This window comes from Serratia marcescens, assembly GCF_029846115.1.
GTDB classification, from domain to species: domain Bacteria; phylum Pseudomonadota; class Gammaproteobacteria; order Enterobacterales; family Enterobacteriaceae; genus Serratia; species Serratia marcescens_L.
In genome coordinates this window covers 1,607,610-1,722,952 of the sequence record NZ_JARVZZ010000001.1, presented here as the reverse complement: position 1 = coordinate 1,722,952, position 115,343 = coordinate 1,607,610, and the positions used below count along the sequence as shown (strand labels likewise).

The 115,343-nt window shown below is 60.5% G+C and carries 98 protein-coding genes, 1 riboswitch and 1 other annotated feature (2 of these 100 cut by a window edge); of the genes, 37 read left to right on the top strand and 61 right to left on the bottom strand.

Annotation, left to right across the window (positions count from 1 at the left end; genetic code table 11):
- The 14 genes from ftsA to mraZ form a co-directional block, all read right to left on the bottom strand.
- Positions 1-190: the start of a cell division protein FtsA gene (gene ftsA, locus QDT79_RS07920; RefSeq protein WP_004932758.1), read on the bottom strand. The gene continues 1,067 nt to the left of window position 1, outside the view; 190 of the gene's 1,257 nt are visible here — the first part of the coding sequence; the start codon lies at positions 188-190; its stop codon lies off the left edge, out of view.
- A complete protein-coding gene (gene ftsQ, locus QDT79_RS07915) occupies positions 187-1,038 on the bottom strand; it encodes a cell division protein FtsQ (RefSeq protein WP_063991406.1) in 852 nt (283 codons plus the stop codon). The genes ftsA and ftsQ overlap by 4 nt, the downstream gene beginning before the upstream one ends.
- Before the next feature lies 1 nt (position 1,039).
- Entirely contained in the window at positions 1,040-1,960 is a 921-nt protein-coding gene (locus tag QDT79_RS07910; RefSeq protein ID WP_063991407.1) for a D-alanine--D-alanine ligase, read from the bottom strand.
- Positions 1,953-3,428, bottom strand: coding sequence for a UDP-N-acetylmuramate--L-alanine ligase (gene murC, locus QDT79_RS07905; RefSeq protein ID WP_308316369.1), 1,476 nt, complete (start codon positions 3,426-3,428; stop codon positions 1,953-1,955). Before murC ends, QDT79_RS07910 begins: the two co-directional genes overlap by 8 nt.
- 84 nt (positions 3,429-3,512) lie before the next feature.
- Positions 3,513-4,577 carry an undecaprenyldiphospho-muramoylpentapeptide beta-N-acetylglucosaminyltransferase gene (murG, locus tag QDT79_RS07900; RefSeq protein ID WP_308316368.1) on the bottom strand — a complete coding sequence of 355 codons (1,065 nt, stop codon included), beginning with the start codon at positions 4,575-4,577 and terminating at the stop codon, positions 3,513-3,515.
- A 3-nt stretch (positions 4,578-4,580) separates the two neighbouring features.
- Positions 4,581-5,783, bottom strand: a complete 1,203-nt coding sequence (gene ftsW / locus QDT79_RS07895) for a cell division protein FtsW (RefSeq protein WP_038873480.1) — start codon at positions 5,781-5,783, stop codon at positions 4,581-4,583.
- Positions 5,780-7,099, bottom strand: coding sequence for a UDP-N-acetylmuramoyl-L-alanine--D-glutamate ligase (murD, locus tag QDT79_RS07890; RefSeq protein ID WP_107226758.1), 1,320 nt, complete (start codon positions 7,097-7,099; stop codon positions 5,780-5,782). Before murD ends, ftsW begins: the two co-directional genes overlap by 4 nt.
- A 2-nt stretch (positions 7,100-7,101) precedes the next feature.
- Positions 7,102-8,184 (bottom strand): phospho-N-acetylmuramoyl-pentapeptide-transferase, encoded by a 1,083-nt coding sequence (mraY, locus tag QDT79_RS07885; protein ID WP_004932782.1) that lies wholly within the window; start codon positions 8,182-8,184, stop codon positions 7,102-7,104.
- Positions 8,178-9,539, bottom strand: coding sequence for a UDP-N-acetylmuramoyl-tripeptide--D-alanyl-D-alanine ligase (gene murF, locus QDT79_RS07880; RefSeq protein WP_063991410.1), 1,362 nt, complete (start codon positions 9,537-9,539; stop codon positions 8,178-8,180). The genes mraY and murF overlap by 7 nt, the downstream gene beginning before the upstream one ends.
- Positions 9,536-11,023: a UDP-N-acetylmuramoyl-L-alanyl-D-glutamate--2,6-diaminopimelate ligase gene (murE, locus tag QDT79_RS07875; protein ID WP_063991411.1), complete on the bottom strand. Its 1,488-nt coding sequence runs from the start codon at positions 11,021-11,023 to the stop codon at positions 9,536-9,538. The genes murF and murE overlap by 4 nt, the downstream gene beginning before the upstream one ends.
- A complete protein-coding gene (gene ftsI / locus QDT79_RS07870; protein WP_004932790.1) occupies positions 11,010-12,773 on the bottom strand; it encodes a peptidoglycan DD-transpeptidase PBP3 in 1,764 nt (587 codons plus the stop codon). Before ftsI ends, murE begins: the two co-directional genes overlap by 14 nt.
- 42 nt (positions 12,774-12,815) lie before the next feature.
- Positions 12,816-13,136 carry a cell division protein FtsL gene (gene ftsL, locus QDT79_RS07865; protein WP_012005204.1) on the bottom strand — a complete coding sequence of 107 codons (321 nt, stop codon included), beginning with the start codon at positions 13,134-13,136 and terminating at the stop codon, positions 12,816-12,818.
- Positions 13,133-14,074 (bottom strand): 16S rRNA (cytosine(1402)-N(4))-methyltransferase RsmH, encoded by a 942-nt coding sequence (rsmH, locus tag QDT79_RS07860; protein WP_049200285.1) that lies wholly within the window; start codon positions 14,072-14,074, stop codon positions 13,133-13,135. The genes ftsL and rsmH overlap by 4 nt, the downstream gene beginning before the upstream one ends.
- A gap of 2 nt (positions 14,075-14,076) precedes the next feature.
- The gene (gene mraZ / locus QDT79_RS07855) at positions 14,077-14,535 is read right to left on the bottom strand and encodes a division/cell wall cluster transcriptional repressor MraZ (protein WP_025159638.1); all 459 of its coding nucleotides are present in this window, start codon (positions 14,533-14,535) and stop codon (positions 14,077-14,079) included.
- A gap of 865 nt (positions 14,536-15,400) precedes the next feature.
- Here mraZ and QDT79_RS07850 point away from each other — a divergent pair.
- Entirely contained in the window at positions 15,401-15,841 is a 441-nt protein-coding gene (locus QDT79_RS07850) for an L-alanine exporter AlaE (RefSeq protein ID WP_077038650.1), read from the top strand.
- 37 nt (positions 15,842-15,878) lie between these two features.
- Here QDT79_RS07850 and cra read toward each other — a convergent pair whose 3' ends face one another.
- The 5 genes from cra to leuO all read right to left on the bottom strand — a co-directional run bounded on the left by cra (position 15,879) and on the right by leuO (position 22,853).
- Positions 15,879-16,883 carry a catabolite repressor/activator gene (gene cra / locus QDT79_RS07845; protein ID WP_004932801.1) on the bottom strand — a complete coding sequence of 335 codons (1,005 nt, stop codon included), beginning with the start codon at positions 16,881-16,883 and terminating at the stop codon, positions 15,879-15,881.
- A 218-nt stretch (positions 16,884-17,101) separates the two neighbouring features.
- A complete protein-coding gene (gene ilvN, locus QDT79_RS07840; protein ID WP_063991413.1) occupies positions 17,102-17,593 on the bottom strand; it encodes an acetolactate synthase small subunit in 492 nt (163 codons plus the stop codon).
- Positions 17,594-17,595: 2 nt separating this feature from the next.
- Positions 17,596-19,314: an acetolactate synthase 3 large subunit gene (ilvI, locus tag QDT79_RS07835; protein WP_063991414.1), complete on the bottom strand. Its 1,719-nt coding sequence runs from the start codon at positions 19,312-19,314 to the stop codon at positions 17,596-17,598.
- 316 nt (positions 19,315-19,630) lie between these two features.
- On the bottom strand, positions 19,631-21,439 hold the full coding sequence (locus tag QDT79_RS07830; RefSeq protein WP_197816886.1) for an AMP-dependent synthetase/ligase: 1,809 nt from the start codon (positions 21,437-21,439) through the stop codon (positions 19,631-19,633).
- A 466-nt stretch (positions 21,440-21,905) separates the two neighbouring features.
- Positions 21,906-22,853 carry a transcriptional regulator LeuO gene (gene leuO / locus QDT79_RS07825; protein WP_063991416.1) on the bottom strand — a complete coding sequence of 316 codons (948 nt, stop codon included), beginning with the start codon at positions 22,851-22,853 and terminating at the stop codon, positions 21,906-21,908.
- Positions 22,854-23,725: 872 nt separating this feature from the next.
- Here leuO and leuA point away from each other — a divergent pair.
- From leuA to leuD, 4 genes are read left to right on the top strand one after another with little or no spacing between them, the layout of a single operon-like run.
- Positions 23,726-25,300: a 2-isopropylmalate synthase gene (leuA, locus tag QDT79_RS07820; RefSeq protein WP_004932820.1), complete on the top strand. Its 1,575-nt coding sequence runs from the start codon at positions 23,726-23,728 to the stop codon at positions 25,298-25,300.
- Between the two features lie 2 nt (positions 25,301-25,302).
- Complete coding sequence (gene leuB / locus QDT79_RS07815) at positions 25,303-26,394, top strand: 3-isopropylmalate dehydrogenase (RefSeq protein ID WP_033649192.1); 1,092 nt, start codon at positions 25,303-25,305, stop codon at positions 26,392-26,394.
- A 1-nt stretch (position 26,395) separates the two neighbouring features.
- Complete coding sequence (leuC, locus tag QDT79_RS07810) at positions 26,396-27,796, top strand: 3-isopropylmalate dehydratase large subunit (RefSeq protein ID WP_308316367.1); 1,401 nt, start codon at positions 26,396-26,398, stop codon at positions 27,794-27,796.
- A 9-nt stretch (positions 27,797-27,805) separates the two neighbouring features.
- Positions 27,806-28,408, top strand: coding sequence for a 3-isopropylmalate dehydratase small subunit (leuD, locus tag QDT79_RS07805; RefSeq protein WP_063991417.1), 603 nt, complete (start codon positions 27,806-27,808; stop codon positions 28,406-28,408).
- Positions 28,409-28,542: 134 nt separating this feature from the next.
- Here the strand turns inward: leuD and QDT79_RS07800 are convergent, their stop codons facing one another.
- The 3 genes from QDT79_RS07800 to sgrT all read right to left on the bottom strand — a co-directional run bounded on the left by QDT79_RS07800 (position 28,543) and on the right by sgrT (position 31,684).
- Positions 28,543-30,015: a DASS family sodium-coupled anion symporter gene (locus tag QDT79_RS07800; protein ID WP_063991418.1), complete on the bottom strand. Its 1,473-nt coding sequence runs from the start codon at positions 30,013-30,015 to the stop codon at positions 28,543-28,545.
- Positions 30,016-30,159: 144 nt separating this feature from the next.
- Entirely contained in the window at positions 30,160-31,356 is a 1,197-nt protein-coding gene (locus tag QDT79_RS07795) for a sugar efflux transporter (RefSeq protein WP_063991419.1), read from the bottom strand.
- A gap of 154 nt (positions 31,357-31,510) precedes the next feature.
- On the bottom strand, positions 31,511-31,684 hold the full coding sequence (gene sgrT, locus QDT79_RS07790) for a glucose uptake inhibitor SgrT (RefSeq protein ID WP_004932838.1): 174 nt from the start codon (positions 31,682-31,684) through the stop codon (positions 31,511-31,513).
- Between the two features lie 90 nt (positions 31,685-31,774).
- Between sgrT and sgrR the strand changes: the two genes are divergently transcribed.
- The 7 genes from sgrR (at position 31,775) to ilvN (QDT79_RS07755) (ending at position 39,215) form a co-directional block, all read left to right on the top strand.
- Positions 31,775-33,436 carry an HTH-type transcriptional regulator SgrR gene (gene sgrR / locus QDT79_RS07785; protein WP_063991420.1) on the top strand — a complete coding sequence of 554 codons (1,662 nt, stop codon included), beginning with the start codon at positions 31,775-31,777 and terminating at the stop codon, positions 33,434-33,436.
- A gap of 37 nt (positions 33,437-33,473) precedes the next feature.
- Positions 33,474-33,592, top strand: a riboswitch (TPP riboswitch).
- 57 nt (positions 33,593-33,649) lie between these two features.
- The gene (gene thiB, locus QDT79_RS07780; protein ID WP_149558894.1) at positions 33,650-34,636 is read left to right on the top strand and encodes a thiamine ABC transporter substrate binding subunit; all 987 of its coding nucleotides are present in this window, start codon (positions 33,650-33,652) and stop codon (positions 34,634-34,636) included.
- Positions 34,612-36,219 carry a thiamine/thiamine pyrophosphate ABC transporter permease ThiP gene (gene thiP / locus QDT79_RS07775; RefSeq protein WP_063991422.1) on the top strand — a complete coding sequence of 536 codons (1,608 nt, stop codon included), beginning with the start codon at positions 34,612-34,614 and terminating at the stop codon, positions 36,217-36,219. Before thiB ends, thiP begins: the two co-directional genes overlap by 25 nt.
- On the top strand, positions 36,206-36,910 hold the full coding sequence (gene thiQ, locus QDT79_RS07770; protein WP_107226752.1) for a thiamine ABC transporter ATP-binding protein ThiQ: 705 nt from the start codon (positions 36,206-36,208) through the stop codon (positions 36,908-36,910). Before thiP ends, thiQ begins: the two co-directional genes overlap by 14 nt.
- Positions 36,911-36,998: 88 nt before the next feature.
- Positions 36,999-37,112: an ilvB operon leader peptide IvbL gene (gene ivbL / locus QDT79_RS07765; RefSeq protein WP_369919387.1), complete on the top strand. Its 114-nt coding sequence runs from the start codon at positions 36,999-37,001 to the stop codon at positions 37,110-37,112.
- Positions 37,113-37,223: 111 nt separating this feature from the next.
- On the top strand, positions 37,224-38,918 hold the full coding sequence (ilvB, locus tag QDT79_RS07760; RefSeq protein ID WP_107226751.1) for an acetolactate synthase large subunit: 1,695 nt from the start codon (positions 37,224-37,226) through the stop codon (positions 38,916-38,918).
- Positions 38,919-38,921: 3 nt separating this feature from the next.
- Positions 38,922-39,215: an acetolactate synthase small subunit gene (gene ilvN / locus QDT79_RS07755; RefSeq protein WP_016929110.1), complete on the top strand. Its 294-nt coding sequence runs from the start codon at positions 38,922-38,924 to the stop codon at positions 39,213-39,215.
- Between the two features lie 26 nt (positions 39,216-39,241).
- Here the strand turns inward: ilvN (QDT79_RS07755) and QDT79_RS07750 are convergent, their stop codons facing one another.
- Entirely contained in the window at positions 39,242-40,012 is a 771-nt protein-coding gene (locus QDT79_RS07750; protein WP_033637083.1) for a DedA family protein, read from the bottom strand.
- Positions 40,013-40,226: 214 nt separating this feature from the next.
- Between QDT79_RS07750 and QDT79_RS07745 the strand changes: the two genes are divergently transcribed.
- The 3 genes from QDT79_RS07745 (at position 40,227) to rluA (ending at position 46,455) form a co-directional block, all read left to right on the top strand.
- Positions 40,227-42,593, top strand: a complete 2,367-nt coding sequence (locus QDT79_RS07745; protein ID WP_063991425.1) for a DNA polymerase II — start codon at positions 40,227-40,229, stop codon at positions 42,591-42,593.
- A gap of 247 nt (positions 42,594-42,840) precedes the next feature.
- The gene (gene rapA, locus QDT79_RS07740) at positions 42,841-45,747 is read left to right on the top strand and encodes an RNA polymerase-associated protein RapA (protein WP_063991426.1); all 2,907 of its coding nucleotides are present in this window, start codon (positions 42,841-42,843) and stop codon (positions 45,745-45,747) included.
- Positions 45,748-45,804: 57 nt separating this feature from the next.
- The gene (gene rluA, locus QDT79_RS07735) at positions 45,805-46,455 is read left to right on the top strand and encodes a bifunctional tRNA pseudouridine(32) synthase/23S rRNA pseudouridine(746) synthase RluA (protein ID WP_063991427.1); all 651 of its coding nucleotides are present in this window, start codon (positions 45,805-45,807) and stop codon (positions 46,453-46,455) included.
- A 143-nt stretch (positions 46,456-46,598) separates the two neighbouring features.
- On the opposite strand, the gene djlA is transcribed toward rluA, so the two are convergent.
- Positions 46,599-47,420, bottom strand: a complete 822-nt coding sequence (djlA, locus tag QDT79_RS07730; RefSeq protein ID WP_015376627.1) for a co-chaperone DjlA — start codon at positions 47,418-47,420, stop codon at positions 46,599-46,601.
- A gap of 227 nt (positions 47,421-47,647) precedes the next feature.
- On the opposite strand from djlA, the gene lptD reads away from it, so the two are divergent.
- From lptD to apaH, 6 genes are all read left to right on the top strand, one after another.
- Complete coding sequence (lptD, locus tag QDT79_RS07725) at positions 47,648-50,023, top strand: LPS assembly protein LptD (protein WP_107226749.1); 2,376 nt, start codon at positions 47,648-47,650, stop codon at positions 50,021-50,023.
- A 65-nt stretch (positions 50,024-50,088) separates the two neighbouring features.
- A complete protein-coding gene (gene surA / locus QDT79_RS07720; RefSeq protein WP_033637077.1) occupies positions 50,089-51,390 on the top strand; it encodes a peptidylprolyl isomerase SurA in 1,302 nt (433 codons plus the stop codon).
- On the top strand, positions 51,368-52,369 hold the full coding sequence (pdxA, locus tag QDT79_RS07715; RefSeq protein WP_373275478.1) for a 4-hydroxythreonine-4-phosphate dehydrogenase PdxA: 1,002 nt from the start codon (positions 51,368-51,370) through the stop codon (positions 52,367-52,369). The genes surA and pdxA overlap by 23 nt, the downstream gene beginning before the upstream one ends.
- Positions 52,362-53,180 carry a 16S rRNA (adenine(1518)-N(6)/adenine(1519)-N(6))-dimethyltransferase RsmA gene (gene rsmA / locus QDT79_RS07710; protein WP_060422426.1) on the top strand — a complete coding sequence of 273 codons (819 nt, stop codon included), beginning with the start codon at positions 52,362-52,364 and terminating at the stop codon, positions 53,178-53,180. Before pdxA ends, rsmA begins: the two co-directional genes overlap by 8 nt.
- Positions 53,181-53,192: 12 nt before the next feature.
- Entirely contained in the window at positions 53,193-53,570 is a 378-nt protein-coding gene (gene apaG / locus QDT79_RS07705; RefSeq protein ID WP_019455040.1) for a Co2+/Mg2+ efflux facilitator ApaG/CorD, read from the top strand.
- Between the two features lie 2 nt (positions 53,571-53,572).
- Positions 53,573-54,424: a bis(5'-nucleosyl)-tetraphosphatase (symmetrical) ApaH gene (gene apaH, locus QDT79_RS07700; RefSeq protein WP_063991429.1), complete on the top strand. Its 852-nt coding sequence runs from the start codon at positions 53,573-53,575 to the stop codon at positions 54,422-54,424.
- A gap of 44 nt (positions 54,425-54,468) precedes the next feature.
- Here the strand turns inward: apaH and QDT79_RS07695 are convergent, their stop codons facing one another.
- The 4 genes from QDT79_RS07695 to QDT79_RS07680 all read right to left on the bottom strand — a co-directional run bounded on the left by QDT79_RS07695 (position 54,469) and on the right by QDT79_RS07680 (position 58,426).
- On the bottom strand, positions 54,469-56,358 hold the full coding sequence (locus QDT79_RS07695; RefSeq protein WP_308316366.1) for a PhoX family protein: 1,890 nt from the start codon (positions 56,356-56,358) through the stop codon (positions 54,469-54,471).
- A gap of 180 nt (positions 56,359-56,538) precedes the next feature.
- A complete protein-coding gene (folA, locus tag QDT79_RS07690) occupies positions 56,539-57,021 on the bottom strand; it encodes a type 3 dihydrofolate reductase (RefSeq protein WP_038873402.1) in 483 nt (160 codons plus the stop codon).
- Between the two features lie 143 nt (positions 57,022-57,164).
- Entirely contained in the window at positions 57,165-57,629 is a 465-nt protein-coding gene (locus QDT79_RS07685; RefSeq protein WP_033637072.1) for a threonine/serine exporter, read from the bottom strand.
- Complete coding sequence (locus QDT79_RS07680) at positions 57,626-58,426, bottom strand: threonine/serine exporter family protein (RefSeq protein WP_197767001.1); 801 nt, start codon at positions 58,424-58,426, stop codon at positions 57,626-57,628. The genes QDT79_RS07685 and QDT79_RS07680 overlap by 4 nt, the downstream gene beginning before the upstream one ends.
- Positions 58,427-58,553: 127 nt before the next feature.
- Between QDT79_RS07680 and QDT79_RS07675 the strand changes: the two genes are divergently transcribed.
- Positions 58,554-59,168, top strand: coding sequence for a LysE family translocator (locus QDT79_RS07675; protein ID WP_308316365.1), 615 nt, complete (start codon positions 58,554-58,556; stop codon positions 59,166-59,168).
- 35 nt (positions 59,169-59,203) lie between these two features.
- On the opposite strand, the gene kefC is transcribed toward QDT79_RS07675, so the two are convergent.
- From kefC to pvcA, 8 genes are all read right to left on the bottom strand, one after another.
- The gene (gene kefC, locus QDT79_RS07670; protein WP_063991432.1) at positions 59,204-61,057 is read right to left on the bottom strand and encodes a glutathione-regulated potassium-efflux system protein KefC; all 1,854 of its coding nucleotides are present in this window, start codon (positions 61,055-61,057) and stop codon (positions 59,204-59,206) included.
- Complete coding sequence (gene kefF, locus QDT79_RS07665; RefSeq protein WP_107226746.1) at positions 61,050-61,607, bottom strand: glutathione-regulated potassium-efflux system oxidoreductase KefF; 558 nt, start codon at positions 61,605-61,607, stop codon at positions 61,050-61,052. Before kefF ends, kefC begins: the two co-directional genes overlap by 8 nt.
- Before the next feature lie 171 nt (positions 61,608-61,778).
- Positions 61,779-65,003 (bottom strand): carbamoyl-phosphate synthase large subunit, encoded by a 3,225-nt coding sequence (carB, locus tag QDT79_RS07660; RefSeq protein ID WP_197767004.1) that lies wholly within the window; start codon positions 65,001-65,003, stop codon positions 61,779-61,781.
- Positions 65,004-65,019: 16 nt separating this feature from the next.
- The gene (gene carA / locus QDT79_RS07655; protein WP_048232622.1) at positions 65,020-66,168 is read right to left on the bottom strand and encodes a glutamine-hydrolyzing carbamoyl-phosphate synthase small subunit; all 1,149 of its coding nucleotides are present in this window, start codon (positions 66,166-66,168) and stop codon (positions 65,020-65,022) included.
- Between the two features lie 470 nt (positions 66,169-66,638).
- On the bottom strand, positions 66,639-67,460 hold the full coding sequence (gene dapB / locus QDT79_RS07650) for a 4-hydroxy-tetrahydrodipicolinate reductase (protein ID WP_308316364.1): 822 nt from the start codon (positions 67,458-67,460) through the stop codon (positions 66,639-66,641).
- A 263-nt stretch (positions 67,461-67,723) separates the two neighbouring features.
- Positions 67,724-68,983, bottom strand: a complete 1,260-nt coding sequence (locus QDT79_RS07645) for a glycosyltransferase (protein WP_308317174.1) — start codon at positions 68,981-68,983, stop codon at positions 67,724-67,726.
- Between the two features lie 24 nt (positions 68,984-69,007).
- Positions 69,008-69,871, bottom strand: coding sequence for a TauD/TfdA dioxygenase family protein (locus tag QDT79_RS07640; protein WP_308316363.1), 864 nt, complete (start codon positions 69,869-69,871; stop codon positions 69,008-69,010).
- A 95-nt stretch (positions 69,872-69,966) separates the two neighbouring features.
- Positions 69,967-70,932: an L-tyrosine isonitrile synthase gene (gene pvcA / locus QDT79_RS07635; RefSeq protein ID WP_063991437.1), complete on the bottom strand. Its 966-nt coding sequence runs from the start codon at positions 70,930-70,932 to the stop codon at positions 69,967-69,969.
- Positions 70,933-71,123: 191 nt separating this feature from the next.
- Between pvcA and QDT79_RS07630 the strand changes: the two genes are divergently transcribed.
- Positions 71,124-72,050, top strand: a complete 927-nt coding sequence (locus QDT79_RS07630) for a LysR family transcriptional regulator (RefSeq protein ID WP_063991438.1) — start codon at positions 71,124-71,126, stop codon at positions 72,048-72,050.
- 273 nt (positions 72,051-72,323) lie between these two features.
- On the opposite strand, the gene ispH is transcribed toward QDT79_RS07630, so the two are convergent.
- From ispH to ribF, 5 genes are all read right to left on the bottom strand, one after another.
- A complete protein-coding gene (gene ispH, locus QDT79_RS07625; RefSeq protein WP_107226742.1) occupies positions 72,324-73,277 on the bottom strand; it encodes a 4-hydroxy-3-methylbut-2-enyl diphosphate reductase in 954 nt (317 codons plus the stop codon).
- Positions 73,258-73,728, bottom strand: a complete 471-nt coding sequence (gene fkpB, locus QDT79_RS07620; protein WP_063991440.1) for an FKBP-type peptidyl-prolyl cis-trans isomerase — start codon at positions 73,726-73,728, stop codon at positions 73,258-73,260. The genes ispH and fkpB overlap by 20 nt, the downstream gene beginning before the upstream one ends.
- A 1-nt stretch (position 73,729) precedes the next feature.
- The gene (gene lspA / locus QDT79_RS07615) at positions 73,730-74,239 is read right to left on the bottom strand and encodes a signal peptidase II (RefSeq protein WP_063991441.1); all 510 of its coding nucleotides are present in this window, start codon (positions 74,237-74,239) and stop codon (positions 73,730-73,732) included.
- A gap of 13 nt (positions 74,240-74,252) precedes the next feature.
- Complete coding sequence (gene ileS / locus QDT79_RS07610; protein WP_063991442.1) at positions 74,253-77,069, bottom strand: isoleucine--tRNA ligase; 2,817 nt, start codon at positions 77,067-77,069, stop codon at positions 74,253-74,255.
- Between the two features lie 156 nt (positions 77,070-77,225).
- Positions 77,226-78,164, bottom strand: a complete 939-nt coding sequence (ribF, locus tag QDT79_RS07605; RefSeq protein ID WP_063991443.1) for a bifunctional riboflavin kinase/FAD synthetase — start codon at positions 78,162-78,164, stop codon at positions 77,226-77,228.
- Positions 78,165-78,554: 390 nt separating this feature from the next.
- On the opposite strand from ribF, the gene rpsT reads away from it, so the two are divergent.
- Complete coding sequence (gene rpsT, locus QDT79_RS07600; protein WP_033637053.1) at positions 78,555-78,818, top strand: 30S ribosomal protein S20; 264 nt, start codon at positions 78,555-78,557, stop codon at positions 78,816-78,818.
- Positions 78,819-78,889: 71 nt separating this feature from the next.
- Here the strand turns inward: rpsT and nhaR are convergent, their stop codons facing one another.
- The 4 genes from nhaR to dnaK all read right to left on the bottom strand — a co-directional run bounded on the left by nhaR (position 78,890) and on the right by dnaK (position 84,529).
- A complete protein-coding gene (nhaR, locus tag QDT79_RS07595) occupies positions 78,890-79,789 on the bottom strand; it encodes a transcriptional activator NhaR (RefSeq protein ID WP_004932962.1) in 900 nt (299 codons plus the stop codon).
- A gap of 192 nt (positions 79,790-79,981) precedes the next feature.
- Positions 79,982-81,148, bottom strand: coding sequence for a Na+/H+ antiporter NhaA (gene nhaA / locus QDT79_RS07590; protein ID WP_033649145.1), 1,167 nt, complete (start codon positions 81,146-81,148; stop codon positions 79,982-79,984).
- 236 nt (positions 81,149-81,384) lie between these two features.
- A complete protein-coding gene (gene dnaJ, locus QDT79_RS07585) occupies positions 81,385-82,509 on the bottom strand; it encodes a molecular chaperone DnaJ (protein ID WP_004932969.1) in 1,125 nt (374 codons plus the stop codon).
- A gap of 106 nt (positions 82,510-82,615) precedes the next feature.
- On the bottom strand, positions 82,616-84,529 hold the full coding sequence (dnaK, locus tag QDT79_RS07580; RefSeq protein ID WP_004932972.1) for a molecular chaperone DnaK: 1,914 nt from the start codon (positions 84,527-84,529) through the stop codon (positions 82,616-82,618).
- A gap of 324 nt (positions 84,530-84,853) precedes the next feature.
- On the opposite strand from dnaK, the gene satP reads away from it, so the two are divergent.
- Entirely contained in the window at positions 84,854-85,453 is a 600-nt protein-coding gene (gene satP, locus QDT79_RS07575) for an acetate uptake transporter (RefSeq protein ID WP_149558902.1), read from the top strand.
- Positions 85,454-85,496: 43 nt separating this feature from the next.
- Here the strand turns inward: satP and QDT79_RS07570 are convergent, their stop codons facing one another.
- The 3 genes from QDT79_RS07570 to tal all read right to left on the bottom strand — a co-directional run bounded on the left by QDT79_RS07570 (position 85,497) and on the right by tal (position 88,620).
- Positions 85,497-86,804, bottom strand: a complete 1,308-nt coding sequence (locus QDT79_RS07570) for an MFS transporter (RefSeq protein ID WP_107226738.1) — start codon at positions 86,802-86,804, stop codon at positions 85,497-85,499.
- Positions 86,805-86,927: 123 nt separating this feature from the next.
- Complete coding sequence (mog, locus tag QDT79_RS07565) at positions 86,928-87,515, bottom strand: molybdopterin adenylyltransferase (protein WP_063991446.1); 588 nt, start codon at positions 87,513-87,515, stop codon at positions 86,928-86,930.
- A gap of 151 nt (positions 87,516-87,666) precedes the next feature.
- Entirely contained in the window at positions 87,667-88,620 is a 954-nt protein-coding gene (gene tal / locus QDT79_RS07560; protein ID WP_004932982.1) for a transaldolase, read from the bottom strand.
- Positions 88,621-89,003: 383 nt separating this feature from the next.
- Between tal and QDT79_RS07555 the strand changes: the two genes are divergently transcribed.
- Both QDT79_RS07555 and yaaA read left to right on the top strand, forming a co-directional pair.
- On the top strand, positions 89,004-90,440 hold the full coding sequence (locus QDT79_RS07555) for an alanine/glycine:cation symporter family protein (protein WP_107226737.1): 1,437 nt from the start codon (positions 89,004-89,006) through the stop codon (positions 90,438-90,440).
- 106 nt (positions 90,441-90,546) lie between these two features.
- Positions 90,547-91,323, top strand: coding sequence for a peroxide stress protein YaaA (gene yaaA / locus QDT79_RS07550; RefSeq protein WP_063991448.1), 777 nt, complete (start codon positions 90,547-90,549; stop codon positions 91,321-91,323).
- A gap of 47 nt (positions 91,324-91,370) precedes the next feature.
- Here the strand turns inward: yaaA and thrC are convergent, their stop codons facing one another.
- The 5 genes from thrC to QDT79_RS07525 all read right to left on the bottom strand — a co-directional run bounded on the left by thrC (position 91,371) and on the right by QDT79_RS07525 (position 97,102).
- A complete protein-coding gene (gene thrC, locus QDT79_RS07545; protein WP_107226736.1) occupies positions 91,371-92,660 on the bottom strand; it encodes a threonine synthase in 1,290 nt (429 codons plus the stop codon).
- Between the two features lie 3 nt (positions 92,661-92,663).
- Positions 92,664-93,593, bottom strand: a complete 930-nt coding sequence (gene thrB, locus QDT79_RS07540) for a homoserine kinase (RefSeq protein WP_308316362.1) — start codon at positions 93,591-93,593, stop codon at positions 92,664-92,666.
- 1 nt (position 93,594) lies between these two features.
- The gene (gene thrA, locus QDT79_RS07535) at positions 93,595-96,054 is read right to left on the bottom strand and encodes a bifunctional aspartate kinase/homoserine dehydrogenase I (RefSeq protein ID WP_063991451.1); all 2,460 of its coding nucleotides are present in this window, start codon (positions 96,052-96,054) and stop codon (positions 93,595-93,597) included.
- A gap of 24 nt (positions 96,055-96,078) precedes the next feature.
- Positions 96,079-96,196 (bottom strand) — a sequence feature (Thr leader region).
- On the bottom strand, positions 96,135-96,203 hold the full coding sequence (thrL, locus tag QDT79_RS07530; RefSeq protein ID WP_086581142.1) for a thr operon leader peptide: 69 nt from the start codon (positions 96,201-96,203) through the stop codon (positions 96,135-96,137). (Overlaps the previous feature by 62 nt.)
- A 212-nt stretch (positions 96,204-96,415) precedes the next feature.
- Positions 96,416-97,102 (bottom strand): tRNA/rRNA methyltransferase, encoded by a 687-nt coding sequence (locus tag QDT79_RS07525; protein WP_107226734.1) that lies wholly within the window; start codon positions 97,100-97,102, stop codon positions 96,416-96,418.
- A gap of 628 nt (positions 97,103-97,730) precedes the next feature.
- Here QDT79_RS07525 and arcA point away from each other — a divergent pair.
- Positions 97,731-98,447: a two-component system response regulator ArcA gene (arcA, locus tag QDT79_RS07520; RefSeq protein WP_004933003.1), complete on the top strand. Its 717-nt coding sequence runs from the start codon at positions 97,731-97,733 to the stop codon at positions 98,445-98,447.
- 51 nt (positions 98,448-98,498) lie between these two features.
- Here arcA and creA read toward each other — a convergent pair whose 3' ends face one another.
- Complete coding sequence (creA, locus tag QDT79_RS07515; RefSeq protein WP_033652887.1) at positions 98,499-98,978, bottom strand: protein CreA; 480 nt, start codon at positions 98,976-98,978, stop codon at positions 98,499-98,501.
- 342 nt (positions 98,979-99,320) lie between these two features.
- Here creA and robA point away from each other — a divergent pair, with 342 nt between their 5' ends.
- Positions 99,321-100,190, top strand: a complete 870-nt coding sequence (robA, locus tag QDT79_RS07510; RefSeq protein WP_033641224.1) for an MDR efflux pump AcrAB transcriptional activator RobA — start codon at positions 99,321-99,323, stop codon at positions 100,188-100,190.
- On the opposite strand, the gene gpmB is transcribed toward robA, so the two are convergent.
- On the bottom strand, positions 100,187-100,834 hold the full coding sequence (gene gpmB / locus QDT79_RS07505) for a 2,3-diphosphoglycerate-dependent phosphoglycerate mutase GpmB (RefSeq protein WP_025305227.1): 648 nt from the start codon (positions 100,832-100,834) through the stop codon (positions 100,187-100,189). The two genes, robA and gpmB, sit on opposite strands and share 4 nt — an antisense overlap.
- A 101-nt stretch (positions 100,835-100,935) precedes the next feature.
- Between gpmB and yjjX the strand changes: the two genes are divergently transcribed.
- The gene (gene yjjX / locus QDT79_RS07500) at positions 100,936-101,454 is read left to right on the top strand and encodes an inosine/xanthosine triphosphatase (protein WP_063991453.1); all 519 of its coding nucleotides are present in this window, start codon (positions 100,936-100,938) and stop codon (positions 101,452-101,454) included.
- Between the two features lie 18 nt (positions 101,455-101,472).
- On the opposite strand, the gene trpR is transcribed toward yjjX, so the two are convergent.
- Positions 101,473-101,802 (bottom strand): trp operon repressor, encoded by a 330-nt coding sequence (gene trpR / locus QDT79_RS07495; protein WP_004933017.1) that lies wholly within the window; start codon positions 101,800-101,802, stop codon positions 101,473-101,475.
- Between the two features lie 54 nt (positions 101,803-101,856).
- A complete protein-coding gene (sltY, locus tag QDT79_RS07490) occupies positions 101,857-103,785 on the bottom strand; it encodes a murein transglycosylase (RefSeq protein ID WP_373275477.1) in 1,929 nt (642 codons plus the stop codon).
- Positions 103,786-104,424: 639 nt separating this feature from the next.
- Here sltY and yfiR point away from each other — a divergent pair.
- The 4 genes from yfiR to ettA all read left to right on the top strand — a co-directional run bounded on the left by yfiR (position 104,425) and on the right by ettA (position 108,620).
- On the top strand, positions 104,425-105,030 hold the full coding sequence (yfiR, locus tag QDT79_RS07485) for a regulatory sequestration protein YfiR (RefSeq protein WP_063991455.1): 606 nt from the start codon (positions 104,425-104,427) through the stop codon (positions 105,028-105,030).
- Entirely contained in the window at positions 105,027-106,274 is a 1,248-nt protein-coding gene (gene dgcN, locus QDT79_RS07480) for a diguanylate cyclase DgcN/YfiN (RefSeq protein WP_063991456.1), read from the top strand. The genes yfiR and dgcN overlap by 4 nt, the downstream gene beginning before the upstream one ends.
- Before the next feature lie 38 nt (positions 106,275-106,312).
- Entirely contained in the window at positions 106,313-106,810 is a 498-nt protein-coding gene (yfiB, locus tag QDT79_RS07475; protein ID WP_016929155.1) for an outer membrane lipoprotein YfiB, read from the top strand.
- Positions 106,811-106,952: 142 nt separating this feature from the next.
- Entirely contained in the window at positions 106,953-108,620 is a 1,668-nt protein-coding gene (gene ettA / locus QDT79_RS07470) for an energy-dependent translational throttle protein EttA (RefSeq protein WP_063991457.1), read from the top strand.
- Positions 108,621-108,650: 30 nt separating this feature from the next.
- Here ettA and QDT79_RS07465 read toward each other — a convergent pair whose 3' ends face one another.
- Positions 108,651-109,556 carry an AraC family transcriptional regulator gene (locus QDT79_RS07465; protein ID WP_107226732.1) on the bottom strand — a complete coding sequence of 302 codons (906 nt, stop codon included), beginning with the start codon at positions 109,554-109,556 and terminating at the stop codon, positions 108,651-108,653.
- Between the two features lie 162 nt (positions 109,557-109,718).
- On the opposite strand from QDT79_RS07465, the gene QDT79_RS07460 reads away from it, so the two are divergent.
- A complete protein-coding gene (locus QDT79_RS07460) occupies positions 109,719-110,687 on the top strand; it encodes an SDR family NAD(P)-dependent oxidoreductase (RefSeq protein ID WP_063991459.1) in 969 nt (322 codons plus the stop codon).
- A gap of 14 nt (positions 110,688-110,701) precedes the next feature.
- On the top strand, positions 110,702-111,709 hold the full coding sequence (locus tag QDT79_RS07455) for an NADP-dependent oxidoreductase (RefSeq protein ID WP_063991460.1): 1,008 nt from the start codon (positions 110,702-110,704) through the stop codon (positions 111,707-111,709).
- Between the two features lie 25 nt (positions 111,710-111,734).
- Here the strand turns inward: QDT79_RS07455 and QDT79_RS07450 are convergent, their stop codons facing one another.
- Complete coding sequence (locus QDT79_RS07450; protein ID WP_038878520.1) at positions 111,735-112,646, bottom strand: LysR family transcriptional regulator; 912 nt, start codon at positions 112,644-112,646, stop codon at positions 111,735-111,737.
- Between the two features lie 97 nt (positions 112,647-112,743).
- Here QDT79_RS07450 and QDT79_RS07445 point away from each other — a divergent pair, with 97 nt between their 5' ends.
- A complete protein-coding gene (locus tag QDT79_RS07445; RefSeq protein ID WP_308316360.1) occupies positions 112,744-113,745 on the top strand; it encodes a zinc-binding alcohol dehydrogenase family protein in 1,002 nt (333 codons plus the stop codon).
- Between the two features lie 31 nt (positions 113,746-113,776).
- On the opposite strand, the gene QDT79_RS07440 is transcribed toward QDT79_RS07445, so the two are convergent.
- Positions 113,777-115,210 (bottom strand): glycosyltransferase family 39 protein, encoded by a 1,434-nt coding sequence (locus QDT79_RS07440; RefSeq protein WP_308316359.1) that lies wholly within the window; start codon positions 115,208-115,210, stop codon positions 113,777-113,779.
- Positions 115,211-115,342: 132 nt separating this feature from the next.
- Position 115,343, bottom strand: partial view of a multifunctional transcriptional regulator/nicotinamide-nucleotide adenylyltransferase/ribosylnicotinamide kinase NadR gene (gene nadR / locus QDT79_RS07435; protein ID WP_063991463.1) — a 1-nt sliver only. It continues 1,274 nt past the right edge of the window; a 1-nt sliver of its 1,275-nt coding sequence is all that appears in the window; the start codon falls outside the window, past its right edge; only part of the stop codon is in view: it crosses the right edge, with 1 base visible at position 115,343.

Sequence of the window (115,343 nt, the reverse complement as noted above, 5' to 3'; positions counted from 1 at the left end):
CGCGCTGTACGCACTTCACCACCGACTCCAGGTCGTTTACGCCACCCTTATCCATGCCGCGAGACGGGCAGCTGCCCACCCCGATAATGTTGACCATGCCATCGGGCAGAACTTCCCCTACCAACGCGGAGACTTTTGCAGTACCGATCTCCAGTCCAACTACCAGTTTTCTGTCCGTCGACTTGATCATTGTTGTTTTGCCTGTGCCTGATTCTGTTGCTGATTACTGTTTTGCTGACCGCCAAGCGCCTGCGGATCGACCAACACCGGAGCCCACCCTACCGAAGCGCCGGACTCGTAGCGCAGATCGACATAGCTGACACGCTTGCTCTCCGCCTGGCCCTGCTGCTGCAATACCGGGTAAAGCTCGATAAACCGCTGCAAACGCCCATTGCGGTCATCGCGCCCCAGCTCAAGCCGGACATCGTTGTCCAGCGCCAGCTGCCAGGAATGGCGCGCGGTCATCGCCGCCATTTTCAGCGTATATTTGCTGGCCGCCAACGTGGCGCTCATCGCCCGATAGCCTTCCAGCACATCCTGCTCGCTCCCTTCCGGCCCGTAGAGCAGCGGCAACTTCTGTTTACCCGCTCGCTCCGCCGGCACGCTGAACGCTTTGCCTTCGGCGTCCACCATGTGCAAATCGTTCCAGCGCGCCACCGGGACGTACTCCACCAGATGGATCTTCAGCTCATCCGGCCATTGTTTGCGCACGCTGGCCTGCTTGATCCACGGCAGACGTTCGATCTGCTGCTGGATGACGTCCACATCCTGCGTCATAAAGGTGCCGGGCGCGCCCAGCGCCAGGATCGCCTGACGAATATCATCGTTGGTGGTGTAGTGGCGTTCGCCGGTCACCACCAGCCTTGAGAGCGGCAGGCGACTGGCGTCTTTCATCCAGCCAAGCACCGCCCAACCGCTCCACACGACCGTTCCCAACACCATCAGCAGGAAAATCACTCCCGCCAACTGGGTTCCATTGCTGCGGCGCGGGCCGTTATCCACCTCGCGATCGCGCGCATTCAGGGCAGCTTGCGACATATCAGTCGGCCAACTCCAAAATTCTCGCCACCAACTGCGAGAAGCTTAATCCAAACTGGCGCGCCGCCATCGGCACCAGGCTATGACTAGTCATGCCCGGAGAGGTGTTCACCTCAAGCAGATAGAAGCTGCCATCGCTGTCTTGCATCACGTCGACGCGGCCCCAGCCGCTGCAGTCCAGGCCGCGGTAAGCGCGCAGCGCCAACGCCGCCATCTCGGCTTCTTGCTCGGCGCTCAAACCGCTCGGGCAGAAGTACTGCGTGTCGTCCGAAATGTACTTGGCCTGGTAGTCGTAAAACACGCCGGCCGGCTGGATGCGGATCGACGGCAGCACCTGGTCGCCCAACATCGCTACGGTGTATTCCGGGCCGCTCAGCCACTTCTCCACCAATACGTCGTCGTCATGGCGGAAGGCTTCCTCCAACGCGGCTTCCAACGCAGCGCTTTCGGTGACCTTGCTCATACCGACGCTGGATCCTTCGCGGCTCGGCTTGACGATCAGCGGCAGACCGAGATCCGCCACGCGCGCCAGCAGCGCCGCTTTTTCGCCGCCGAGGTACAGCTGGCGATTCAGCGCCACGTAAGGCGCCACCGGCAAGCCCATCGACTGCCACACCATCTTGGTGCGCCATTTGTCCATGGTCAGCGCCGAGGCCATCACGCCGCTGCCGGTATAAGGCAGCTCGAGGAACTCCAGCAGCCCCTGCAGGGTGCCGTCCTCGCCGCCGCGGCCATGCAGCGCGATAAACACTTTGGTGAACCCCTGCTCTTTCAGCTGGGTCACCGGGAAATCGCGGGTATCGACGCCGTGCGCATCGATACCGGCTTCGCGCAACCCGGCCAGCACCGCGGCGCCGGATTGCAGAGAGACTTCACGTTCAGCGGAGGTGCCGCCCAGCAGAACTGCAACTTTATCAGCCATGGTGCTCCTCCTCTTTCTTCGGCGGCTGCAGCTTCAGCTCGGCCAGTTTACGGGCGATTTTGCCCACGTTGCCGGCGCCTTGCACCAGCACCAGGTCTTCATCCTGCAGCAGCTGCGCCAGGGTTTCCGGCACGGTATCGGCATCGGAAACCAGGATCGGATCCAGCTTGCCGCGGCTGCGGATGGTGCGGCACAGCGAACGGCTGTCCGCGCCCGGGATCGGCGCTTCGCCGGCGGCGTACACGTCGAGCATCAGCAGCACATCCACCTGCGACAGCACGTTGGCGAAATCGTCGTACAGATCGCGGGTGCGCGTATAACGGTGCGGCTGGAAGATCATCACCAAACGCTTGTCCGGCCAGCCGGCGCGCGCCGCTTTCAGCGTGGCATCCACCTCGGTCGGATGGTGGCCGTAGTCGTCCACCAGCATCGCGCTGCCCGCTTTGCCGTTGACCGGCTCCAGCGGGAACTCACCGAGGAAATCGAAGCGACGCCCGGTCCCCTGGAAGCCCGCCAGCGCGCGCAGGATATCTTCGTCGTCGATGCCTTCCTCGGTCGCTACCGCCACCGCCGCTGCGGCATTCAACGCATTGTGGCGGCCCGGCGCGTTCAGCGTCACCGTCAGCAACGGCTTGTCCTGACGGCTCAGGGTAAAGTGCCCCTGCGGCCCAATCTGCCGGTAGTCTTCGATACGCACATCGGCATCTTCGCCGAAGCCATAGGTGGTGATGTGGCGACCCACACGCGGCAACAGCTCACGCACCACCGGATCGTCGATGCACATCACCGCGCGGCCGTAGAACGGCAGGTTGTGCAAGAAATTGATAAACGTCTGCTTCAGGTTCTCGAAGTCACCCTGGTAGGTATCCATGTGGTCGGCTTCGATATTGGTGACCACGGCCACCATCGGCTGCAGGTGCAGGAACGACGCATCGCTCTCATCCGCTTCCGCGATCAGATAACGGCTGGAACCCAGTCGCGCGTGGGTGCCCGCCGCCTTCACCAGCCCGCCGTTGACGAAGGTCGGGTCCAGGCGGGCTTCGGCATAAATGCTCGAGACCATCGCCGTGGTGGTGGTTTTGCCGTGCGTGCCGGCGATAGCGATGCCGTGGCGAAAACGCATCAGCTCCGCCAGCATTTCAGCGCGGCGGATCACCGGGATGCGTGCTTCACGAGCGGCGACGATCTCCGGGTTGTCGGCAGAGATGGCAGTAGAAACCACCACCACGCTCGCATCCAGCACGTTTTCCGGACGGTGATTGAAATAAATCGTCGCCCCGAGCGCGCTCAACTGTTGGGTCACCGGATTCGGCGCCAGGTCGGAGCCGCTGATCTGATACCCTTCGTTTGCCAACACTTCGGCGATACCACCCATGCCGGCACCACCGATGCCGACAAAGTGAATGTGCCGGACGCGACGCATCTCGGGCACGATAGTACGTAGTTTCGCCAGTTGTTGTGTATTCATCACTCTCTCTAATCCGGATCCGGTACCCCGGCCCTACATCACATTGCTTTTATTCAGGTTCGGCATACCGAACCCCTGCACTCGTTACTTGGCGAGCCGCACCAACTCCGCCGCCACACGCTCGGTGGCATCCGGAATGGCGACCGCGCGCGCTTTCTCGGCCATGGCCAGCAGCGTCTTGCGATCCCAGCTCGCCAGCAGTTCGGCCACCACATCGGCGTTGAACTGCGGCTGTTCGATAATCTTCGCCGCGCCGGCTTCTTCCAGCGGGCGTGCGTTCCAGTACTGCTGACGGTCCTTGTGCATGAACGGCACGAAGATCGCCGGCAGCCCCGCCGCCGCGATTTCGCTGACGGTCAACGCGCCGGAACGGCAAACCACCACATCGGCCCAGGCGTAAGCGGCGGCCATGTCGTCGATGAACTCGGTCACCTTGTGCTGCGTCTGCCCTACCCTTTCGTAGTCGCGCAACACCGTTTCCAGCGCGCCCTTGCCAACCTGATGCCAGAGCGTAATTCTATCGCCCAAACGCGCCGCGACTTCAGGAACTGTCTGATTCAGCACCCGCGCGCCCTGACTTCCGCCAATCACCAGCACGCGGATCGGGCCTTCGCGCCCCTGCAACCGCTCCGCCGGCAACGGCAGCGCCAACACGTCGGTACGTACCGGGTTGCCCACCACCTCGGCGTTCGGGAACGCGCCGGGGAAGGCCTGCATCACTTTGGCGGCGATGCGCGCCAGCCAGCGGTTGGTCAAACCGGCAATGCCGTTCTGTTCGTGCAGCACCACCGGGATGCCGCACTGCCAGGCCGCCAGGCCGCCGGGGCCGGACACGTAACCGCCCATCCCCAGCACCACATCCGGCTGATAGTTGCGCATGATGGCTTTCGCCTGGCGCACCGCCTGCCAGATCCGCAGCGGCGCAGTCAGCTGGGCCTTCAGGCCTTTGCCGCGCAGGCCGGAGATGCGGATAAAATCAATCTCGATCCCGTGCTTCGGCACCAAATCGGCTTCCATTCGGTCTGCGGTTCCGAGCCAGCGCACCTGCCAGCCCTGCGCCATCAGATGATGCGCGACCGCCAGCCCCGGGAACACGTGCCCGCCGGTACCGCCTGCCATCACCATTAAACGCTTAGGTTTCCCGCTCATCCCTTACCTCTTCACAAACGCCTGAGCCTTGGTCAGGCGCGTTTCATAATCAATTCGCAGCAACAGCACGATGGCCGTCGACATAATCAGCAAGCTCGAGCCGCCGTAACTGATCAGCGGCAGCGTCAGACCTTTGGTCGGCAGCATGCCCGCCGCGGCGCCGACGTTAACCAGCGCCTGGAAGCTGAACCACACGCCGATCGCGCAGGCCAGGAAGCCGGAGAAGCGTTGATCGATCTCCAGCGCGCGGCGCCCGATGGACATCGCGCGAAAAGCGACGAAGAATACCATTAACAGGGCTAAAACCACACCGATATAGCCCAGTTCTTCACCCAAAATGGAGAAGATGAAGTCGGTGTGCGCCTCCGGCAAATACTCCAGTTTCTGCACCGAGTTGCCGAGCCCCTGCCCCCAGAACTCGCCGCGGCCGAACGCCATCAGCGACTGGGTCAGCTGGTAGCCGCTGCCGAACGGATCGGCCCACGGGTTCCAGAACGAAGTCACGCGGCGCATACGGTACGGTTCCGCAATGATCAGCAGCACCACGGCGAACACGCCGGAGCCGATGATCGCCAGGAACTGCCACATTTTCGCACCGGCCAGGAACAGCATCGCCAGCGTGGTGATGAACAGCACCACCACGGTACCGAGGTCCGGCTGCGCCAGCAGCAACACCGCCAGCACCACCATCACGCCCATCGGCTTGCAGAAGCCCCAGAAGTTGCTGCGCACCTCTTCCACCTTGCGCACCAGGTAGCTCGCCAGGTAGCAGAACAGCGACAGCTTGGACAGCTCCGCCGGCTGAATACGCAGCGGGCCGAGCGCGATCCAGCGCGAGGCCCCGTTCACCGAGCTCCCCACCACCAGCACGATCAGCAGCATCACGATCGACATCAGCAGCATCACGTTGCTGTAGCGCTGCCAAATTTCCATCGGGACGCGCAGCGTCACCAGCGACAGGCCGAACGCCAAGCCGAGGTACAGTGCGTCACGTTTGGCGAACAGGAACGGATCGTCCGCCAGGCGTTGGCCGATCGGCATCGACGCCGAGGTCACCATCACGAAGCCGATGATCGCCAACCCGAAGGTCAGCCACAGCAGGGTGCGATCGTAGAGCACCATGTTGACCGCGTCGTTATCGCGCGCGCCGGTCACCCAGTCTTTCAGCCGCTCTGTCAGCCCGAAGTTCGGCAAGCGTAGTTTCATCCGCCAAGCTCCTGCGCCAAGCGGGCGAACTCATCGCCGCGCACTTCAAAATTACGGAACTGATCGAGGCTGGCGCAGGCCGGCGACAGCAATACCATGTCGCCGGGCTGTACGCGGCTGGCGATGGTGCGCATCGCCTGCTCCATGGTCTCGGTCAGCGTCGCCACTTCCGGCCGCAGCTGTGCCAGCTGGGCGCCGTCGCGGCCAAAGCAATACAGACGCACGTTGTCGCCCTGCAGATAGCGCGCCAGCGGCGAGAAATCGGCGGATTTGCCGTCGCCGCCGAGCAGCAGATGCAGCGTACCGTCCACCTGCAGACCGTTCAGCGCCGCTTCGGTGCTGCCAACGTTGGTGGCTTTGGAGTCGTTGATCCAACGCACGCCGTTGTGCTCCCAGGCCAACTGGAAGCGGTGCGCCAGGCCGGTGAAGGTGGTCAGCGCCTTCAGGCTGGACGCGCGCGGGATGTTGACCGCATCCGCCAACGCCAGCGCCGCCAGGGCGTTGGTGTAGTTGTGGCGGCCGGTCAGCTTCATCTCGCGCGTATTCAGCACCTTCTCACCGCGCACCCGCAGCCAGGTTTCCCCTTGCTGACGGTTCAGGTGATAGTCGCCCACGTCGGCGCCGAAGCTAACGCAGCGCTCGTCGGCGCCGCGCACCGGCATGGTCAGCGCGTCGTCCGCGTTCACCACGCACACGGCGGCGTTTTCATACACGCGCAGCTTGGCGCCGCGATACTGCTGCAGGCCAAACGGATAGCGGTCCATATGATCTTCGGTCACGTTCAAGATGGTCGCCGCCGCCGCCCGCAGGCTATACGTCGTTTCCAGCTGGAAGCTGGACAGCTCCAGCACGTAAAGCTGGCACTCCTGACGCAGCAGGCTCAGCGCCGGCAGGCCGATATTGCCGCCCACGCCCACAGCCCAACCGGCAGCTTTCGCCATCTCGCCCACCAGGGTGGTGACGGTACTTTTACCGTTGGAGCCGGTGATCGCCACGATCGGCGCCTGCGCTTCACGGCAGAACAGTTCGACGTCACCGACGATTTCCACGCCGGCGTCCGCCGCGGCGCTCAATGCCGGGGTCGCCAACGCGACGCCCGGGCTGGCAACGATCAGATCCGCCGCCAGCAGCCAATCCTGGTTCAGATCGCCCAGATGGCGCTCCACGCTTTCAGGCAGTTTGTCCAACCCTGGCGGCGCGATACGGGTATCCATCACGCGCGGCGTTACGCCGCGCGCCATGAAGAAATCGACACAGGACAGGCCGGTAAGGCCCAATCCGATGATGACGACTTTTCTACCCTGATAGTCTGCCATGATTAACGCACCTTCAGCGTTGCCAGGCCAATCAGCACCAGCATCAGCGAAATGATCCAGAAGCGCACGATAACGCGCGGTTCCGGCCAGCCTTTCAATTCATAGTGGTGGTGAATCGGCGCCATGCGGAAAATGCGTTGCCCGCGCAGCTTGAACGATCCCACCTGCAGGATCACCGACAGCGTCTCTACCACGAATACGCCGCCCATGATCACCAACAAGAACTCCTGACGCAGCAGCACCGCGATGGTGCCCAGCGCGCCGCCCAGCGCCAACGAACCGACGTCGCCCATAAACACCTGGGCCGGGTAAGTGTTGAACCACAGGAACCCGAGGCCGGCGCCGACGATGGCGGTACACACGATCACCAACTCACCGGCATGACGCAGATACGGAATATGCAGGTAGTTGGCGAAGTTCATGTTACCGGTCGCCCAGGCCACCAGCGCGAAGCCGGCCGCCACGAATACCGTCGGCATGATAGCCAGGCCGTCCAGGCCGTCGGTCAGGTTGACCGCGTTGCTGGTGCCGACGATCACGAAATAGGCCAGCAGGATATACAGCAGGCCCAGCTGCGGCATCACGTCCTTAAAGAACGGCACAACCAGCTCGGTGGCTGGCGTGTCTTTTCCGACGGCGTACATGGCGAATGCGACAATCAGCGCAATCACCGACTGCCAGAAATACTTCCAGCGGGCGATCAGCCCTTTGGTGTCTTTGCGCACCACCTTGCGGTAGTCGTCGACGAAACCGACGATGCCGTAACCCACCAGCACGAACAGCACGCACCAGACATACGGGTTGGACGGGTAGGCCCACATCAGCACCGAAATGGTGATGGAGGTCAGGATCATGATGCCGCCCATGGTCGGCGTGCCGCGCTTGCTGAAGTGCGACTCGGGGCCGTCGTTACGCACCACCTGGCCGAAGGACATTTCTTGCAGGCGCTTGATCACCCGCGGGCCCATCCACAGCGACAGGAACAGCGCGGTCAGCAGGCTGACAATGGCTCGGAACGTCAGATAAGAAAAGACGTTGAAGCCTGAGTAATACTTGACCAAATGCTCGGCCAGCCAAACTAACATGGTGCTTTCTCCTGTAACGCGCGTACTACCTGCTCCATTGCGGCACTACGTGAACCTTTGATTAACACGGTAATGACCGCATGTTCCGACAGTAATTCCGCCACGCGCGCGATCACTGCTGTCTTGTCTTGATAATGTTCGCCATTGCCGGACGCTTCGCTCAGCACGCGGCTCAAACCGCCGACGCTGATCACTTTGTCGACCCCGGCCAGACGGGCGGCTTCGCCCACCTGACGGTGGCATTCTTCCGCTTCCGCACCCAGCTCGGCCATATCGCCGACCACCATCACGCGGTAGCCCGGCATCTCTGCCAGCACCTGCGCCGCCGCGGTCATCGACCCGACGTTGGCGTTATAGCTGTCGTCCAGCAGCAGCTTGCCTTCGGCCAGTGCCACCGGGAACAGACGCCCCGGCACCGCCTGCAGCTGTTTCAGCCCCTGACGCACCGCTTCGAGGGTGGCGCCCACCGACATCGCCAACGCCGTCGCCGCCAGCGCGTTGGCCACGTTGTGGCGCCCCGGCAGCGGCAGCGCGATCTCGGCGGTGCCGAACGGGCTGTGCAGCGTGAACTGCGTGCCTGCACCGTTCACCCGCACGTCGTCCGCGAAGAAGTCCACGCCTTCGGCAGCCTGCGGCGAGAAGCGCCAGACGGTTTTGCCGCCCAACATGCTCTGCCAGTGCGGCCAGTCGTTGTTGTCGGCGTTGATGATCGCCACGCCGTCGGCCGGCAGGCCGGTAAAGATTTCACCTTTCGCCTGCGCGACGCCGGCCAGCGAGCCGAAGCCTTCCAAGTGCGCCGCCGCTAGGTTGTTCACCAAAGCGGTCTGCGGACGGGTCAATGCGGTGGTGTAAGCGATTTCGCCAATATGGTTAGCGCCCAGCTCTATCACGGCAAAATCATGCTGCGGCTCCAAACGCAACAGCGTCAGCGGCACGCCGATGTCGTTATTGAAGTTGCCGGCGGTATACAGCACTTCGCCGCATTCGCGCAGAATGGCGGCGGTCATTTCTTTCACCGATGTCTTGCCCGAGGAACCGGTCAGCGCCACCACGCGCGCCGGCACCTGCTGACGCACCCAGGCGCCAAGCTGCCCCAGCGCCAGACGGGTGTCTTGCACCACCAGCTGCGGCACGTCCACCAATAAGCGCTTACTGACCAGCAGCGCCCCGGCGCCTGCGACTATGGCATCCGCCGCGAAGTCGTGAGCGTCGAAACGCTCGCCTTTCAGCGCCACAAACAGGCAACCGGCGGTCACCTTGCGGGTGTCTGTCGTCACCTCGACAATTTGGCAATCGGCGCCAATCAGTTCAGCGCTCAATACCTCAGCCAGTGTCTGAAGAGAGACAGGGATCATGCCAGCACCCCCAGCAGTCGGGCGACCGTCGTGCGGTCGGAGTAATCCAGGCGGCGGTTGCCCACCAGCTGATAATCTTCGTGGCCTTTGCCTGCCACCAACACCACATCCTGTTCCTGCGCCTGCATGATGGCGCTGGTCACCGCTTCGGCGCGGCCGTGGATCACCAGCGCCTGCCCGGCATCCAGCAATCCGGTCAGGATGTCGTTGATAATCGCGCGCGGCTCTTCGGTACGCGGGTTGTCATCGGTGATCACCACGCGATCGGCGAATTGCTCGGCGATGCCGCCCATCAGCGGGCGCTTGCCCTTGTCGCGATCGCCGCCGCAGCCGAACACGCACCACAGCTGCCCCTGGCAGTGCAGGCGCGCGGCTTCCAGCGCTTTCTCCAGCGCATCCGGCGTGTGGGCGTAATCCACCACTACCGTCGGTTTGCCCGGCGCGTTGAACACTTCCATGCGGCCGCAGACCGGCTGCAGGCGGCTCCCGGTTTCCACCAGCGCCTCCAGCGGATAGCCCAGCGACAGCAGCGTCGCCAAGGCCAACAGCAGGTTGCTGACGTTGAACGCGCCCATCAGGCGGCTTTCGATTTCGCCGTCGCCCCAGCTGGAGCTGAAACGAACGGTGGCGCCGTTGTCGTGATAATCGACCGCCGTGGTTTTCAGCCAGCGGCCGTGGCAGCCCGGCTGCAGGTTGTCCTGCATCGTCACCGCCACCGCATCCGGCAACTTGCTCAGCCAGCGCTGACCGACGTCATCGTCGGCATTGATGATTGCCTGCCCCACGCTGTGGCCGGCGAACAGCGACCATTTGGCCGCCTCGTAATTGGCCATGTCACCGTGGTAATCAAGGTGATCGCGGCTCAGGTTGGTGAAGACCGCCGCGGCGAACGGCAGCGCCGCCACCCGGTGTTGCACCAGACCGTGGGAAGAAACTTCCATGGCGGCGAAGGTCGCGCCCTGTTCCGCCAGCTCGTTTAATACGTGTTGAACATCCACCGCAGAACCGGTGGTATTCTCGGTCGGACACACCTGGCCCAGCAGGCCGTTGCCGACGGTGCCCATCACCGCGCTGGTTTCGCCCAGCAGTTGGCTCCACTGCGCCAACAGCTGCGTGGTGGTGGTTTTGCCGTTGGTGCCGGTCACGCCGACCAGACGCAGACGCTCGCCCGGCTGGTGGTAAAAACGCCCGGCCAGCGCGGAAAGGCGCTGGTTCAGTTGGCTCAGGTAGATCACCGGCACGCCGTGCATTTCAACGATGGCGCCGTCTTCGGCCTGGCCGTCAGCTTCGGCGATCACGGCGGCGACGCCCTGCGCGATGGCCTGCGGAATATAGCGGCGTCCATCCGTTTGATGGCCGACAACGGCGACAAACAGATCCCCGGCAGCCGCCACACGGCTGTCTAATGTCATTTCCCGCAGCGCGCGCCCGGGTGCCGTCGGCACCCACGGGGCGAGTAAGTCGCGCAAATTACGATCTGCCACCTGAACCCTCTTTCTTGTTAATCACTAATTCGCTTTTGTCACCGGTAGGCAACGCGTCAGGCTCGACGTTCATGGTGCGCAATACGCCACCCATAATGGCACCGAACACCGGCGCGGAGATTGCGCCACCATAATATTTCCCGCCCTGCGGGTCGTTGATGACGACCACGAGGGCAAAACGGGGATTACTTGCCGGCGCGACGCCGGCGGTATAAGCGATGTATCGGTTGACGTACTTGCCGTCCGGGCCCACTTTTTTCGCGGTACCGGTTTTGATGGCGATACGGTATCCCTTGATGGCGGCTTTCACGCCGCCGCCACCCGGCAAGGCCACGCTTTCCATCATGTGCACCACGGTGCGCACCAGAGGTTCAGGGAAAACGCGTTCGCCGGCGACCGGAGGGTCAACCTTGGTGATCGACAATGGGCGATACACGCCCAGGCTGCCGATCGTTGCATAGACTCGCGCCAACTGTAACGGAGTTACCATCAGCCCGTAGCCGAAAGAGAAGGTGGCCCTCTCTATGTCAGACCACCGTTGTTTTTTTGGGTATATGCCACTGCTTTCTCCGACCAGCCCCAAATTGGTCGCTTTTCCCAGCCCAAAACGAGAGTAAGTATCTACTAACGCTGAGGACGGCATCGCTAACGCCAGCTTTGAAACACCGACGTTACTCGACTTCTGCAAGATCCCGGTCAATGACAGCTCCGAGTACCGCGCCACGTCTTTGATCTCGTGGCCCTGAATGCGGTACGGGATGGTGTTCAGCACGCTGTTTTCTCTCACCACGCCGTTTTGCAGCGCGGTCATCACCACCATCGGCTTCACGGTTGAACCGGGTTCAAAAATATCGGTGATGGCACGGTTACGCATGGTCTCTTTCGGCGTACCGGCCATGTTGTTCGGGTTGTAAGACGGGCTGTTGGCCATCGCCAGCACTTCGCCGGTGTTCACGTCGATCAGCACCGCGGTGCCCGACTCGGCCTTGTTGAACGCCACCGCGTTGTTCAGTTCGCGATACACCAGCGCCTGCAGGCGTTCATCGACACTCAGCACCAGGTTGTGCGCCGCCTGGCTGTCGACGGAGGAGATATCTTCGATCACCCGGCCGAAGCGGTCCTTACGCACCGTTCTCTCGCCCGGTTGCCCGGTCAGCCAGCGGTCAAAGCTCTTCTCGACGCCTTCGATGCCTTGCCCGTCGATGTTGGTCACGCCGATGATGTGCGACGTCACCTGCCCTGCCGGATAGTAACGGCGTGATTCCTGCCGCAGATAGATCCCCGGCAGCTTGAGCTTGTGGATGTAGTCGCCGATCGCCGGGTTCACCTGGCGAGCCAGATAAACGAAGCGCCCTTTCGGGTTGGCGTTGATGCGGTTGGAGAGTTGGTCCAACGGGATGTTCAGCGCATCGGAAAGCGCTTTCCAACGGCTGTCCAGGGTGATGCCGCCGCGCTCGTTCAGCTCTTTCGGATCCGCCCACACCGCATTTACCGGCACGCTGACCGCCAACGGCCGGCCGGCGCGATCGCTGATCATGCCGCGCGCGGTCGGCACTTCCTGCACGCGCAACGAACGCATGTCGCCTTCTTTTACCAGCCGATCGGGATTGATGACCTGCAGGTACGCGACGCGCAGCATCAGGCCAACCATCGCCAGCAAAATGCAGCCGCACAGCAACGCAAAACGCCAGCTGACAAAGCTGGCCTGATCTTCCTGGCGTCTCAACTTACCGGGGCGCGCTGCTTTCATGCGTTTCCTTTCTACTCCGTGTCATTATTCCGGTTAAACCATTCATTGTTTAACGATGATATTTTCCTGCGATGGATCAACGTGTTGCATCTGCAGTTTTTCTGTCGCGATACGTTCAACCCGGCTGTGATCGCCGAGGGCGTTCTCTTCTAAAATCAGGTTGCGCCACTCGATATCCAGCGCATCGCGCTCCAGAACCAGCTGTTCGCGCTCGGCGGTCAGCAGGCGGGTACGGTGCGCGGTGGTCACCACGAAAACCGCAGAGACCAGTGACGCAATCAGTAAAATCAGGGGGATCTTGGCGTTGCGCAGCAGATCGCCGCCAATCACCCCGACCAGGCCGTGACGTTCGTTGCCAATCACGCGGGCATCCTCTCAGCAATACGCAGCACCGAGCTGCGCGCACGCGGGTTGTCCGCCACTTCCGCTTCCGACGGCATCATTTTGCCCAGCGCTTTCAGCGTTCGCCCGCCCATGCTGCGCAGTTGCTCTTCGGTCAACGGAATTCCCGCCGGCACCTGAGCGCCGCGGCTGTGGTGACGCATAAAGCGTTTGACGATGCGGTCTTCCAGCGAGTGGAAGCTGATGATCGACAAACGGCCCTGTGGGGCCAGCACTTCCAGCGCGCCGTCGAGCGCACGCTCGATCTCTTCCAGCTCGCTGTTGATATAGATACGAATCGCCTGGAAGCTGCGCGTCGCCGGATGCTTGTGCTTTTCACGGAACGGGCTGGCATCGGCAATCAGATCCGCCAACTCTTTGGTGCGCGTCATCGGCTCCACGCGGTTTCTTTCCACGATGGCGCGTGCGATGCGCTTGGCGAAACGCTCTTCGCCAAAGGTTTTCAGCACCCAAGCGATGTCGTCCGCTTCGGCCTTCATCAGCCACTCTGCGGCGGACAGGCCGGTGGACGGATCCATACGCATGTCCAGCGGACCGTCGCGCATAAAGGAGAACCCGCGCTCTGCGTCGTCAAGCTGCGGCGAGGAAACGCCCAGATCGAGCAGAACGCCGTCGATCTTGCCCACCAGTTCACGTTCCCGCACGTAGTGCGACAACTCGGAGAATGGGCCGTGTACGATGGTAAAACGAGGATCTTCAATAGATTTGGCGGCTGCAATCGCCTGAGGGTCACGGTCAATCGCCAGCAAGCGCCCTTCCGGCCCCAGCTGGGACAGAATCAGACGAGAATGGCCACCGCGACCAAAAGTACCGTCGATATATATGCCGTTGCTGCGGATGTTGAGGCCGTTGACGGCTTCGTCCAGCAGGACGGTGGTGTGTTTATAGTTTTCCAACATGCTTATAGCGACAAGTCCTGTAGCCGCTCAGACAACGGTTCCTGAGTCGACTGTTCAGCGTCAATATCATCCTTGACTTGTTGATACCAGGTCTGTTCATCCCACAGTTCAAACTTGTTGAACTGACCGACCAGCATCACTTCTTTCGTGAGTCCGGCGTGCTGCCGCAGCGTATTGGCTAACAGCAAACGACCGGCACTATCCATCTGACACTCACTGGCATGCCCCAGCAGCAGGCGCTGAACGCGGCGCTCGGCGGGATTCATGCTCGACAGACGTGATAATTTTTGTTCAATAATTTCCCATTCGGGCAAAGGATAAAGCAGCAGGCAGGGCTGATGGAGGTCAATGGTACAGACCATTTGGCCTTGCGATTCCTCGTTGAGCAATTCCCGATATCGGGTAGGTACGGCGAGCCGCCCTTTGCTGTCGAGGTTGACCATCGTCGCTCCACGGAACATTCCTGAGCTACCCCTTAGTGACCGTTTTCACCACTTTACCCCACAAATTCCCACACAATGGAGTTTACGGAGGGTATGAAAACCTTGTCAAGCCAGAGCGCCAGCGCTTTGGCAATATTTCTCTGGTCATTTTGGGAGCTGACTCGCGAAAGAAACTCTGATAATTCGACGATTAAAAATTAACACCATGATAAACGGAGAGAATTTTCTAAGCGGAAAGAATCTGATTAAAAACCTGACGAACTGGCGATTAATTAACTCATTACTTCCTTCTGCAAGCCATGTCTCATTTTTCAGCTCGGCAATCTCAGGGCTGTAACCGCTGCCGCCCCGCGCCCGCCAAGGCTCGGCGCCTGACGAATCGACCGCAGAATAAGGCCATAACCCCTTGAGTTAATAACGCTCAATCGTTATTCACCGTGAAACTGCGCGCTATTTTACTTCAATTTGTACCGCCATGATGAGAGCACGGCGAAAATAAATGGCTCGGATATTACGAGCAGAAGTAATTTCGATTTAAATCAATTTGGTAAGATTATTCCCAAAATACCTGTTTACAATTATGGTTTCATTTTCTTACACCTTTATTTCCACAATTTTTGCCGGAAAAAATCCTCTTCAAACACCAAAAATCGCAACTGCATGTTTTTAATGGACTTATTTAAAAACACCGATTTTAATCTCCCCGCCCCATCCTGTGCCCCAGTTCTGCGGGACAAAAACCGAACAAATGTTAAAAATAAAAATATAAATCTAGTTAAAAAACACACGACGGATTAGTACACTATATAAAACGCAAAAAACTAGAATTAACAGCCAAAAACAATAAATCCAACAGAATATTAACAAAGAAAGGAGAGAGTGCATGCTTTCGCCCGCCGCTCACTGGCGTAGCGCCGCTGCCGATACGTTCGCACTGGTGGTGTACTGCTTTATCGCCGGTATGGCGATAGAAGTGTTGATCTCCGGCATGAGCTTCCAGCAATCCCTCTCTTCGCGCCTGCTGTCGATCCCGGTCAACATTCTGATCGCCTGGCCTTACGGCCGCTATCGCGATCTGTTTATTCGCACGGCGCGCCGCTGCCCGCGCGGCCAGTTCCTGCTGCGCAACCTTGCCGATCTGCTGGCCTACGTCAGCTTCCAGTCGCCGGTTTATGCCGCCATTCTGTGGAGCGTAGGCGCCGACGGCCCACAAATGCTGGCGGCGGTGACCAGTAATGCGCTGGTTTCCATGGCAATGGGCGTGGTGTATGGCTATTTCCTGGAATATTGCCGACGGCTGTTCCGGGTGGCGGGCTATGTCTAAACCAGGAGCTCGCCAAAGCGAGCTCCCGTAGTGCGAACTATTTGCGGCTCAGGCTGCCGCGGCGGAACAGATTGCGGCGGATACGCGTCAAACCCGGTTTGGGTTTACGCGGTTCGTCCAGACTGGCCAACACCAGCTCCAGCACGCGTTCGGCCACGTCACGATGGCGCTGCGCCACCGCGAGCACCGGGCACTCGAGAAAATCCAACAGTTCATGGTCACCGAAGGTGGCAATCGCCAGATCGGTCGGCAAACGGCCACGTTGCTTCAGCGTCACGTCCATCACGCCCTGCAACAGCGAGAACGAGGTGGTAAACAACGCCTGCGGCATCGGGTGTGTTTTCAGCCATTCGGCAAACAGCGCGCCGGCGGCTTCACGTTCATAGCTGTTGGCGTACAGGTAATCGACGTGGCGGGGATCCTCTTGCCAGGCCTGACGGAACCCCTGCTCGCGCAGGAAGCTCACCGAAAGCTCCGGCAAGGCGCCCAGATACAGCACCGATTCCGCCGGGAAGGTGCGCAGCTCCTGCGCCAAAGCAAAGGCATCTTCCTGATCGGCCCCGACGACGCTGATGAAATGCTCGCGATCCAGCGCGCGGTCCAGCGCGATGATCGGCAGCGGATCGTTGGCCCAGCGTTGATAGAAGGGATGCTCCGGCGGCAAGGCGGTGGAGACGATAATGGCATCCACCTGGCGCTGCAGCAGGTGCTCGATGCAGCGCATTTCGTTGTCCGGCTGATCTTCGGAACAGGCGATCAGCAATTGGTAGCCACGCTGGCGCGCCTGGCGTTCCAGGTAGTTGGCGATGCGGGTATAGCTGGTATTTTCCAGATCCGGGATCACCAGACCGATAGAACGGGTACGCCCGGCGCGCAGCCCCGCCGCGACGGCATTCGGGTGATAGTTATGCTCCCTGACCACGGCCATCACTTTCTCGACGGTTTTATCGCTGACACGATACTGCTTCGCCTTGCCGTTGATGACATAACTGGCCGTCGTGCGCGAAACGCCCGCGAGACGCGCGATTTCATCCAGTTTCACATGAACCCCTTAATGACGCTGAAAATAGAAGTGAAGGCTGTGCTCGGATTAACCATGACATCCCGTGCGGTTATTCAATCCAGCCTCTGCGATCTAACAGCAGAAAACACTGCCTAGCAACCGCTTTTGCCGAAAGGTGCCAGCAATCGGGCAAAAAATACCGAAAAACAAAGGGCGCAGCCACGCCGCGCCCCCGATTATTCACCACCAGAGCGCGCTCAGCGCATGATTTTGTCGCCGCGCGACACGCCAACCACGCCGGAACGGGCCACTTCCACGATCTCCGCCACTTCACGCACCGCGCTGAGGAAGGCGTCGAGCTTGTCGCTGGTGCCGGCCAGCTGTACCGTGTACAGCGTCGCCGTCACATCGACGATCTGGCCGCGGAAAATATCGGCGCAGCGCTTCACCTCTTCACGGCCGTAGCCGCTGGCCTGCAGCTTCACCAGCATGATCTCGCGCTCGACGTGGGCGCCCTGCACCAGCTCGCTGACGCGCAGCACGTCCACCAGCTTGTGCAACTGCTTCTCAATCTGCTCCAGCACTTTCTCGTCGCCGACGGTCTGGATAGTCATGCGCGACAGCGTCGGATCGTCGGTCGGCGCCACCGTCAGGCTCTCGATGTTATAACCGCGCTGGGAGAACAGCCCGATCACGCGCGACAAGGCACCGGATTCGTTTTCCAGCAAGACAGATAAAATACGGCGCATGATCAGGTCCTCTCCGTTTTGCTAAGCCACATTTCGTCCATGCTTCCGCCGCGGATCTGCATCGGGTAAACATGTTCAGTTTCATCGACGGTCACGTCGACGAACACCAGCCGCTCTTTTTCCGCCAGCGCCTGCGCCAGCTTGCTCTCCAGTTCATCCGGCGTGCGGATGGCGATGCCGACATGGCCGTAAGCCTCGGCCAGCTTGACGAAGTCCGGCAGCGAATCCATGTAGGACTGCGAGTGACGGCCGGAATAAATCATGTCCTGCCACTGTTTAACCATGCCCAGATAGCGGTTGTTGAGGTTCACTACCACCACCGGGAGGTTATATTGCAGCGCGGTGGACAGCTCCTGAATGTTCATTTGAATGCTGCCGTCGCCGGTCACGCACACCACGGTTTCCTCCGGCAGCGCCAGCTTGACGCCCAATGCCGCCGGCAAACCGAAGCCCATGGTGCCGAGGCCGCCAGAGTTGATCCAGCGGCGCGGTTTATCGAACGGATAATAGAGCGCGGCGAACATCTGGTGCTGGCCCACGTCCGAGGTGACATAGGCGTCGCCTTTGGTCAGGCGGTGCAGGGTTTCGATCACCGCTTGCGGTTTGATGGTGCCGCTGTGCTTGTCGTAACCCAGGCAGTCGCGGGCACGCCACTGCTCGATAGACTGCCACCAGTCACGCAGCGCGTCGTGATCCTGCGCTTTCTCGCCCTGAGCCAACAGCTCCAACATCTGAACCAACACCTGCCTGGCATCGCCGACGATCGGAATATCGGCGTCCACCGTTTTGGAGATCGAGGTCGGATCGATATCGATGTGCAGCACGGTGGCGTCAGGGCAGTATTTGGCCAGATTATTGGTGGTGCGATCGTCGAAACGCACGCCGACGGCGAAGATCACGTCAGCATGGTGCATGGTTTTATTGGCTTCATAGGTGCCGTGCATGCCGAGCATGCCGACGCTCTGGCGATGGGTACCGGGAAAAGCGCCCAATCCCATCAGGCTGCTGGTCACCGGCAGGTTCAGCTGTTCCGCCAACGCCAACAGTTCGGCTTCGCAACCGGCGCTGATCGCGCCGCCGCCGACGTACATCACCGGCTTTTTGGCCGCCAGAATGGTTTGCAACGCGCGTTTGATCTGCCCGCGGTGGCCCTGCACCGTCGGGTTATAAGAACGCATGCTCACGTCCTGCGGGTAGGCATAAGGCATCCGCACCGCCGGGCCGACGATATCTTTCGGCAGATCGATCACCACCGGGCCGGGGCGGCCGCTGGAAGCCAGGTAGAACGCCTTCTTCAGCACCGCCGGGATGTCTTCGGTACGTTTTACCAGGAAGCTGTGCTTCACCACCGGGCGCGAAATCCCCACCATATCGCACTCCTGGAAGGCGTCGTAGCCGATCAGCGAGCTGGGCACCTGCCCCGACAGCACCACCATCGGGATCGAGTCCATGTAGGCAGTGGCGATGCCGGTAATGGCGTTGGTGGCGCCGGGGCCGGAGGTCACCAGCACCACGCCCACTTCACCGGTGGCGCGTGCGTAGCCGTCGGCCATGTGCACCGCGCCCTGCTCATGGCGCACCAGAATATGATCGATCCCTCCAACCGTATGCAGGGCGTCGTAGATATCGAGCACCGCCCCGCCGGGGTAGCCGAATACATGCTTAACGCCCTGATCGATCAACGATCGGACGACCATCTCGGCTCCTGACAACATCTCCATGGGTTTGCCTCCAGGCTTGCTTATTCTTGTCTGGCGCCGGAACGTAGCGCCTGCTGCGGGGCAATGCCCCAAAGTTTTTATGGGTTGTCGCTATCGAATTAACATAACGTCAGAATATGGGGCAGGCAAACGGCAAAATGGCTTAACGGTAGCGGGGTTATTGCCAAGCGGCTGGCGATCGCGGCTTTATAAAAACAATGCGCTAGCCTCAGGGTTGTCAGGCTAGGCATTGTTTCGAACAGGGGGGAAATTACAGAACTAAATCAGGTGAAGGATATGCCGCTTTTTTCACCGGATGCATGGCCCGGCGGCGGCGTCAGGCCTGTTCCTGGTACATCGAGTCGATTTCGCGCTGATAGCGCTGCAGGATCACCTTGCGGCGCAGCTTGAGCGTTGGCGTCAACTCCCCCAGCTCCATCGAAAAGGCCGCCGGCAGCAGCGTGAACTTCTTCACCTGTTCGAAGCGAGCCAGCTCCTTTTGCATCTCGCGCAGGCGCTTTTCGAACATCTCGAGGATCTCGCCGTTGCGCAGCAGTTCCAGGCGATCCTGGTATTTCAGGTTCACTGACTTCGCATACTCTTCCAGCGACTCAAAGCACGGCACGATCAGCGCGGAAACGAATTTACGCGCATCGGCGATGATCGCCACCTGCTCGATAAAGCGATCCTGCGCCAGCGTGCCTTCCAGCATTTGTGGCGCGATATACTTGCCGCCGGAGGTTTTCATCAAATCCTTCAGGCGTTCGGTGATGAACAGGTTGCCCTCTTCATCGATCGCCCCGGCGTCGCCGGTTTTCAGCCAGCCGTCCTCGGTAAAGGTCGCGGCGGTTTCCAACGGTTTGTTGAAATAGCCGCGCATCACGATCGGCCCGCGCACCTGGATTTCATTTTCCTCGCCAATGCGCACCTCGACCTCCGGCAGCGGTTTGCCGATGGAGCCGAAGCGGAAATGCCCCTCTTCCCAGCAGGAGACGGTCGCACAGGTTTCGGTCATGCCGTAACCGTACTTGATGTTGACGCCCATCGCCTGGAAAAACAGGATCACATTGTCGTCCAGCTTGGCGCCCGCCGCCGGCAGAAAGCGCACCCGGCCGCCGAGGATACCGCGCAGCTTGCTCAACACCAGCTTATCGGCCCAGCGGTGGGTGAAGTCGAACACTTTGCCCAACGGTTTGCCGGCGCGCTCCTGCAGGAATTTGCGCTCGCCGCAGACGATCGCCCAGTGGAACAACGCACGGCGCAGCCAAGGCGCGCGCGCCACTTTTTCGTGCACCGCGCTGAAAATCTTCTCGTAGAAACGCGGCACCGCACACATCAGCGTCGGGCGGACCTGCCCCATCGCTTCCCGCACCCAGTCGGTGTTCGGCAGGAAAACGTTCTGCGCGCCGGAATGCATCACAAAGAAGCTCCAGGCACGTTCGAACACGTGCGACAGCGGCAGGAAGCTGAGCGACACATCCTCTTCGCCGACCGTCAGTCTTTCATCATGCAGGTAGAGCTGCGCCGCCAGGTTGCGGTAGTCCAGCATCACCCCTTTCGGCTCGCCGGTAGTACCCGAGGTATAGATCAGGGTGAAGAGATCCTGCAGGTCGCACTCTTCAATACGCTGCAGACGTTGAGCGGCAAAAGCCGCCGGATCGGCAGCGCGTTCGAAGGCGCTCAGATGCTGTGCGATCTCGCAGCCGCGCAGATCGGCATCCTCGTCGAAGACGACAATATGGCGCAGCTGTGGGCAGACGCCGCGCAGCGCGATGGCGGCGTCAAGCTGCGCCTGCTCGCCGACGAACAGTATACGGATGTCGGCGTCGTTGGTGACGAACGCCGCCTGCGCCGGCGTATTGGTGGAATAGAGCGGTACGCTGATGCCGCGCAGGTGAAGGATAGCGAGATCGGTCAACGCCCAGGCCATCGTGTTATTGGCGAAAATACCGATGCGTTCTTGCACTTCGACGCCCAACCCCAGCAGTCCGGCAGCAATGCGATCGATGCGGGTGGCGGCCTCTCCCCAGGTCAGTTGCAACTCGCCGTTGGGCGACCATTGGCGAAAAGCTGTGCGATCGGCTCGGTGGATGATTTGATGCTGTATACGATGGATCAAATGGTATTGCAGCAGATTAGTGATCATAGTGCTCTAAGCCTGGAATGAATCAAACAGTTAAGCCTGAACGACGCCTTACGGCTCTCATCTCAGCTTACACGTGTTTACTTTTTTCTGCGCAGTCTACCTACTCTCAGGCAGAGGGAAAAGCAATTTCAGCGTAGAAGTGTGAGCCAAAACTCAGTCCGACTTCCGCACTTTCATCGGTTGGACAAAACGGGGAGGAAAAGGTTTGCTGATGGCAGTAAAACGCGGCCCGTTCGGGCCGCCGCATCGAGTTAGTTTAAAATACCAGTCGAAAAGTAAAAATCAGAATATTAATTTATATTAATTATTTTTGCTGAACGAACAAACTCACTCTGAAAATAAGTTATTTTATCACCGTAAAACCAAGAAACATCTTAATAAAAACACAGATAGTTCTTAGTTTTTATCATGAGAAAAAAACGCTCAGTTGAATATTATCTTTATGTGGCTTCCATTTTTTATCGCTTTACTTTGGGTTGCCTGCCTCAATCAGGACGGATTTCATCCACTGATGGCCTTTATCCCGCTCGGAGGATTCATGCCAAGAGAGATAGCAGGTGGCTTTATTATCATTGCCACATAAAGGAACCGCCTTTATTTTCAATGCCTCCGTCTGCTGTCGCACCAACCAGGCGGGCGCAATCGCCACCATTTCCGTTTGCGACACCATATTCAACACGCTGTAGAGATCCGTGCACTGTTGCGTCACGGCGCGCAGCATCGGCTCCTCTAAATAAAAAGGTTTACTGAACGATCCAAAACTTTCCAGGGAAACCACGGCGTGCTGCTCGGCCAGCATGTGCTCCGGCGTCGCCTCCTCGCCCATTCTCGGGTGCGCCTGCGCAACCGCCAGCACTAATTCGTCGTCGAACATCGCCAGGCTGCGAAACTCCGCTGATTCGAAACGGCTGTAGCCGATGACAAACTCGACGTCCTGATAACGCAATTGATGTTCGATATTATTGTTAATGTATGACTTTATTTGCAGATTAAGCTGCGGTGCGATCTGTTTGACGTGATTGATTATCCCAGCGCCCAGGCGCAAGTCGAGCGGGCTGCACAGCGAAAGAGAGAACGCTCGCGTGCTGGTCAGCGGCTCGAACTCGGCACCCGGCAACTCATTCTGCACCAGCTGCAGCGCTTGCCGCACCGGACCAAACAGCTGCCTGGCCCGCATGGTGGGCTGGATCCCGCGCCCGCAGCGCACGAACAGTTCGTCGTTGAACATCACCTTCAGGCGCGCTACCGCGTTGCTCACTGCCGGCTGCGACATCCCTAACGAATTAGCGGCTCGCGTAATATTTTGCATTTGCATCACGGCGTCAAACACCGTCAGCAAATTAAGATCGACGCTGCGCAAATGAATGTCCGCCGGCTCTTTGACCATGGCGATTTCTGAATCATATTCAGCCATATTTCACTCCACTAAATCCTGTGTAGATAATCTAATCCTTATGCTCGACAAACAATGAAACGCCGCATTGTCTTATCTTTGCACGACAAATCCTGCCATTACCGTCATCAACCGATAAAAAACCTCGTGTTATCGACACGATATAAGTCGTATATGGAATACATGTCAGCAGCTTCCCCCGTCAACGAGAAGAATGCCACCTGGGTAGTACTAATAATTAGGTATCAAAAATGATTAATACAATTAAACAACGTAGCCGCACTGTATGAGACAAACTATAAAAACACATCATAAGCAATCAAACCATCTAAAAACACCGCTCACTTTGTGTAAAAACGCATTATTTTGTTATATTATGACTAAAACAATCAATTGTTCATATGGATTCAATTTAAATCATTTGTATTAAAAATGTTATTTTATTACTCCCCGTGATTAATCCCTCTTATTTTTTAATCACAAATCTTAACGCAACGAAATCCAGAAGCAATTAGCGCAGTCTATATTCGATTCGTTTATGCTAAGCAGCACGCAAACTGGACCCGTTTTTTCTCTAGGGCGTCGCTTTTTTGCCGCATGATCCTCTGTTCGGCCGATTAGCCGATGCATTGTCCCCGCATTCAATCAGGTGTTGACATCGCCAGGGCAATCACGTATCAAATTAGGCAGACACCCCATTTAAGAGAAGCTGAACCCTTATGATCCGTACTCACCGTCTACTAGGCCTACTACTTAACGCATCTTGTTTGCGCGGTATCCCTGTGGACGAAGTTCGGAGCTGACTCAGCCGATCACCCATAAGAAACCCGCGCTACTGCGCGGGTTTTTTTTTGCCCGCTTAGCGTGAAATCAACACGATAAGGAATGCACCGATGAGCCAACAAGTCATTATTTTCGATACCACGCTGCGTGATGGCGAACAGGCATTGCAGGCCAGCCTGAGCGTAAAAGAGAAGATTCAGATTGCGCTGGCGCTGGAGAGAATGGGCGTCGACGTGATGGAGGTCGGCTTCCCGGTCTCTTCGCCGGGCGACTTCGAGTCGGTGCAAACCATCGCGCGTCAGATCAAGAACAGCCGCGTCTGCGGCCTGGCCCGCTGCGTGGATAAAGACATCGACGTGGCCGCCGAAGCGCTGCGCGTCGCCGAAGCGTTCCGCATCCACGTATTCCTGGCCACCTCGACCCTGCACATCGAATCGAAGCTGAAACGCTCGTTCGACGAAGTGTTGGAGATGGCGGTGCGCTCGGTCAAACGCGCCCGCAACTACACCGACGACGTAGAGTTCTCCTGTGAAGACGCCGGCCGCACGCCGATCGACAATCTGTGTCGCGTGGTCGAAGCCGCCATCAACGCCGGCGCCACCACCATCAATATTCCGGACACCGTCGGTTACACCACGCCGAACCAGTTCGGTGGCATCATCACCACCTTGTATGACCGCGTGCCGAACATCGACAAAGCCATCATCTCCGTGCACTGCCACGACGATTTGGGCATGGCGGTCGGCAACTCCATCGCCGCGGTCCAGGCCGGCGCCCGTCAGGTGGAAGGCACCCTGAACGGCATCGGTGAGCGCGCCGGCAACTGTTCGCTGGAAGAGGTGATCATGGCGATTAAAGTGCGCCAGGACATCATGAACGTGCACACCAACATCAATCATCAGGAAATCTTCCGCACCAGCCAGATCGTCAGCCAGCTGTGCAACATGCCGATCCCGGCCAACAAGGCGATCGTCGGCTCCAACGCCTTCGCCCACTCCTCCGGCATTCACCAGGACGGCGTGCTGAAGAACCGCGAAAACTACGAAATCATGACCCCGCAGTCGATCGGCCTGAAAGACGTGCAGTTGAACCTGACCTCCCGCTCCGGCCGCGCGGCGGTGAAACACCGCATGGAAGAGATGGGCTACCAGGAGCAGGACTACAACCTGGATACCCTGTACGCCGCCTTCCTGAAGCTGGCCGACAAAAAGGGCCAGGTATTCGACTATGACCTGGAGGCGCTGGCCTTCATCAACAAACAGCAGGAAGAGCCGGAGCACTTCAGCCTGGGCTACTTCAGCGTGCAGTCCGGCAGCAGCATCATGGCCACCGCCTCGGTGAAACTGATCTGCGGCGGCGAAGAGAAAGCCGAAGCCGCCACCGGCAACGGCCCGGTCGATGCGGTTTATCAGGCAATCAATCGCATCACCGACTACCCGATCGAGCTGGTGAAGTACCAGCTGACCGCCAAGGGCCATGGCCGCGACGCGCTGGGCCAGGTGGATATCGTGGTCTCTTACAACGGCCGCCGCTTCCACGGCGTAGGTCTGGCGACCGACATCGTCGAATCCTCCGCCAAGGCGATGGTGCACGTGTTGAACAATATTTGGCGCTCACAGCAGGTAGAAAAAGAAAAGCAGCGTCTGCAGCAAAACAAACATCAAAATAATCAGGAAACGGTGTGAACATGACGAAGACTTATCACATTGCCGTCTTGCCCGGAGACGGCATCGGCCCGGAAGTAATGGCTCAGGCGCGCAAAGTGTTGGACGCGGTGCGTCAACGCTTTGATATTCGCATCACCACCGCCGAGTACGACGTCGGCGGCATCGCCATCGATCGCCACGGCAGCCCGCTGCCGCCGGCGACCGTCGCCGGCTGCGAGCAGGCCGACGCCATCCTGTTCGGATCGGTAGGCGGCCCGAAATGGGAACATCTGCCGCCGGCTGAGCAGCCGGAGCGCGGCGCGCTGTTGCCGCTGCGCAAGCACTTCAAGCTGTTCAGCAACCTGCGCCCGGCGCGCCTGTATCAAGGGCTGGAGGCATTCTGCCCGCTGCGCGCCGACATCGCCGCCCGCGGCTTCGACATTCTGTGCGTGCGCGAACTGACCGGCGGCATCTACTTCGGCCAGCCGAAGGGCCGCGAAGGCCAGGGCATGCAGGAGCGCGCTTTCGATACCGAGGTGTATCACCGTTTCGAGATTGAACGCATCGCGCGCATCGCCTTCGAATCCGCCCGCAAGCGCCGCCACAAAGTGACGTCGATTGACAAGGCCAACGTGCTGCAAAGCTCCATCCTGTGGCGTGAAGTGGTCAATCAGGTCGCCAAAGATTACCCGGACGTGTCGCTGTCGCACATGTATATCGACAACGCCACCATGCAGCTGATCAAGGATCCGTCCCAGTTCGACGTACTGCTGTGCTCCAACCTGTTCGGCGACATCCTGTCCGACGAGTGTGCGATGATCACCGGCTCGATGGGCATGTTGCCGTCCGCCAGCCTGAACGAGCAAGGCTTCGGCCTGTACGAACCGGCGGGCGGTTCCGCGCCGGATATTGCAGGCAAAGGCATCGCCAACCCGATTGCGCAGATCCTGTCCGCCACCCTGCTGCTGCGTTACAGCCTGGGCGCCGATGAAGCGGCCGACGCCGTGGAGCGCGCCATCAACCAGGCGTTGGAACAGGGCTACCGCACCGCCGATCTGGCCGGTGATGGTAAAGCCGTCAGCACCGATGAAATGGGCGACATCATCGCTCGCTTTGTAGCTCAGGGGGCATAACATGGCCAAAACCTTATACCAGAAGCTGTACGACGCCCACGTGGTGCACGAAGCGCCGAACGAAACGCCGTTGCTGTATATTGACCGTCACCTGGTGCACGAAGTCACTTCGCCGCAGGCGTTCGACGGCCTGCGTGCCATGGGCCGCAAGGTGCGCCAGCCCGGCAAAACCTTCGCCACCATGGATCACAACGTGTCGACCCAGACCAAAGACATCAACGCCAGCGGCGAGATGGCACGCATCCAGATGCAGGAGCTGATCAAGAACTGCGCGGAATTCGGCGTTTCGCTGTATGACCTGAATCACCCGTTCCAGGGCATCGTGCACGTGATCGGGCCTGAGCAAGGCATGACGCTGCCGGGCATGACCATCGTCTGCGGCGACTCGCACACCGCCACCCACGGCGCTTTCGGCTCGCTGGCGTTCGGCATCGGCACCTCCGAGGTGGAGCACGTGCTGGCGACCCAGACCCTGAAACAGGGCCGCGCCAAGACCATGAAGATTGAAGTCACCGGCGATGCCGCCGAGGGCATTACCGCCAAAGACATCGTGCTGGCGGTGATCGGCAAAACCGGCAGCGCCGGCGGCACCGGCCACGTGGTGGAGTTCTGCGGCAAGGCAATCGAAGCGTTGAGCATGGAAGGCCGCATGACCCTGTGCAATATGGCGATCGAAATGGGCGCCAAAGCCGGGCTGGTCGCGCCGGACGACACCACCTTCGCCTACCTGAAAGGGCGTCAGTTCGCACCAACCGGCGAAAACTGGGAGCAGGCGGTCGCCTATTGGCGCACGCTGAGGTCCGATGCCGACGCCCAATTCGATACCGTGGTGACGCTGCACGCCGAAGAGATCGCGCCGCAGGTCACCTGGGGCACCAACCCCGGCCAGGTGATCGCCGTCAATCAGGCGATCCCGGCGCCGGAGTCGTTCAGCGATCCGGTCGAGCGCGCCTCCGCCGAGAAAGCGCTGGCCTATATGGATTTGAAGCCGGGCATCAAGTTGACCGACGTGCCGATCGACAAAGTGTTCATCGGTTCCTGCACCAACTCACGCATCGAAGATCTGCGCGCGGCGGCGGCGATCGCCAAGGGGCGCAAGGTCGCCAGCGGCGTGCAAGCTATCGTGGTGCCGGGCTCCGGCCCGGTGAAAGCCCAGGCGGAAGCCGAAGGGTTGGACAAAATCTTTATCGAAGCCGGTTTCGAATGGCGTTTGCCGGGCTGCTCGATGTGTCTGGCGATGAACAACGACCGTCTGAATCCGGGCGAGCGCTGCGCGTCCACCAGCAACCGTAACTTCGAAGGGCGTCAGGGCCGCGGTGGGCGCACCCATCTGGTCAGCCCGGCGATGGCCGCCGCGGCCGCCGTTGCCGGTCACTTCGCCGACATCCGTGATATTCACTAAGGGGCTAACGTGGCTAAATTTACTCAACATACCGGCTTAGTGGTGCCTTTGGATGCGGCCAACGTCGATACCGACGCCATTATTCCCAAACAGTTTTTACAGAAGGTCACCCGCACCGGCTTCGGCCAGCACCTGTTCAACGACTGGCGTTTCCTCGACGACGCCGGCCAGCAGCCGAACCCGGAGTTCGTGCTGAATAAACCGCGCTATAAAGGCGCGAGTATCCTGTTGGCGCGCGAGAACTTCGGCTGCGGTTCCTCGCGCGAACACGCGCCCTGGGCGCTGACCGATTACGGGTTCAAAGTGGTGATCGCGCCGAGCTTCGCCGATATCTTCTACGGCAACTCGTTCAACAACCAGCTGTTGCCGGTGACGCTGAGCGAGCAGCAGGTGGATGAGCTGTTCAAGCTGGTGGACGCCAACGAGGGGACGGCGTTCGTGGTGGATCTGGAGAACCAGACGGTCAACGCCGGCGGCAAAAGCTATCCGTTCGAAATCGACAGCTTCCGCCGCCACTGCATGATCAACGGGCTGGACAGCATCGGTCTGACGCTGCAGCACGAAGCGGACATCTCCCGCTACGAAGCGCAGCAGCCGGCGTTTCTGAACTGATCGTTGGCGAATACCCTAAATAATTGGAACTGCGGCAAGGCGGCAAGTAAGTCAATCCCCTGGAGCTTAGTGTACTAAGTGACAGGGGTGCACTTACACAGCCAACACGGCGGCAGTTTCAAGTATGACGGGTATCACCAGTAGCCCAGCAGCTTCCACCACGCCCCACCGATCAGGATCCAGATCAACAGGTTAACCACGCTCATCACCCATCCCGCTTTCCACCATTCCCCCAGCGTCACGTAGCCGGAGCCAAAGATGATCGGCGCGGTGCCGGTACCGTAATGCGTCAGCGACATCATCAGCGAGGAAGAGAACGCCAGGATCAGGCCCAGCAGCGCCGGTGGCGCGCCGAGCGCGATGCCGGCGGCGAAGAAGGCAGCGAACATCGCCGTCACGTGCGCGGTGGTGCTGGCGAAGAAATAGTGCGAATACAAATAGATGAGGGTCAGCAAGATCGTGCCGCCCACCCAGCTCATGCCCATATGGTCGATGCCGTTGCCCACGGTTTGCGACAGCCAGCCGATCAGCCCCAGCTTGCCGAGGAAGCTGGCCATCATCACCAGCGCCGAGAACCACACCACGGTGTCCCACGCGCCTTTATGCTTGAGCACATCCTCCCAGCTCAGCACGCCGGTGGCCAGCAGCACCGCCAGGCCGATCAGCGCCGCGGTGGTGGGATTGACCGCCAGCGCCGGACCGAAGATCATCGCCGGAATGCCGGCCCACAACGCCAGCAACAGCGCGAACACCCCGAGGGTGATTTTCTCCGGCAGCGTTATCGGCCCCAGCGCCTGCAGTTTGTCGCGCGCGAAACGCGGCGCGTCCGGAGTACTTTTTACCTCCGGCGGATACAGCAGGTAGATGACCAGCGGCATCACGATCAGCGAGCACAGCCCCGGCACCAGGGCGGCAATCGCCCACATCGACCAGGACAGCTCGAAGCTGCCGTGGGTGCCTTTGGCGATCAGGCTGACGATCAGCGGGTTAGGCGCGGTGGCGGTGATAAACATCGCCGAGGTAACCGGGTTGATGTTGTAGTTTACCAACGACAGGTAGCGGCCGATTTTGCCGGAGGTATTGAGCTCGGGTTTAGAGCCGAAGCTGTCGGCGATCGACTTCATGATCGGGTGAATGATGCCGCCGCCGCGCGCGGTGTTGCTCGGCGTCACCGGCGCCAGCGTGGTTTCCGCCAGCGTCAGCGCATAGGCGATGCCCAACGTTTTCTTGCCGAACAGCGAAATAAAGTAGTAGCCGATGCGCGCGCCCAGCCCGGTTTTGTTCAGGCTGAGGGAGATCATGATCGAAAAGCCGATCAGCCAGATCAGCGGGTTGGAAAAGCCGCTGAGCGCATCGTCCAGCGCGGCGCCCGGCTTGCCGGGGTTGGTGACGCCGGTCACCGCCACCAGAGCGATGGCGATCACCGAAACCGCGCCGATCGGCATCGCTTTGCCAATGATGGCGATGATGGTGCCGATAAACAGCGCCAGCAGTTGCCAGGCGTTGGGCGCAACGCCCTCCGGCACGGGAATGAGGAACCAGATGATCAGCGTGGCGGCAAGGGCGCACAGGGAAGGAAGCGGTTTGAGCGGTGTGAGTTTATCCATAACGTTCCCACTGTTCTAAACGACAAGGCGGCATCTCAATAGCGAGACGGGCGTGAACGCAACGATCGCGCTCCATATGCCTTCAGCTTGGGCGTCCGCTTCTGCCTTCTCAATGACTTGCATCAAGAATGCCGTCGTTTGACCTCACACTTCACGCACTTTGGCGCTCATCCCGAGCGCCGCCAGCGCCAGCAGCGCCGCCATCCAATATACCGAGCCATGACCGAAATTTTCCACCAGCGCGCCCTGCAGCACCCCGGCCAGGATCACCCCGGTAGAGATGCTGTTGGTGAACAAGGTGGTGGCGGCGCCCGGTCGGCCCGGCATCAAATCCTGAAAATAGAGCATGCCGATACCGGCGACGATGCCGATAAACACCGCGTTGAGCAGCTGCAGCGCAATCAGGGCCGGCTTGGCCGCCAGCACCGTCAGCCCGAGGTAAAACAGCACGCCTGCCGCCACCGCCAGCAGCATCATGTTGCGCTTGCCGAAGCGTTTGACGTAATAACCGGCCAGCAGCATTGCCGGGATCTCCAGCCCGGCGGCGGTGCCCATCAGCACCCCGGCCAACCCTTCCGGCAGGCCGAGATCGGCGGTGATATACAGCGGCATATCGATGATGTACAGGGTGTTGCAGGTCCACATCAGCATCGAGGCGATGAACAGCAACCGCACGTCGCGATTGCGCCAGGCGCTGGCGGGCGCGATCGGCGCAGACACCCCACTCTGCAGCCCCTCATTTCCCGCCGCGCGCGGCACCGAAGGCAGCATAAATCCCACCAGTAGCACGCAAAGCGCGAAGGTGGCGGCGGCGATCAGGAACATCACGGTAAAGCCGTAGTTCAGCGCCAACGCAAACGACAGCGGCGGGCCAATCACCCAGGCCAGCGAAAGCTGGGCGCGCATCACCGAGCTGAACATCACCACTTCACGCGCCTCGCGGTCGGCATATTCCCGCGCCAGCGCGAAAATCTGCGGCATGGCGGTGTTGGCAACGGCGGACATCAGCACCCCGGCGGTGATCAGCGTCAGGTAGTCGCGATTAAAGGCGAACAGCAGGCAGTTGCCGACCGCCATCAGGCAGCACAGCAAGATCAGCCTGCGCCGATCGCCGCGGGTGTCGGAACGCTTGGCCAGCAGGAAACTGACGACGATGCCGGCCACCGCGTTGGCGGTGTAAAACAGCCCGACCCACAGCGGCCGCACCTTGACCTCGGTGGTCAGAAACAGGCTGAGCGTCGGCGTCAACAACGCGCCGGCGATGCCGGAGAGGAAAGCGATCAGCAGGAATGCGGCAAAGATGGGGTTAATGCGCAGTGACAACCGGCTCAGGCGTTGCATATCGTCTTCCCTGACCTCAAAGCAGAAGAAAGAACCTTAGGCCACGGCGAGAAAAATGCAAGCGCATCGCCATGACCACGCATAAAAAAACCAGTGGGTCGCCCCACTGGCTGGTGAAACAGCACCATTACTCAGAAATTGGTTGCCGCGGCCCCTACAGGTGCTCGCGATACTGCTTATCGGTCATCTCTTTAATGTCCCATTGTGTCAGGTGCGCCAGCATCGCCAGCCGCGCCTGTTCGGGCACCACGCTCAGCCAGTCGGCGCGCTGGCGGCGCACAGCACTGAAGTAGCGCTGATAGAACTGTCTGGATAAGAAAGCTTTCATGATTACGCCCTCCCCTTTCATTGATGAAAATTATCGGCGTAATATAGGGAAAGAAAAATTGACGAGTTGAGGCAGGAGCGTTCCTCTTTTATGTCCACGTCCCGATTGCAGCAGCAGTTCATCCGTCTGTGGCAGCGCTGCCACGGTGAAACCACCGACACTACGCTGCAGGCGCTGGCGGAGGTGCTCAGCTGCTCGCGGCGCCACGTGCGCTCCCTGCTGAGCGCCATGCAGCGGGAAGGCTGGCTCACCTGGCAGGCGGAGTCGGGGCGCGGCAAGCGCTCGCGGTTAACCTTCCACTACACCGGCCTGGCTCTGCAGCAACAACGGGCCGAGGAGCTGCTGGAACAGGACCGCATCGATCAGTTGGTGCAGCTGGTGGGCGACAAAAACGTGGTGCGCCAGATGCTGCTGTCGCAGCTGGGACGCAGCTTCCGCCAGGGGAAACACATCCTGCGGGTGCTCTACTACCGGCAGCTGTACAACCTGTTGCCCGGCTCGGCGCTGCGGCGTTCGGAGACCCATTTGGCGCGCCAGATCTTCAACGGCCTGACGCGCATAAATGAGGAAAACGGGGAACTGGAGTCCGATCTGTCTCACCATTGGCAGGCGCTGACCCCGCTGCACTGGCGGTTTTACCTGCGCCCGGCGATCCATTTTCATCATGGCCGCGAGCTGGAGATGGCGGACGTCATCACTTCCCTCTCGCGTCTGACCTCGCAACCGCTGTTCTCGCATATCGAGAGCGTCACCTCGCCGACGCCGTTCGTTATCGACGTGCAGCTGCGCAGTCCCGACCACTGGCTGCCCTGGCTGCTGGGCAGCGTGCAGGCCATGATCCTGCCGCGCGAATGGCGTGAACTGCCGGATTTCGCCCGCCATCCGGTCGGCACCGGCCCCTACCGCATGGTGCGCAACCATCCCAGCCAGATGAAGATCCACGCCTTCGACGACTATTTTGGCTACCGGGCGCTGATCGACGAGGTGAACATCTGGGTGCTGCCGGAGTTTTCCGAAGAGCTGGTGCACTCCGGCGTGCAGCTGCAGGGCGATGAAACCGGCAACAGCGAGCTGGAAAGCCGGCTGGAAGAGGGTTGCTATTTCCTGCTGTTCGATCAGCGTTCACCGCTGGCCGTCGACCCCGCCATTCGCAGTTGGCTGTGCGAATTGATCAACCCCATTTCGCTGCTGAGCCACGCCGGGCCGCTCTACCAGCGCTATTGGTCGCCGGCGTACGGCCTGCTGCCGCGCTGGCACCACAACCGCACGCTGGCGCAGCAGCCCAAGCCCGCGGGCCTGACCGAACTGACGATGACCCACTTCAATGAACATTCGGAGTTTCACGCCATTCGCCAGGCGATCGAACCGCTGCTGGCGCAGCACGGCATCCGTCTGATCGTGCAAAGCGTGGATTATGCCACCTGGCACCAGGGCGACGCGCGCAGCGATCTGTGGCTCGGCAGCGCCAACTTCTATCTGCCGCTGGAGTTTTCGCTGTTCGCCACGCTGTACGAACTGCCGCTGATGCAGCATTGCATGAACGAAGATCTGGCGCAGGACGCAGCGCTGTGGCGCGCCAACCGCTTGCCGCTGGCCGAGTTCTGCCAGCGTCTGGTCAGCAACCACCAGCTGCATCCGCTGTTCCACCACTGGCTGCAGCTGCACGGCCAGCGCAGCATGCGCGGCGTGCGGATGAACACCCTCGGCTGGTTCGACTTCAAGTCCGCCTGGTTTGCCCCGCCGGAGGCATAAGCGCCTTTCGCCCGGGTCGGTTAATCTTTACAATAGCGCCGTCTCAACGGGGTGCGGTAAGTCGGGCCGCGTGATAAGCCCGATTTTCCGCTGAGAGCACACCCGTCGAACCTGATCCGGTCAATACCGGCGGAGGGATTTGAGCCCAGCGAACCGGCGACGCCGCCTCGCCCCCTCAGATGCCCTTGCCCCCTTATTTTTCAGGAGTGCAACGTGGTCAAAACATTTCTGCCCTGCTTATTGCTGCTGTGTGCCGCGCCGGTGTTGGCCAAGCCGACGCTGACGGTTTACACCTACGATTCCTTCGCCGCCGACTGGGGCCCAGGCCCGGCGGTGAAAAAAGCCTTTGAAGCCGAGTGCGACTGTGAACTGAAGTTCGTCGCGCTGGAAGACGGCGTCTCGCTGCTGAACCGCCTGCGCATGGAAGGCAAGAACAGCGCCGCCGACGTGGTGCTGGGGTTGGACAACAACCTGTTGCAGGCGGCGCAGCAAACCGGCCTGTTCGCGCCGAGCGGCGTCGACACCGCCAAACTGACGGTGCCGGGCGGCTGGCAGGACGCGACCTTCGTGCCATACGACTACGGGTACTTCGCCTTCGTCTACAACAAAGAAAAACTGAAGAACCCGCCAAAAAGCCTGCAGGAGCTGGTCAGCGGCGATCGCAACTGGAAAGTGATCTACGAAGATCCGCGCACCAGCACGCCGGGCCTCGGCCTGCTGCTGTGGATGCAAAAAGTGTATGGCGACAAGGCGCCGGCCGCCTGGCAGCAACTGGCGAAGAAAACCGTCACCGTCACCAAAGGCTGGAGCGAAGCCTACGGCCTGTTCCTGAAGGGCGAAGGCGATCTGGTGCTCAGCTACACCACCTCTCCGGCCTATCACCTGATCGAAGAGAAAAAAGATCTCTACGCCGCCGCCACGTTCAGCGAAGGGCACTACCTGCAGGTGGAAGTGGCGGGCAAGCTGAAGGCCGCCAAACAGCCTGAGCTGGCGGAGCGTTTCATGCAGTTCATGGTGACACCGGCGTTCCAAAACGCCATCCCGACCGGCAACTGGATGTACCCGGTGATCAACACCCCACTGCCCGTCGGCTTTGAGCAGATGAACGTGCCGCAGACCGCGCTGCAATACAGCGCCGAAGAGGTGGCCAAACAACGCGGCGGTTGGATCCGGGCATGGCAAACCGCCGTCAGCCGCTGATCCCCCGCTGGCTCTGGCCGGGGCTGTTGGCCGCCGGCGTGATCCTGCTGGTCGCCGCGCTGGCGATGGGCTCGCTGTGGCGTCACGCGCCGGACAGCGACTGGCGCGGCCTGTGGCAGGACAGCTACCTTTGGCACGTGGTGCGCTTCACCTTTTGGCAGGCGCTGCTGTCGGCGCTGATTTCGGTGCTGCCCGCCGTTCTGCTGGCGCGCGCGCTCTATCGCCGCCGCTTCCCCGGCCGGCAGCTGCTGCTGCGGCTGTGCGCCATGACGCTGGTGCTGCCGGTGCTGGTGGCGGTGTTCGGCCTGCTCAGCGTCTATGGGCGCCAAGGCTGGCTGGCGACGCTGTGCGGCTGGCTGGGCATCGAATATGGCTTCTCGCCCTACGGTCTGCAGGGCATTCTGCTGGCGCACCTGTTCTTTAACCTGCCGCTGGCCACCCGCCTGTTGCTGCAGGCGCTGGAGAATATCCCGGTGGAGCAGCGCCAGCTGGCCGCCCAGCTGGGCATGAATGGCTGGCAGCAGTTCCGCTTCGTCGAATGGCCGGCGCTGCGCCGCCAGATCCTGCCGAGCGGCGCATTGATCTTCATGCTGTGCTTCGCCAGCTTCGCCACCGTGCTGTCGCTGGGCGGCGGGCCGCAGGCTACCACCATCGAACTGGCGATCTATCAGGCGCTGAGTTACGACTACGATCTGGGTCGCGCCGCCATGCTGGCGCTGATCCAGTTAAGCTGTTGTCTGGGGCTGGTGTTGATCAGTCAGCGCCTGAGCCAGGTATTGCCGGTGGGGCATACCCACGCCCAGCGCTGGCGCAATCCGGAAGACAGCCTGTGGCGACGCGTCGGCGATTTTCTGCTGATCGCCGCCGCGCTGTTGCTGCTGCTGCCGCCTCTGCTGGCGGTGATCGCCGACGGCGCCAATCAGGCCGTCGTCAGCGTGCTGCGCCAGCCGGTGCTGTGGCAGGCGCTGTTCACGTCGCTGCGCATCGCCCTCGGCGCCGGGGCGCTGTGCGTGGCGCTCACGATGATGCTGCTGTGGAGCAGCCGCGAGCTGAAGCTGCGGCAGCATCTGCGCGGCGGCCAGGCACTGGAGCTGAGCGGCATGGTGATCCTGGCGATGCCGGGCATCGTGCTGGCCACCGGCTTCTTCCTGCTGCTGAGCGATACGATCGGGCTGCCACAGTCGCCCTATGCGCTGGTGATCCTCACCAATGCGCTGATGGCGGTGCCCTATGCGCTGAAGGTGTTGGAGAACCCGATGCGCGACCTCGCCGAACGTTACAACCCGCTGTGCCTGTCGCTGGATATCCACGGCTGGCAACGGCTGCGGCTGATCGAACTGCGCGCGCTGCGTCGCCCGCTGGCGCAGGCGCTGGCCTTCGCCTGCGTGCTGTCGATCGGCGATTTCGGCGTGGTCGCCTTGTTTGGCAACGAGCATTTCCGTACCCTGCCTTTTTACCTGTATCAGCAGATTGGCGCCTACCGCAGCAACGACGGGGCGGTGACCGCGCTGCTGTTGCTGCTGCTGTGCTTCCTGCTGTTTACCCTGATCGAACGCTTACCGGGGCGCCATGCTGACGCTTGAAAAACTGACCTATCTGTATGAACACCTGCCGATGCGCTTTGATCTGCGCATCCAGCCGGGCGAGCGCGTCGCGGTGCTCGGCCCCAGCGGCGCCGGTAAAAGCACCCTGCTGAGTTTGATCGCCGGTTTTCTGCCGGCGGCCAGCGGCCGGCTGCTGCTGAACGACGAAGACCACACCGCTACGCCGCCGGCCAAACGGCCGGTGTCGATGCTGTTTCAGGAGAACAACCTGTTCGCGCACCTGACGGTGGCGCAGAACATCGGGCTGGGGTTGGATCCCGGTCTGCGCTTGACTGAACAGCAGCGCCAACAGCGGGCGCATATCGCCCGTCAGGTCGGCCTGGAGGAGCACCTGGAGCGCCTGCCGTCGCAGCTTTCCGGCGGTCAACGTCAGCGCGCCGCGCTGGCGCGCTGTTTGATTCGCCAACGACCGATCCTGCTGCTCGACGAGCCCTTCTCGGCGCTCGATCCGGCGCTGCGCAACGAAATGCTGCAGCTGCTGCAGACGGTGTGCGAACAGCGTAACCTGACGCTGCTGATGGTGTCGCACAACCTCGACGACGCCGCGCGCATCGCGCCGCGCACGCTGCTGGTGGTCGACGGCCGCATCTACTACGACGGCCCGACGCAGGCCCTGCTGGACGGCAGCGCGCCCGAAGCGCGCGTGCTGGGCATCTTGGGTAAAGCGTGATCTGACGCGCGTTTTTTATGCTGCGCCAATAAACCTGTTGTGCGAATTTTGCGCCTGTGCTTTTATAAAAACCTGACTTTTTTTACTGATGATAAGGTTCCCTGTGATCGCATCCTCGCTGACTTCGACCCTACTATTTACCGCGCTACCAGCCGCGGTGGTCGTCGTGCGTGTGGTGGTGGTCGTCGGCAATGCGCCGTAGGGTCCGAATCAACGCATCGATTCCCAAACCCCGCCGGCGCAAACCGGGCGGGGTTTCTTGTTTTAGCACCCTGCCCAGAAAAGCTCACCGGCCTTGAGAAAGGACAGGAACATGGCAACTTCGGGCACGCCTCAGCCGGGCACCCGCTTCACCGGCGCACAATTGATCGTTCATCTGCTGGAGCGGCAGGGCATCACCACCGTCGCCGGCATCCCCGGCGGCGCGGCGCTGCCGCTGTATGACGCGCTGAGCCAAAGCACCCGCATTCACCACGTGCTGGCGCGCCACGAACAGGGCGCGGGCTTTATGGCGCAGGGCATGGCGCGCGCCAACGGCAAAGCGGCGGTGTGCATCGCCTCCAGCGGACCGGGCGCCACCAACCTGGTCACCGCCATCGCCGACGCCAAGCTCGATTCCATTCCGCTGGTGTGCATCACCGGTCAGGTGCCTTCTTCGATGATCGGCACCGACGCCTTCCAGGAGGTGGACACCTACGGTATTTCCATCCCAATCACCAAGCACAACCATCTGGTACGCGATATTCGCGAATTGCCGCAGGTGATCGTCGACGCATTCCGCATCGCCGAATCCGGCCGCCCCGGCCCGGTCTGGATCGATGTGCCGAAAGACGTGCAGACCGCCACCATCACCCTGGAGGAGCTACCGCCGATCGCCGTGCAGGACGCCGCACCGAGCTTCGATCCGGCGCTGGTTTCGCAGGCCGCCGCGATGATCAACCAGGCGCAACGCCCGATCCTCTACCTGGGCGGCGGCATCATCTGCGCCGACGCTCACCGCCAGGCGCTGGAACTGGCCGAACGCGCCGGTCTGCCTACCACCATGACGCTGATGGCGCTGGGGGCGATGCCGGTGGAACACCCGCTGTCGCTGGGCATGCTGGGCATGCACGCGGCGCGCAGCACCAACTTCATTCTGCAGGAGGCCGATCTGCTGATCGTGCTGGGCGCGCGCTTCGACGATCGGGCAATCGGCAAAACCGAGCAGTTCTGCCCTAACGCCGCCATCATTCACGTGGATATCGACCGCGCCGAGCTGGGCAAGGTCAAACAGGCCAACGTGGCGATCCATGCCGACGTCGGCCAGGTGCTGCAACAGCTGCTGCCGCAGATCGACACGCAGCCGCGCAGCGCGTGGCTGAGCACCGTCAATGACCTGAAGCGCGAGTTCCCGTTCAACATGCCGAACGCCGACGATCCGCTGAGCCATTACGGCCTGGTGCTGGCGGCCGCGCGCTGCGTGGACGACAGCGCCATCATCACCACCGACGTGGGCCAGCATCAGATGTGGGTGGCGCAGGCCTATCCGCTGAGCCGGCCGCGCCAGTGGCTGACTTCGGGCGGCCTGGGCACCATGGGCTTCGGTCTGCCGGCGGCGATCGGTGCGGCGTTGGCGGAGCCCGAGCGCAAAGTGCTGTGCTTCTCCGGCGACGGCAGCCTGATGATGAACATTCAGGAAATGGCCACCGCGGTCGAACACGATCTGGACGTGAAAATCATTTTGATGAACAACCAGGCGTTGGGGCTGGTGCACCAGCAGCAAACCCTGTTCTACCAGCAGCGCATCTTCGCCGCCGCCTATCCGAAGCGCACCGACTTCCTGAAGATCGCCGCCGGATTCGGGCTGGATACCTGCGATTTGAACGCCGCGGAAGATCCGCAGGCCGCGCTGGCCGAAGCGATCCAACGCCCGGGCCCCTGCCTGATCCACGCGCTGATCGACATCAACGAAAAAGTGTTCCCGATGGTGCCGCCGGGCGCCGCCAATATCGACATGATTGGAGAATAAGCCATGCTGCAACCACAAGATAAACCCCAGGTGATCCTGGAGCTGGCCGTGCGCAACCATCCCGGCGTCATGTCGCACGTTTGCGGGCTGTTCGCTCGCCGCGCGTTCAACGTCGAAGGCATTCTGTGTCTGCCGCTGAAGGACGGCCAGCAGAGCCGCATTTGGCTATTGGTCGCCGACGATCAGCGGCTGGAGCAAATGATCAGCCAGGTGGAAAAGCTGGAAGACGTGCTGCAGGTGAAGCGCCACAGCGAAGACGTGCGGGTATTTGAACAGCTGGAAGCGTTCTTCCAGTAATACGAAGGGGGCTTACGCCCCCGCAATCATTGCCCGGACAGCACCTGCCACAGCAGGTGCCGATACACCGGCATCAAGGGCTGCTGGCTCAGTAGATAACCGACTGCCAGCGCCGCCAGCCAGCTCAATCCGCACACCACGCGCAGCCGCAGCGGCGTCAGCCAACGGCTCAGCCGATCGGCGCTGCGCTTATCCTCACGCCACCAGCGCCAACTCAGCCACACAGCCAGCCAGATCGTGAGCGCCGCGGCGAGCAGCAACCACTTGAACATCGCGCTGTTGGCGCCGGCGGGAATGTCGATCGCCACGCCCGCCAGGATGCCGGGGAAGAAATAGACCGGCGGCCAGGTCAGGCAACCGATGATATTCGGCAAGGCAAACTTGTACGGCGGTAGATCGAGCATGCCGGCCACCATCGGCACCAGCGGGCGCGTCGGGCCAACGAAGCGGCCGATCAGAATGGTCGCCATGCTGTGCTGGTGCAAGGCGTGTTCGGTTTTGTCGAGCAGCGCTTTGTTCTTCTTCAGGAACGACCAGCGGTGCAAGGGCCCTTTGAAGGCGCGACCGACGAAATAGGAGATCCAGTCGCCGAGCAGGCAGCCGACGATCCCCGCCGCCCAGGCGTAGTAGAAGTCCACCTTGCCGCTGCCGATCAGGGCGCCGATGCTGGCCATCATCACCGTGCCGGGCAGCAGCAGCCCCACCAGCGCCAGCGACTCGAGAAAAGCGACCAGCAGGACGACCATCAGGGTGAAAGCCAGTGACTGGGTGATCAAATCTTGTAAATAGGCTTCCATTACACCTCTGCGGATTATTCGGCCAAACGGGGCCGAGGATTTTCCAGCGGCGCCGCTGGCGAGTCAATCGATGAATTGTATGCGTATTTGGCAGCGCCGAACGCCGATGGACAATGACTGTATAAAAACACATACTATAATTTATCTATATTAGCGCCAAAACCGACATCTCGCTGGATGTCGCGCACGCCGCCCGGCGGAAGACGAAGGGGTTATGACAGCACTGCAACAGGGTTTCCTGCTCACTCGCCACTGGCGCGACACGCCCGCCGGCACCGAGGTCGAATTTTGGCTGGCGACCGACGCAGGCCCGCGTCAGCTGCGCCTGCCGCCGCAAACCTCGGTAGCGTTTATCCCCGCCGAACAAAAGCCGCGCGCGGAACTGCTGCTGCGCGAAGAACGGCAAGTCGAACTGAAACCGCTGGCACTGACGGATTTTCATCACCGCCCGATGCTGGGGCTGTACTGCCGCCAGCACCGTCAGCTCATCAAGCTGGAAAAACTGCTGCGGGAAGGCGGCGTTACGGTCTACGAGGCCGACATTCGCCCACCCGAACGCTACCTGATGGAGCGCTTCATCACCGCGCCGGTGTGGTTCAACGGCCAGGCCAACGGCGGCGGGCCCTTGCTCAACGGCCAGATGAAGCCGGCGCCGGACTACCGCCCGACGCTCAGGCTGGTGTCGCTGGATATCGAAACTACCGCCCACGGCGAACTTTACTCTATCGCGCTGGAAGGCTGTGGCCAGCGGCAGGTCTACATGCTGGGGCCGGCCAACGGCGGCGATGCGCCGCTGGATTTCGATCTGGAATACTGCGCCAGCCGCCCCCAACTGCTGGAACGGTTGAACGCGTGGCTGGAGCGCCACGATCCTGACGCCATCATCGGCTGGAACCTGGTACAGTTCGATCTGCGGGTGCTGCAAAAGCACGCCGAACGCTACCAGATCCCGCTGCGGCTGGGGCGTGGCGGCAACCTGTTGGAGTGGCGCGAGCACGGCTTCAAACAGAACCACTTTTTCGCCGCTGCCGCCGGCCGCCTGATCATCGACGGCATCGAAGCGCTGAAGTCCGCCACCTGGAACTTCCCCTCCTTCAGCCTGGAATACGTTTCGCAGGCGCTGCTGGGCGAAGGCAAGGCGATCGACAACCCTTATCAGCGCATGGCGGAGATCGACCGACGCTTCGCCGAAGACAAACCGGCGCTGGCCCGCTACAACCTGAAGGACTGCGAGCTGGTGACGCGCATCTTCGCCAAGGCCGACCTGCTCAACTTCCTGCTGGAACGCGCCACCGTCACCGGGCTGGCGGCCGATCGCAGCGGTGGATCGGTGGCGGCCTTCAGCCACCTCTATATGCCGCGCATGCACCGCCTGGGCTTTGTCGCCCCCAACCTCGGCGAACAGCCGGAGGAACACAGCCCCGGCGGCTTCGTGATGGACTCCCAGCCCGGCCTGTACGATTCGGTGCTGGTGCTGGACTATAAAAGCCTGTATCCGTCGATCATCCGCACCTTCCTGATCGATCCGGTCGGGTTGGTGGAAGGCATGCGCCACCCAAACGACGCCGATTCGGTGCCCGGTTTTCGCAACGCCCGCTTCTCGCGCAGCAAACACTGCCTGCCGGCGATCGTCGAGCAGATCTGGCAGGGGCGCGAAGCCGCCAAGCGCCAGCACAACAAGCCCCTGTCGCAGGCGCTGAAGATCATCATGAACGCGCTGTACGGCGTGCTGGGATCGAGCGGCTGCCGCTTCTTCGATCCGCGGCTGGCGTCGTCGATCACCCTGCGCGGCCACGAGATCATGCGCCAAACCCGCGAACTGATCGAAGCCGAAGGGTATCAGGTCATTTACGGCGACACCGACTCCACCTTCGTGTGGCTGAAACAGCCGCATGACGAGCAGCAGGCGGCGCAGATCGGCCGAGCGCTGGTGCAGCGGGTCAACGCCTGGTGGCAGCAGCATCTGCAGCAGCAGTTCGGGTTGGAGAACGCGCTGGAGCTGGAGTTCGAAACCCACTATTCCCGCTTCCTGATGCCGACCATTCGCGGCGCCGAACAGGGCAGCAAGAAGCGCTACGCCGGCCTGATCGCACGCGCCGGCGGCGAGGAAGAGATGGTGTACAAAGGCCTGGAAACGGTGCGCACCGACTGGACGCCGCTGGCGCAGCAGTTCCAGCAGCAGCTCTATCAGCGCATCTTCAAACGGCAGCCCTATCAGGACTATGTGCGCGACTACGTCGGCAAAACCCTGAACGGCGACTTCGACGATCAGCTGGTGTACCGCAAACGCCTGCGCAGAAAGCTCGACGACTATCAGCGCAACGTGCCGCCGCACGCCCGCGCCGCGCGCATCGCCGACGACTACAACCGCAGCCAGGGGCGGCCGCTGCAGTATCAGAACGGCGGCTGGATCAGCTACGTGATGACCGTCGCCGGGCCGGAACCGCTGGAGACGCGCCATTCCCCCATCGACTATCAGCATTACCTCGAACGCCAGCTGCAGCCGGTGGCAGACGCTATACTCCCTTTCTTGCACGACGACTTCACCACGCTGGTCACCGGGCAGATGGGGCTGTTTTGAGATTGCGCCAGGTTAAGAAAAATCATCCGGTTTTGCAGGTGACGAACGCGCCGCCTTCCATTACCATAGCGCCCTTCCCAAAACTGAACCACGCTTAGCCCTGCCGTCTCACGACGTCTGCATGGCGTGAACGGCTATTGCCCGTCAAATTTAAAACAAACCGGGATTAGCAGACGTTCAGTACAGGTGCCGCGGCCCTTCCCGCCCGGTAACAAGACTTACTTACAAAGAATCGAGCCGACAATATATGCCTTTTACTCTTGGTCAACGCTGGATCAGCGATACGGAAAGCGAATTAGGACTGGGCACCGTCGTGGCGCTGGACGCGCGCATGATTACCCTGCTTTTCCCCGCCACCGGTGAAAACCGCCTCTATGCCAGAAACGATTCGCCGATCACCCGCGTGATGTTCAACCCGGGCGATACCGTCAGCAGCCACGAGGGGTGGCAGCTGCAGGTGGAAGAGGTGAAAGAGGAAAACGGTCTGTTGACCTATATCGGCACCCGCCAGGACACCCAGGAAAGCGGCGTGGCAATGCGTGAAGTCCTGCTGGACAGCAAGCTGACCTTCAGCAAACCGCAGGATCGCCTGTTCGCCGGCCAAATTGACCGCATGGACCGTTTCGCGCTGCGTTTCCGCGCGCGCAAATACCAGAGCGAGCAGTATCGCCTGCCGTTCGCCGGCCTGCGCGGCATGCGCGCCAGCCTGATCCCGCACCAGCTGCACATCGCCCATGAAGTCGGCCAACGCCATGCCCCGCGCGTCCTGCTGGCGGACGAAGTCGGCCTCGGCAAAACCATCGAAGCCGGCATGATCATCCACCAGCAGCTGCTGGCGGGCCGCGCCGAGCGCGTGCTGATCGTGGTGCCGGAAACGCTGCAGCACCAGTGGCTGGTGGAGATGATGCGCCGCTTCAACCTCTACTTCTCGCTGTTCGACGACAGCCGCTACGCCGAAGCCAAGCTCGACAGCAGCAACCCGTTCGAAACCGAACAGCTGGTGATCTGCTCGCTGGACTTCGTGCGCCGCAACAAGCAGCGCCTGGAAGAGCTGGCGGACGCCCAGTGGGATCTGCTAGTGGTTGACGAAGCGCACCACCTGGCCTGGAGCGAAGAAGCGCCGAGCCGCGAATATCAGGTGATCGAACAGCTGGCCGAGCATATCCCCGGCGTGCTGCTGCTGACCGCCACCCCGGAGCAGCTGGGCCAACAAAGCCACTTTGCGCGCCTGCGCCTGCTCGATCCGAATCGTTTCCACGACTACGGCGAGTTTGTCGCCGAGCAGCAGAAATACCGCCCGGTGGCCGACGCCGTCACCCTGCTGCTGAGCGGTGAGCGCCTGGCCGATGACAAGCTGAACCTGCTGGGCGAGCTGATCGACGAGCAGGACATCGAACCGCTGCTCAAAGCCGCCAACAGCGAAGGCGACAACGCCGAGCAGGCGCGCCAGGAGTTGGTTTCCATGCTGATGGATCGCCACGGCACCAGCCGCGTGCTGTTCCGCAACACCCGTAACGGCGTGAAGGGCTTCCCGCACCGCAACCTGCACCAGATCAAGCTGCCGTTGCCGACCCAGTACCAGACCGCGATCAAAGTCTCCGGCATTATGGGCGCCAAGAAGTCCGTCGAAGCGCGCGCGCGTGACATGCTATACCCGGAGCAGATCTATCAGGAATTCGAGGGCGAAAATGCCACCTGGTGGAACTTCGACCCGCGCGTCGAGTGGCTGCTGGACTACCTGCTGGCCAACCGCAACGAAAAAGTGCTGGTGATCTGCGCCAAGGCCGACACCGCGCTGCAGCTGGAGCAGGTACTGCGCGAGCGTGAAGCGATCCGCGCCGCGGTGTTCCACGAAGGGCTGTCGATCATCGAGCGCGACCGCGCCGCCGCCTACTTCGCCTCCGAAGAGGAAGGCGCGCAGGTGTTGCTGTGTTCCGAGATCGGCTCCGAAGGCCGCAACTTCCAGTTCGCCAGCCAACTGGTGATGTTCGATCTGCCGTTCAACCCGGATCTGCTGGAGCAGCGTATCGGCCGTCTGGACCGTATCGGCCAGATGCACGATATCCAGATCATGGTGCCTTACCTGGAACACACCGCACAGGCGGTGCTGGGGCGTTGGTTCCACGAGGGGCTGGATGCCTTCGAACACACCTGCCCGACCGGCCGCACCATCTACGACAGCTGCTACGAGCAGTTGATCGGCTATCTGGCCGCGCCGACCGAACAGGAAGGCTTCGACGAATTCATCCACGCCTGCCGCCAGCAGCACGATCAGTTGAAAGCGCAGCTGGAACAGGGCCGCGACCGCCTGCTGGAGATGCACTCCAACGGCGGCGACAAAGCCCAGGCGCTGGCCGCCGCCATCGCCGAGCAGGATAACGACGTCAACCTGGTGGGCTTCGCGCTCAACCTGTTCGACATCGTCGGCATCAATCAGGAAGACCGCAGCGACAGCCTGATCGTGCTGACGCCGTCTGACCATATGCTGGTGCCGGACTTCCCGGGCCTGCCGCAGGACGGCTGCACCGTCACCTTCGACCGCGATCAGGCGCTGTCGCGCGAAGACGCGCAGTTCGTCAGCTGGGAACACCCGATCATCCGCAACGGCCTGGATCTGATCCTGTCCGGCGACACCGGCAGCTGCGCGGTGTCCCTGTTGAAAAACAAAGCGTTGCCGGTCGGCACCCTGCTGGTTGAGCTGGTCTACGTGGTGGAGGCCCAGGCGCCGAAACACCTGCAGCTGACGCGCTTCCTGCCGCCGACGCCGATCCGCATGCTGATGGACCGCAAGGGCACCAACCTGGCGGCTCAGGTCGAGTTCGAAAGCTTCAACCGCCAATTGAACGCAGTCAACCGCCACACCTCCAGCAAGCTGGTCAACGCCGTGCAGCAAGACGTGCACGCCATGCTGCAGCAGGCGGAAAGCCTGGTGGAAGCGCAGGCGCGCACGCTTATCGAACAGGCGAAGCAAGAGGCGGACGACAAGCTGAGCGCCGAGCTGGCGCGTCTGGAAGCGCTGAAGGCGGTCAACCCGAACATCCGCGACGACGAAGTCGAAGCGCTGGAGTTCAACCGCCGTCAGGTGCTGGCCAACCTCAATGAAGCAGGCTGGCGCCTGGACGCCATTCGTCTGGTGGTGGTCACCCACCAGTAACCGGCGCGACGCGGGGAGGCAGCCGCCTCCCCGTTCGGCCCTTTTCGCGGAGCCAAGATGGAACCCTACAATCCCCCGCAGGACCCGCTGCACATCCTGTATCAGGATGAACACATCATGGTGGTCAACAAGCCCAGCGGCTTGCTGTCGGTGCCCGGCCGCGCGCCGGAAAACAAAGACAGCCTGATGACCCGCATTCAGGCCGATCACCCGGCCGCCGAATCGGTGCATCGGCTGGACATGGCCACCAGCGGGGTGATCGTGGTGGCACTCAACAAGGCCGCCGAGCGCGAGCTGAAGCGTCAGTTCCGCGAACGCGAACCGAAGAAATCCTATATCGCCCGCGTTTGGGGGCATATGGCGCATGACGAAGGGTTGGTGGACTTGCCGCTGATCTGCGACTGGCCGAACCGGCCGCTGCAAAAGGTGTGTTTTGACACCGGCAAAGCGGCGCAAACGGAGTATCGGGTGCTGTCACGCGACGCCGACGGCAGCACCCGCGTGATGCTGACGCCGATCACCGGCCGCTCGCACCAGCTGCGGGTGCACATGCTGGCGCTGGGGCACCCAATCCTCGGAGACGGCTTCTACGCCCCGCCGGAGGCCAAGGCGATGGCGCCGCGGCTGCAACTGCATGCGCAAGAGCTGCGCATCACCCATCCCGCTTTTCAGACGCCGATGCACTTTCGCGCCGAGCCGGATTTCTAAGCGCATCACCCAGGGATACCCTAAATAATTCGAGTTGCAGGAAGGCGGCAACTAAGCGCAGCCCCGGGAACGTACAAAAAGTACGTGACCGGGGTAAGCGCGGGCAGCCAACGCACCTGCAGCTCGAAGTATGACGGGTATCGTTATTTGAAGCCTTTCTCGCGTTTGATCAGGTCGTACGCCGCCTGAATCTCCTGCGCTTTCTGCTTGGCCATTTCCATCATCTGCGGCGGCAAGCCTTTCGCCACCAGCTTATCCGGATGGTGTTCGCTCATCAGCTTACGGTAGGCGCGTTTGATGGTGGCGGCATCGTCGCTGCTGCGCACGCCGAGCACCTTGCACGCGTCGTCGAGCGTCGGGCCGCGCTGAGCCTGCTGATAGCCACCCTGCGAATACCCGCCCTGCTGACCGCCGCCGAACTGGCGCCCGCCCTCCATCATGCTGAGGAACTGGTCAAACTGCGCGCGCGAAATGCCCAGCTCTTCGGCGATGACGTACAGCACCTGACGTTCGTTCGGGTGCAACGAGCCGTCGGCGAACGCCGCCTGAATCTGAATTTCCAGAAACATCCGAATCAGATCGAAGCGGCCAAAACAGATGCTGCGGAACTGCTGCAGCGTCTCACGCAGCGGGAACTGGCTCTGTTTGCCCTCGCGAAACGCCTGCTGCGCCGCGGTGCGCGCTTCGCCGTGCAGTTGCAGGCGATCCATGAACAGGCTGGCGATCTGGATATCCGCCTCGGTAACGCGTCCTTTGGATTTGGTCAGGTGGCCCATCACCTGAAAAGTGGTGCGGAAAAATAGCGTTTGCCGCGTTTGCTGGTCGGTGAAGAACCCCCGGCTGCGCTTGTTGCTGCGCGCCGTATCGATCATGTGACCGATAATCAGCCCCAGAACTACACCCCAGAATCCCGCGCCAGACCAGATGGCGACGATGACGCCGAGCAGTTTTCCCCAATACTGCATATACTCCTCAATTATCATGCCGAAAGCCGCCGTCCCCCTTCGCTTCAGGAAAGGGTGCAGGCGATTTTTCCTAGAATTTGGATTATCATACCTGTCATTTATCTTTGCGCCTAACGACGACGCAAGTAAACGGCTGGATTTAGCACTAGCGCAACGCAGATGAGTAATATAGTCTCTGACCGTTTGCCGGACATGACGCCTCTGATGACGGAACACCAAAACCGCGTATGAAAAAAAGTTTCCCAACACTGCTGGCCACGATGATTTGGACGGCACTCTACAGTCAGCATGCGCTGGCTGATCTGGCCGAGCAATGCATGCTTGGCGTTCCCGTTTACGACAAGCCTTTGGTCAGCGGCGATCCGAACAGCCAACCGGTGACCATCAATGCCGATGACTCGCGCGCCGACTACCCGAAAAGCGCGCTGTTCAGCGGCAACGTGCATGTCGAGCAGGGCAACAGCACCCTGACCGCCAAAGAAGTTGAGCTGAACCAGACGCAAAACCCGGGCCAGGCGGAGCCGGTGCGCACCGTCACCGCCACCGGCGACGTGCACTACAGCGACAATCAGATCAAACTGAAAGGCCCGAAGGCCTGGTCGAACCTGAACACCAAAGATACCGATGTCTATGAAGGCGACTACCAGATGGTAGGCCGTCAGGGGCGCGGCGACGCCGACAAGATGAAAATGCGCGGCGCCAACCGTTACACCATTCTGGAAAACGGCACCTTTACCTCCTGTCTGCCAGGTGATGACAGCTGGAGCGTGGTCGGTTCAGAAGTGATCCACGATCGCGAAGAGCAGGTGGCGGAAGTATGGAACGCCCGCTTCCGCATCGGCGGCGTGCCGGTGTTCTACAGCCCGTACCTGCAGCTGCCGGTCGGCGACAAGCGCCGTTCCGGCTTCCTGATCCCGAACGCCAAGTACGGCAGCAACAACGGCTTCGAGTTCATGTTGCCGTACTACTGGAACATCGCGCCGAACTACGACGCCACCATCACGCCGCACTATATGTCCAAGCGCGGCCTGCAGTGGCAGACCGAGTTCCGTTATCTGGTGCAGCCGGGCCTCGGCCTGATGGAGTTCGACTGGCTGCCGGACGACAAGGAATACGGCAAAGACAATGACGACAGCAAACGCTGGCTGTTCTACTGGAACCACAACGGCGTCATGGATCAGGTGTGGCGCTTCAACGTCGACTACACCAAGGTCAGCGACTACAAATACTTCACCGATCTGGACTCCAAATACGGCTCCACCACCGACGGCTACGCCACGCAGAAATTCAGCCTCGGCTACGCCAACGAGAACTGGAACGCCACGCTGAGTTCCAAGCAGTTCCAGATCTTCGACACCACCGACCGTACCCGGTCTGACACCTATAAGGTGCAGCCGCAGCTGGATCTGAACTACTACAAAAACGACCTCGGCCCGTTCGATTTCCATATTTACGGCCAGGCGGCCAAGTTCACCAGCGTCAACCCGTACAGCCCGGACGCCACCCGTCTGCATATGGAACCGACGCTCAACCTGCCGCTCACCAACGGCTGGGCCAGCCTGAACACCGAAGCCAAGCTGATGGCGACCCACTACCAGCAGGATATTCCTGACGGTTTCGCCGCCAACTATGAAAGTCGTAAGAGTACGCAGAACAATCCGGTTACTGCGCCAAACCTCGACAACTCGGTCAACCGTGTGCTGCCGCAGTTCAAGGTCGACGGCAAGCTGGTGTTCGAACGGCCGATGATCTGGGCCGAAGGCGCCACCCAGACGCTGGAGCCACGCGTGCAGTACCTGTACGTGCCGTACCGCGACCAAAGCAACATCTACACCTACGACACCACCCTGCTGCAGACCGACTACTCCGGCCTGTTCCGTGACCGCACTTACAGCGGCCTGGATCGCATCGCTTCGCAGAACCGCGTGTCTACCGGTGTGACCACCCGTATTTATGATGACGCGCTGGTTGAACGTTTTAACGCTTCCGTGGGTCAAATCTACTACTTCAGCCGTTCGCGCACCGGTGACCGGATGACCGGTTACGACAACAACGACGACACCGGCAGCGTGGCCTGGGCCGGCGATACCTATTGGAAAATCGACGATCGTTGGGGCCTGCGCGGTGGCCTGCAGTACGACACCCGCCTGAACAGCGTCTCGCTGGGCAACGGCGTGGTGGAATACCGCCAGGATGCCGAGCGCGTGGTGCAGCTGAACTACCGTTACGCCACGCCGGAATACATCAAAACGGCGCTGAACACCAATGAGATTCCGGCCTACCAAGACGGCATCTCGCAGGTGGGCATCACCGGCAGCTGGCCGATCGCCGATCGTTGGGCGGTGGTCGGGGCGTATTATTACGACACCCGCGCCAAACAATCCGCCGATCAGCTGGTGGGGCTGAAGTACAACACCTGCTGCTGGGCGGTGACCCTGGGCTATGAGCGCAAGGTTACCGACTGGAACAACAGCAACAATACCAGCGTTTACGACAACAGAGTTTCGTTCAACGTCGAACTGCGCGGCCTGAGCAGCGATCATAGTCTCGGTTCCGCAGAAATGCTGCGCTCCGGCATTCTGCCGTATCAGCGTGCATTCTGACGCTTTGCAACACTTTGAAAACGAGAACTTTCACCCGCATTTGCGGATTACATAATGGGAAATGTATGAAGAACTGGAGAACGCTTATTCTCGGATTGGTGGTTTGCGCCAATGCCGCGTTCGCAGCACCCCAAGAAGTGGATAAAGTCGCCGCCGTCGTGGATAACGGCGTGGTACTCGAAAGCGACGTCAACGGTCTGTTGCAGTCAGTGAAGCTCAACGCCCAGCAGGCCGGCCAACAGCTGCCGGACGACAAGACGCTGCGCCATCAGATCATCGAACGCCTGATCATGGATAACATCCAGCTGCAGATGGCCAAGAAAATGGGCATCACCGTGTCCGACGCCGATCTGGACAAGGCGATCGCCAATATCGCCGCACAAAACAAGATGAGCGTCGATCAGCTGCGCAGCCGTCTGTCGTACGAAGGGTTGAACTACAACACCTACCGTTCGCAGATCCGCAAAGAGATGCTGATCTCCGAAGTGCGTAACAACGAAGTGCGCCGCCGCGTCACCATCCTGCCGCAGGAAGTGGACGCGCTGGCCAAACAGGTGGGCGCGCAGAACGGCAGCGACACCGAAATGAACATCAGCCACATCCTGATCCCGCTGCCGGAGAACCCGTCGCAGCAGCAGGTCGACAAAGCCGAAGAGCTGGCCAAACGCCTGGTGGGCGAAATCAACAGCGGCGCCGACTTCGGCAAGCTGGCGATCACCTACTCCGCCGATTCTCAGGCGCTGAAAGGCGGCAATATGGGCTGGGGCAAACTGCAAGAGATCCCGACCCTGTTCGCGGAACGTCTGGTGAGCGCCAAGAAAGGTGACGTCGTCGGCCCAATCCGTTCCGGCGTCGGCTTCCACATCCTGAAGGTGAACGACATTCGCGGCGCCAGCCAGTCGGTGTCGGTCACCGAAGTGCACGCCCGTCACATCCTGCTGAAACCTTCGGTGGTGCTGACCGACGATCAGGCGCGCGCCAAGCTGCAATCCGTTGCGGAAGCGATCAAGAGCGGCCGCGCCAAGTTTGCCGACGAAGCCAAACAGTTGTCGCAGGATCCGGGTTCCGCCATGCAGGGCGGCGATCTGGGCTGGGCTTCCCCGGACATCTACGATCCGGCCTTCCGCGATGCGTTGCTGAAGCTGAGCAAGGGTGAAATCAGCGCGCCGGTCCACTCTTCCTTCGGTTGGCACCTGATTCAGCTGCTGGATACCCGTCAGGTGGATAAGACCGACGCCGCGCAGAAAGATCGCGCTTACCGCATGCTGTTCAACCGTAAGTTCGCCGAAGAGGCGCAGACCTGGATGCAGGAACAGCGCGCCCAGGCTTACGTGAAGATCCTCGATGGCAGCGATGCACAGCAATAAACGCGTCGTCATTACCCCCGGCGAACCCGCCGGGGTAGGGCCGGATTTGGTGGCAGCGCTGGCGCAACAGGATTGGCCTGTTGAGCTGGTGGTGTGCGCCGATCCGGCCCTGCTGCTTGAACGCGCCCAACGTTTGGGCCTGCCGCTGACGCTGCGCGACTACCAGCCGCAGCAACCGGCCAAGGCGCAACGCGCCGGCACGCTGACCGTGCTGCCGGTCCCGCTCGCTCACCCGGTCACCGCCGGGGAGCTGAACGTCGGCAACAGCGCCTACGTGGTGGAAACCCTGGCGCGCGCCTGCGACGGCTGCCTGAACGGCGAATTCGCGGCGCTGATCACCGGCCCGGTGAACAAGGGCGTGATCAACGACGCCGGCGTGCCGTTTATCGGCCATACCGAATTCTTTGCCGATCGCAGCCGCTGCGATCGCGTGGTGATGATGCTCGCGACCGAAGAGCTGCGCGTGGCGCTGGCGACCACCCACCTACCGCTGCTGGCGGTGCCGGGCGCCATCACGCAACAGAGCCTGTTCGAAGTCATCCGCATCCTCGATCACGATCTGAAAACCAAATTTGGCATCGCCCAGCCGCACATTTACGTTTGCGGTCTGAACCCCCACGCCGGGGAAGGCGGCCATATGGGGCACGAAGAGATAGACACCATCATCCCGGCGCTCGACGCGCTGCGCGCTGACGGCATCCATCTTGTCGGCCCGCTGCCGGCGGACACCCTGTTCCAGCCCAAATATCTGCAAGATGCCGATGCGGTGCTGGCGATGTATCACGATCAGGGGCTGCCGGTGTTAAAATACCAAGGGTTCGGCCGCGCGGTGAATATCACCCTCGGTTTGCCTTTCATACGCACCTCGGTCGACCACGGTACCGCTCTGGAACTGGCCGGCACCGGCACCGCCGATGTCGGCAGTTTCCAAACGGCCCTGAATCTCGCCATTAAAATGATAATTAATTGTAATGAATAACAGAGTCCACCAAGGGCACTTTGCCCGCAAACGCTTTGGACAAAACTTTTTAACCGATCAGTTTGTCATCGATAGCATTGTCTCCGCCATTCACCCGCAGCCGGGCGAAGCGGTGGTCGAGATCGGCCCCGGCCTCGGCGCACTGACCGAGCCGGTCGGCGCGCGCATGGACCGCATGACGGTGATCGAACTGGACCGCGATCTGGCCACCCGGCTGGAGAACCACCCGCGGCTGAAAGACAAACTGACCATCCACCAGCAGGACGCCATGACGGTGAATTTCGCCGAACTGGCCGAGGAAGCTGGCCAACCGCTGCGCGTATTTGGTAACCTGCCGTACAATATTTCGACGCCGCTGATGTTCCACCTTTTCAGCTATACTCAGGCAATCCGCGACATGCACTTTATGTTGCAAAAAGAGGTGGTCAACCGTCTGGTGGCCGGCCCGAACAGCAAGGCCTATGGGCGTTTGACCGTAATGGCGCAGTACTACTGCAACGTCATTCCGGTGCTGGAAGTGCCGCCGACCGCGTTCGCGCCGCCGCCGAAGGTCGATTCCGCCGTGGTGCGTCTGGTGCCGCACAGCGTGCTGCCGAACCCGGTGGGCGACGTGCGCATGCTGAGCCGCATCACCACGCAGGCGTTCAACCAGCGGCGGAAAACCATCCGCAACAGCCTGGGCGACCTGTTCACGCCGGAGCAGCTGACGGAGCTGGGCGTCGATCCTTCGCTCAGAGCAGAAAATATTTCTGTGGCGCAATACTGCAAGCTGGCGAACTGGCTGTCAGCCAATCCGACGCCGCAGCAATAAGGAGTTGTTGTCATGATTGATTCGCCCCGCGTGTGTATTCAGGTTCAGAGCATCTATGTGGAATCACAGTCGATCCCTGAAGAAGAGCGTTACGTCTTCGCCTATACCATCACCATCCGCAATCTGGGGCGGAGCGACGTGCAACTGCTGGGCCGTTACTGGCTGATCACCAACAGCAACGGCCGCCAAACCGAAGTTCAGGGCGAAGGCGTGATCGGCGAACAGCCCGTCATTCCGCCCGGCGGAGAGTTTCAGTACACCAGCGGCGCCATTCTGGAAACGCCGCTGGGCACCATGGAAGGCCATTACGAAATGGTGGACCATCAGGGTCAACCATTCCGCACCGCTATTCCCGTGTTTCGCTTAGCCATTCCAACGCTGATCCATTAATTATGTCGACATACCTTATCGGCGACGTTCACGGTTGTTACGATGAACTGAAGTCGCTGCTGGCTCAGGCTGCTTTCGATCCCGAGCGCGATCGGCTGTGGCTGACCGGCGATCTGGTGGCGCGCGGCCCCGCCTCGCTGGACGTGCTGCGCTTCGTGCGCTCACTCGGCCCGGCGGTGCGCATGGTGCTGGGCAACCACGATCTGCACCTGCTGGCGGTCTACGCCGGCATTAGCCGCAACAAGCCCAAAGATCGCATCACCCCGCTGCTGGAGGCGCCGGACGCCGACGAGCTGATCAACTGGCTGCGTCGCCAACCGGTGCTGCAGGTGGACGATGAGCAAAAGCTGGTGATGGCGCACGCCGGCATTACCCCGCAGTGGGATATCGACACCGCGAAAATGTGCGCGCGCGAAGTGGAAGCGGTATTGAGCAGCGACAGCTACCCGCTGTTTCTCGACGCCATGTACGGCGACATGCCGAACAACTGGGCACCGGAACTGAGCGGCCTGGCGCGCCTGCGTTTCAGCACCAATGCGTTCACGCGCATGCGCTACTGCTTCCCCAACGGCCAGCTCGACATGATCTGCAAAGATGCGCCGGGCACAGCGCCCGCGCCGCTGAAACCGTGGTTCGAGCTGCCGCGCCTGGTGGATCCGGAATACACCATCGTCTTCGGCCACTGGGCCTCGCTGGAAGGCAAGGGCACGCCGGAAGGCGTGATCGGGCTGGATACCGGCTGCTGCTGGGGCGGCGACTTGACGATGCTGCGCTGGGAAGACCGCCGTTACTTCACGCAGCCCGCCAATCGCGGCGAGGCGCCTGATCACGCCGGCAGACTGGCCGCATCCTGAAATCATAAAGGCGGCCCCAGGCCGCCTTTGTTCCCTTTACCGCTTTACGCCCCAATCACCCCGCCATCTTCGCGCGTGATCATCAATACCGATGAACGTGGGCGCGGGCTGTTGTTCGGGAAGTGCGAATCGCCCTCTTCTCCCGGATGCTGTACGTTGACGAACATCGTCTTGTAGTCCGGAGTGAAAGTGATACCGGTCAGTTCGCAGGACTTCGGCCCCACCATGAAACGGCGAATTTCGCCGCTGACCGGATCGCCCACCAGCATCTGGTTGTTGCCCTGCCCGGCGTAATCCCCCTTGTTGCTGTACTTGCCGTCGGTGAGGATCCACAGGCGGCCGGCGCGATCGAAGCCCAACCCGTCCGGGCTGTTGAACGTGTTGTCCGCCGTGATGTTCGGCGTGCCGCGGTTGACGCCTTCCGGGTGGGCAATCGGGTTGCCACACAGCGCATACATGTCCCAGGCAAAGGTGCCGGCGGTGGCGTCGCCGCCTTCGTCCCAGCGAATGATCTGGCCATAGATGTTGTTCGGCCGCGGGTTGGCGGCGTTCAGCGGCATCCCTTCCTCACCGCGCTTGCTGTTGTTGGTCAGCGTGCAGTAAGCGCGGCCGTCATGCGGGTTCACCGCGATCCACTCCGGGCGATCCATTTTGGTGGCGCCGACCTGCTGCGCCGCCTTGCGGGCGAAGATCAGCACTTCGGCCTCATCGCGGAAGCCGTTCTCCGGCGTCAGGCCGTTCTTGCCGAACTCGAGCGCAATCCAGCGTCCTTTGCCCTTCAGCGGCGTGCCGGCTTCGTCGCCGTCGAACTGCGCCACGTACAGCGTTCCCTCGTCCAGCAGCGTGCGATTGTTGGCCGGATTGGCAGCGTCGACCACGCCTTTGGAAACGTACTTGTAGATATGCTCGCCGCGCTCGTCGTCCCCCATGTACACCACCAGGCGGCCATCTTTGGCCACGGTCACCGCCGCATTTTCATGCTTGAAGCGGCCCAGCGCGGTGTGCTTGATGGGCGTCGAGGTCGGATTCAGCGGATCGATTTCCACGATCCAGCCATGGCGGTTGAATTCGTTGGGGTTCTTCGCCACGTCGAAGCGCTCGTCATAGTCCGGCCAGTTACGCTCCGGCTCGCTGACCTTCAGCGTGTAGCGCTTCTGTTCCGGCGTGGTTGGGTAATCGGCCTGGCGGGTGCCGAAGTAGGTATCGAAGTTTTCTTCGCAGGTCAGATAGGTGCCCCACGGCGTCTTGCCGTTGGCGCAGTTGCCGAAGGTGCCCAGCACCTTGCGGCCGCTCGGATCGGCGGCGGTCTGCAACAGCGGATGCCCGGCGGCCGGGCCGCTGAACTGCATGTCGGTGTTGGCGGTGATGCGGCGGTTATAGCGCGACGGGCGCTCCACTTCCCACCGCTGGCCGTCGCCGACGCGCTTTACCGCCACGATGGAAACGCCGTGCGCCGCCTGCGATTTACGCACCTCTTCCAGGCTGGTGGCCTTGGCGCCGCCGTGAGCGAACAGGTACTGCTCGTTGACGTATTCGTTATTGATGGCCATCACACCGTGGCGATCGTCGATCGGGAAGAAGCTCATGCCGTCGTTATTGTCGCCGAACTGTTTTTCCTGATCGGCGGCGCTGTTGTTGCCCTGCGGATCAAAGGCCGGCGCGCCGTCCACCAGCGGTTCCCCCCAGGAGATCAGCACCTCCGCGCGGTAGCCCGGTGCAATGGTCACCTCGTCGGCGGTAGAGGCGGCGATGCCCTGAAAGCCCAGCAGTTTGTTCGGCGGCAGATCCTCGGCCAACGCCTCGGCGGAGACCGACCAGATGCCGCCGCCGAGAAAGCCGGCCAGGCCGACGGCACCGGCGCTGCCGAGCAGCAGTTTGCGGCGAGTGGGATCGATCAGGCGGTCGGCGTCTAATTGCTCAATTTGCTTGGTCATAGCGTGGTTACCTTTTTAGTTATGGCGCCGCGGTCAAGATTCACCAGAGTTGCCGAGGCGCTCGGAGTTGGGCTTCATACTAATCAGGTAATGTGACGGAAAGGTTACGAACGACGGGCGCAAAAAGGCCGGGGGCGCAATTGCTTGCGCCCCCGGGGAGAGTTGGCTAACGCGCTGAAATCAGCGGCGCTGCAGGATCTCGAAGCAGTAACTGTGCGAGTTCAGATCGTCGGCGTCGTGGAACTCGCTGAACGTGGTTTCCCATTCGTCCGGCTCGTAATCCGGGAAGTGGGTATCGCCGCCGACCTCGGCGTCGATGTGCGTCAGGTACAGGCGATCGGCGCGCGGCAGCAGCTGGGTATAGATGCGCCCACCGCCGATCACCATCACTTCTTCCACGTCGCCGGCGGCGGCCAGCGCTTCATCCATCGAGGTCACCCAGGTCACCCCGGCTTCGCTGCCCGGACGGCTGCTCAAAACGATATTGTGGCGGCCCGGCAGCGGGCGGCCGATGGACTCGAAAGTCTTGCGGCCCATAATAACCGGCTTATTCAACGTGTTGCGTTTAAACCACGCAAGGTCCGCCGGCAGGTGCCACGGCATGGCGTTTTCCATGCCAATAACGCGATCCGCCGCCAAGGCAGCGATCAGGCTGATAATCATTGTTTAACCCTGTGTAGGCAGCAAAATTGGTGACACTATACGTAAAGGCCTGAGTGCCGTCGATAGGCTAATCAAGCAAGATGAATATATAAGATAGCTCTTATCAGTATATCTAATAACCAACGATCTCCGGCCGAGAAATTTCACACGCCGGGGCGTTTGCGGTACAGCCACAGGCCCGGTAACGACAGGCCGATCGACAACGCGCCGACGATGAAACTGGCCTTGAGAAAGTTGGTGATCATGGTCTCCATCAGGGCTTCGCTGTAGCCCAGATGCGAGATCTCTACCACAGTTATCATCGCGGTATAGGCGGAAATGCCGGGGAACATCGGGATCACCGCCGCCACGGTGAACACCTTCGGGTGCGCCAACAGCCAGCGCGACCAGTAGATGCCGATGATGCCGATCAGGATCGCCGCCAGCAGCGAGGCCCACTCGATGTTCATACCGCCGTGCATCATCAGCATGCGCGAACCGCGCCCGATGGCCCCAAGCAGCGCGCAATAACGCAGCGCGCGCAGCGGCACGTTGAACACCATGGCGAAGCCCAGCGCCGGCACCGCCGCCAACAGCATTTCCTGCAACAAGGCCCACAGCAGACTCATGACCACCCCCGCAGATCCCACAACGACATCGCCATCACCACCCCGATGCAGGTCGCCAGCGTCAGCAGGCTGGCCATCGCCCAGCGCGCCAGCCCGGTATTGACGTGCCCCTTGAACATGTCGGCCACCGCGTTGATCAGCGGGAAGCCCGGCACCAGCAACAGCACGCTGGCGGCCATCGCCACGCTCGAGGTGTCTTTAAACGCCGGCAGGCGCAGCAGCAGCCCGGAGATCGACGTAGCGACAAACGCCGTCAGGCAAAAATTGATCAGCGGATTCATCTGGCGGGCGGTGAGAATTTGGCGCACCAGCATCGCCGCGCCGCTGGCGATAAAGGTCACCAGGAAAGCATCGCCGCCGCCGCCGTTGAGCATGCTGAAGCACCCGCAGGACAACCCCACCATCAGCACCACCAGCCAGCGCGGGTAGCGTAACGGTCGGATCCTGTCAAAGCGGCGCGCCACGTCGTGCGCATCCGCCAGGTGGTGCTCGGCGAGGATCACGATATGCTGCACTTCGGTCACCACCTGCATATTGATGCCGCGATCGACGTTCTTTCGGGTGGTGGTCAGGCAGGCGCCGTGGCTGAGGGTGGTCAACACCACCGCATTGGCGGAGATCGAGCTTTCCACGCTGTCCATCCCCAGCGCCAGCCCCAGGCGGGTCGACAACTGTTCCACCACCGTGCTCTCGGCGCCATGCTGCAACAGCAGCAGCGCGCATTGAATGCACAGGCGGGTAATCTCACGCTGTTGCCGATGTGGCTCCGGCCTCTCTGTGGCGGTAGTCTGCTGCATGGTGCTCCGTCGCTGGCTGTAGATGAATAATTATCATAGAGCCTAACAATACCTCATTGGGTTGATGCGCATCAGAGGAAGCGGCGTTATTATCGCCAGAACTCTGTCTTTTGCGCGAGACGCTCCCATGCTTGAAACTTCGCTGTTCGTCGCCGGCATTGCCGCCCTCGGCATGCTCTCCCCCGGCCCGGATTTTTTCCTGGTGATCAAAAACGCCGCCCGCTATCCGCGGCTGGCCGCCATGATGACCGCCTTCGGCGTGATCTGCGGCGTCGCCACCCACATGTCCTACTGCGTCGCCGGGCTGGCGGTGGTGATTACCACCACGCCGTGGTTGTTTAACCTGCTGAAATACGCCGGGGCGGTCTATCTGATGTGGATCGGCATCCAGGCGCTGCTGTCGCGCGGCGGCGGCAAGATGAACGTCAGCAATCTGCCGCAGCAGCAGGTCAGCCTGAAGAGCGCCTTTGCGCAAGGCTACCTGTGCAACCTGCTGAACCCGAAAGCCACCCTGTTCTTCCTGGCGGTATTTACCCAGGTGTTGCAGATCGATTCCGGCCTGGGCGACAAGCTGTGGTACGCGGGGATTATTCTCGGCCTGTCGGTCATCTGGTGGCCACTGCTGGTGTTCCTGATCCAGAGCAGGCCGGTGCGCCGCGGGCTGGAAAAGACCCAGAAGATCGTCGACAAGCTGCTGGGCGGTATGCTGATCGCCTTGGGCATCAAGGTCGCGCTGAGCTAAGCAAAAAAAGGGGCGCCATCACGGCGCCCCTACTCTTATCCTTTGGCTTCCACCACGTCGTCCTCCGGCGCCTTGCCGTCGATACTGCCGCGCCAGCCGGTCTGCTGCACCCGTGCCAGCCGATTCTGATCCTGCTCGATGGCCGCGCTGAGCATCTCCTTGGCCCGCTGCAGGCTGGCGATGCGGAACTCGGTGTCCTGATAATTCTCCAGCGTATCTTCCAGCATCTTCAGGTTATAGCGGCGGAACGTGTCCGCCTTCTCGCGCGCCTCATAGGCGTCCAGCCCCAGCAGTTCCAGCGTTTCACGGCCGATGCGCAGCGAGCTTTCAAAGGTTTCGCGCTCCGGTTTTTCCACCCCCAGCTGCCGCAGCTGATACCAGTGATCGACGTCGCGCGCTCGCGCCACCACCTTCAGATGCGGGAAGTGCTGCCTGGCCAGCTCGGTTAACGCCAGGCTGTCTTCCACGTCGTCGATGGCGTTGATCAGCACCTTGGCGTGGGCGGCGCCGGCGGCCTCCAGCAAATCGGCGCGCGTGGCGTCGCCGTAGAACACCTTGGTGTCGAATTTGCGCAGCGTCTCGATATGGTCCGGATCGTGATCCAGTACCACGGTGTGTACGCCGTTGGCCAACAGCAAACGGCCGGCGATCTGGCCGAAACGGCCGAAGCCGGCGATGATCACGCTGGCATTCTCGTCGTCGATAACGTCAGCCGGGCGCTCCTCTTTCGGCGCATTTTTCTCCAGCTGCGCGGCGATCACCAGCAGCAGCGGGGTAGCCGCCATTGACAGCGCCACCGCCAGCGTCAGCGACTTGGCCCATTCAGGCGGCAGTACGCCGGCCAGCTGCGCGGCGCTGAAAATCACGAAGGCGAATTCACTGCCCTGCCCCAGCAGAATGGCGAACAGGCCGCGCTGGCGCTTCGGCACGCCGAGCAGCGGCCCTATCAGCCACAGCAGCGCCGCCTTGATCAACATAAAGCCCAGCAGCAGCGAGGCGATCAGCAGCGGATGATGGAACAGCGTGCCGAAGTCGATCGACATGCCAACGCCGATAAAGAACAGCCCCAGCAGCAGCCCCTTGAACGGCTGAATATCGCTCTCCAGCGCGTGGCGGTATTCCGAGCTCGCCAGTAGCACCCCGGCCAGGAACGCCCCCATCGCCATCGACAGCCCGGCCATCTCCAGCAGGATGCCGAAACCGAACACCAGGAACAGCGCCACGGCGCTGAACACTTCGCGCATGCCCGAACGGGCGACGAAGTGCAGCAGCGGGCGGGTGACGTAGCGGCCGAGCAGTACCACTATCGTCAACGCGCCCACCACTTTGGCCGCCGACAGCACGAAAGCGCCCAGCGTGGTGGTGGCGCCGCTGCTGGCCAGCAGCGGGATCATCGCCACCAGCGGGATCGCCGCAATATCCTGGAACAGCAGCACCGCAAACGCGCTGCGGCCGATCGGCGACGGCGTCAGGTTGCGTTCGCTCATCGCCTGCATGGCGATGGCGGTGGATGAGAGCGCCAGCGTCAGGCCTATCAGCAGCGCCACCTTCCAGTTAAGGCCAAGGAAATAACAGAAGGCGCTCAGCGCCAGGCCGCAGCCCACCATCTGAATGCTGCCGCCGCCGAACACCGAGGCGCGCAGCGTCCACAGCCGCTTGGGATCCAACTCCAGGCCGATGATAAACAGCATCAACACCACGCCGATCTCGGCGAAGGTCAGGATCGACTCGGCGTCCGACACCAGCTTCAGCCCCCAGGGGCCGATAATGCAGCCGGCGATCAGGTAGCCGAGCACCGAGCCCAGCCCCAATCGCACCGCGATCGGCACGAACAGCGCCGCGGAGCCGAGGTAGATCAGCCCCTCGATCATCATGTGGTGGTTATCCATGGCTGGCCTCCCGAGTTTCAGCTTCGGCATGTTCCATCAGGTAGTCGACCAACCGCTGCCGGTAGGCTTCGCCGGCGGCAAGCAGCGCCGGTTCGTTGCAGGTAAAGGTGTTATGCAGGGCGAAATAAGGCTGCCAGTTCATGCCGCAGTAAATCGCCGTGGCCTGCAGCGGCTGCGCCAGCGCGGCGAAGTTGGGAAAGTCGCCCAGCTCGAAGTGGTGCTCGTCGCCGCCGCTTGTCACCGCCCACAGGCAATCTTTACCCACCAGCGCATTGCCGTCGTGGCCATAGGCCCAGCCGTGCTCCAGCACTTTGTCGATCCATAGCTTCAACAGCGGCGGGAAGCTGTACCACTGCATCGGATGCTGCAGCACCACCATGTCGGCGCGCGCCAGCGCCCGCTGCTCGGCGTTGATGTCGATATTGAAATCGGGGTACAGCTCATACAGCGAGCGCACCTCTACCTCGGGAAGATCCCTCACCGCCTGCAGCAGGCGCTGATTGGCATGCGAATGCCGGGGATACGGGTGAGCATAAATTATCAGAATCATTGTTATCGTCGTTCCTTCGTTCCTTGCCAATACACCAAGCATATACCAATCACACAGGGTGACAGTTTGCCCACTGATTGATAGCGGAAATTTTTAACGCCTGCCGACAAATTCGCTGAATAAAAAAGGGCGCTGCATCTGCAGCGCCCCTGGCCTAGCGTTATCGCACGGTTACTTGCCGATGCGCGCGTGCATTTCCTGCACCGACGTGACCTGCTCGGTCGGATCCGCTTTCAGCGCCATCGCGGTGGCGAAGCCGCCGTTCAGCGTGGTGTCGTAGTGCACCTTGTACTGCAGGGCGCTGCGGCGAATCAGCTTGGAGTCCTCAATCGCCTGACGACCGGCCGTGGTGTTGACGATGTAGGTGTACTCACCGTTCTTGATACGGTCCTGGATGTGCGGACGCCCTTCGTGCACCTTGTTGACCAGGCGCGGGTTGATGCCCGCTTCGCCCAGCACCACCGCGGTGCCGTGGGTGGCGTCCAGCTCGAAGCCCTGCTTCAGCAGGCTGGCGGCCAAATCGACCACGCGAGCCTTGTCGCCTTCACGCACCGACAGCAGCGCGCGGCCTTGTTTCTTCATGCCCGAGTTGCTGCCCAGCATCGCTTTGGAGAAGGCCTCCGCGAAGGTGCGGCCCACGCCCATCACTTCCCCGGTAGAGCGCATTTCCGGCCCCAGAATCGGGTCGACGCCCGGGAATTTGTTGAACGGCAGTACCACTTCTTTCACCGAGTAGTACGGCGGGATAATTTCTTCGGTCACACCCTGCTCGACCAGCGTTTTGCCCGCCATCACGCGCGCGGCCACTTTAGCCAGCGGCACGCCGGTCGCTTTGGACACGAACGGCACGGTACGCGCGGCGCGCGGGTTCACTTCAATCAGGTAGACTTCGTTGTCTTTTACCGCGAACTGCACGTTCATCAGGCCGCGCACCTGCAGCTCGAACGCCAGTTTTTCCACCTGGCGACGCATCACGTCCTGAATTTCCTGGCTCAGGGTGTATGCCGGCAGCGAACACGCGGAGTCGCCGGAGTGCACGCCCGCCTGCTCGATGTGCTCCATGATGCCGCCAATCAGCACGCGCTCGCCGTCGCAGATGGCGTCGACGTCCACTTCTACCGCATCGTCCAGGAAGCGGTCCAGCAGCACCGGCGCATCGTTGGACACGCTGACCGCGGTCTGGAAGTAGCGGCGCAGATCGATTTCGTCATACACGATTTCCATCGCTCGGCCGCCCAGCACGTAGGAAGGGCGCACCACCAGCGGATAGCCGATGCCCGCCGCCTTCTCCACTGCCTGCTCGATGGCGGTGACGGTGGCGTTGGCCGGCTGCTTCAGGCCCAGACGGTTAACCGCCTGCTGGAAGCGCTCGCGGTCTTCGGCGCGGTCGATGGCGTCCGGGCTGGTGCCGATGATCGGCACGCCCGCGGCTTCCAGCTCGCGCGCCAGCTTCAGCGGGGTCTGGCCGCCGTACTGCACGATCACGCCCTTCGGCTTCTCGATGCGCACGATCTCCAGCACGTCTTCCAGCGTTACCGGCTCGAAGTACAGGCGGTCGGAGGTGTCGTAGTCGGTGGAGACGGTTTCCGGGTTGCAGTTGACCATGATGGTCTCGTAGCCGTCTTCGCGCAGCGCCAGCGAGGCGTGCACGCAGCAGTAGTCGAACTCGATGCCCTGGCCGATACGGTTCGGCCCGCCGCCCAACACCATCACTTTCGGCCGGTCGTTGGTCGGGTTGGACTCGCACTCTTCTTCATAGGTGGAGTACATGTAGGCGGTGTCGGTGGCGAATTCCGCCGCGCAGGTATCCACACGCTTGTACACCGGATGCAGGCCGTGGCTGTGGCGCAGCTTGCGAATTTCGCTCTCGGCGACGCCGGCCAGCTTGGCCAGACGCGCATCGGCGAAGCCCTTGCGCTTCAGGGTGCGCAGGAACGCTTTGTCCAGGCCGTTGATGCCCGCTTCGGCCACCTGCTCTTCCAGGCGCACCAGTTCTTCAATCTGCACCAGGAACCAGCGGTCGACGTTGGTCAGGTTAAAGACGCCGTCAACCGACAGCCCGGCGCGGAAGGCGTCGGCGATATACCAGATGCGGTCAGAGCCGGCGTCTTTCAGCTCGCGGCGGATCTTGGTCAGCGCTTCCGGATCGTCCAGGCTCACTTTCGGGTCGAAGCCGGTGGCACCCACTTCCAGACCGCGCAGCGCTTTTTGCAGCGACTCCTGCTGGGTGCGGCCGATGGCCATCACTTCGCCGACCGACTTCATCTGGGTGGTCAGGCGGTCGTTGGCGCCGGCGAACTTCTCGAAGTTGAAGCGCGGGATCTTGGTCACGACGTAGTCGATGGACGGTTCGAACGATGCCGGGGTGCGGCCGCCGGTGATGTCGTTCATCAGCTCATCGAGGGTGTAGCCCACCGCCAGCTTGGCGGCGATCTTGGCGATAGGGAAGCCGGTGGCTTTCGACGCCAGCGCCGAAGAGCGCGACACGCGCGGGTTCATTTCGATAACGATCAGGCGGCCGGTTTTCGGGTTGACCGAGAACTGCACGTTGGAGCCGCCGGTTTCGACGCCGATCTCACGCAGCACCGCCATCGAGGCGTTGCGCATGATTTGGTATTCCTTGTCGGTCAGGGTCTGCGCCGGTGCGACGGTGATCGAGTCGCCGGTGTGGATGCCCATGGCGTCGAAGTTTTCGATGGAGCAGACGATGATGCAGTTGTCGTTCTTATCGCGCACTACCTCCATCTCGTACTCTTTCCAACCGATCAGCGATTCGTCGATCAGCAGTTCTTTGGTCGGTGACAGGTCGAGGCCACGTTCGCAGATCTCTTCGAACTCTTCGCGGTTGTAGGCGATGCCGCCGCCGGTGCCGCCCATGGTAAAGGAAGGGCGGATGATGCACGGGAAGCCGACGTCAGCGGCTACCGCCAGCGCTTCTTCCATGGTATGCGCGATGCCGGAACGCGCGGTGTCCAGACCGATTTTCTTCATCGCCACGTCGAAACGGCGACGGTCTTCGGCCTTGTCGATCGCATCGGCGGTCGCGCCGATCATGGTAACGCCGAACTCGGCCAGTACGCCCTGACGTTCCAGCTCCAGCGCGCAGTTCAGCGCCGTCTGGCCGCCCATGGTCGGCAGCACCGCATCCGGGCGCTCTTTTTCGATGATCTTGCGCACCACTTCCCAGTGGATCGGCTCGATATAGGTCGCATCAGCCATTTCCGGGTCGGTCATGATGGTCGCCGGGTTGGAGTTGACCAGAATGACGCGGTAACCCTCTTCGCGCAGCGCTTTACACGCCTGGGCACCCGAGTAGTCGAACTCACACGCCTGGCCGATAACGATCGGGCCAGCGCCGAGGATCAGGATGCTTTTTATGTCTGTACGTTTTGGCATTTTTTACTGCTCCTGATTATTTGGCGTTAGAACGGTAAGTCTCAATCAGTTCGATGAAGTGATCGAACAGCGGCGCGGCATCGTGCGGGCCTGGGCTGGCTTCCGGGTGACCCTGGAAGCTGAACGCTGCTTTGTCGGTGCGGTGAATGCCCTGCACCGTGTGGTCGAACAGCGATTTGTGCGTGACGCGCAGGTTCGCCGGCAGGTTGTTTTCATCGACGGCGAAGCCGTGGTTCTGCGCGGTGATCATCACGGTGTTGTTGTCCAGATCCTTCACCGGGTGGTTGCCGCCGTGGTGGCCGAGTTTCATCTTCATGGTTTTCGCCCCGCTGGCCAGCGCCAGCAGCTGGTGGCCCAGGCAGATGCCGAACACCGGAATGTCGGTTTCCAGGAACTGTTTGATGGCGGCGATGGCGTAGTCGCACGGCTCCGGGTCGCCCGGGCCGTTGGACAGGAAGATGCCGTCCGGATTCATTTTCAACACCTCGTCGGCCGGGGTCTGCGCCGGCACCACGGTCAGGCGGCAGCCGCGATCCACCAGCATGCGCAGGATGTTGCGCTTGGCGCCGTAGTCGTAAGCCACCACGTGGAACGGCAGTTCCGCGGCGGTTTTGGCTTCAGGCAGGTCGCCTTCAAGCGTCCAGCTGCCTTGCTGCCAGCTGTAGGCTTCTTGGGTGGTGACCTCTTTCGCCAGATCCATGCCTTTCAACCCCGGGAAACCTTGCGCTTTGGCCAGGGCCAGCGCGGCGTCCGGCGAGTCGGCGGCGATGATGCAGCCGTTCTGGGCGCCCTTCTCGCGCAGCAGGCGGGTTAATTTACGGGTATCGATATCGGCGATCGCCACGATGTTGTGACGCTTGAGGTAGTCGGACAGGCTTTCTTCGTTGCGGTAGTTGCTGGCGATCAGCGGGAGGTCACGAATGACGAGGCCTTGGGCGTGTACTGCGGAGGATTCTTCGTCGGAAGCATTGGTGCCGACATTGCCGATATGAGGATAAGTAAGAGTAACGATCTGGCGGGAATAGGAAGGATCAGTGAGGATTTCTTGATAACCGGTCATCGACGTATTGAAGACCACTTCCCCCACTGCCGTTCCCTCTGCCCCGATGGCCCGACCGTGGAATTGGGTTCCGTCTTCCAGAACCAATAGCGCTGACTTTATCAAAACATCCTCCGAGGAATAATCAATCACAATATTTGCATATTAATTCAGACATCGCGATCTAAATCAATGCAAAAACCGTCCGCGAGGCCAATTTTTGGCAAATTGGGCGCATTTTAATGATGAGTGCTCGGCTTGTCTACCCAAACTGCCGTTTTTTGTTTTATTTTTGCAGTTCTCGGCGCTCATGCGGCTTGAGCGGCGATAAAAACACAGAAAACCGGGGCTGGAAAACGGTTGCGGGAAAGAATGACGGGAAACGGTGCCAGAATGGGCTCAAAAAGACGCTAAAATGAGACTCAGCGGATAAAAACGGGACGATCAGCAAGATAAACACCAACAAATAACAATCAAAACAACAAATTCTTACCAAAGCCTCATTTTTCATGTTAAAAAAAAGGACAATAAAATTATTGTCCGATTATCATAGAATTATGATCAATACAACCACATCACGATGGTATGCAAATCAATTATAATTGGTCAAGATTCAACACATCTCGCATATCAAACAGACCTTTATCCCGGTTATGCAACCAGCTAGCCGCGCGCACCGCGCCGCTGGCAAAAGTCATCCGGCTGGAGGCCTTATGGGTGATTTCCACCCGTTCACCGATGTCGGCGAACATCGCGGTGTGTTCGCCGACGATGTCGCCGGCGCGAATGGTGGCAAAGCCGATGCTTTTCGGATCGCGTTCGCCGGTATGGCCTTCGCGCGCATAGACCGCGCAGCTTTTCAGGTCGCGCCCCAACGCGCCGGCGATCGCTTCGCCCATGGCCAGCGCCGTGCCCGACGGCGCATCCACTTTGTGCCGGTGGTGCGCCTCGACGATTTCGATATCGGTATAGTCGCCCATTACCTGCGCGGCCTTCTCCAGCAATTTCAGCACCAGGTTGACGCCGACGCTGAAGTTGGCGGCGAACACGATGCCGATATGCTGCGCCGCATCGCGGATCGCCTGTTTGCCGGCGTCATCGAAGCCGGTTGTGCCAATCACCATCGCCTTGTGGTGCGCCACGCAAAAATCCAGGTAGCCCCGGGTGCTCTCCGGGCGGGTAAAGTCGATCAAAACATCGAACTCGCTCGCCACCTTCTCCAGACTGTCGCTCACTTTGATACCCAGCGCGCCAATGCCCGCCAGTTCGCCGGCGTCGACGCCGACCAGGCTGGAGCCAGGACGCGACAGCGCCGCCCCCAATAACACGCCTTCCGCCTGCTGCACCGCCTGGATCAACTGACGGCCCATCCGGCCGCCGGCGCCCGCAATCGCAATGCGGATTTGTGAATCACTCATGCTTGCTCTCTTCTTGATTTGACGCCTATCCCATTAGGCTATCGATTCAGGGTAACCGCCCCGCTTCAGCGTCGCCAGAGGATTCATTTCATAATTAGAAAATTATGATATTCCTCCGTTCTCATCAGCGGCGCTGTCGTGAGATTAACATTCAACCGATTTGGCGGCCTGCGACGATTGTACATAATCATGCAGTTTCCATGGCAAAAAAATGCATAAAAAAGGCGCCGAAAACGGCGCCAGGGGAAAGGAGAACGGCGAGGTCAGGCGGTAATGGCCGCCACTTCGTTGGCGATCGCCGTCAGCGCGTCGTGGCGGGCATAATCCTCACGCACCAGCGCCGCGCGTTGCCAATAGATCGGCTGTTGCAGAATGCGCGTCGCCGCCGCCAGGATCTGTTCGGCGGTCGGTGTGCTGGTATGCAGACTGATGCCGCAGCCGGCGGCCACCACGCGCGCGGCCGCCTCAAGCTTGTCCTCACCGGTACCGGCGACGATCAGCGGCACGCCGCTGTCCAGCGCAGCGTTGATCGAGCCGTAACCGCCGTTGGTGATCAGCAGCGCCGCCTCCGGCAGCCAGCGTTCGAAGGAGATAAATTCCCGCACTCTGGCATTGCCCGGCAGCGCGTCCATCAGCCCTTCCGTCGCCCGCCCGCCGGTGGTGGCCAGCACCCGCACCGGCAGATGCGCCAGCGCTTGCAGCGTCGGCACGATCAGCTGATGCAGATCGACATTGGCCAGCGTGCCCTGAGACACGATCACCAGCGGCCGACGATCGTCCGCCTCCCACAGCGTCTCTTCCGCCGCCGGCTGGCCGCCGCTGCGCAGCGGACCGACGAAGCGCACGCCGCTCGGCAGATCGTCACGCTCATATTCCAGCGCCGTGGTAGCCAGCTGCAGGAAACGCTCGCAGTCGCCGATCAGCGCGTCGGTGAACGGGCGATCCAGCGCCCGCCCGCCCGCCTGCACCAGCGCCGCATCGAAGCTCTGCTGTACTTCATCGAGCAGCACGCGCGTTTCTTCATCCACCAGCTGCTCACGGGTCAACGCCTGCGGCAGCAACGCCGGCGGGATACGCGGGCCATAAAAAATAGCATCGCGCGAAGAATACGACAGCGGCGTGACGCCGATACCGAAGACCGGCGGCCGCTCGGCGGACTGCAGCAGCGGCAGCACGCCGTAGAAGCAGTTCTCCACCATCAGCAGATCGGTCTTTTCGGCAGCGATGGCCGCACGCAGTTGCCGATCCAGCAACGGGATCGGTGCGGCGAAGAAATCCTTCAGCGCCAGCGCCATCTGCGCATTGCCCGGCGGCAGCGCGGCGCGCGCCGGAAAGTGCTCTTCCAGGTGGCGATAATCGAAATCCACCTGCGCGTCGAATGGCACGAAGTTTGCCCCAGCCGCCTCAGCGCGTTCGCGAAACAGCGCGCCGGTCATCACCCGCACCTGATGCCCTTGGGCAATCAGGTGGCGAGCGATAGCCAACATCGGGTAGACGTGCCCAGGAGTGGCGACCGCCGCCATCAGTATCCTTGCCATAATGCTCCTTTACGCTTCTGCGTTGGCCGGCTTCAGCGCCAGATTGGCGCACACCGGGTTGCTCTGAATATGCACGCGCTGCAAATGACGCGCGGAACGGGCGGTAAAACCCTCACGGCCGTGCAGCAGCGAGAAGTTGTCCGCCACCACCACGTCGCCCTGCTGCCACTGATGGGCATAATAGTGATGCGGATCGTACAGGTGCTGCTGCAGAGTGTGATGGAACTGTTCCTGCTGTTGTTCCGGCACGCCGTGATATTCCAGCGCATGCTGATTGAGGAATTTTTTCCCCTCCGTCGGCGGTTCATTGTAGCGCATGATCAACCCCCTGCCGTTCGGGTGCTGCACCACCAGTGGCGAACAGACTTCGCCGCCGTAATGCACCACCTGCTTGATGCGGTAGGTGATCGACACCGACAGCCACTGATCCAGCAGCGCTTCATCCGCATTGGCCAACAGCCGCGTGGTATCGACGAAAGTAGTGCACCCGCCTTCGTCCTGCGACGGCGCCGCCACGCAGTGGAACAGCTGGAACTCGGGGATGGTCGGCTTATACATGCCATCCCAATGCAGCGGGACGTAGCTGCTGTCGAAAATATGATCTTTGGCGTCCGGATGCTCCTTCACGTCCAGCACCGCACCGAACGGCCACATCATGATCTCGCCCCACTGCTCGGCGTAGCGAGTCAGGACTTCCGCCTCGCTGAAACCGGAGTCGAATCCACGCAGCACCAGCAAGTGATGTTCCTGCGCCAGCGCCCGCAGCGCCGCCACCGGCAGTTCGCCGATCTTTTGCCCCGGATGCTGCGGCGTCAGGATCGCGCCAAACGGGGTATTCGGTTGAATATGGCAATTAAGCGGTTGGTTGTTCATCGGTGATTCTCCTTGCATCGAATGTGCTGCTCACACGGCAACGTGCCGTCAAAAAAGCCCCCGCAGGATATCGGGGGCAAAAGCCCGCAGCGGCCTCAGGCCACCTGCGGTTGTTCGATCAGGTAATGGCTCGGCGTGCCGCGGATTTCCACCAGTTCGCCGTCCAGGCTCTGCGCGTCTTTACGCTTCATCAACACGAACTGGCCGTTCACGTTGGCCGCCACACCGTGCCACGGCGTCAGCCAGTCGTCTTTGGTCGGCATCATGTGGATGCCCATTTTCAGGCTGTCGACCGGCTGCGGGTGAATCGACAGGCGGATCGCCGCCGGAAAATGCTGCGCCAGCAGGTTGCCCCAGGCCCAGCTGCGTTGGATCACCCCGCAGGCGCGCTGCTTGGCGTCTTTCTGCAGCGCGGCGTTGGAACCACTGTAGCCCGGCAGTTGGCTGTCTTCATACAGGAAACGCGTGATGGCGCGGTACAGCAAGAGGCCCTGTTCGTCCTGCATCAGCTGTTGCTTGATCGCCTCTTCCGATTCGGCGTAGCCCTCCACCAACAGCCGGCGCAGCAGATCGTAATCATCGGTATGCTCCGCCAGGCCTTTGACGTCGCCGAGGTTAAACACGCTCAGGTGCGTCGCGCCCACTTCATGCAGCAGGCTTTCAATCTCACGCTGATAGTGGTTGATCGCGTCGTCGCTGACGCGGATCAGATCGCCGAACACGTGGCCATCGGAGCAGATAACGATATGCGCCCCCGGCGGGTAATAGAGCTGAATGCGCTGGCACAGCGAGTTGAGGAAGATCAGCGACAGCCGCTCCGCCATGTCCGGCACCGCACCGATCACCTTGTTGGTGTTGGGCGACTTGGTGGGAAAGGCCGGCAGCACGAATTCGATACGTTGCTCGTTTTCGATGAATGCCCGAATGCGCGGCAATTGCACCTGAGTGACCCGCCGCTCTTCTTCGGCGATCGAGGTGTCGTCGCCGGGGAAACGGCGGCGGTATTGCAATAATTCACGTAGGATCTTTAACGATATTTCTTCTTTCTGAGCGCTGTCCACAATGAGCTCCTGTTGCGATGTGGCGCGGGTGTATTATTGATAAGCGCAATAAGATTTATCAAAAAGAGAAAAAATCCCTGCAAAATAATAATCAGCCCGGCGTTTATATGCTTCAGGCAATATAGAAGAGATGGTGCTATATTATTAGCCCGTATAATTCACAATCTTGGTTAAGTTGTGCTTAACAAACTATGAGCAATATTTTAAAACGCATGGCCATTTTCTCAAAAGTGGTCGATTGCGGCGCATTCAGCATGGCGGCAAAAGAATTGGGCATGACGACCTCCGCCGTCAGCCAACATATTCGCCAGCTGGAGGAGCATCTGGGCATTCAATTACTGCTGCGATCGACGCGTTCATTGAGTCTGACCGAAGCAGGATTGTGTTTTTATGAGGATTGCCTGCTGATGATCCACGCCGCCGAACGTGGCCAACAACGGATCGCCGCATTGCGCGGCGAGCTGGTCGGCGAACTGCGCGTCGCCACCTCCACCGAATTCGCCACTCACTATCTGGTGCCGGCGCTGCAAAGCTTTCTCGACGAGCATCCTCGGCTCACGCTGCGGCTGGAGATCCACGATGAGAAGATAGACCTGATCGCGCAACGCATCGATCTGGCGATACGCGGCGGCGTGCTGGCCGACTCCAGCTACGTTTCCACGCGGCTGGCGCGCTGCCGCGAAGTGTTGTGCGCCTCGCCGGCCTACCTGGCACACCACGGCGTGCCGGATTCGCCGCAGGCGCTGAGCCATCACCACTGGGTGACCTTTACGCCGCTCGGCAACCCGCAGTTTGTCCGTCTTATCCATCGCAACGGCGGTGAACACCGCATGCGCATGACCGGGCGTTTGTTCACCAACAGCGGTATGGCGATGAAGGAGTTGGCGCTGACCGGCAAGGGTATCATTCGCAATTTCTTCGCCAACGTTGAACGTGAATTGCGCAGCGGTGAATTGATTGAAATATTACCCGATTGGCGGTTACCGGAAATTAATTGCTATGCCATTATGCCGCGCAGGGAGATCCAGCCATTAAAAGTCAGACGGTTGCTGGAACATATGAAACTCTATTTGCAGGAGAAGGGATTAACCGCCGTAGAACATATTCGGCAGGAATAAAATAAGAAACATCTGCAACATCTATTATTGTAATTATTGTAATCACCTTGCCAACACCGGGCCCTATTTAGATTGCAGCCTAATGATATTCTTATTAATGACTTTTCGCCAGCCTATATAATTAATCACACCGATGTTACTTCAAATACTCAGAATAAATTTGACTTTAGTTAGCAGAAAATTTGAATATGCATGAAGTGTTATTTTTTTATGCGGCACGTTTTCCAAAAAAAAGGGAAGCCTAAGCTCCCCGTTGTCATCCACCGGCATATGTCAGTCTATCTGCCGAACATCCACGCGCAGCTCTTTAGGCACTTCAAACACGATGTTCTCTTCACGCCCGCTGATTTCATGCACGTCCAGGCCCCCCAGCGCTTTCAGGCGAGAGATCACCTCCTGCACCAGCACGTCCGGCGCAGAGGCGCCGGCGGTAACGCCGATATTGCGCGCTTCGCTCAGCCAGCCTTCCTGAATATCCGCCGCCGAATCGATCAGATAAGCCGGTTTGCCGACGCGCTGCGCCAGTTCCGCCAGACGGTTGGAGTTGGAGGAGTTCTTCGACCCCACCACCAGCACCACGTCCGCATCGCCGGCCAGGTTACGCACCGCTTCCTGACGGTTGGTGGTGGCGTAACAAATATCATCCTTGCGCGGGCCGATAATGCTCGGGAAGCGCTGACGCAGCGCGTCGATCACGTCCGAGGTATCATCAACCGACAGCGTGGTCTGCGTCATGAAGCACAGGTTGTTTTCGTCTTTCACCTGCAGCTTCCACACGTCTTCCGGCGATTCGACCAGATACATGCCGCCCTTCGGGTTGCTGTACTGGCCCATGGTGCCTTCCACTTCCGGATGCCCGGCGTGGCCGATCAGGATCGCTTCGGTACCGCGGCGGCTGGCGCGCGCTACTTCCATATGCACCTTGGTCACCAGCGGGCAAGTGGCGTCGAACAGCATGGTCAGATCGCGCGCCTTGGCTTCGGCGCGCACCGCCTGAGAAACGCCGTGCGCCGAGAAGATCAGGATAGAGCCGTCCGGCACCTCGGCGATCTCTTCGATAAACACGGCGCCGCGCTCACGCAGGCTGTCGACCACGTAGCGGTTGTGCACCACTTCATGCCGCACGTAGATCGGCGCGCCATACAATTCCAGCGCGCGTTCCACGATGCTGATCGCACGATCAACCCCGGCGCAGAAGCCGCGCGGGTTAGCCAGCAATATTTGCATGCGTCTCCTCCTGCTGCGGATCGATCTCCAGCACTTCAATATCGAAGGTCACCGGATGGCCCGCCAGCGGATGGTTGAAATCAACGGTGATTGAATCCTCCGCCACCGCGCGCACCACGCCGGGCATTTCACTGCCGTCGATGGCGGTAAACAGCATGATGGTGCCCACGTCCGGCACGCCGGTTTCCGCGAAGTCGCGGCGCGAGAAGAACTGGACCAAATCCGGGTTCTCCGCGCCGAACGCCGCTTCCGGCTGCAGGGTAAAGGCGCACTTGTCGCCCGCGCGCAGGCCGAGCAGTTGCGCTTCCAGCGGCGCCGACAGGCTGCCGTCACCCAGGCGGAACAGCGCCGGCTTGCCGCTGTTGCGGGTGGATTCGGCGGTCGAACCGTCTTCCAGTTTCAGCGTAAAGTGAACCAGCACCGCGCTGTCACTGATAACCTGAGCCGTCATATTACTCACCTTTACTCTTTGCGCCTTTGTTCGCCGGCGACAGGAAACCTTCCAGCACGATCATCGCCGCGCCCACGCAGATAAAGCTGTCCGCCAGATTGAAGGTCGGGTAGTGCCAGTCACCGACGTAGAAGTCGATGAAATCGACTACGAAACCGTGCCACAGGCGATCGAACAGATTGCCCAGCGCCCCGCCGATAATAAAGGCATAGGCGATGTTGTTCAGCTTCTGCTGCGCCGCGCTGCGGTACATCATCACCAGCAGCACCGCAACGATGGCGATGGCGATGCCGGCGAAGAACCAGCGCTGCCAGCCGCCATGGTCGGCGAGGAAGCTAAACGCAGCGCCGTAGTTGCGCGCGTAAAACAGGTTGAACGACGGGATCAACGGCTGGGACTGGCCCAGCGTAAAGTTAGCGAGGATCCACTGCTTGCTGCCGAAATCCAGCGCCAGCACCGCCACCACAACCCACAGCCAACGCAGGCCGGTCGAACAAATTGATTTACTCATCAGGCGCGAATTCTCAGGCAAAGTTACGCTTCTCGCCGTCACCGGCGACGTTGCTCACACAGCGGCCGCAGATATCTGCGTGCTCCGCCACCAGGCCGATATCGGTGGTGTAATGCCAGCAGCGCGGGCACTTCTCACCCGGCGCCGTGCTGAAGGCGATCTTCAGCCCTTTCAGCAGCTCAGAAGCCTGCGCGTCGGCCGGCGCATCCGCCAATGGCGCAACGCTTGCCGCAGAGGTCAGCAGCACAAAGCGCAGCTCATCCTGCAGGCTGTTCAGGCGTGCCGCCAGCTCGCTGTCGGCATACAGCGTCACCGCCGCTTCCAGCGAACCGCCGAGGCGTTTGTCGGCACGCGCTTGCTCCAGCACCTTGTTCACTTCACCGCGCACTTTCAGCAGCTCGGCCCAGAAAGCGTCGTTCATCGGCTCGCCTTCCGCCAGCCCGAACAGGCCGTCGTACCACTCTTCGGTGAACACGTACTGCGCGCGTTTGCCCGGCATGAAGCCCCAGATCTCGTCCGCAGTGAACGACATGATCGGCGCCATCCAGCGCACCAGCGCTTCCACGATGTGATACAGCGCGGTCTGGCAGCTGCGACGAGCGACGCTGTCGCTCTTCGCGGTGTACTGACGATCCTTGATGATATCCAGGTAGAAGGAGCCCATCTCGACCGAGCAGAACTGCATCAGACGCTGCACCACTTCGTGGAAATCGTAGTTGGCGTAAGCCTGTTCGATATCCTGCTGCGCAGCCAGCGCACGGCCGACCGCCCAGCGATCCAACACCACCATGTCTTCCGGCGCCACGCAGTCGGTGCTCGGCTCGAACCCGTTCAGGTTGGCCAGCAGGAAGCGCGCGGTGTTGCGGATGCGGCGATAGGAGTCGGCGGAACGCTTGAGGATCTCGTCGGAGACCGCGATCTCGCCGGTGTAATCGGTCGATGCCACCCACAGACGCAGGATGTCGCCGCCCAGCTTGTTCATCACGTCCTGCGGGCTGACGGTGTTGCCGATCGACTTGGACATCTTGCGGCCCTGGCCATCGACGGTGAAGCCGTGAGTCAGCACTTCTTTATAAGGCGCCTTGCCTTTCATCGCGGTGGAGATCATCAGCGATGACATGAACCAGCCGCGGTGTTGGTCGGAGCCTTCCAGATACATGTCGGCGCTGTGGCCCTGGAACTCAGGACGCACGTCAACCACAGAGGCATGGGTGGAACCGGAATCGAACCACACGTCCAGCGTATCCGGCACTTTCACGTAGTCGGCGGCTTCCGCGCCGAGGATGTCGGCCGCGTCCAGATCCCACCAGGCCTGAATGCCGTCTTGCTCGACGCGCTTGGCCACTTCTTCCATCAGCTCAACGGTGCGCGGGTGCAGCTGCTCGGTTTCTTTGTGCACGAACAGCGACATCGGCACGCCCCAAGTGCGCTGACGCGAGATGCACCAGTCCGGACGATTGGCTACCATCATTTCGATGCGCGCCTGGCCCCAATCCGGGATCCACTGCACGCCTTTGATCTCTTCCAGCGACTGCTGACGCAGGCCTTTCTGATCCATGCTGACGAACCATTGCGGCGTGGCGCGGAAGATGATCGGCGTCTTGTGGCGCCAGCAGCACGGATAGCTGTGCAGGAACTTCTCGACGTGCAGCAGCGCGCCTTTCTCACGCAGCAGGTCGACGATCAGATCGTTGGCCTTGAAGACGAACTTGCCGTCCAGCAGCGGGTAGGTGCCGGTCAGGTAGCAGCCGTTTGGCCCTACCGGGTTGGCCACTTCCAGGCCGTATTTCTGGCCGATCACGAAGTCGTCCGGGCCGTGGCCTGGCGCGGTGTGCACCGCACCGGTACCGGCGTCCAGCGTTACGTGCTCGCCGAGGATCGCCGGCACGTCGAAGTCCATGAACGGGTGTTTGAAGCGCAGCAGCTCCAGATCGGCGCCTTTGCAGCTGCCCAGCACCGTCCATTCGGTGATGCCGGCGCGTTTCATCACGCTTTCCACCAGCTCGGCCGCCAGGATCAGGCACTGGCCGTCAACCTGCACCAGTTGATAGGTGAAGTCCGGATGCAGCGAGATCGCGCGGTTGGCCGGCAGGGTCCACGGGGTGGTGGTCCAGATAACCAGAGAGATGGCGCCGCTGAAGTGGCTCACGCCGAACTTGGCCGCCACGGCAGCCGCGTCGGCCGCATGGAAGCTCACGTCGATCGACGGCGAAGTCTTGTCGTAGTACTCCACTTCCGCTTCCGCCAGCGACGATCCGCAGTCGGTGCACCAGTGAACCGGCTTGGCGCCTTTCAGCAGGTGGCCGTTGCTGATGATCTTGCCCAGCGCGCGGATGATGTTGGCTTCGGTTTTAAAGTCCATCGTCAGGTATGGACGATCCCAGTCGCCCAGCACGCCCAGGCGGATGAAGTCCTTCTTCTGGCCTTCAACCTGCTCGGCCGCGTACTCGCGGCACTTCTGGCGAAACTCGGCCGCCGTCAGCTTCTCGCCCGGCTTGCCGTACAGCTGTTCAACCTTCAGTTCGATCGGCAGGCCGTGGCAGTCCCAGCCCGGCACATAAGGCGAGTCGAAGCCGGCCATCCCTTTCGACTTGATGATAATGTCTTTGAGAATCTTGTTAACCGAGTGACCAATATGAATGCTGCCGTTCGCATACGGAGGACCGTCATGCAAAATGAAGGTTTTTTTGCCCTTTTTGGCAGTACGAATAATCCCGTACAGATCCTGTTCATACCAACGTTGCAGCATGCCAGGCTCGCGCTTGGCGAGATCGCCGCGCATCGGGAACCCTGTTTCCGGCAAGTTCAGGGTATTCTTGTAGTCACTCATGAGATTCTCGTTTCCGTTTTCGGCTATTTACCCGTCACACTTCAAGCTGCATCTTTGTCGGCCGCCCTTTCTTACCCGAATCACTTGCCAGTGCAAGCTCATCGGGGTTCGCGCGGTTGCCGCCGCGATGCAACTCGAATTGTTTAGGGTAAACGATTAAACCAGTGTTTTTAACCCGAAGAACTTCCGGGCCGTCACCACATCATTGGCGATTTGCTGCTTCAGGGCATCGAGCGAAGCAAACCGTTGTTCATTGCGCAATTTTGCGCGAAGCACCACCTCAATATGGCGCCCATAAAGATCCATTGTGACATCCAGCAGATGCACTTCCAGCTGCTGGCGCACGCCGGCGACGGTCGGGCGCGTACCGATATTGGCCACGCCCGGCAGCGGCTGCGGCCCCAGGCCGTACACCTCCACCGCATACACCCCTTTCACCGGCGCCACCAGGCGCTTGAGCGGCAGGTTGGCGGTCGGAAAGCCGATGGTGCGGCCCAGTTCATCGCCGTGCACCACGCGCCCGGAAATGCTGTACCGGTGGCCCAGCAAGGTCTCCGCCAACGGCAGATCGTCCTCGCTCAGCGCGGTGCGGATCGCGGTGCTGCTGATGCGCCGATCGCCTTCGCGGAAGGTCGGGGTGCTGACCACTTCGAAGCCGTACTCTTTTCCGGCCTGCTGCAATAGCGGGAAATCGCCCTGGCGCCCGGCGCCAAAGCGAAAATCATCCCCAACCATCAGGAATTTGACGCCCAGTTTTTCCACCAGCAGCTCGGCGACGAACGCCTGTGCGGTGTTGGCGGCAAAACGCGGATCGAACTTGACGCACAGCAGGTAATCGACGCCCGCCTGCGCCAGATAGTTGGCCTTGTCGCGCAAGCGCGTCAAGCGGGCCGGCGCCTTGTCTGCGGCGAACATCTCCAGCGGCTGCGGCTCAAAGATCATGACCATCACCGGCAGCCCGAGGCGTTGCCCTTCTTGCTTCAACTGCTCCAGCAACGCCTGATGACCGCGATGCACGCCGTCGAAGTTGCCGATGGTGAGCACGCAACCATGGTGGCGCGCCCGGATATTGTGAATGCCGCGAATTAGCTCCATAGCTGGCTCAAAACAGTGGAAATCGGCGGATTATACCTTGTACAGCCGGTAAGGTTAACCCGCGATTGGTGCCTTTATGTAATAGACATACCATACCGGAGATAATCTGTGCGTGAAACGGCTTCGCCGCAGTTTATCCGGCGCCGCCGGGCCGATTCTCGACCGTGGCCAACGGCTTGCATCCGCCGCGGCAAAACATTGGCGAATTTTCTCGCGAAACACTGTATTCCCAAGAGCGAAGCTGGTAAAATCCTGCGCCATCACAACGTAGCGAGTGCCGCCTGTACAAACGGCGCTTATTTGCACAAATCCATTGACAAACGAAGGCTAAAAGGGCATATTCCTCGGCCTTTGAATTGTCCTCAATAGAATATATTTGGGAGTTGGACCTTGGCTAATATCAAATCAGCTAAGAAACGCGCCGTACAGTCTGAGAAACGCCGCAAGCATAACGCTAGCCGTCGCTCAATGGTGCGTACCTTCATCAAGAAGGTAGACGCAGCTATCGCAGCTGGCGACAAAGAAGCAGCACAAACTGCATTCCTGGTAATGCAGCCACTGGTGGACCGTCAGGCAGCTAAAGGCCTGATCCACAAAAACAAAGCAGCGCGTCATAAGTCAAACCTGACTGCACGCATCAACGCAATGCAATAAGCATTTCGTTATCTGCTTGATAAAAAAACCGGCTCAGGCCGGTTTTTTTACGCCCTGCGTTCAGTGAACCGCTAGCAGGAAAACAGCGCCGAGAAGTCTTTGTTGCATACGCGCTGCACCGCCGGATGCTGGATCATGCGCTCGGCAAAGATGATGTAATACTCCTCCTGCACGCTGTCAATGCGCCCAATCTCCACCACGTTGTCATCGTTGTAGGTATCCTGCGCATACAGCGTCGGCGCCACGAAGATCGCATTGTGGTACATGCCGAAGGCCTTCATCAGCGCCGCATCGTCGAACTCGCCCAAAATCTCCACCTGAATGCCCTGCGTATTGAACCAGTTGAGCAGCTTGCGCCCCAGCATCGAGCGGCGGCCGGGGATCAGCAGTTTGCGCTGCTCCAGACAAGCCGGGAACGGCAGCTCCGGCGCCGGCTGGCGACAGAAGAAGCTGATGCCGCACTCGCCCAGCTTCAGCGAGAACAACCCTTCCTGCTGGCTGGAGTCCACCGGGCAATCCGACAGGATCATATCCAGCTTGTGCTGGCTGAGCTGCTCCAACAGCATCTCGTGCGTCGATTCAAAACAGCGCAGGTGGATCTGTTCGTTGTCCACCACCACCGCCGTTTCCAACACCTGGCTGACCAGACGCTTCGACAGCGCGTCCGCCACGCCGACGTCGAACAGCAGGTTCGACTCTTTACGGTAGTTGACGATATCCAGCATTTCCTGGCTGAGCATAAACATCTTGTCGGCATAGCGGAACACCAACTGCCCCAACTCCGAAGGCACCAACCCGCGCCCCTGGCGTTTGAACAGCTTGCCGTCCAACCGCTCTTCCAGCGCTTTGATCTGGCCGGTAATGGTTTGCGGCGTCAAAAACAACGCTTCGGCGGCACCGACCACGGAACCGGCCTTGCAGACCTGCCAGAAATAGTAAAGGTGATTAAAGTTGATATGCGACATCCTCACGAGCGTCTCTCCTTAACAACGTTTCGCAGCGGCAAACGGTGTGCCGTGACGAGCGACAAACTTCCTTTCCCTGCTTCAGACAACGTATAGCCCCATTAGTCCCAACGAAGAACGGCCGAAGCTGCACATATTTTATACCGCGCAGCTCCGACCAGCCATTTTATTATGTGCCCTTACCGGGCACATTCAGGATTAACGCACGCGCGGCAACGCCAGACGCAGCAATCCATACCCTACCACCGCCGCCGCGGTGGAGCCCAACAGGATCCCCAAACGGGAATAGGTGCTGAGCGCCGCATCCGCATCGCCGAACGCCAGCGAGGCGATGAAAATCGACATGGTGAAACCAATACCACACAGCACCGAAACGGCAAACACCTGTTTGAAACCGATCCCCTCAGGCAAGCGAGCGATGCCCATTTTCACCGCCAGCAAGCTGAAGAGGAAAATCCCCAGCGGCTTACCGATAAACAAGCCGGCCGCAATCCCTACCGGCAGCAGCGACGTCAATCCTTCCAGCGATACGCCCTGCAAAGAAACCCCGGCGTTGGCGAATGCAAACAGCGGCAGGATCATAAACGCGACCCAAGGGTGCAGCTCATGCTCCAGCGTTTCCGATGGCGACGGCCCCTTCTTGACGTTCAGCGGGATCATAAAGCCGACGATCACCCCGGCCAGCGTCGCGTGCACCCCGGACTTGAGTATCGCGACCCACAACACCAGGCCGACCATCATATACAGCGAAGTTTTACCCACGCCACGCCAGTTCATCACCGCCAGCAGCACCGTCGCCGCCGCCGCCACGCCCAGCGCCACCATCGACACTTCGTGGGTGTAGAACAGCGCGATGATGATAATCACGCCCAGGTCATCGATAATCGCCAACGCCAGCAGGAACACTTTCAGGCTGGTCGGCACGCGGTTGCCCAGCAGCGCCATTACGCCCAGCGCGAAGGCGATATCGGTCGCGGCCGGGATCGCCCAGCCCTGGCGGGTGACTTCATCCGCGCCGTTGAACAACAGGTAAATCAGCGCCGGTGCCAGCATGCCGCCCAGCGCGGCGATCGCCGGAAATACCGCTTTGTCGCGCCCGGACAGCGAGCCTTGCATCAGCTCGCGCTTGACCTCGAGCCCCACCACCAGGAAGAAGATGGCCATCAGGCCGTCGTTGATCCACAGCAGCAGCGGCTTGGCGATCTCCAGCGAAGCAATCTTCACCATCACCGGCAGGTTAAGGAATGCCTGATAGATCCCCTGCGCCGGGGTGTTGGCCATGATCAGGGCGACGATCGCCGCCGCGATCAGAATGATGCCGCCCGCGGCTTCCTGACGTAAAAATTGACGAATGATGTTGGTCACAGTACGTCTCTCCAAATCTGTGCAGGACGTAGCGCCCTGCGAACCACAGTCATGAAGTGAGTATAGAGGGCGTTTTAGTTCGAAAAAATAAGTTTATAAATGCTAAATAACTCGAAAAAACCGATCAAAAGCACGAGTAAATCACATTATTATTAGGGAATTAGCGTTGTGGCGAGTAAATAAAAACCCCGGGACAGGCGCCCGGGGTTCCAACATAAACCAACAGAAACAGCAGGTTAGCGAGTCAGGTCGTCAAAGAACTTTTTCACTCCGTCGAAGAAGCTCTTCGAACGCGGGCTGTTCTTGTCGCCGGATGGGCCGCCCAAGCTCTCTTCCAACTCACGCAGCAGCTGCTTCTGCTTGTCGTTCAGATTGACCGGGGTTTCCACCACTACGCGGCACAGCAGGTCGCCCTGACTGCCGCCACGCACCGATTTCACACCCTTGCCGCGCATGCGGAACAGCTTGCCGGTTTGGGTCTCCGAAGGCACCTTCAGTTTTACCCGGCCGTCCAGCGTCGGCACTTCGATCTCGCCGCCCAGCGCCGCCATGGCGAAGTTGATCGGCACTTCACAGTACAGGTTGTTGCCTTCGCGCTCGAAGATCGGGTGCGCCTTCACCTGCACCTGAACGTACAGATCGCCCGCCGGTGCGCCGTGCTCGCCGGCTTCGCCTTCACCCGCCAGGCGGATGCGGTCGCCGGTATCGACGCCGGCCGGAATTTTCACCGACAGCGTTTTGGATTTTTCTACCCGGCCGTGGCCATGGCACTTGTTGCACGGATCTTTGATGATCTGACCGCGGCCATGGCAGTGCGGACACGCCTGCTGCACGGTGAAGAAGCCCTGACGCATCTGCACCTGTCCCTGACCGTGACAGGTTGGGCAGGTGACCGGCGAGCTGCCCGGCTTGGCGCCGCTGCCGTGGCAGACGTCGCACTCTTCCAGCGTCGGGATGCGGATCTCTTTGGTGACGCCACGTACCGCTTCCTCGAGGGTCAGCTCCATGTTATAGCGCAGATCGGAACCGCGGCTGGCACGCTGACGGCGGCCTCCGCCGAAGATGTCGCCAAACACGTCGCCAAAGATATCGCTGAAGTCGGCGCCGCCGCCAAAGCCGCCGCCGCCCATGCCGCCCTGTTCAAAGGCCGCGTGCCCGTACTGATCGTAGGCTGCGCGTTTCTGGTCGTCGGTCAGGACTTCGTAAGCTTCTTTAACTTCTTTAAACTTGGTTTCGGCGTCTTGCTCCTGGTTGCGGTCAGGATGGTATTTCATCGCCAGGCGTTTGTACGCCTTTTTGATCTCACGTTCATCCGCCGTCTTGCTGACGCCGAGAATCTCGTAATAGTCTTTCTTCGCCATTCTTTCGCTTACCCTTAACATGCGTGCACGGGCGCAGAGTTGCCTCGACGCCCGTGCTGGTTTCCGGGAGCGGCACCTCGGCCGCCCCGTGCCCGCTTAAGGGCGATTATTTTTTGTCTTTAACTTCTTCAAACTCGGCATCAACCACGTCGTCGTCTTTCTGCGCCGCGTTGTCCGCGCCGGCGTCAGCACCCTGCTGAGCCTGCTGCGCCTGAGCCATTTCCAGCAGTTTGCCGGAAACCTGCACCAGAGCCTGAGTCTTCGCTTCGATCTCGGCTTTATCTTCGCCTTTCACCGCTGCTTCCAGATCTTTCAGCGCCGCTTCGATCGCCGTTTTATCTTCCGCCGGCAGTTTGTCGCCCGCTTCTTCCAGCTGCTTGCGAGTGCCGTGGATCAGGTGATCCGCCTGGTTACGCGTCTGTACCAGCTCTTCGAACTTGCGGTCAGCTTCAGCGTTCAGCTCGGCATCGCGCACCATTTTCTGGATTTCGTCTTCGTTCAGGCCAGAAGATGCCTTGATGGTGATCTTCTGCTCACGACCGGTGTTCTTGTCTTTGGCAGACACGTGCAGGATGCCGTCGGCATCGATATCGAAGGTCACTTCGATCTGCGCCATGCCGCGCGGTGCCGCCTGAATGCCGTCCAGGTTGAACTGGCCCAGAGATTTGTTATCGCTGGCGCGCTTACGCTCACCCTGCAGCACGTGGATGGTTACTGCAGACTGGTTGTCTTCCGCAGTAGAGAACACCTGGCTGTGCTTGGTCGGGATTGTGGTGTTTTTGGTGATCAGCGGCGTCATCACGCTGCCCATGGTTTCGATACCCAGCGACAGCGGGGTCACGTCCAGCAGCAGAACGTCCTTCACATCACCGGCCAACACGCCGCCCTGTACCGCAGCGCCTACGGCAACCGCTTCGTCCGGGTTCACGTCTTTACGCGGTTCTTTGCCGAAGAAGTCTGCGACTTTCTTCTGCACCATTGGCATACGGGTCTGGCCGCCCACCAGGATCACGTCCTGAATGTCGGAAACCGACAGGCCTGCGTCTTTCAGCGCCACTTTCAGCGGCTCGATAGAGCGCGCAACCAGATCTTCAACCAGCGACTCGAGTTTGGCGCGAGTCACTTTGATGTTCATGTGTTTTGGACCGGTCGCGTCTGCAGTGATGTACGGCAGGTTAACGTCGGTCTGCTGAGCAGAAGACAGCTCAATCTTCGCTTTCTCAGCGGCTTCTTTCAGACGCTGCATCGCCAGCGGATCGTTGCGCAGATCGATACCCTGATCTTTCTTGAACTCTTCCACCAGGTAGTTGATCAGACGGCTGTCGAAGTCTTCGCCACCCAGGTGGGTGTCACCGTTGGTCGCCAGCACTTCGAAGGTTTTTTCGCCGTCAACGTCGTCGATTTCGATGATGGAGATATCGAAAGTACCGCCGCCCAGGTCATAAACCGCGATGGTGCGGTTGCCGACTTCTTTGTCCAGGCCGTAGGCCAGGGCTGCAGCGGTCGGTTCGTTGATGATGCGCTTGACTTCCAGACCCGCGATGCGGCCGGCGTCTTTGGTCGCCTGACGCTGGGCGTCGTTGAAGTAAGCCGGTACGGTGATAACCGCTTCAGTTACCGGTTCGCCCAGGTAATCTTCCGCCGTTTTCTTCATTTTTTTCAGCACTTCCGCAGAGATCTGCGGCGGAGCCATTTTCTGGCCTTTCACTTCCAGCCAGGCGTCGCCGTTGTCGGCTTCGACGATTTTGTACGGCATGATCGCTTTGTCGCGCTGCGCTTCTTCATCCTGGAAGCGGCGACCGATCAGGCGCTTGATGGCGAACAGGGTGTTTTCAGGGTTGGTCACTGCCTGACGCTTAGCCGGCTGGCCAACCAGAGTTTCACCGTCCTGGGTATATGCGATAATAGAAGGAGTGGTGCGGTCGCCCTCGGCGTTTTCCAGCACGCGTGCCTTGGCACCATCCATAATTGCTACGCAAGAGTTGGTCGTACCCAGGTCGATACCAATAATTTTGCCCATCTAAACGTCTCCACTAAAAAATTCATAATCAGTCAGGTTGCTAACCTATATGCGGGCGATTTTTTGCTTTTCAACTGCCCGATATCTCAGTGCGACCCGCGGTTAGCAACTGCGGTTGCAAATAAGATGGGGCCATCCAATCCGGCATCAAGGGGCAAGGCGAAAAAAATTTCTTTTTTTATCGTCATTCAGATCATTGTTTCCGGCTGCGGGGATCATTATGATGCGCGCGCTCTGGTGGAAAACTTCGATTTTTTGGCCATTCAGACCATTTATTATATTACTTCGCTGTTTCCGTTAATTTTCTGTTATCGCAGAGGACTTATGCACACCAACAAGTTGGCGAATCCCGGCCCTCTCGGCCTGATGGGCTTCGGGATGACCACCGTCTTGCTGAACCTGCACAACGCGGGCTTTTTCCCACTGAACTCCGCCATCATCAGCATGGGGATTTTCTTCGGTGGCCTGGCCCAGATCCTGGCCGGTCTGCTGGAATACAAGAAAGGCAACACCTTCGGCATGACCGCATTCACCGCCTACGGCAGCTTCTGGCTGAGCCTGGTCGGCCTGCTGCTGCTGCCACGTCTGGGCCTGGCTGAAGCCACCGAGGCGCACGTGCTGGGCATCTACCTGGCGCTGTGGGGCATCTTCACCCTGTTCATGTTCTTCGGCACCCTGGGCGCCAACCGCGTGCTGCAGTTCGTGTTCGCCAGCCTGACGCTGCTGTTCGCCCTGCTGGCCGTCGGCAACATCACCGGCAACCACGCGCTGCTGACCTTCGCCGGTTATGAGGGCATCATCTGCGGCGCCAGCGCCATCTACCTGGCGATGGCCGAAGTGCTCAACGAGCAATACGGTCGCACCGTGCTGCCGATTGGCGAGCCGGCCCCGGCCCGCGTCGCGGCCTCACCGGTCACGGCGTAATCGCCCTTCCCTGACGAAAAGCCCTGCAGTGCAGGGCTTTTTTTTAGCTGTAGGAATCGGCTCGCCGCTCCCCGGCTTCGCTGTTCAGATCGCGATGCAGGTAGACACCGAGCAACAGCCCGATGAGCGACAGCGCCAACACGTAGTAAGCGGGTGCTAACGGGGTCAATTTCATGATCAGCGTCACAAAAATAGGGGTTAAACCGCCAAAAATAGCGTACGAGACGTTATATGAGAACGAGATGCCGGTAAACCGCACTTCCGCCGGGAACGCCCGCACCATCACGTACGGCACGGCCCCCACCACGCCAACGCTGAACCCCACCAGGGCATAGCAGGCGAACAGCATTTCCGGGTGTACGCCCACCGTCTGATAGAACAGCCAGCTGCAGCCGGCCAGCAGCACACTGCCGACCACCAGCGTTTTGCTGGCGCCGAAGCGATCGGCCGACAAACCGGCGACGATGCAGCCGGCGATCAGCATGATGGTGGCGATGCTGTTGGCCTGCAGCGTCAAGGCCGGCGCAATGCCGAACTGTTTTTGCAGATAGGTCGGGGTCATCAGGATCACCACCACGATACCGGCGGAGAGCAGCCAGGTCAGCAGCATCGACACCGCCACTTCCCGTTTGTGGTTGAGCACCACCGATTTCAGCGGCAGCTCCTCGGCCAGCGCTTTACGCGCCTGCATTTCGATGAAGATCGGCGTTTCCTGCAGCCAGCGGCGCAGGTACATCGCCACCAGGCCGAACATGCCGCCCAACAGGAAAGGAATGCGCCAGCCGCCGCCGGCGATGCTCTGCGGGCTGAGCGTAGTATTGATCACCGTCGCCACCACCGACCCCAACAGGATGCCCACCGTCAGCCCGGCGGTCAGCGTGCCGCAGGCGAAGCCGATGCGCCGGCGCGGCACGTGTTCAGCGACGAAGACCCAGGCGCCCGGCACCTCACCGCCGATCGCCGCGCCCTGCAGTACGCGCATCAGCAGCAGCAACAGCGGCGCAGCGATGCCGATGCTGGCGTAGGTCGGCAGCAGGCCCATCGCCAGCGTCGGCAACGCCATCAGCAGAATACTCAGGGTAAACATCTTCTTGCGGCCAACCAGATCGCCGAAGTGTGCCATCACGATGCCACCCAGCGGGCGGGCCAGATAGCCGGCGGCAAAGATGCCGAAGGTTTGCACCAGCCGCAGCCACTCCGGCATGTCCGCCGGGAAGAACAGATCGCCGACCACGGCGGCGAAGAACACGAAGATGATGAAGTCGTAAAACTCCAGCGCACCGCCCAACGCGGCCAACGTCAGCGTTTTGTAGTCTTGCCGGTTCAGCCGGCGATTATTGTCGTGAGGCATAGGGCACCGTCGGTAAAGGCTGTAAAATAAAAGCCGCAGGCTTTCTGTAAAAGAATCCTTACTATAGCGGCAAATTATTTTCACACCAGACGGGCTGAAGCCGATCTCGCAGAACGCTGAAATTTAGAGGTTTATCTCGCGACGCGCGCTCTTTGGCCGAAATGCTGCTACCACCGCGGCGTGCGTTTCGACGTAAGGCCCATCGAGCAGTTGAATGCAATAAGGCACGCTGGCGAAGATGCCGTGCACCACCGCATTGCCCTGCTCATCCTTTACCCCTTCCAGCGTTTCCCTGATCGACTTCGGCTGGCCGGGCAGGTTGATGATCAACGCCTGTTTGCGGATCGCCCCCACCTGGCGAGAAAGAATTGCCGTTGGCACATAGTGTAGGCTGATCTGACGCATTTGCTCGCCGAAGCCGGGCATCACGCGATCGGCGATCGCCAGCGTGGCATCGGGGGTGACATCGCGGCGCGCCGGCCCGGTGCCGCCGGTGGTCAGCACCAAATGGCAGCCCATTTCGTCCACCAGTTCGCACAGCGTCTGTTCAATTTGCGTCTGCTCATCGGGGATCAACCGGGTTTCCAGCTTGAACGGCGTCGCCAGCGCGCCGCTCAGCCACTCTTCCAGCGCCGGGATGCCTTTATCCTGATAAACGCCGCCGGAAGCGCGGTCGGAAACGGAAACCAAACCAATACGTAAAATATCCATGCGTAACCTCTACAGCCTGATGGGGTCCGAACGGGTTCATCTCCCGTTCTGTTGTCATTGCCGAGAGTATAAGGGCTTCCCCCGCCGGCGGGTGCGTCAGGCATAAAAAAAGGTGGCCTAAGCCACCTTTTTACTGCGCGATCTGCGGGAATTACAGCAGGTCGGCGATCATTTTTTCCAGTTTGCCCTGGTCTACGGCGAACTTGCGGATGCCGTCGGTCAGTTTCTCAACCGCCATCGGATCCTGGTTGTGCTGCCAGTAGAACTCAGGTTCAGTCAGTGCGGCAGGACGCGCCTTCACTTCACCGGTGTAAGACAGTTTGCGCTCCAGCGCGCCTTCACTCTCCGCCAGCTCTTTCAGCAGCGCAGGGGCGATGGTCAGGCGGTCACAGCCGGCCAGTTCGATGATTTCGCCGACGTTACGGAAGCTGGCGCCCATCACCACGGTGTTGTAACCGTGCTGTTTGTAGTACTGGTAAATTTCGGTCACGGAGATCACGCCCGGATCTTCGTGCGGGGCGAACTCTTTCTTGTCGCCGTTGGCTTTGTACCAGTCGAGGATACGGCCGACGAACGGCGAGATCAGGTAAACGCCGGCTTCGGCACAGGCGCGAGCCTGAGCGAAGGAGAACAGCAGCGTCAGATTACAGTTGATGCCTTCTTTCTCCAGCTGCTCCGCCGCGCGGATGCCCTGCCAGGTCGAGGCCAGTTTGATCAGAATGCGATCGTTGCTGATGCCGGCTTCGTTGTACAGTTTGATCAGGCGCTTGGCTTTGGCCACGCTGGCGACGGTGTCGTAAGACAGGCGTGCATCCACTTCGGTGGAGATGCGGCCCGGAACCAGTTTGAGGATTTCCAGACCGATGTTGACCGCCAGCTTGTCGGCGGCGTCGGCGATCTGCTGCTCGCGATCGCTGCTCTGGCCGCGCGCCCAGGCGATGGCTTCGTCAATCAGTTTGCGGTATTCAGGAATTTGGGCTGCATTGAGGATCAGCGAAGGGTTGGTTGTGGCGTCCTGCGGTTGATACAGCTTCATTGCCGCGATATCACCCGTATCTGCAACCACAGTGGTCAACTGGCGCAGGGAAGTTAATTTGTCGGTCATGTTGGCATTATCTCATCGTTTGTGCATGAACTTTTGGCATTGTTCAACCATGCCCTCCCTTGATAATAACATGCGCCAAGCCCGGTGCAAGGCTGGAAAACCGCGGCGCGCAAGCATCTGTTTTATCCTTGGGCGAGCAACCGTTTACGCCGATATCTTTCGCCATAACCGAGCGGATGGAAAGGCAATAACGTGCTATTGTCCGAATAAATTATGTTAAATTCGAAAAAATTGATGCAATTCGGCCGCTAATCTGCGAAAAATCTTAATCGACTGACGCCGGACCAATTCCAGCTAAGCTCTTGTAAAAAATAGGCCAATGTTTTTCACCTGCGGTGGATGCTGCAAGGTGCGCATTAAATTTCGATAAGAGGAGGGATCCCTTGACGGACCTGATGAACTTTATAAACAATATTTTGTGGGGGTCGGTGCTGATTTATCTGCTGCTCGGCACCGGCATCTACTTCACGTTGCGCACCCGCTTTATCCAGCTCCGCCACTTCAGCCACATGTTCTCGGTGTTGAAAAACAGCAATAAAAGCGACAGCGCCGGCATCTCCTCTTTCCAGGCGCTGTGCACCACGTTGGCGGCGCGCGTCGGCACCGGCAACCTGACCGGCGTCGCCATCGCCCTGACCGCCGGCGGCCCCGGCGCCATCTTCTGGATGTGGGCGGTGGCGTTTATCGGTATGGCCACTTCATTTGTCGAAAGCTCGCTGGCGCAGCTCTACAAAACCAAAGACGATAACGGCAACTACCGCGGCGGCCCGGCCTACTACATGGAAAAAGGCCTCGGCATGCGCTGGATGGGCGTGCTGTTCTCGATCTTTCTGATCATCGCGTTCGGTCTGGTGTTCAACGCCGTGCAGGCCAACTCCATCGCCCAGGCCTCCGCCGTCGCCTTCCATTTGCAGCCGCTGCACGTCGGCATCGGCCTGGTGCTGCTGAGCGGCGTGGTGATCTTTGGCGGCATCCGTTCCATCGCCAAAGTGGCCGAGCTGGTGGTGCCGCTGATGGCCGGCGCCTACCTGTTGTTGGCCCTCTGGGTGATTGGCCATAACATCGAACACATGCCGGCGATCCTGGCGCTGATCTTCAAAAGCGCCTTCGGCCTGCAGGAAGCCGCGGCCGGCGCCGTCGGTTACGGCATCTCCCAGGCGATGACCCAGGGCGTGCAGCGCGGCCTGTTCTCCAACGAAGCCGGCATGGGCTCGGCGCCCAACGCGGCGGCGTCCGCCTCGCCTTATCCGCCGCATCCGGCTTCGCAAGGCTACGTGCAAATGCTCGGGGTGTTTATCGATACCATCGTTATCTGCAGCGCCACTGCGGCGATCATCCTCTCTTCCGGCATACTCGATCAGCCGACCGACAGCATCAGCGGCATCGATCTGACCCAGCGCGCGCTGTCGACCGCCGTCGGCAGCTGGGGAGCGCCGTTCGTCGCCATCGCCATTTTCTTCTTCGCCTTCACCTCGATCATCGCCAACTATGCCTATGCCGAGAGCAACCTGGTGTTCCTCGAGCACAACCATCCGGGTGGCCTGCTGATTTTCCGCTGCGTGGCGTTGGGCATGGTGATGTTCGGCGCGCTGGCGGAGCTGCCGCTGGTGTGGAAAATGGCGGATACCTCCATGGCGCTGATGGCAATCACCAACCTGACGGCGATCCTGCTGCTGTCGCGGGTGGCGCTGAAGCTGGCCGACGATTACCATCGCCAACGCCGCCTGGGCAAGCTGCCGACCTTCGACGCCAACCGTTATCCGGAGCTGAAGTCGCAGCTGGAGCCGGGCGTGTGGGACGACCAAAAGCCGCCGCGCTGAGTTTTCCGGGGCGCGTGCAATACGCGCCCCTGCCTATTGGACCGATTGCCCCTTTTTCCCGCGCTTTTTGCTACAGTATCCGCACTTGGATAAACAGGATCTGGCCATGCTCGTTATTATTTCCCCTGCAAAAACTCTCGATTACGACAGCCCGCTGGCGACAGAACGCTTCACGCAGCCCGAACTGCTGGACAAGTCGAAACAGCTGATCAAAATTTGCCGCGAGCTGACGCCGGCGCAAATCGCCAGCCTGATGAGCATCAGTGACAAGCTGGCCGGGCTGAACGCCGCGCGCTTTAGCGAGTGGCAGCCGAAATTTACCCCGGACAATGCCCGTCAGGCGCTGCTGGCGTTCAAGGGCGACGTTTACACCGGCCTGCAGGCGCAGGATTTCAACGAGGCTGACTTCGATTTTGCCCAGCAGCATCTGCGCATGCTGTCCGGCCTGTATGGCGTGCTGCGCCCGCTCGATCTGATGATGCCGTACCGGCTGGAGATGGGCATCAAGCTGGAAAACCCGAAAGGCAAAGACCTGTACAGCTTCTGGGGGGATAAAGTCACCCAAAAACTCAACGAAGCGCTGGAGCAACAGGGCGACGACGTGGTGGTCAACCTGGCGTCCGACGAGTATTTCAAGGCGGTGAAACCGGCCAAACTGCACGGCGCGCTGATCAAACCGATCTTCCTCGACGAGAAGAACGGCAAGTACAAGGTCATCAGCTTCTACGCCAAGAAAGCGCGCGGGTTGATGAGCCGCTTTATCATCAAGAACCGCCTGACGCGCAGCGAGCAGCTGGTGGACTTCAACCTGGAAGGCTACGTCTTCGACGAAGCCGCCTCGCAGGGCAATGAACTGGTGTTCAAACGCCCGGAGCAGGCATAAAAAAAAGCCGTCGCAAGACGGCTTTTCGCATTCTAGCCTGCCGAACCTCAGGCTGGCAGCCCCATCAGGAACTTGCGCAGCTCACCGAAGCCGGCCGGCAGCGTGTGCGACAGCAGCGGCAGATCGGCCCGCAGCGCCAGCGCTTTCGGCAACGGCAGTGCCTGGCCGAGGATCGCTTCTACGCTCTCTTTGAACTTGGCCGGATGCGCGGTGCCAAGGAACAGACCGAACTCCCCTTCCTGCAGCTGATCGCGCAGCGCGCGATAGGCAATAGCCGCGTGCGGTTCGGAGATATAGCCCAGTTCGGCCAGTTCACGCATCGTTTCCTTGGTGGTCTCATCGCTGACGGCCGCGTGGCCCAGCTCTTTCAGCTGCCAGACCTTACGACGGAACAGCTCTTCCACGCGCGGCCAGTTGTTTGGCTGGCTGACGTCCATGGCGTTGGACAGCGTCGCGACCGTGGCGTGCGGCTGCCACTGGCCGCTGGTCAGGAAGCGCGGCACGGTGTCGTTGGCGTTGGTGGCGGCGATAAAACGCTTCACCGGCAGACCCAGCGACTTGGCCAGCAGCCCGGCAGTCAGATCGCCGAAGTTGCCGCTCGGCACTGAAATCACCAGCTGATTGCGCGCTTCCTGCGGCAGCTGCGCCACCGCTTCGAAGTAGTAGCAGATCTGCGCCAGCAAACGGCTGATGTTGATCGAGTTGGCCGAGTTCAGGTGCAGCGCGTCTTTCAATTCCTGATCGTCGAACGCCTGCTTCACCAGCGCCTGACAAGCGTCGAAGTCGCCGTCGATCGCGACGGTGTGAATGTTGCCGCCCAGGGTGCAGAACAGCTTCTCCTGCAGCGGACTGATTTTGCCCTGCGGGTAGAGGATCACCACCCGGACGTTCTTCAGGCCGTAGAAGGCGTGCGCCACGGCGGCGCCGGTGTCGCCGGAGGTGGCGGTCAAAATGGTCACCGGCTGATCGCCGGCCACTTCCGCCAGCATCTGCGCCATAAAGCGGCCGCCGAAGTCTTTGAACGCCAGCGTCGGGCCGTGGAACAGCTCCAGACAGGAAACGTCTTCGGTCACCTTCGCCACCGGCGCCGGGAACTCAAAGGCGGCCTGCACGCGTTTCTTCAGCGCCGCTTCCGGCACCTCTTCGCCGATAAAGGCCGACAGAATGCGGCTGCTGCGGGTGACAAAGTCCTGCTCCAGCAGGTGGTCGATCTCGGTCAGTTCGAACTCCGGCAGCTCCAGCGGGAAGAACAGCCCCTGCTGCTTGCCCAGGCCTTGTTTGATCGCCTGCGCGAAGCTCACCTGCTCGTTGTGATCCTTAAGGTTGTACAGTTTCATGCGTTATCCCAGTAGTCGAGCGCCTGCGGTATCCAGACGGCAAATATGAACAAAACCTTCGTCGTTTTGCAGATAGTGTTGTTGCAGCCAGGTGGCCATGCGTTGCGCGGTGGCGCCGTCGTTACAGACGGCGAACAGCGTCGGGCCGGAGCCGGAGATGCCGCAGGCCAGCGCACCGATGTCCTGAGCGGCCTTGCGCGCTTCGGCGAAGCCCGGCAGCAGCCGGGTGCGGTACGGTTCGGCGATCACGTCCTGCATCAATATGGCGGCCAGCTGCGGCTGCCGGGTGTGGCAGGCATGGATAAAGCCGGCCAGATAGCGGCCGTGGCTGATGCAATCCTGACGACGGTATTGCGCGGGTAAAATGGCGCGCGCTTCGGCGGTGGAGACCTTGATGCCCGGATAGGCCATGACCCATAACCAATCGTCGAAGCACGGCACCTCCTGGCTGATGATGCCTTCTTCTTCCAGCATCAGCTGCAGGCCGCCCAGGTAGCATGGCGCCACGTTGTCGTAATGCACGCTGCCGGAAATGCGGCCTTCCAGCTCACCCATCAGGCCGAGCAGCGTCGTCTTATCCAGCGGCCGATCGCAGAATTCGTTCATCGCCATCAGCCCGGCGACCACCGAACAGGCGCTGGAACCCAGCCCCGATCCGATCGGCATGTTCTTTTCCAACCGCATCGCCACCGGCACTTCGCGGCCGATCTCCTGGCAGAAACGCTCCCAGCATTGATAAACGATGTTCTCTTTCGGCTCGGCCGGCAGCTTGCTGACGAAGCGCCCGGCATTCTGCAAACTGAACGTCTCGGCAGCCTCTACGCTGACGCAGTCGCCCAGCAGCGTGCCGTCGATCGGCGAAACCGCCGCGCCCAGCACATCGAAACCGACGCTGACGTTACCGATCGAGGCCGGTGCATACACCTTAACCATATTAAACTCCCAACTTCCATGACAGTGTGCGCAGCAGATCGGCAAACACGCCCGCTGCGGTCACATCGTTACCGGCGCCGTAGCCGCGCAGCACCAGCGGCAGCGGCTGATAATAGCGGCTATAGAAGGCCAGCGCGTTCTCGCCGTTCTTCACTTTATACAACGGATCGTTGCCGTCCACCGCCTCGATGCGCACCTTGCAGCGCCCTTCGTCGATCAGGCCGACATAGCGCAGCACCTTGCCTTGTTCGGCGGCGTTGGCCACGTTGCGCGCGAACTCTTTATCCAGCTCCGGCAGCCGCGCCAGGAACTGATCCACATCGCCCGACGCGTCGAAGGACGGCGGCAGCACCGACTCAACCTCGATATCGCTCAGCTCCAGCTTGTAACCGGCCTCGCGCGCTAGGATCAGCAGCTTGCGCGCCACGTCCATACCGGACAGATCGTCGCGCGGATCCGGCTCGGTGTAGCCGTTGGCCCGGGCCTGCAGGGTCGCCGCCGACAGCGACAGCCCTTCGTCCAGCTTGCCGAAGATAAAGGACAGCGACCCGGACAGGATGCCGGAGAAGCGCACCAGCTCATCGCCGGCGTTCAGCAGGTTTTGCAGGTTCTCAATCACCGGCAAACCGGCACCGACGTTGGTGTCGTAAAGGAACTTGCGGTGCGAACCGGCGGCCGCCGCGCGCAGTTGCTGATAATAGTTCATCGACGAGGTGTTGGCCTTTTTGTTCGGCGTCACCACATGGAAACCGTCCGCCAGGAAATCCACATACTGATCGGCCACCGCCTGGCTGGAGGTACAGTCGACGATCACCGGGTTCAGCAGGTGATACTCCTTCACCAGCCGGATCAGGCGGCCGAGATTGAACGGCTCCTGCGCGCCGGCCAGCTCGTCGCGCCAGCTGTCCAGCGCGATGCCGTGCACGTTGGTCAGCATCACGCGCGAGTTGGCGATTCCGCACACCCGCAGGTCGATATGTTTTTGCTTCAGCCACGGCTGCTGGCGGTAGACTTGCTCGATCAGCGCCCCGCCGACGCCGCCGACGCCGATGACGAACACTTCGATCACCTGATCGGTGTTGAACAGCATCTGGTGGCTGACGCGCACGCCAGTGGTGGCGGAATCATTGCTGACCACCACCGAAATTGAACGCTCGGAAGAGCCCTGGGCGATGGCGACGATATTGATGTTGGCGCGCGCCAGCGCGGAGAAGAAGCGCGCGGAGATGCCACGCAGGGTGCGCATGCCGTCGCCGACCACCGAGATGATCGCCAGGCGTTCCATGACGTCCAGCGGATCCAGCACGCCGTCTTTCAACTCCAGATAGAACTCCTCCTCCAGCGCGCGGCGGGCGCGCTGCAGTTCGCCCTGCGGCACGCAGAAGCTGATGCTGTATTCGGAAGAGGATTGGGTGATCAGCACCACCGAAATGCCGGCGCGCGACATCACGGCGAACACCCGCGCGGCCATGCCGACCATGCCTTTCATGCCCGGGCCGGAGACGTTGATCATCGCCATGTTGTTCAGGTTGGTGATGCCTTTCACCGGCATCGCGTCATCGGTGCTGTCTTTGCCGATCAGCGTGCCGGGGGCCTGCGGGTTGGAGGTGTTTTTAATCAGGCAAGGGATTTGGAACTGGGCAATCGGCGTGATGGTGCGAGGATGCAGCACTTTGGCGCCGAAATAGGAGAGCTCCATCGCCTCCTGGTACGACATCGATTTCAGCAGCCTGGCGTCCGGCACGGTGCGCGGATCGCAGGTATACACGCCGTCGACGTCGGTCCAGATCTCGCAACAGTCGGCGCGCAGGCAGGCGGCCAGCACCGCAGCGGAATAGTCGGAGCCGTTGCGGCCCAGCACCACCAGCTCGCCCTTGTCGTTGCCGGCGGTGAAACCAGCCATCAGCACGATGTGGTCGGCCGGGATCGCCGCCGCGGCGATGCGCAGCGTGGACTCGGCGATGTCCACGGTAGACTCCAGGTAGTGTCCCTGCGCCAGCAACTTCTCTACCGGGTTGATCACCGTGACCGGATAGCCCTTGGCGCGGAACACCCCTTCCATGATGGCGATGGAGAGCTTTTCGCCGCGGCAGATGATCGCCGCGTTCACGCTGTCCGGGCACTGCCCCAGCAGCGAAACGCCGTGCAGCACCTGTTTGAGCTGCGCGAACTCCTGATCGACCACGCCTTTCAGCCTGTCGTATTCAAAGCCCGGCAGCGCCTGCGCCAGGCCGCTCAGCAGATCGGCAAAGATCCGCTCGGCGTCGCTGATATTCGGCAGAATGTCCTGACCCGCCACCGTTTTGTCGATCATCGCCACCAGATGGTTGGTGATCTTTGCGGGGGCGGACAAGACCGTGGCTACCTGTCCCTGACGCGCATTACTCTCCATGATGTCGGCAACGCGCAGAAAACGTTCTGCATTCGCCACCGAGGTTCCGCCAAATTTCAGCACTCGCATGTGTGATCTCTCCGAATTTAAGCCGAAAAAAAAGCCCGCACTGATTAGGTGCGGGCTTTTTTCTGTGTTTCCTGTGCGCGTCAGCCCGCCCCGTTACCTGTGGTATCGGTGGTGGTAATAATTGTGGTTTTCAGGCTGATATTGCGCATGTTGTCTGTCTGTCTCATGAAATACTCTGTCCCCTCTATTGGTTAAAGCAATCGCTATCCCAAGTCAAACGATTTCTTTTTTTTGCTTATTTTCCGCTCAGCGGCGACATTGCGCGATATCGGAGGTGAAAAGCAAAACGACAGAACAAAAAAACAACTTAAAGCCGATTTACTAGTGGATCACGCTGGGTAACCGTCCGATGGAGCCGCTATCACTTGGCGAGTTTTTTTTCGATGTCGTGCAGCAGCGTATGCAACATCGCCGTATCTCGCTGTTGCAGTGCGCCGAGTCGCTGGTGCAGCCAGTCGCGCAATTTTTGGTCATCGCCGACATCCAATGCGTTCAACAAGGCATCGGCGCGGTGGCGCAGCGCCTTGAGCGGCCCTTCCGACGCCGCCGTTTCCTGCGGCGTGCTGACGCCCATCAAGCTCGCCAGTTGGTAGCAGTACACCATCACCGCCTGGCCCAGGTTAAGCGACGGATAGTCTGCCTGCATCGGCACGCCGGTCAGCAAATCCGCCAGCGCCAGTTCTTCGTTGGTCAGGCCGGAATCTTCACGGCCGAACACCAGCGCGGCCTGGCCGACCCACTGCTTACGCTCACTCAACTGTTCCAGCAGCTCGGGCGGCGTGCAGTAGTAGTGAAAACGCGCGCGGCTGCGAGCGGTGGTGGCGACGGTGAAATCCACGTCCGCCAGCGCCTGCTCCAGCGTGGCGAACGTTTGCACGCCATCGAGGATCTCGCCGGCACCGTGTGCCACCCAGCGTGCCGCCGGCTGTAGGTGCGCCTCGCTGTCGACGATGCGCAGCGACGTGAAGCCCATGGTTTTCATCGCACGCGCCGCCGCGCCGACATTTTCCGGCCGCGCCGGAGCCACTAAAACAATATGAAGCTGCATCACTTTTCCACCGAAGGCGGGCCTGCGTTTTGACGGTGGCGCAGCGCCCGCTTATATTTACAATTGCGTAACAATAAACGCGTTAATAGCAACAAACAAGATTAAACGGCTCGTTGAGCTAATAAACCCGTCGTAATAGTCATTATTCGTTCTTATGTTTTACTGCATTTATTTATCAATGAGTTAAAACAAAGCGATGATCAATAAGCGAATAATTGTATCCTATCGGGCCGGATAATGCTGAATCGTTCACAGAATTTGAGGTTCTGTGACTTAAACTGGCATTTCTGTAAGTGTTTTTCACAAATCTGTTAACGTGCTACAATTGAATTTGATATATGTCAACAAAGCGTAGTTTTGTTGGGTGATGAATTCGGCACGCGCTGTTATATTGCTGTTAATGGGGTTAGGATATGCGCCAATTTGGCACCCCAGGGGTTGTAGGGAACAGCATCCCCACCAGGCTAGCGATCTTGTTGACATGAGATGGAAAGTGCATCAAGAACGAGTTTACGTACTTTAGTCATTTGCTGAGAGGGAACGTGGCGCTATCTCTGCCCTCCTCTAAGAAAACAAAGACTTCTGTACTTCCTATTTTCTATTTTGTTGGCAATTTTAGGTAGCAAATATGCAGACCCCGCACATTCTGATTGTCGAAGACGAGTTAGTCACTCGTAACACCCTGAAGAGCATTTTCGAGGCGGAAGGCTACATTGTTCATGAAGCCAATGATGGTGCTGAGATGCACAATATCCTGTCTGAAAATGATATCAATCTGGTCATCATGGACATCAACCTGCCAGGCAAAAACGGCCTGCTGTTGGCGCGCGAACTGCGTGAACAGGCCAGCGTCGCCTTGATGTTCCTGACCGGTCGCGATAACGAAGTGGACAAAATCCTCGGCCTGGAAATCGGCGCCGACGATTACATCACCAAGCCGTTCAACCCGCGTGAATTGACCATCCGCGCACGCAACCTGCTGTCGCGCACCATGAACCTGGGCAGCCTCGGCGAAGAACGCCGCCTGGTCGAGAGCTACAAGTTCAACGGTTGGGAGCTGGACATCAACAGCCGCTCGCTGATCAGCCCGGCCGGCGAACAGTATAAGCTCCCGCGCAGCGAATTCCGCGCCATGCTGCACTTCTGCGAAAACCCGGGCAAGATCCAGTCCCGCGGCGAACTGCTGAAGAAAATGACCGGCCGCGAGCTGAAGCCGCATGACCGCACCGTGGACGTCACCATCCGTCGCATTCGCAAACACTTCGAATCGACGCCGGACACGCCGGAAATCATCGCCACCATTCACGGCGAAGGCTACCGCTTCTGCGGCGATCTGGAAGAGTAATTCCGGCCTGCCGTCATGAAAACGGGGTTCAGCATGCTGAACCCCGTTTTTTTATTTCGTCTCGGCCCACGGCATGATCGGCACCGCGCTCAGTGCGTTCTTCGGCGAGCCGTCGATCACCTTGTCGGAGTAGCTCAGGTAAATCAGCGAATTGCGCTTGGCGTCGTAGAAGCGTACCACCTGCAGCTTCTTGAACACCAGCGAGGTGCGTTTCTGGAACACCACCTCGCCTTCCGCCTTGCCGTTTTTGATCTTGTCGCTCAGCTCGATAGGCCCCACCTGCTGGCAGGAAATGGCCGCGTCGGCGGTGTCTTCCGCCAGCCCCAGGCCGCCTTTGATGCCGCCGGTTTTGGCGCGGCTGATATAACAAGTTACATTTTTAACATCCGGATCGTCGAACGCTTCCACCACGATTTTGTGGTCCGGCCCCAACAATTTAAACACCGTATCAACGGAGCCCACCTGCTCCGCCTGCGCGCTACCAACGGTTGCGCAAACCAAACCGAATAAAAATATCCAGCCTTTTTTCATTTACTTAACTCCGATATAACTTTGCCGCAAAAATAGGTTCGGCGATCGCCATCATTTATGTCTAAGCTCACGGAATCGGTTTTTTACGGGTCCGCACCGTCCGTTTTAGCACAGAGCGTGACAAAAATCTTTGAGAGTCGCGGAGTAAAAAAATTGCTATGATGCGGCGTCGTTATTTCTTTGCGCCCACTACGGTGTACCCCAATCCAACTCTGGCGCGGCATGCGCAGCAGAGGCAAAGAGTGCAACGCATAATGGCTCATGGATCGGTCTGATAGCGCAGCACCAGCGTGACGAATCAACAGTTCGGGTTCCTACCCCCAAGCTTTACGAGGAAGATCTATGGATCAAGCCGGTATCATTCGTGATCTGCTTAGCTGGCTGGAAAGCCATTTGGACCAACCCTTGTCGCTGGATAACGTGGCGGCCAAGGCCGGCTACTCCAAATGGCATCTGCAACGGATGTTCAAAGATATTACCGGTAATGCCATCGGTGCTTACATCCGGGCAAGAAGGCTGTCCAAAGCCGCCGTCGCGCTGCGTTTGACCAGCCGGCCGATTTTGGATATTGCCCTGCAATATCGCTTCGACTCGCAGCAGACCTTCACCCGCGCCTTCAAAAAACAGTTTGCGCAAACGCCGGCGCTGTACCGCCGCGCCGAAGACTGGAACGCATTCGGCATCTGTCCGCCGATCCGTCTGGGGGCCTTCACCCTGCCGCAACCGGAATTCGTCTCGCTGCCGGACAAGCATCTGGTCGGCCTGACCCAAAGCTACTCCTGTACGCTGGAACAGATCACCACGGTGCGCACCGAACTACGCTCGCAGTTCTGGCGTCAGTTCCTCGGTGACGTCGAAACCCTGCCGCCGGTGCTGTACGGGCTGCACCACTCGCGACCAAGCCAGGAGAAGGACGACGAACAGGAAGTGCTGTACACCACGGCGCTGGAACCGGATCAGGTGCCTGACAAGGTACAGGAAGGCCAGCCGCTGGTGTTGCCGGGCGGTGAGTTTGCGATGTTCAGCTACGAAGGGCCCACCGAGGGACTGCAAGACTTTATTCTGACGGTCTACGGCACCTGCCTGCCGGCGCTCCAGCTGACACGTCGCAAAGGGCACGACATCGAGCGCTTCTACCCGAAAGGCGAGCGCCGTCCGCATCAGGCACCTATCGAGATCAAGTGCGATTACCTGATCCCGATTCGGCGTTAACGCTGCAGTTCATCCAACGCGGGCATGTCCAGATGCGTGACATCGCCCGCCGTTTCCACGATCCAGCCGGAAGCCAGCCACGGGCTCTGCTGGTGATCGACGCGCGACAGTGAGCAGTTGCGCAAACGCAGGCGGCGTTCCGCATAGGCCGGCAGCCCCAGCACCGTACTGATCAAACACCCCAGCGCGATGCCATGACTGACGAGCAGCGGCTTGCTGCCTTCCGGCAGCATCAGGCAGCTCTCCAGCGCGGCGCGCATGCGCTCGCCCAGCTCCTCCATGGATTCGCCTTGAGGGATACGGCCGTCAGGAGTACCATCGACCATCTGTTTGCGCCACTGCTCTTCCTGCGGCGTCAAACTGTCGATCAGGCGTTCTTCCAGAACCCCCATGTGCAGCTCACGCAAACGCGGATCGCCAATCACTTCGCAGCCACAGGCTTCGGCGATGATCTGCGCGGTGCGGCGCGTGCGCCCCAGATCGCTGGTAATGATGTGCGTAATGCCTTCTTTGCTGACACGCCTGGCGACCAGACGGGCCTGGTGTTCACCCATGGCGGTTAACGGGCTGTCGGACTGACCCTGGATGCGGCGAGCCGCGTTCCATTCCGTTTCGCCATGGCGAACGAGGTATACCTGTAACATTTTTGTTTTCCGTTATACTGCGTGAAATTTGCGTTTATCCCCGGCCCGGCGGCGCTTTTGCCGCTGCCCGGCGTATCGGCCAGAAGGATATCAAACCCGTTATGTACCATGTTGTCGCTGCAACTACCAACCCGGCAAAGATCAAGGCTATTCAACTGGCCTTCGATGACGTCTTTGGCGCAGGCCAATACCGCATTGAATCCGTTGACGTCGCCAGCGGCGTCTCGCTGCAGCCGATAGGCAATCACGAAACCCGCACCGGCTCGCGTCAACGCGTCATGGAAGCGCGCCAGGTCAGGCCCGAGGCCGATTTTTGGGTCGGCGTGGAAGCCGGGATTGAAGAGAATATGACCTTCGCCTGGATGACCATCGAGAACCCACACATCCGCGGCGAATCCCGCTCGGCGAGCCTGATGCTGCCGGAAGTCATCTTACAAGGTATTCGCGCCGGTCGCGAATTGGGCAGCGAAATGGCGGCGATCACCGGCAATGCCGAGGTGAAGCGCCAGGGCGGCGCCATCGGCGTCTTCACCGACGGCCAGCTGAGCCGCACCAGCGTTTACCACCAGGCGCTGCTGCTGGCGCTGGTGCCGTTTCACAACGCCATCTATCAGCAATAGCACATAGCACCGAGCCAGCTAGGGCGCGTCATGCAACAGCTGCTGCTCGAGCCACTGTTTCAGCTCGGGTGAAGCCGCTTTCAGGCTGTTCGAGCCGCGGGTGATGGTGGCGATCCCCGCGCCCAGTTCATTTTTCAGCTCGCGCTGGCTCATCTCGCCGCGCATCAGTTCCTGAATGATCCGCACCCGGGTGCCCAGCGCGGTGCGCTCGTCCGGCGTCAGCATCAGTTGCAGCAGCGGCTGATGCAGTTCTTGCGCAAACGAATTCTGCAGCAGCGCGACGAAGCGCAGCCAATCCTCATTGCCTTGTTCTGAAAGAGCGGGGTCGTTTAACGATAATTGCGTCATGGCAGCCACCATACTATTTAACTAGTACAGCAGCATACCATAGGGCCGTCAAAATCAATAACGTCTCTGCCACTCGGCGTCGGTCAGCATCTTGGCCGGCCGGTGCGTCAGATAGCGGTAAAACGCATCGTAGGCCAGTACATTCTTGACGTAGCCGCGGGTTTCCGAGAACGGAATACTTTCGATGAACGCCACCGGATCGATACGCCCCGCGCTGTTGCCCAGCCAGGTGTTCACACGCGACGGGCCAGCGTTATAGGCGGCGCTCGACAGGATGCGGTTGCGGCCGAACTGCTGATAGACCGACTCCAGATAGCTGGTGCCGATGGTGATGTTGGTCTGCGGATCGAACAGCTGGCTCGGGCCGACGTAACCGGGAATATTGAACATCTGCACCGTATGCTGCGCGGTGCGCGGCATCACCTGCATCAGGCCGGTAGCGCCAACCGGCGACTGCGCCTTCGGATTCCAGGCGCTTTCCTGACGCGCTATCGCCATCGCGTAGCTGGTGGTGATCCCCTTGTCATCGGTGGCACGGCGGAACTCCTGCGGCCAGGCTACCGGGAAGCGCTCCTCCAGATGATCCCACAGCTTGCCGACGATGGTCGCCTGCACGCTCAGATCGGCCCATTTTTGCTCAAAGGCGTAGCGCGCCAGCGCCTCTTGTTCCGGCCGGCTGCGGCTGGCGACGTAAGAGCCCCACTCGCTGCGAGCCAGGTTGTCCATATTCCAGTACATCAGCTCGCGCACCCGGGCGACTTCCGGCCCGTCGGTCAGCGACGCGCGCGGCTTGGCTGCCACCGCCACCATCACCGGATAAGTGGCCTTCAGCTTCTGCGCCGCCACCATCGGATAGAAGCCGCGTTCGGTCATCAGGTTACGCAATATCTCCTCGCCTTCGGCGCGTTTCCCTTCGTCCATCAGCTGACTGGCGCGCCAGTAGCGCCACTCATCCTTGTTGCGCGACGCTTCCGGCAGACGGGCCAGCCAGGTCGCGACACCTTGCCGATCGCCGTTGCCCAGCGCCATACGCACCCGGCGCTCCAGCAGCGAAGGCGAACGGCTGCGCAGAATCACCTGATCGCGCCACTGCGCCTGTTCATAGGTAGCGTCACTGCCCATCAGGCGCCAGGCCACCGCCTCTTCCAGCCCCAGCCGCTCGTCATCGCTCATTTTCTGCAGCCGCGCGAGCGTCGGGATCATCGCCCGCGCGTTTTCCACATCCTGCCGCGCCAGGCGTTCAAAGGCGATGCCGGTGGCAGCGCGGGTGAAATCGGTCGGCCCCACGCTGCGGGCAAAGGCTTCCACGGTGGTCGGATCGTTTTGCAAGCGCACCAGGGCGTTACCCATGGTTTGATAGTCGGCCGGCAGCTGGCTGTAAAGGTTGCTGACCAGCGAACTGTTGCCCTCTTTCAACGCCAGCTTCATGCGCGCCAGAATATCCAGCGGCGTCTGCTTACCTGCGCCGCGCCAGACGCTGAACAGCCGATCGCAGGCGCCCGGCAGCGTTTTGCCGTTCAGCCACAGTTCGTCGGCGCCGCTCCAGGCCGCCTGCTGGTCGCCGGTGGCCCACTTGGCGTAGTAATAGTTGCAGCGCGCCGCCACCGGTTTGGGCGGCTGCGGGCTGAAGGCCAATAGGGTGCGCCAGTCTTCGCGCCGCGCCAGCTCATTGACGAAGCGTGGCGCCAGTGATTTCGCCGGCGGCAGCGTCGGGTTGCGCTTGATAAAGTCGTTCACCTCGGAGAACCCCGCCTGGCTCAGATCCTGTGTCAGCTTGCGGTATTCCAGGTAAGGATAAAGCGGGTAATCGCGCAGCGTCGGCATCAGCTGCGCCACCACATCCATCTGATTGCCGTCCCACGCCTGCTTGATCTGCTGGTAGCGCTGACGTTGCGCATCCAGAGAATCCGCCAGTGCCGCGCCTGAAAACGCCGTCAGGCACAGGCCCATTGCCAACAGCCGTCGCTTGTCCACCTTGACCATCCTCGCTCTTTCCTCACTGGTTGTACCGCGGGAGCCGCCCAGCTCCCCGGTGACCGCCGCGCCACAGCGCCGCGGGACAAAATAATGCCGGGCGCACGGCCCGGTCGCAGATATCTACCATAGACAGCGCAATCGCTTATCCATTCAATACTGTAGAAGAAGAAGTGTATCGTCATGACGGGAGCCAGGTAAAAAACGTTTACTTTGGCTGACAAATCAGGCCGGCGGAATATTTCTGGCTACCGGATTTTTATTAGCTGCTTCGGCGTTTATTGGGGAAGTAAAATATTTTTTAATTATTAGCTATCACATTATTGCATTTATAAGATGGCAGCGCCGTTGCGCAAATCGCCTGACAGCTGGCCAAACGCGCCAACTTTGCAGAAAAGCGGTGGCAAACCCGGGTAGGCATTTTTATACTATCAAAAATAAGTAGGATAATTCCGAGAAAACAGCACATAAAGCGCCCAACGAAGGCATCTTATAATACAATCCGCGCCAATTATGGGTTAGATAGTGTTCATTAGGCAGTGCGACTGACAGCTTTCAGCAAAACGATTGTCCCTTCAAGCGGGCCGGATTTTTCCTTGTCAGGCCACGGCCTGCGGGCGGTGGATCAGGCCGGAATGGCGGGTGAAGATGGCGAATAAAACCGCGATAGCGATGCGTTGCGCAAAAAGCCCCGTGCCGGGCTTCCTTGACGCACGCCTGAATATCGGCCGCCTGCTACTGATCGTGTTGTTGGTGCTGCTGACGTTGCCCGGGCCTGCGCACGCCGCCGATGATCCCTATCAAAAGCGTACGCACGCCGTGACGACCGTGGTGGTCGGCATCATCAGCTACGCCCGCTGGTCGCGTGAGCCCAATCCGATCCGCTTGTGCGTGACCGCACCCACCCAGTATGCCGAAGGGCTGTTCGATCCGATCCTGCTGAGCGCGCCGCGTCCGATTAAAACCGAACGCGTACCGTTTGACAGCCCAACGTTGAGTACCGGCTGTGATGTCATCTATTTAGGGAACATCAACGCCGCGCAGAGACAAAATTTCATGCAGCGCATTTCCGGCAACTCCATTCTCAGCATCAGCGAGAACGATAGCGAATGCTCCGCCGGCAGCGCATTTTGCCTGCTTATCGATGGGGATCAGGCCAGTTTCAAGGTCAACCTGGACGCCCTGGCACGCAGCGGCGTGCGCGTCCACCCCAACGTGCTGCAGCTGGCACGCAAACAGGCGCCGCCGCTATGAGGCTGTTGCGTAGAAACCGTTCCGGCAATGCGCGCCCGACATTGGGCCGGGTGCTGCAGCGGGTGCATCTTGGGCTGGCGCTGATCGCCGTCGGCACCGCCGGCATCTTTCTGACGCTGGTGGCGCTGTTTGCGCTGCGCGCTTACGCCAACCACAACCTGCACCTGATCGCGCGCTCCATCAGCTATACCGTCGAGGCCGCCGTGGTGTTTGAAGACCGCACCGCCGCGCGCGAGGCGCTGATGTTGATCTCCTCCAACGAAGAGATCCTGGAGGCGCGCATTCTGGATAATAAAGGCAAGATGTTGGCCAGTTGGCGTCATCCCACCGACGGCCCGCTGCACGGTCTGGAACAAATCGTTGCGCACTGGGCGCTGCCCGAGCCGGTCATTTTGCCTATCTCTCACGAGGGCAAACAGGTCGGCCAGGTCTGGTTGAGCGGCAACGGCGGCAGCCTGCTGCGTTTCCTGTTGCGCGGCCTGGTCGGCATGATCGCCTGCATGGTGCTCAGTACCCTGTGCGCCCTGGTGTTGTCGCGCCGCATGCTGGCCGGCATCGTCCGTTCGTTGGACGATATCGCCAACGTGGCGCACGCGGTGCGCCGCGATCGCACCTTCGGCCTGCGGGTGCCGTCGGCGCCAATCGCCGAGCTGCATGAGCTCAGCAACGATTTCAACGGCTTGCTCGACGAGCTGGAGGCCTGGCAGGCACATCTGAAGCAGGAGAACGATTCGCTGGCTCACCGGGCGACGCACGACAGCCTGACCGGCTTGCCGAACCGCGCCTTCTTCGAAGGACGACTGAGCCGGGCGCTGGGCGATATCGAACCGCCGGCGAAATTGGCGGTGCTGTTTATCGACGGCGATCGCTTCAAGGAAGTGAACGACAGTTACGGCCACGCCGCAGGCGATGCGGTGCTGACCACCATTGCCGGACGCATTCGCGCGCAGCTGCGCGAGACCGATCTGGTCGCGCGTCTGGGCGGGGATGAATTCGCCGTGCTGCTGGCGCCGGTACACGGCACGGAAGATGTCTTGCAGATCGCTGACAACATCATCGACTGCATGACGCAACCGGTCATTTTACCGAACGACGAGGCGGTCATTACCTCTCTGAGTATCGGCATTGCGCTGTACCCTGATCACGCGTCGACGCCTCAGGGTCTTTTGCACGAAGCTGACGATGCGATGTATCAGGCAAAGCATCGTTATAATGGAGGCTGGCGGCTGGCTATACATAAATAAGAGCCCCGGCTATAACACTTGAACTAGGGATTTTGACTATGATACAGCAACTGTTTAAAGGTCGTTTTTCACTGCTGGCGATGGCGTTCGTCGCCCTGCTGGCGCTCGCCGGCTGCCAGAGCAAACCGCAGGGCCTGACGCCCGAACAGGTCGCGCTGCTGCAATCGCAGGGCTTCAAACTGACCGACAACGGCTGGGAGTTCGGCCTGTCGGATAAAGTGCTGTTCGGCAACAACATCGGCAAGCTGAACCCGGAAAGCACCGAGACGGTGCAGAAGATGGGCCGTGCGCTGCTGAGCGTCGGCATCACCAAGTTCCGCCTGGACGGCCATACCGACAACTACGGTGAAGACAGCTATAACGATCAGCTCTCCCTGCGCCGCGCCGATGCGGTGGCCGATCTGCTGGCCAGCGTCGGCATTCCGCGCGCCAATATCGAAACCCGCGGCATGGGCAAGCGCGATCCCGTTGCCGACAACCGCACCTCCAGCGGCCGCGCGGAAAACCGCCGCGTCGCGATCGTCGTCACGCCATAAGCCACCAATATGCGCCTTTATCGGCGCATAAACGGTTATACTTAGCGATCGCTGAGCGATGTCTGGGATCCGAGATCGAAACGGGCTACACTCATGCCGCCAGACATCCTATAAATACTGATATAAAGAGGCTTAGAGCAACGTGGCTCAATACGTCTATACCATGCACCGCGTCGGCAAGGTAGTACCGCCGAAGCGTCATATTTTGAAAAACATCTCCCTGAGCTTCTTCCCTGGGGCCAAAATTGGCGTACTGGGCCTGAACGGCGCCGGTAAGTCTACCCTGCTGCGCATCATGGCCGGCATCGATACCGATATCGAAGGGGAAGCACGCCCGCAGCCGGGCATCAAGATCGGTTACCTGCCGCAGGAGCCGCAGCTTAACCTTGAACACACCGTGCGTGAGTCGGTGGAAGAAGCGCTGGCGGAAGTGGTCGGCGCGCTGAAACGCCTGGACGAAGTGTACGCGCTGTACGCGGAAGAAGGCGCAGACTTCGACAAGCTGGCCGCCGAACAGGGCCGCCTGGAAGAGATCATTCAGGCACACGACGGTCACAACCTCAATACGCAGCTGGAACGCGCCGCCGATGCGCTGCGCCTGCCGGACTGGGACGCCAAAATCGCCCATCTGTCCGGGGGTGAGCGCCGCCGCGTAGCGCTGTGCCGCCTGCTGCTCGAAAAGCCGGACATGCTGCTGCTGGACGAACCGACCAACCACCTGGACGCCGAGTCCGTGGCCTGGCTGGAACGCTTCCTGCACGACTTCGAAGGCACCGTGGTGGCGATCACCCACGACCGTTACTTCCTGGATAACGTAGCCGGCTGGATCCTCGAACTGGACCGCGGCGAAGGCATTCCGTGGGAAGGCAACTACTCCTCCTGGCTGGAGCAGAAAGACGCGCGTCTGGCACAGGAAGCGTCCGCCGAAGCCGCTCGTCGCAAGTCGATCGAGAAAGAGCTGGAGTGGGTGCGTCAGGGTGCCAAAGGCCGTCAGTCCAAAGGCAAGGCCCGCTTGGCCCGCTTCGAAGAGCTGAACAACACCGAATATCAGAAACGTAACGAAACCAACGAACTGTTCATTCCGCCTGGCGCACGTCTGGGCGATAAAGTGGTCGAAGTCAGCAACCTACGCAAGTCCTACGGCGACCGCCTGCTGATCGACGACCTGTCGTTCTCGGTGCCGAAAGGGGCAATCGTCGGCATCATCGGCCCGAACGGCGCGGGTAAATCCACGCTGTTCCGCATGATGTCCGGTCAGGAGCAGCCTGATTCCGGCAGCATCGTGCTGGGCGATACCGTCAAGCTGGCGTCCGTCGATCAGTTCCGCGACAGCATGGACGGCTCGAAAACCGTGTGGGAAGAAGTCTCCGGCGGGCAGGACATCATGCGCATCGGCAACACCGAGATGCCGAGCCGCGCCTATGTCGGCCGCTTCAACTTCAAGGGCGTCGATCAGGGCAAACGCGTGGGCGAGCTGTCCGGCGGTGAGCGTGGCCGTCTGCACCTGGCCAAGCTGCTGCAGGTTGGCGGCAACGTACTGCTGCTCGATGAACCGACCAACGACCTGGATATCGAAACCCTGCGCGCGCTGGAAAACGCCCTGCTGGAATTCCCTGGCTGCGCCATGGTGATCTCGCACGACCGTTGGTTCCTCGACCGTATCGCCACCCACATCCTGGACTACCAGGACGAGGGCAAGGTGGAATTCTTCGAAGGCAACTTCACCGAGTACGAAGAGTACAAGAAGCGTACGCTGGGCGCCGACGCGCTCGAGCCGCACCGCATCAAGTACAAGAAGATCGCCAAGTAATACCCAAGGCGCCGCATGCGGCGCCTTTTTTTATTCCCGTGTCCGGCGATAGTCGCGCGGCGAGCATGCCATCATGCGCTTAAAGGCGTGGCTGAACGCGCTGTCTGAATCGTATCCCAAACGCTGCGCGATGGTGGACACCGGTTCGCTGCCGGTACGCAAAGCCCGCGTCGCCAGCAGCATGCGCCATCGCGACACATACTCCAGCGGGGCCATACCGGCCTTCTGCTTGAAGCGCAACGCCAGCGTCGAGCGAGAAACGCTAGCAGCGGCGGCCAGCGACGCCACCGTCCAGCGCCGGGCGGGATCGGCGTGCACTGCCTGCATCGCGGCGCCGATGCGCGGATCGAACAAGGCGGGCAGCCAACCCGACGCCGCGCTCTCCTCCCCCATCAGGTATATCCGCAGCGCCTGGGTCAACATGATTTGCCCCAGATGATGCGTCATCAACGTACTGCCCGGTGAAGGCCTAACCAGCTCATCCGCCAGCCGTTGCAGCGCCCATTGCAGCACGGCCGCCTCTTCCGTACCCCCGCGGATCACCATCAGCGCGGGCAGGCTGCCAAACAACCGCTCCACTTCCTGGCCAAAGCTAAAACGACCGCCGATAAACAGGCACGTTTCCCCCTCGCCGCAGCTCGCCATGCCGTTTTTCGCCTGCAGATAAAGCGCGTCTGCGTCGAGCGCCGGCAGTGACAAGTCACTGCCGACGGTCAGCGGCAGGCTGCGAGTCAGCAGTAAACAGTCGCCGGCCGCCAGCCACAGCGGTTCAGCCAGCCCTTCCGCCGCCAGCCAACAGCCGCCACGCACCACCGCGTTGAACTTCCCGCCTTGCGGAGCGGGAAAATGAACGGCCCAGTCGCCGCCGGCCTTCAGGCCGCCGAAAAATGCATTTTGGCTGTTCAATGGTGCCAGCACTTCCGATAAAGGATCCATACCCTCTCCCCCTAAGGTCCTTTCAAGAGCATAGCCCGTGCGATGCTCCAGCCAAAGGCTTTAGGACGATGGCGACAGAAATTAGGTTTTTGTTGCATTCAGCCGCTGATAGCACCGACTTACACTCCCAGTGTCACAGCCAACCGCAGCGAGGAACGTCCAATGAACCGACAAGTGCCCCTCAATTCCAGCTTTAACGCCACCACCACCGCCGCCGACGTACTCAAAGATCGTCAACTGGCCGGCATGACGGCGCTGGTAACCGGCGGTCATTCCGGCCTGGGATTGGAAACGACTCGCGCATTGATGCAGGCGGGAGCACAGGTGATCGTCGCCGCCCGCGATCCCGTCATCGCCCGCACTCGTCTGGCCATCGCCGGTATCAGCAACGTCGACATTTATGAGCTTGATTTGGCCGATCAGAGCAACATCAGAAAGTTCACGCAACAACTTCTGGCGACCGGCGTCCACCTCGATATGTTGATCTGCGGCGCCGGCATCATGGCCTGCCCTGAAACCCGTATCGGCCCAGGCTGGGAGGCACAATTCGCGATCAACCACCTGGGGCATTACGCGCTGGTGAACCACCTCTGGCCGGCATTGGCGGGCGGTGCCCGCGTTGTCGTCATCTCATCTTCCGGTCACCATGCCAGCGCCATACGCTGGAATGACGTCCAGTTTCACAGCGGCTATGACAAGTGGCTCGCCTATGGCCAATCGAAAACCGCTAACGCGCTCTTCGCCCTGCAGCTTGACAAGCAGGGGAAAAACGCAGGCGTGCGCGCCTTCTCGCTGCATCCCGGCATGATCCCAACGCCACTGCAGCGCTATCTCTCGCAGGAAGAGATGTTCGCATTGGACTGGATCGACGCCAACGGCAAACCCGCCCACCCGGAAATGCTGAAGACCCCGCAACAAGGAGCGGCAACCCAGGTTTGGGCGGCGACATCACCTCAACTCAATGGCCTTGGCGGATTGTATTGCGAAGATTGCGATGTCGCCCGGCGTAACGATAACGAGGGCTTTTCATTCAGCGGCGTAAAAAGCTACGCCGTCGATCCTGAACAGGCCCAACGCCTGTGGAAACTGTCGGCACAACTCACCGGTGTCGATGCCTTCGGCAAGATTTAAACAGGAGCCCACCAATGCAGAATCGCCAAATCATCCTCGTCAAACTCCCTCAAGGAAAACTGACCGTCGATTGTTTTCAGACTCGTGAGGCGCCCATGCCGATCCCCGGCCCTGAAGAGGTTCTGTTGCGCACGCTGTACGTACCACTGGATGCGGCCAGCAGAGCCTGGATGCAGGGCGTCACCTATCGTTCCGGATTGCAGGTGGGAGACATCATGGCCGCGACCGCGCTGGCCGAAGTTGTCGAATCGCGCTCTCCCCTGCTGGCCGCCGGCGATTTAGTGTTGGCAGAAACCGGCTGGCAAACTTTCACGGCCCTACCGGCGGCTGAGGCGCTCAAACAGCCGAACATCGTTCCGCATACGCATTTGCTCAGCGTTTACGGCGTGCCCGGACTCACCGCTTACTTCGGCCTGCTGGAATGCGGACGCCCCAAGGCCGGTGAAACCGTCGTCGTATCCGCCGCTGCGGGGGCGGTAGGCATGTTCGCCGGACAAATCGCCCGGCTTCACGGCTGCCGCACGGTGGGCATTGCCGGCGGCGCCGCCAAAACGGCACTGCTGACGGACAGGCTGGGGTTCGACGCGGCGATAGATTATAAGGCGGAAAATCTGCATGACGCCCTGAGCCGCTCATGCCCCAACGGCATCGATGTGCTGTTCGACAACGTCGGCGGCGATATTTTGGCGACCAGCCTGCCGCACATGGCAAAACAGGGGCGCATCGTTTGCTGCGGCGCGGTATCGCAGTACGATACGGCCTCCCCGCCGGCAGCACCTGCCGGGATCCCGGGTTTGCTCATCGTCAACAGTTTGACGATGCAGGGGTTCCTGTTGGCCGATTTCCTTCAGCGCCAAGAACAGGGACTGGCGGCGCTCACGGCCTGGGTCGCCGAGGAAAAATTAGTGGTCATCGAAGATCTGATCACCGGTTTTGAGCTGTTGCCCGCTGCGCTGGTCGGCCTGCTGGCGGGCGAGAATATAGGGAAGCGCATCGTCCAGGTGGCGAGGTGCTCCGCCTGATCCGGGAAGGCGACGCTCCCGGCAGTCACTCCCGCGCCAGCTCGCGCGCGTAGTCGTCAAACGCCGGGTGCTGAAGCACCACATCGATGAAGCAGGCCAGCGCCGGGGAATTCAGCTTGCGGCTCGGGTAGACCAGATACAGTTCGTTGCCCTCCGCGCGCCATGCCGGCAAGACTTCCACCAACAGCTTCTGCGCCACCACCTCGCGGCTGAGAAACGCCGGCAACAGCGTGATCCCCGCACCGGCGATAGCGCATTCACGCGCATACAGCAGGTTGTCGGTGGTGTGCGCCAGCGGCAGTTGCCAACGGTAGTAATCGTCGCCGCAGCGCAGGTTCCAGGCCGTCCAGGCGCGGTGAGCGATACAGCGATGCTGCTGCAGCTGCTGCGGGTGTTCGATCGGCGGATGCTGCGCCAGATAGGACGGCGCCGCCAACAGATAGCGCGGCGCATACCCGAGACGGCGACCGATCAGCGAAGAATCCTGCGGCTTGCCGGTGCGCAACGCGGCGTCGAAGCCTTCCTGTACCAGATCCACCATGGCATCGGACACCGACACCTCCAGCGAAACGTCCGGATACTGGCGCTGAAAATCCGCCGCCAGCCGCGCCACCAGGGTCGCCCCCAACCCGGCGGGCGTCGAGATGCGCAGGCGGCCGCTCGGGTTATCGCGCAGCCGCTGCAGCGCCAGATCGGCGCGTTCAGCGGCAGACATCATCGCCTGACAATGTTCCAGATAACGCTCACCGGCGAAAGTCAGGTTCAGCTGGCGCGTGGTGCGATTGAGCAAGCGCAGCCCCAGCGTCTGTTCGAGCTGGCTGATGCGCTGGCTGACGCTGGATTTCGGCAGCCCGACGCGCTGCGCGGCGGCGGTAAAGCTGCCGCACTCCGCCACCAGCGCGAACAGCGCCATATCCTGCAGCTGTTTGAATTCCATTGTTCACCTTAAACGAACACTCAGTTAGATATTGTCCATCTTATCACCCCTCTGCCGCGGGTCTACACTGGGGGCATCATTTGAAAGGAGTACAATCATGTCGATAAAAGCCATTGCCGTAGACCCGCAGAACCCCGCAGATTTCATCGAAATCTCACCGGAAATGCCGGTTCCCGGCCAGTACGATCTGCTGGTGGAAGTGAAAGCGGCGTCGGTTAACCCGGTGGATACCAAAGTACACGCGGGTCTGCAAAAGAGCGGTCTGCAACAGCCGCGCATCCTCGGCTGGGACGCCAGCGGCGTCGTGGTGGGCGTAGGCAGCAGCGTCAGCGGCTTCAAGCCCGGCGATGAAGTGTGGTACGCCGGCGATATCACCCGCCCCGGCAGCAACAGCAGCCACCAGTTGATCGACTCACGCATCGCCGCGCACAAACCGCGCAGCCTGAACTGGGCCGAGTCCGCCGCCCTGCCGCTCACCGCCCTCACCGCCTGGGAGGCGCTGTTCGAACACCTGAACATTCAGGATGCGCCGGAGCACAAGACGCTGCTGATCATCGGCGGCGCCGGCGGGGTCGGCTCGCTGGCCATTCCGCTGGCCGCATTGCGCAGCAAGGTGAAAGTGATCGCCACCGCCTCACGGCCGGAATCCGCCGCCTGGTGCCGTGAACGCGGCGCCGATCTGGTGGTGGACTACCGCGATCTGAAGGGCAACCTGGCGCAGCACGGCATCGAGCAGGTGGATTACATCCTGTGCCTGAACGATACCGACGGCCACTGGCCGGCGATGGCCGAGCTGGTCGCGCCGCTGGGCCATATCTGCACCATCGTCGAGAACGCGCAGCCGTTGGATCAAAACGCGCTGAAGCTGAAAAGCGCCGCGCTGCACTGGGAATTCATGTTCACCCGCAGCATGTTCACCACCCCGGACATCGCGCAGCAGGGCCAGATCCTGCAGCAGGTGGCGCAGTTGCTGGACGAGGGCAAGCTGAGCACCACGCTGAGCGAAACCCTGCACGGGCTGACGGTAGAAACGCTGACCGCCGCGCATCAACAGCTGCTCGGCGGCCATATGCAAGGCAAGCTGGTTATCGCTTACTAAGCCTGAATCGCGGCGGTGCCCTGCGCCGCCGTTACTGCGGACGAACGAAGCCGACGCACAGCGTCTGCTCATCGGCATGCGGATCGGCGCGGAACGTCAGCGTCTGCTGCCAATCGAGGCGCAGTTTCGGCCAGTGGGCCAACTCACCGCCGAAGTCGCTGTGCGCGCAGTCTTCACCCAACCGCCCGAACAGGGCGACGCCGTGCTGCGCAATCTGCGAATAGCTGATGTTGACGTTGTAAATATTCGGTCGCGTATGATTGGACCAGCGCGTAATGGTCTGCGGCCGGGAAGCGGCGTACACCGTCATCCACTGCGACAGGTATTCCCCGCCGACGTAGCGCAGGTTGACACCATACCGTTCCTGCCACTGCCGTTCCACCCCGGCGCTGAACGCCTTGATACCCACCATTTTCTGGCCGGCGTTGCGCACGTTGCCCAGCATCACCGCGGCATACCCCAGATAGACCGCCAGCGCCGCGCACATCAGCCCAATGGTCGCCGCACGCAGTGAACGCACCGGCGGCTGACGTACGCAGCCGACCAGCAGCGCAGGCGCCAGCATGAAGAACGGCTGCAGCCATTCGGTCAGCCGGCCGCCGACGTTGAAGGAGAACCAGAAGGTGATGATGCCGAGCGGCAACAGGTAGACCCACAGCAGTACCCGCATCGGCAACGCCGCTGGCCAGGCCAGCACCGCCCCGCTGCGCCGCAGGATCACCCACAGCGCCAGCGACGGATAGAACACCAGCAACAGCGACTGCAGCATATCGAGGTTGAGCTGCATCTTGATCTGCGAATCCACCCACTTGAAGGCGGCGAAGTCGTGGTTCCACAGCCAAAACAGGTTCGGCAGCACCAGCGCCAACCAGATCGCCACCGCCAGATAGAACTGCGGCTGGCGATAGCAGCGGCGAAGCTGCGGTACGAACAGCGTCGACAGCGCCGCGAAATAGACGAAGGCGAAGGTCGAGTATTTCGCCATCATCGCCAGACCGGCCACCACTGCGAAAACCGGCCACCAGTTGGCCGAACGCGAGATAGCCAGGTGGAAAAACAACGCCATCCACGGCCACAGCATCACCAACAGGTAGTTATCGTTGTAGGGAATGATGTCGAAATTGATGATGCCGGACAGATTGAGCGTCAGCAGCGCCATCCAGGCCAGCGAGGTGCTGCCGCTCAGGCGGCGCGCCAATAGCCAGACGCCCAACATGCCGATGGCGATGGCGATAAAGTGCCCGCCATACCAGTACAGGTTCAGCGGCAGCCACGATAGCCAGATCGCCGGCTGCATCGCCGCACCGACCAGCCAAGGATTTTTCGGTGAGCCCCACTCGCCGTTGAGGCCCCAGTTGAGCGCCTCGACGGCGTCGTAAGGCAGGGTAGGATCGAGATGAACAGTCAGCAGCGTCCAGGCTGCGGCATAGCAGACTAACCAGAGAGCGAGTAAGCGATAAGACATGTCTTCTTCTAAGCGTTATTGTAAAGAAAATCTTAACCTAGTCGCTGTCGAATGAACCATGTTTAAACAAGCCGTTAAATATGCGTCCGAGAGGCGTTTCTGCCGCCGCGACCGCACATTCCGCTAATTTTCT

Coding starts and splice junctions, on each gene's coding strand:
- murD (WP_107226758.1), bottom strand. CDS start 7,099: ATGGCAGACTATCAGGGTAGAAAAGTCGTCATCATCGGATTGGGCCTT.
- creA (WP_033652887.1), bottom strand. CDS start 98,978: ATGAAAAAAGGCTGGATATTTTTATTCGGTTTGGTTTGCGCAACCGTT.
- QDT79_RS07800 (WP_063991418.1), bottom strand. CDS start 30,015: ATGGATAAACTCACACCGCTCAAACCGCTTCCTTCCCTGTGCGCCCTT.
- carB (WP_197767004.1), bottom strand. CDS start 65,003: ATGCCAAAACGTACAGACATAAAAAGCATCCTGATCCTCGGCGCTGGC.
- thrB (WP_308316362.1), bottom strand. CDS start 93,593: ATGGTTAAGGTGTATGCACCGGCCTCGATCGGTAACGTCAGCGTCGGT.
- rapA (WP_063991426.1), top strand. CDS start 42,841: ATGCCTTTTACTCTTGGTCAACGCTGGATCAGCGATACGGAAAGCGAA.
- ilvN (WP_063991413.1), bottom strand. CDS start 17,593: ATGCGCCGTATTTTATCTGTCTTGCTGGAAAACGAATCCGGTGCCTTG.
- QDT79_RS07830 (WP_197816886.1), bottom strand. CDS start 21,439: ATGATCACTAATCTGCTGCAATACCATTTGATCCATCGTATACAGCAT.
- yfiB (WP_016929155.1), top strand. CDS start 106,313: ATGATACAGCAACTGTTTAAAGGTCGTTTTTCACTGCTGGCGATGGCG.
- sgrR (WP_063991420.1), top strand. CDS start 31,775: ATGTCCACGTCCCGATTGCAGCAGCAGTTCATCCGTCTGTGGCAGCGC.
- ilvN (WP_016929110.1), top strand. CDS start 38,922: ATGCTGCAACCACAAGATAAACCCCAGGTGATCCTGGAGCTGGCCGTG.
- pdxA (WP_373275478.1), top strand. CDS start 51,368: ATGGCAGCGATGCACAGCAATAAACGCGTCGTCATTACCCCCGGCGAA.
- thiQ (WP_107226752.1), top strand. CDS start 36,206: ATGCTGACGCTTGAAAAACTGACCTATCTGTATGAACACCTGCCGATG.
- QDT79_RS07685 (WP_033637072.1), bottom strand. CDS start 57,629: ATGAGTCTGCTGTGGGCCTTGTTGCAGGAAATGCTGTTGGCGGCGGTG.
- QDT79_RS07795 (WP_063991419.1), bottom strand. CDS start 31,356: ATGCAACGCCTGAGCCGGTTGTCACTGCGCATTAACCCCATCTTTGCC.
- ftsW (WP_038873480.1), bottom strand. CDS start 5,783: ATGAAACTACGCTTGCCGAACTTCGGGCTGACAGAGCGGCTGAAAGAC.
- mraZ (WP_025159638.1), bottom strand. CDS start 14,535: ATGTTCCGTGGAGCGACGATGGTCAACCTCGACAGCAAAGGGCGGCTC.
- QDT79_RS07640 (WP_308316363.1), bottom strand. CDS start 69,871: ATGAACAACCAACCGCTTAATTGCCATATTCAACCGAATACCCCGTTT.
- leuC (WP_308316367.1), top strand. CDS start 26,396: ATGGCCAAAACCTTATACCAGAAGCTGTACGACGCCCACGTGGTGCAC.
- thrA (WP_063991451.1), bottom strand. CDS start 96,054: ATGCGAGTGCTGAAATTTGGCGGAACCTCGGTGGCGAATGCAGAACGT.
- arcA (WP_004933003.1), top strand. CDS start 97,731: ATGCAGACCCCGCACATTCTGATTGTCGAAGACGAGTTAGTCACTCGT.
- robA (WP_033641224.1), top strand. CDS start 99,321: ATGGATCAAGCCGGTATCATTCGTGATCTGCTTAGCTGGCTGGAAAGC.
- thrC (WP_107226736.1), bottom strand. CDS start 92,660: ATGAAACTGTACAACCTTAAGGATCACAACGAGCAGGTGAGCTTCGCG.
- yaaA (WP_063991448.1), top strand. CDS start 90,547: ATGCTCGTTATTATTTCCCCTGCAAAAACTCTCGATTACGACAGCCCG.
- QDT79_RS07460 (WP_063991459.1), top strand. CDS start 109,719: ATGAACCGACAAGTGCCCCTCAATTCCAGCTTTAACGCCACCACCACC.
- QDT79_RS07440 (WP_308316359.1), bottom strand. CDS start 115,210: ATGTCTTATCGCTTACTCGCTCTCTGGTTAGTCTGCTATGCCGCAGCC.
- sltY (WP_373275477.1), bottom strand. CDS start 103,785: ATGGTCAAGGTGGACAAGCGACGGCTGTTGGCAATGGGCCTGTGCCTG.
- apaH (WP_063991429.1), top strand. CDS start 53,573: ATGTCGACATACCTTATCGGCGACGTTCACGGTTGTTACGATGAACTG.
- dnaJ (WP_004932969.1), bottom strand. CDS start 82,509: ATGGCGAAGAAAGACTATTACGAGATTCTCGGCGTCAGCAAGACGGCG.
- dapB (WP_308316364.1), bottom strand. CDS start 67,460: ATGAGTGATTCACAAATCCGCATTGCGATTGCGGGCGCCGGCGGCCGG.
- leuA (WP_004932820.1), top strand. CDS start 23,726: ATGAGCCAACAAGTCATTATTTTCGATACCACGCTGCGTGATGGCGAA.
- lptD (WP_107226749.1), top strand. CDS start 47,648: ATGAAAAAAAGTTTCCCAACACTGCTGGCCACGATGATTTGGACGGCA.
- QDT79_RS07910 (WP_063991407.1), bottom strand. CDS start 1,960: ATGGCTGATAAAGTTGCAGTTCTGCTGGGCGGCACCTCCGCTGAACGT.
- QDT79_RS07525 (WP_107226734.1), bottom strand. CDS start 97,102: ATGCAGCTTCATATTGTTTTAGTGGCTCCGGCGCGGCCGGAAAATGTC.
- trpR (WP_004933017.1), bottom strand. CDS start 101,802: ATGACGCAATTATCGTTAAACGACCCCGCTCTTTCAGAACAAGGCAAT.
- tal (WP_004932982.1), bottom strand. CDS start 88,620: ATGACCGACAAATTAACTTCCCTGCGCCAGTTGACCACTGTGGTTGCA.
- djlA (WP_015376627.1), bottom strand. CDS start 47,420: ATGCAGTATTGGGGAAAACTGCTCGGCGTCATCGTCGCCATCTGGTCT.
- sgrT (WP_004932838.1), bottom strand. CDS start 31,684: ATGAAAGCTTTCTTATCCAGACAGTTCTATCAGCGCTACTTCAGTGCT.
- dnaK (WP_004932972.1), bottom strand. CDS start 84,529: ATGGGCAAAATTATTGGTATCGACCTGGGTACGACCAACTCTTGCGTA.
- QDT79_RS07455 (WP_063991460.1), top strand. CDS start 110,702: ATGCAGAATCGCCAAATCATCCTCGTCAAACTCCCTCAAGGAAAACTG.
- ftsQ (WP_063991406.1), bottom strand. CDS start 1,038: ATGTCGCAAGCTGCCCTGAATGCGCGCGATCGCGAGGTGGATAACGGC.
- dgcN (WP_063991456.1), top strand. CDS start 105,027: ATGAGGCTGTTGCGTAGAAACCGTTCCGGCAATGCGCGCCCGACATTG.
- murF (WP_063991410.1), bottom strand. CDS start 9,539: ATGATCCCTGTCTCTCTTCAGACACTGGCTGAGGTATTGAGCGCTGAA.
- rsmA (WP_060422426.1), top strand. CDS start 52,362: ATGAATAACAGAGTCCACCAAGGGCACTTTGCCCGCAAACGCTTTGGA.
- QDT79_RS07750 (WP_033637083.1), bottom strand. CDS start 40,012: ATGGAAGCCTATTTACAAGATTTGATCACCCAGTCACTGGCTTTCACC.
- gpmB (WP_025305227.1), bottom strand. CDS start 100,834: ATGTTACAGGTATACCTCGTTCGCCATGGCGAAACGGAATGGAACGCG.
- QDT79_RS07465 (WP_107226732.1), bottom strand. CDS start 109,556: ATGGATCCTTTATCGGAAGTGCTGGCACCATTGAACAGCCAAAATGCA.
- yjjX (WP_063991453.1), top strand. CDS start 100,936: ATGTACCATGTTGTCGCTGCAACTACCAACCCGGCAAAGATCAAGGCT.
- QDT79_RS07630 (WP_063991438.1), top strand. CDS start 71,124: ATGAGCAATATTTTAAAACGCATGGCCATTTTCTCAAAAGTGGTCGAT.
- ribF (WP_063991443.1), bottom strand. CDS start 78,164: ATGGAGCTAATTCGCGGCATTCACAATATCCGGGCGCGCCACCATGGT.
- murG (WP_308316368.1), bottom strand. CDS start 4,577: ATGAGCGGGAAACCTAAGCGTTTAATGGTGATGGCAGGCGGTACCGGC.
- lspA (WP_063991441.1), bottom strand. CDS start 74,239: ATGAGTAAATCAATTTGTTCGACCGGCCTGCGTTGGCTGTGGGTTGTG.
- QDT79_RS07450 (WP_038878520.1), bottom strand. CDS start 112,646: ATGGAATTCAAACAGCTGCAGGATATGGCGCTGTTCGCGCTGGTGGCG.
- QDT79_RS07645 (WP_308317174.1), bottom strand. CDS start 68,983: ATGGCGGCGGTCGCCACTCCTGGGCACGTCTACCCGATGTTGGCTATC.
- apaG (WP_019455040.1), top strand. CDS start 53,193: ATGATTGATTCGCCCCGCGTGTGTATTCAGGTTCAGAGCATCTATGTG.
- murC (WP_308316369.1), bottom strand. CDS start 3,428: ATGAATACACAACAACTGGCGAAACTACGTACTATCGTGCCCGAGATG.
- QDT79_RS07695 (WP_308316366.1), bottom strand. CDS start 56,358: ATGACCAAGCAAATTGAGCAATTAGACGCCGACCGCCTGATCGATCCC.
- ilvI (WP_063991414.1), bottom strand. CDS start 19,314: ATGGAGATGTTGTCAGGAGCCGAGATGGTCGTCCGATCGTTGATCGAT.
- surA (WP_033637077.1), top strand. CDS start 50,089: ATGAAGAACTGGAGAACGCTTATTCTCGGATTGGTGGTTTGCGCCAAT.
- rluA (WP_063991427.1), top strand. CDS start 45,805: ATGGAACCCTACAATCCCCCGCAGGACCCGCTGCACATCCTGTATCAG.
- kefC (WP_063991432.1), bottom strand. CDS start 61,057: ATGGATAACCACCACATGATGATCGAGGGGCTGATCTACCTCGGCTCC.
- mog (WP_063991446.1), bottom strand. CDS start 87,515: ATGGATATTTTACGTATTGGTTTGGTTTCCGTTTCCGACCGCGCTTCC.
- QDT79_RS07680 (WP_197767001.1), bottom strand. CDS start 58,426: ATGCAGCAGACTACCGCCACAGAGAGGCCGGAGCCACATCGGCAACAG.
- satP (WP_149558902.1), top strand. CDS start 84,854: ATGCACACCAACAAGTTGGCGAATCCCGGCCCTCTCGGCCTGATGGGC.
- folA (WP_038873402.1), bottom strand. CDS start 57,021: ATGATTATCAGCCTGATCGCTGCCTTGGCGGCGGATCGCGTTATTGGC.
- QDT79_RS07675 (WP_308316365.1), top strand. CDS start 58,554: ATGCTTGAAACTTCGCTGTTCGTCGCCGGCATTGCCGCCCTCGGCATG.
- leuB (WP_033649192.1), top strand. CDS start 25,303: ATGACGAAGACTTATCACATTGCCGTCTTGCCCGGAGACGGCATCGGC.
- ispH (WP_107226742.1), bottom strand. CDS start 73,277: ATGCAAATATTGCTGGCTAACCCGCGCGGCTTCTGCGCCGGGGTTGAT.
- ileS (WP_063991442.1), bottom strand. CDS start 77,069: ATGAGTGACTACAAGAATACCCTGAACTTGCCGGAAACAGGGTTCCCG.
- QDT79_RS07850 (WP_077038650.1), top strand. CDS start 15,401: ATGCTTTCGCCCGCCGCTCACTGGCGTAGCGCCGCTGCCGATACGTTC.
- mraY (WP_004932782.1), bottom strand. CDS start 8,184: ATGTTAGTTTGGCTGGCCGAGCATTTGGTCAAGTATTACTCAGGCTTC.
- rsmH (WP_049200285.1), bottom strand. CDS start 14,074: ATGTTGGAAAACTATAAACACACCACCGTCCTGCTGGACGAAGCCGTC.
- thiP (WP_063991422.1), top strand. CDS start 34,612: ATGGCAAACCGCCGTCAGCCGCTGATCCCCCGCTGGCTCTGGCCGGGG.
- ivbL (WP_369919387.1), top strand. CDS start 36,999: ATGATAAGGTTCCCTGTGATCGCATCCTCGCTGACTTCGACCCTACTA.
- QDT79_RS07445 (WP_308316360.1), top strand. CDS start 112,744: ATGTCGATAAAAGCCATTGCCGTAGACCCGCAGAACCCCGCAGATTTC.
- ilvB (WP_107226751.1), top strand. CDS start 37,224: ATGGCAACTTCGGGCACGCCTCAGCCGGGCACCCGCTTCACCGGCGCA.
- leuO (WP_063991416.1), bottom strand. CDS start 22,853: ATGGCTGAATATGATTCAGAAATCGCCATGGTCAAAGAGCCGGCGGAC.
- fkpB (WP_063991440.1), bottom strand. CDS start 73,728: ATGACGGCTCAGGTTATCAGTGACAGCGCGGTGCTGGTTCACTTTACG.
- yfiR (WP_063991455.1), top strand. CDS start 104,425: ATGGCGAATAAAACCGCGATAGCGATGCGTTGCGCAAAAAGCCCCGTG.
- QDT79_RS07745 (WP_063991425.1), top strand. CDS start 40,227: ATGACAGCACTGCAACAGGGTTTCCTGCTCACTCGCCACTGGCGCGAC.
- ftsI (WP_004932790.1), bottom strand. CDS start 12,773: ATGAAAGCAGCGCGCCCCGGTAAGTTGAGACGCCAGGAAGATCAGGCC.
- kefF (WP_107226746.1), bottom strand. CDS start 61,607: ATGATTCTGATAATTTATGCTCACCCGTATCCCCGGCATTCGCATGCC.
- QDT79_RS07570 (WP_107226738.1), bottom strand. CDS start 86,804: ATGCCTCACGACAATAATCGCCGGCTGAACCGGCAAGACTACAAAACG.